The sequence below is a fragment of the Ruegeria sp. BK1 genome (assembly GCF_056535645.1).
Genome location: NZ_JBQFIS010000004.1, coordinates 1 through 112,624 on the forward strand (window position 1 = coordinate 1; position 112,624 = coordinate 112,624).

Consider the following 112,624-nt stretch of genomic DNA (forward strand, 5'->3'; position numbering starts at 1 on the left):
CGCTTTCCAACAGTTTCCGACGGGATGTCACGGCCATCTCAGCATCGGAATCAAACATAAAATGCCACTCGGGATGCCAGCACTGGGCGGTTGTATGGATTGCATCACCTGTAATCAGAGCGCGCCGGTCGCCACTGGTGATTTCGACCGAGACATGACCTGGTGTTTGGCCTGGCGTGGGGATCAGAGTGACGGAATACACCCTGTCGCAGTCCTAAGGTTCACAGGAGGCCCGAGACAAAGTAGGTTTCTTGTGCAGAGGTAACGGCAATAGGCGTGGATCAGAATGGCGCGACAGCTCCCACTCGAAGGTAACAAGCCCTTTCTGGTTTACGCCGGCACTGGCACCGACCTGATTTTCAATCATGGAATTGAGCTTCCCGGTTTCGCGTCGTTTCCATTGCTGGAAGAACCTGGCACCAGGGTGATACTGGCCGGTCAAATGCAGGCTCTTGTCGATCTGGCCCGTGAAATGAATGTCGGATGCATCCTTGATGCGCCCACATGGATGGCGAACGCCGACCGGGCAGCGCCCTTGGGGTACGATGCAGAGCGGCTCGCCGAAGTAAACAAAGATGCGGTCAGTCTAATGGAAGACGTGCGCCAAGCTGCCGCTCGCGATGATGTACTGGTGTCGGCCTGCATCGGCCCGCGCCATGATCCTTACGCCGACATCCCGCCGGTACCCGTCGAAGATGCACGTCAATACCACGCCGCTCAAATGCACAGCCTGAAAGACACAAGCCTCGATCTGGTCACCGCTTATACATTCAACCGCCCAAGCGAGGCAGCGGGATGCATCCTCGCCGCCCGGGACGCTGAACTGCCGATCATCATGTCTCTGGTTGTTGAGACAGACGGGTGCCTGGCAGACGGGACCAAACTTGTGGACGGAATTGACCAGATCGACGCAGCAACCGACTCGGCGGCGCTGTTTTTATGGTCAACTGCGCTCACCCTACCCATTTCGCCGGAGCGCTTGGCAACCACCCCCGGCTGAGAGGCCTTGTGGCGAACGCTTCGAGTTGCTCGCATGCGGAACTTGACGAAGCAGATGAGCTGGACGAAGGCGATCCAGCTGAACTTGGTAAACAGATTGCCGCGATTGCGAGGCAGATCCGTCGATCCAAGTATTTGGAGGATGCTGCGGTACCGACATGCGCCATCTGAAATCGATGATCAGCGAACTAGCATAGCCAACTTGGTTCAATCTGAGCGATAACGCTGAGATCTAAGGTGATCCCGTAATTTCTTTCCACAACTTGTTAGGAGATCGGCCCTTTGCTGCCGTTGACCGAGGGCGCGCATCGCTGCGGTGCGGCCCACCAGACCGGACTTTAGCTGCGACTGCGAAATCCAGCGATCGACAAACTCACGCATCGCGGACCAAGTGTGAATTCGCCGCGCTTGTCGCGATGGCAGCTCGGTGCGCTTCGCTGACGTCAGAACAAGCGTGAAAATGTATCGATTCTCGCCTGGATTGAAATACCTTCAAAGACAACACCAAAGAAGTGAATCTTTGTTCAGACTAACATGTTGGGTCTGCTTCTAGGGGGGGATGCCCAATGACCGAGACCGGCAAAACAGTCCACACGCCAGTGGCGCTTCAATGCCAAGTTCGGTGTGAATTTAGGCGTTCGCACCATCAATGGTCATCGGGTTAGCGCTCCGATTTGACACCAATATATTCCGGCAGATAACGCGGCGGCATTGGCCCCTTGTTCCGCCCGCCCTGTTGAATCTGTTCCCAGCCATGAGACAAGACGCCAACCGAGCGGGAAAGACAGAACAATCCCCGGGAAAGCGGTGCCGGGAACCCCAATTCGCAAAAGATAACAGCCGTGGCCCCATCGATATTCATCGCGATATCGGCACCGCGCTTACGTCCGATTTCCGTCTGTATAGCTTCACCGATATCGGCAAATCGCCCTTCTACAGTGCCTGACATCGCGGCCTCGCGTACCAACGCCATCAATCGCGGTGCGCGGGGATCGACGGGCTTGTGGAAACGGTGGCCAAAACCCGAGACGATCTTGCCATTTTCCTCACACCAGGCGGCGATACCGTCGCGGACGGCAACTTCCTGTTCAGCGCCGTCATCCATCCGTTTGGCGACGTCGAAATAAAGCTCGGCGCATTGTTCACCGGCGCCGCCATGCACGTCACCCAACATGTTGACCCCGGTGGCCATGACGTTGTTGAGCCCCAGCCCACAGGTCGCGGCCATACGCGCTGCGGCTATCGATGGCGCCTGCGGACCATGATCCACGCCCGCCACCAGCGCGCATTCAAAAAGCGCCGCCTGTTCTGGCGTGGGCAAATTGCCGCGCACCATGAGCCAGATCATCTGAGCAAAGCTGACGTTTCCGATCAGGTCCTGGATCGGGTGGCCGCGAAAGGCGATCCGCCCCGGAGCCATGTCGATAATTTCGGTGCGCCACCAGTGGCAAATGGCATCGGCGTCATTGCGTCCTGCGGGGTCCGTCATATCGCGCCATCCTTTGCCAGTTTTTCAATGTCTTCCGGTGAAAGACCTAACTCGCTCCAGATTTGAGAGTTGTGCTGCCCCAATGTGGGCGGTGGTGCATCGACGGTGGGCGCGCTGCCGTCCAATTTGATCCCGGTCGTGGCAACCTGAATGTCGCGTCCGACGCCGGGGACGTTTTCAAACTGGTCGAGGAAACCGCGGTCTGCAACCTGCGGCATTTCCAATACTTCCGGCACTGTCAAAACCGCTCCTGATGGCACACCAATGCTATTGAGTTCCTTGGCCCAGTCGCGCGGTGACCGGGTCTTCAACACGGTCTCCAGCTCAGTTTTCAGAGCCAGCCTATTGCGTTTGCGATCCTCGCGCGTGGCATATTCAGGCCGCTCGCGCAGCGCGGCCAATCCCAGGTGGTCCGTCAGTAGCTCCCATTGCTGGTCTTTGTTTGCGGCAATGTTGATCAACCCGCCCTTCGCTTCAAACGCACCGGAAGGCGCCGAAGTGGGGTTTTCATTGCCATTGGCAGTCGGATTGACGCCGGCGATCAGATAGTTCGACACCACCCAGCCCATTGTCGCCAGCACCGATTCCAGCATCGACACATCAATAAAGGTGCCGCGCGGATTGGCGTTCAGAGCAGATGAAATCGCAAAGGCTGCGGTGATGCCCCCCACAGTGTCTGCCACCGGATATCCAACGCGCAGCGGCGCGCTGTCGCTATCCCCGGTGATCGACATCACACCCGAGGTTCCCTGTATGATCTGGTCATAAGCCGGGCGGCGTATCCACGGGCCCTCTTGGCCAAAGCCGGAGATAGCACAATAGATGAGGGTCGGATTGGCCTCTTTCAGGGTCTGGTAGCCCACGCCGAGGCGCGTCATGACGCCGGGCCGGAAGTTTTCAACCACGACATCTGCAGTTTCGACCAGTTTCAGAAAAATCTCTCGACCCCGTGGGTTCTTGAGGTTGACCGTGACCGATTTCTTGCCCGCGTTCTGGGCGAGAAAGGACACGCCCATGTTGACTTTGTTCAGCTCTGGGTCGGCCCCCAGTTGGCGGGCGAGATCGCCCCGACCGACGGCTTCGACCTTGATAACCTCGCCGCCCAGATGCGCCAGATGATGACAACAGAACGGACCGGCAAGGACATTGGTCAGATCAAGAACACGAATGCCCTTCAAAGGTGTCTGCGACATTATCCGCGCCCCGCGTGTACAACCTTGGCCGCCGTGAAAAACTCGCGGCAATAGCTGCCTTTTTCCGGTGCACCATAAGAGGATCCCTTTCGGCCCGTAAAGGGTGCGTGGAAATCCATGCCGGCGGTGGGCAGATTGACTTGTATCATGCCTGCTTCGGCGTTCTGCGAGAAGTGATCGATTTTGGCGGGATCCCGCGTGACAATTCCTGCGGACAATCCAAATTCGCAGTCGTTGGACGTGGCCAGGGCGGCGTCGTAATCCGGCACGCGTAACACGGCGGCGATGGGCCCAAAGATTTCGTCTCGTGCCACGGCTGCGTCGGGTGACACATCCGTAAACAACGCAGGCGCAAAGTAATGGCCGGTTGTTTTGGATTTGACCTCGCCACCACCTGCGGCAAGCGTTGCACCGTCATCCACAGCCTGAGACACGTATCGTTTGTCGATGGCGAGCTGCGCTTCACTGGCGACCGGACCAATCTGGGTTTCCGGAGCGCGCGCATCACCGATCCGAAGGTCTTTCATTGCCGCGCAAAGACGGTCAACAAATGCGTCGTGAATGCCCTCGGTCACAATCAGGCGGGAAGACGCTGTGCAGCGTTGTCCGGTTGAGAAAAGCTGCCCTGAACGGCGCAGTGCACCGCCAGATCCAGATCGGCGTCATCCAGCACGATCAAGGGGTTCTTCCCCCATCTCCAGCTGCATTTTCGCTCCTCGCGCAAACAGCGCCGCCCCATATGGCGACCGACGGGTGTGGAACCGGTGAATGTGACCCCGGACACCTTGGGGTGCGTAACGATTGCCTCCCCAACCTCACGGCCTTTTCCCATCACAAGGTTGAACACCCCCTCAGGCACGCCCGCACGGGCAATAATATCGGACAACATCCATGCCGATCCGGGCACCAGTTCGGCAGGTTTGAACACAACCGTATTGCCATAGGCCAGAGCGGGTGCGATTTTCCATGCGGGGATCGCCAGTGGGAAATTCCAGGGCGTGATTACGCCCACAACGCCGATTGGCTCGCGTACAACATTTAGCGACACACCTTCGCGCAGAGATTGGTAGGTGTCGCCGGTCGCACGATACGCCTCAGCCGCGAAATATTTGAACAAATGCCCGGCGCGATGCGCTTCGGCCTTGGCTTCGGGCAAGGTTTTGCCCTCTTCGCGGGCCAGCATATCGCCCAGCTCGTCTACACGGGCGAGGATTTCCGACCCGATCCGGTCGAGCGCTTCGAACCGGACCAGAGGCGATGTCTTGCGCCAATTCGGCAGGGCCGCGGCCGCGGCCTCGATTGCGTCAACCGTTTGATCGGCGCTTGCCCGGGCATACTCGCCGATCGTGTCGTTCAGGTCGGACGGGTTGACATTGGGGCCGCGTCGCTGCTAGCAACCCATGATCCGGCGATAAAGTTGGCAAAGGGGTTTGCAGTCATAGCGCTTCCTCAAGAACTGGTCGCCACCCGATATCTTCATGCCGGTGGTCCACAGTATTCACGTAAAAATAGGTCGGGCCATGATAGCCCCTGCACACCCGCCCATCGGCCCGTCTGGCAACCGGTTCGGCGGTCCAGCTGACCGCGCCGAACCAGTTCCACAAACGGTTATGAGGCGAGGTCAGATGATCCGGGCAAAGCGGTGCTGTACTATTGGCCGGGTCCGGTTGCGGAGCGTTCAACGCCCCGCTGCCCCCCACCAGCGCATCCCATTCATTGGGGCGCGTCGCCCCCTGAAAAGGGTCACTACAGGGCGTATCCCCCCCCGTAAGCAACCGGCAGCGAAACAGGCGTCCATCAATCGACAGCTCTGTGCCATGGACATACCCCGCATCATCCAGATCCTGCCAGCTGACGCGGCTCATAAGCATCCGGTCGGCGACCATCAATCTTCTTCCACCGTCCTCAAATAGATGCCAGTTCAGGCGCAGGTTCGGGTCTTTGGGACTGTCGGTGAGCGCCCAGTTGTCCCAATTCGGGTCGCGTTCAAATTCCGGTAGGTTCCCGGGTTGCAGGCCCTCGTAAGGGCAAAGCGCTGACAGGTCTGTGATCCAGGGCCGTGTCGCGGGCGCAAGTGTTTTTCCTGCATGGGAAAACCCACCCAGCTGCTCTGTTCCTTTGTAGTCCATCATTGCTCTGTCACCGCCCCGGTCACAGGTTGTGTGCGGAAGCGACGCAGGATCCGGAACAACATTTCTGCAGCCAGAAATTCGGTACGCTCCGACGGATCAAGAGGAGGGGACACCTCAACAATATCCAGTCCACCCAACGGGGCCTCGGCCAGCCCATCCAGCAGATCGTAATACTGACGCGGTGTAATACCGCTATGAACGATTGAGCCGGTGCCGGGGAGGTAGCCAGCGTCCATCGCATCGATGTCGATTGACAGATACAGTTCGTCACATCCCTTCATGGCATGCTCCAACGCCTGACGAATTGCCTCTGCCGTCCCCAATTTATGTACGTCGCCAGCCGAAAACACCCGACCGCCCTGCTCTTCGATCAAGGCGAGTTCACCGCTGTCGACCCAACCGGTGATCCCGACCCAAACCATATTGGACACGTCGACATTGGGCAGTTCGGAAATCCGACGGGCATTGGTTGCGTGGTTATGGCTGCCCCACGCGCCAAGCCGGTCAGAGAAATCCAGATGACCGTCGATCTGGATATACCCAAAACGTGCATTTGGTGCGCGTTTGGCCAACCCACGGGAATAGCCAAGGCAGGCCGGGAAGCTATTATAGTGATCACCGCCCAGTGCCAGAGGGATCGCCCCTCCAACGCTCAGCGCCTCGGTCATTGCGGCAATGGCCTCGGTGGTTGCGTCTACATCCTCAGGGGTGATCACTGCATCCCCGCAATCCACGAGCCAGTCGCTGGCCGTTGCGCTTCTTTGGCCCGTATCTGGATCAAAACTGACCCCCTGCGGTCGCATGGATTGCAATACCGTCGTTGCCTTACGCAGCGCCTCGGGACCAAACCTGGTTCCGAGCCGGCTTGAATGTGTCCAATCGCTGGGCATACCCACCACACCGATTTGGCCCGGACGGACGTCGGCGGCATCGAGCAGAGGCCCATCAAACAGCCGATACCCCGGTTGTGCCAGAGGCGGGAGAAATGTCGTTATCGCTGCAGTCATGTCAGTACTTTTTCCTTGGAAGTTTGGCGGCGCGGAAAATCAATCCCAAAGCCGAGGCGCGCATAGATAAACGCCAGAAGAGCCGTGACCATCAGGCGTTGGCCAACCTTCACGACACCCATTCCGGGACGGTTCGGATTCAGACCGGTCAACATAATGGCGCTGACCTCGTGCCGTCCCAAAAGCTCAAGCCATTGCACCACCGTCGCAAGATCGCAGCCCCCCAAACGGGGCCGATCACAAAGCGCACTGAGCGATGTTTCAAACACCGAGAGATCAAACCGAACAAACAACGGCTTTGATGGATCCCGCCACTCTGAAAACGCGGCACGCTGCGCGGCAGTATCTCTATTTACCGGCGTGGTCGTTCCGTTCGGCAAGGGCGCAATATGAAAATCGCGCGCATCGGCTGGTGTACCGCCAAGCTGCACTGTCTGACAATGAGGAGCGCGCTCCGCGCCGTCTCGGACATGCGATCTGATCCGCCCAAAAAGATTGCACAGGCGCCATTGTCGCTGATCTGACGCATGGCCGCCTTCAAGGCCGCGTGGATCGCATCTTCGGACCCCGGTGCAATATCTCCGAGATCACAAAGCCGCTCGTGCAGGCCATCGGTACTGATATCCTGACGCGCATCGATATCTACGGGGTGACTGAATTGTGGATTTGCGTGCCAACCGAAATAGACCGAGGTTTCGCGTAATGCACGCGGCGCCAGAGATTGCCCTGCATGAGGTGCGTTTGTATCTTCAAACGGGATGCCCAGTACGGCCGATCTCCAGACCGGACGTCGCCGATTGCTTTGGTCTGAGAGCGCATGAACGACAGATGCCCTGCCATGCGCGGCAACGGGGCCGAACGTAGAGGCATCAGCCTGCTCCTTTCTCAAGACGAGCTGTGACCGCTTGCAGGATCGCCAGTGCAGCGCGGGTTTCAGCCTTGCCACGGTTGTCCAGTTCCGGGGCAAGCCCAAAAACCGCAGCCGCGATGGTATCGCCCGGGGTGGCGTCAATTTGCGCGATCATTTGTGCTGGTGACATTCCCGTCAGGCGATGCGGGTGCGATACCCATTTGCCCGCAAGCTCTTGTAAATCCACAGACAGGATGACCGGTTGGGTGCGGGGCAAATGGCTCACTGCGCCGCCATTGACCCCAATGATGGGAACATCCGCACCTGTGACCTGTCTTGCGGCGACGTCAAGCGCTTCCAAACCGCTGGAATCGCCGCCTACCAACACCATGCGGGCACCGGTTTCAAGAACCGATTCACATTGCGAGGCAACTGCGAGAAAATGCTTGTCAGGTTCTAGCGGAAAGACGTTCACGTCCCCAAGGTCAATTGCATTCGCGGGTGTTACTGTGGGGCAGGACGCATACCGAAGCTGGCGCGCGAGATAGCGTTGCCCTGCCGATGGCCGGGCGAGATTGTCACAAAAATAGCCTGCAATCGCGACCTGACCGGGCACGAGATCTTCCAGATCGCCAATGGATGCGCCCAGAAAACTGGGGATCGCGTCAAACTGTATTTGCGCCGCTTCACTCATTGTGCAACGCCGCGTTCAGGGTTTCGATCGCCGCCAGTTCCGACATTCCCCTGGTGTCGCGCGCAGGCGCAAGGCCGGTGATCACAATCGCCTGCCATTTACAGGACATGGCACCAATGACGGAAACCAGCGTTTCAGGTTTCATCCCGCCGGGATTTAGGCCGACGCTGCCAGCTGCATGCCCCAGATCAATGACCGATATGTCGATCCACAAGACAGCGCGCTCGGGCGTGTCAGAATAGTCGCCGTGCCCTTCATCCAACTGCCGCGCGGTGCGCCAATCCATCTTGCGCTGGCTGATCGATCCCAGACACCAGCAGGTTGATCGCCGTTCAATCCCACCCAGATCGTGTTGGCTGTTCGCGTCGCGATATCACGCCGGGCCAACGGCATGGCCGCGACAACTGGCAGATCAGGCAAGGCCCCCAGCACACCCGAGGCGACATCAGACGCGCCACCCAAGACAACGGGTACAACACCGTGATCCACCATTTGCGTCACAAGTTGTTCCAACGCGGCAGGCCAATCCCTGACAGGTCCAGATTGCCAAGATCCCGACCATCTACAGGCAGTCCGATCCCAAGTTGGGCAGTCATTTTGCGCAGCGCATCGGGTGCCAGAGAGGTGCCGGATCGGGGCCCGGTGTTAACTTCGCTCGGAACGCCCATAACCCCAACACAATCAGCCTTACATTGCGAATGAATGCCAAAAGGAAGGTCCGCATAACCAGCTGTTATCATTTGTTTCCGCGCGCTATTCATTGCCAGACGCCTTCGTTATTTGCGATTTCCAATTGCGCTCAAACCGGCTATAAAAAGCGACGGATTTGCGTCGAAAGGTCTGCCTATGCCCGACAAGCCCCGATCCCCTGACGCCAATGGTGGTGTCGAAGCGGTAGAGCGCGCATTGCGTGTGCTGGACATCTTTGAGCCGGGCGATGCAGGCCTCTCTTTGAAGGAGGTTGCGGACCGCAGCGGGGTCAACAAGGCGACAATTCTGCGTCTGAGCGTGTCGCTTGAAAAGTTTGGTCATATTACGCGAGACGCCGAGGGTCTGTTTCACCTCGGGCCGTCTTTGTGGCGTCTTGGATCCGTGTTTCGCCAAAACCTGCGGATGGGGCCAATTGTGCGACCGGTGCTTGCGAATTTGGTGAATGCGACCGGCGAAAGTGCGTCGTTTTATGTGCAACGCGGCAACTCTGGCGTGTGCCTCTACCGGGTCAATTCGCCAAGGCTTGCGCGGGATCACGTTCAGGAGGGCGAGATCATTCCGCTGAGCATGGGCTCTTCGGGTCAGGTGCTGGATGCTTATTCCATCCGGCAGGGAAAACAGGCGGCCAGCATCCGAAAGGCCGGGTATTATCTCAGCCTTGGTGAACGCGATCCTGACGTCGCCGGACTGTCGGTTCCTGTTCTTGGGTTCGAAGATGAATTGCTGGGCGCGATCAGCTTGTCCGGCCTGCGCGTCCGCTTCAATGACACAGCCGTCGAAAAGTATCGCGCGGCGGTCCTTGATGCCGCCCGCCAGATTCGGGTGGAGTTTGGCGAAAAATAAGACCCGCATCATTGTGCCTTGTCTTTCCGACGCCCGATCATCTGCACACCGATAAGCGCCGTGATGGACACGACAATCAGACAGGTCGAGATCGCCGCGATTGTCGGATCAAGCTGATCACGCAGTGAATTGAACATGCGCCGGGTGATTGTGGCGTTTTCCCCGCCCGAGACCAGCATCGAGATCACAACCTCGTCCAGCGACGTGATAAATGCCAGAAAAGCCCCTGTCTGGATCGAGAATTTCACCTGCGGTACGGTGATTGTCCACAATGCGTATGCACGGGACGCCCCTAAGCTGCGCGCTGCAAGCTCCTGATCGAAATCATAATTCTGCAATCCCGACATCACCGTCACGATCACGAATGGCAGCGCCAGCGCAGTATGGGCGATCACGATCCCGGTCAGTGTGTAATTGAGCCCCAGCTTGGCATAGAGGCTGAACACTCCAACAGCGATCAGGATCACTGGCACGACAATCGGCATGATCACAAGGATTTGAGCCGCGCTCCTGATACGAGGCGCAGAGCAATGCAGACCATAGGCACAAAGTGAGCCCAGGGGCGTCGCGATTGCCGTGGTCAGCGCCGCCGCGATCAGCGAGGTCTTTGTTGCGCTCATCCATTCCGGCGACGTGACATAGGCCACGTACCAGCGAAACGAGAGCGATGTCGGCGGGAATTCCAGATAGGATGCCCCCGAAAACGACATCGGGATAACGATCAGCGTGGGCAGGATGAGAAAGAACAGCACAGCAATGCCGACCACTGTCAGCCACAGGCCGTCGATTTTACGTTGTCCGACTTGTTCCATTTTCAGATCCTCAGCGCATAAACAGTTTGTCGAGCCCGAAGACACGGTTCATCAGCCAGATCATCGCCAGCGCCAGCAACAGCAGGACCACGCCCAGGGCTGATGCGGCCCCCCAGTTCGAATAGACTGTGATGGTGCTTTCGATACGCTGCGCCAGCATCTGAACCCGGCCACCGCCCAGCAAAGCCGGTGTGACAAAGAACCCAAGCGACAGGATGAAAACCAGCACGATGCCGGCAAAAAGGCCCGGCAGGGACATTGGGAAAAATACCCGCCAAAAGGCCCCGCGCGGGCTGGAACCAAGGCCCACGGCGGCTCGGACCAGGTCGCCGTCAATATTGCGCATAGTGGCGTAGAGCGGCAGAACCAAAAAAGGCAGCATGATATGCACCATGCCAATGATGGAGCCGGTCAGATTGTGCGCCAGTTGCAGCGGTTCTTCGATAATGCCAAGTGACATCAGCGACGAATTGATGATCCCATTGCGCTGCAAAAGCACCAGCCACGCATAGGTCCGCACCAGAACCGAGGTCCAGAAGGGGACCAGCACAAACACCATCAGAATGGCCGCTGTTTTGTTCGGCATCTTTGTCAGCCAGTAGCACAGCGGGTAGCCGAGAAGGACGCAAATCACCGTCACGGCAATGCTGATCTGAAACGTGACGACAAAGGTTCGCCGATAGAGAGCACTACTAAAGATGCGCGTGTAATTTTCCGTGCTCAGTTCGCCTGCCGCATTGAAAAACGACAGCGAAGACAGCCAGAAAATCGGCAGGAAGACGACGATCAAGATCGTCAAAACCGCAGGCATCGAAAGCCCAAGAAACGTCAGTTTTTCGCGGCGTTCTTCGGATTTGAGCGTGCTGGCATTCTGAAGAGTCCCAGCACCTTCATACGTCTCGGCGATACTCATGCCACATGTTCCGGTACGATGATCGTATCTTCGGGATGCAGGGCAAGGCCGATTTGCTCTCCCTTCGACGGCAACCCGGTTTGGCCCGCGCGATTGGCAGGCACACGCACATTGATCTGACCAGCGCTGTCGTGCTGAACGATCACTAGAACGCTGTCGCCCTGATAAATGATGTCATGCACTTGGCCGGACAGGTCATTGGCGGCGTCTGGCACCGCGCCTGCTGTGACTTCCAGCAACTCGGGCCGGATGATCAGACGATGGCCTCCGCTGCCCAGCGCAATAGGCGTATTGATTTCAGAACGCGCTCGCCAAGCTGCGCCGTGTCATTCGCTACACTAACCGGCAGGGAAATGGATTCCCCGATAAAATCCGCCACAAAGAAACTATGCGGCTGGCGATAGAGCCGCTCAGGCGTCGCGATCTGTTCGATCCGCCCATGATTGACCACTGCAATCCGGTCCGACATCGTCAGGGCTTCGCGCTGGTCATGGGTCACGTAAACGACAGTTGCATCCAGCTTTTCATGCAGCGCCTTCAATTCGATTTGCATATGTTCGCGCAACTTCTTGTCGAGCGCTGACAACGGCTCATCCATCAGAATGATCTGCGGCTCAAAAACCATGGCGCGGGCAAGGGCCACGCGCTGTCTTTGTCCCCCGGATAATTGCGTGATGCGCCGGTCGCCATAACCGCCCAGCTGCACGGTCTCCAGCGCGCGCTCGGCGCGGGCCTTCTGATCGCTTTTGGACACCCCGCGAATTTTCAACGGATAAGCCACGTTTTCTGCGACCGTCATGAACGGAAACAACGCATAGCTTTGGAACACCATGCCAAGGCCGCGCTTGTGGGGCGGCGTTGCAATCATTTCCTGTTCGCCAAACCGGATCGACCCGCCATCAGGACGCACAAATCCGGCCAGCGCCATCAAAAGCGTCGTCTTGCCGGAGCCTGATGGCCCCAGCAATGTCAGGAACTCGCCCGCGGCGATGTTCAAAGACACGTCATTCAGCGCTTTGACCGATCCGTAGGCCTTGCACAGGTTGGATATATCGATGGGAAGGGAGTGGGCTGCAGGTGACATGGGGGCTCCTAACCTGACAAAAATGGGCGCAGCACAAGATGTGCCGCGCCCAGATATTTTTTACTGTTGGATCAGCGTGTCAAACTCTTCGGTCAACTCGCCCAGCTGGCCGATGTAAAAGTTCGGATCGACCAGAAGCTGCTTGCCATAGTTGTCGGGATGTGTGTTGACCTTCACTGCCATCTCATCCGAGATTATCCCGGTGCCGAAGGCACCCGAATTCACCGGACCCAACGGCATGGTCACCGCCAGCCTCGCCTGTGCTTCGGCGCTCAGCAATTCGTTGATAAGGCGCATCGCGTTGTCTTTATTCGGAGCCCCCTTGGGAACCAACAAGCAGTCCACGTCCATCGTGCCGCCATCAAAGGCATAGGCCACATCAATGCCCGACGCGATCACGCTTTCTACGCGGTTATGGCCCATATGGATCACGTCCACTTCGCCGTCACGCAGCAACTGCGCCGATTGCGACCCGCCGCGATACCAAACGGTAACTTCGGGGGCAATCTCACCCAGCTTGTCCCATGCGCGCGCCTTGCCCTCATTCGTGGCCAACGTGTCATAGATCTCGGCCATCGGCACACCATCCGCCATGAGCGCGGCTTCGAGGTTATAGTTCACCTTGCCGTGCATACCGCGCTTGCCGGGGAAGTTTTCCAGATCCCAGAACTCTGCCCAATTGGACGGGCCATTGTCGCCAAATGCATCCTTGCGATAGGCAATCACCTTGGTGAAGTTGATGAAGCCGATGTAATTGTCATGGATCAGCTCTTTCGGAATGCCTGTGGTGTCAACAATCGAATAGTCGATCGGCTCAAGGCTGCCTTCCCGGCTCAGGGTTTCACACGAAGGCAAATCCTGTTCTGTAACGTCCCATGCAACGGCACCCGCCGTGATCTGCGCGCGCACGTCCTGAATGCCGTTTGTCGTATCTTCCTTGACAGTGATATTCAGCGCACCAGCGGCAGGTTCCAGCATGGCTGAGCGCAAGGCATCCTGAAACGAGCCTCCCCAGGACGCAAACACGACCTCTCCCTCGGCAAAGGCAGGCGAAGCAATGGCCAGGCCACCTGCCACTAGCGCCGTGGTGAGCTTCAGTTTTTGGTTATCTTTCATCATGTCAGGCTCCTCCCGAACTGTTGGTTGGTTTGTGGCTTCGCGACATGCGCGGCTCCACATAATCATTCGCAATCGTTTCATCTAGCAAAACGTCATTTCAGTTTTACTAGAGCTGATGTTGGAATTGGTCAAGGATTCTTTTGCCCCGTAGGATTCACACTCCCGTTTCCTGAGCATCAGAGCCTGGAAAATCTCGCAATTCGCGCATTGGTGCAGCATTCATCTGGGTTCGATCTTGCACATATGGCGTCTGAAGCGATCTTCGTCTGACCCGAAGTTAACTGCCACCGATTGAAGCATTTGGTGGAACGTGCGGACCGCAAACTCTCACTCGCTTTGCGTTGATCCGCGAATTTGAGTGGCAGCTTCTTGACAGTATGCGCCAATTGATCCTGACGACAGAATTGGTCAATTTGGGCTCAGCCCCGACCTCGGATGCGACGCAGCATCCCGTGATATGGAGGCATCGTCAACGTCAGGTTGTCGTTGTGGGAGGGCATGGCGGATCGGAGGATCAGTCATGGAAACACCAAACTTACCGGCCATTCGTGCGCTTCGCCCGGCTTGGAACAAAGGGCGCATCGTTGGGCAAAAACGGCCACTGAAACCAAAACACGTCTGGGCAATCCGTGTTCGACTTGAACTCGCCGAGAACCATCGGGACCTGGCGCTGTTCAATATGGCAATCGACAGCAAACTGCGTGGCTGCGATCTCGTGAAGATGAAAGTCGTCGACGTGATGGCGTCCGGCCAGATCAAGGAACGAGCTTCGGTGTTGCAAAGCAAAACGCAGAAGCCGGTTCGTTTTGAAATCTCCGAAGGCACACGCGCCTCGGTTGAAAAGTGGATGGAAGATGAGCTCATGGTCGGCTCGGAGTACCTATGGCCGGGTCGTTTCCATGAACGCTTGCACATCTCGACACGCCAGTACGCCCGGATCGTCCGGGATTGGGTCACGTCGATCGGTCTGGAGGCCAGTGCATACGGAACGCATTCGATGCGGAGGACAAAAGTCACACAGATCTACAAGAAGACCGGCAACCTGCGGGCGGTCCAGCTGCTACTTGGGCACACCAAGATGGACAGCACCGTCCGGTATCTCGGTGTTGAGCTGGAAGATGCGCTTGCGATCGCAGAGGCCATTGAAATCTAACAACTTGGGCCGTCTTCGCGGACGGCCCAAACAAGACCTTGGCGAAATCTGCGGCGAACAGCGACGAGGAGCCCAGAGCGACGGTCTTCTTGCGGAGCAGGCAAGGACATCGCTTTAAAGTTTCAACTGACACGGCGTATTAGAAAATTCAGAAAAAACTGCCCGTCAATCCTGCGCGGCTCGTAGACAAGCCTTCTTCCTGGCGAAAGTCCTTCGGGCAGTTTGACGCTTATATTGACCTTATAGGGTGTCGCCTGCCCGAAATGCGAACTCAATGTGAAGCGCAATTTCAACTGACCGGAGTCATCGAATTTGCCAGTGAAGTCCCTAAACCAAGGCCCTTCGGCCGCAAAGCCTTGGGCAGATAGCAAGGTCAGCTTGTCTCCATTGCGATTGATGCGCAAGGCTGCAAGTGGCTCGATTTTTCCGGGGAAATAGGCCTTGTCGGGCCGACTGGTTGTTTGCCAATAATCATCGTCCCATCTGCGTCTGATTAAGACAATGTAGTCACCATCAAAAGTCGCGAAAGACGGCGCGACCAACTGATTACAGACTCTTCCTTGCTCTCCTCGAAGTGCGGCAAGAGTTTCACTGGTCTCGAGGCTCTCAGGCGTCAGTCCAAGATTCTCTCTAGCGCTGATATACCGAGAGAAAGCAGATCTCGTGCGTGGGCCCGCAACACCGTCCGCTGTGCCAGCGCTGCAGCCAACGCGATTTAGCTCAGTTTGTATATCACGGATCAGGCTGCGCGTCTCTGTATCATCCTTCGCGCTTTGAGGCGATGTCGGCACAAGAGCTGCTACTTTGTCTCGCGCAGTACTACTGTTGCCCGGCACTTCGTCCTTCTGGTGCTCAGCAAGCAAGTCGTCCCGCAACGAAAGGGCGAGCGCGACTGCAAAATGATCCCTTTCGCCTTCGTATCGCTCCAGAAACATCTCGATCGCATCAAGCCTTCCGAGCGAACGCGCAAGTTCAAAGTCCGCATAAATCTGGTCTTCGACACGCTCAATTTCTTCCTCTGGCGTCGAGCCTGCAGCCGCATCTGGAACAAGAAAAATGTCTCTGGCGGGAAGCGAGCCATAAGTAAATGGCTCCTGATAGCCTTCTGTCAGAGTGTAAACCCTGTCGCGGACTCGCCGAAACAACTTGCCAATCTCAAGTCCGGGTTCCTCGATGTGGTTGAGCAGAGCCTGAGCATAGGGGCTGTTGCGGCCATCGCCGTCAAGCGCCAGCGTTCCGCTCCTTGCAGCATATCCAACCAACACACCTCCCGGATCGATACGTGCAAGTCCGCGTCCAATTGAGCGGGTGCTGTTTGTGCGCTCCATAGTCGCGAGGAATGGATTGTTGCGGCAGGCGTCAACCAACACGATCTTCAAGCCGGGTGCGCCCGCGATGGAGCTAATCAATGTGTTGAGGCGGATTGCCTCGAGTTCGATGTCACGGTCGCTCCGCAGTTCCGCACTGACAGGGATCAGGAAGTTCGTGTTGTCCAACTCGATGCCGTGGCCGGCGAAGTATACGATGACCGACTCGGCGTTTTTTGCCTTTTCTCCAAAGTCACGTATGGCAAGGCGCATGTCGCGGTAATCCAGATCAAGACCTGTTGTGACCTCAAACCCGATCCTGCGCAATGCCTCTGCAATGTCGATCGCATCATTCGACGGGTTTTTGAGATTGCTGACATGTTGGTAGTTCGCATTGCCAATTACCAAGGCAACTTTGTCCGCCAGCACCATCGCAGGCAGAAAACAAAACACAACTGAGAACAGGATACGCTTCATGTGAAATATCGCCGTTAACGCGTCTACCATATGAACGTTTCCACACTTTCGGAATTCAATCAATATGACCGGCGTGGACAAGCTCTAGCTCGGCTTAGGCCGCATAGCGGAGTTCGGGATTGACACGACGAAGGTTCGTTTCCCGCCCATTGCGCCAGTTTCGGCATGGACCATTCATATGAAGTACGAACTCGGAGCCGCCTTGCGGCGGGACAGAAAGATGCTCGCTTGGGAAGCTATCTAAACGTCAGCTTCCGCATTTCCTGCGAGCATGCGTAGCGACTGCAGCGAACTTCCACTTCCCGCGCTTCGTGCCGTACTTCAGCCCCCTACCCGTCCCGATCTAGCTTTAACCAATATCGCGTGTACCGGAGTTCACCCGTTCGGATCAAAGCGCCCTTCTCTACCAGGTTCTGGAGATCCCGCGTTGCTGTGGCGCGCGATGTTCCCGTGATCGAGATATAGTTCTCAGCGCTCAATCCCCCTGTGAACCCATCCGGCCCAGCCTTGAACAAACGGGCGATTACCTTGCTTTGGCGAGTGTTGAACTGATCACGGTACCGATCATAGAAGTGCGTCTTGGAAATAAAGAAACCAACCCGCTCAAGCGTCACCTGCTGTGCTGTAAGGACAGTTTCGGCAAACCAGACGAGCCACGGTGTGACTTCCAGCGTCTTTTGATGGCGTTCGAGTTGGTCGTAGTAAGCCTTCCGCTCTCGCTCGATCGTGAAAGCAAGGGCAATCAGACTTGGCTGACCGATATTCTGGGCCAAGGACTTTTCAGCCAGCGCCCTACCCAACCGGCCATTGCCGTCCTCAAAGGGATGAATGCTCTCGAAATACAGATGGCTCAAACCGGCCCGGATCAGTGCGCGCAATGGTTCGGGACCATCCGGTGCGGTCCGGTTGAACCAGGCTACGAACTGGTCCATTTCAGCCGGAACCTGATGTGAAGGTGGAGCTTCGAAATGCACCGTTGGGCGGTCGAGCCTGCCTGAGACGATTTGCATCGCATCCTCATGGCTCCGGTATGATCCAATCGTTTCCAGATGCCTGTCATGGGACAGAAGCATGTCATGCCACCGAAACAGGGTGTCGTGTGACAGTGGTTCCGAATAGTTGGAATAAACATCCACCATCATTTCAGAAACGCCCTGCTCGCGCGGTTTGGATGGATAGCTGTCGGGAGCCAGTCCAAGATGTCGGCGCAAGGAAGATTGCACGCTGAGACGATCCAGCATCTCACCTTCGATCGCGCTGGTCTTCATTGCTTCTTCGCTTAGCAGGTCGATACGCAATTGATCTCGATCCGATGTGTTCACATGATGAACCGCTCCAAGAACTTCCCCTGAGGACAACAGGAACTGTTGCTCGTATGGTTCGAGTCTTGCGGCGTCGTAACGAAAGGTAGGCCAGTCAGGGTTCTGCCAGTTCCACATCGTGAGGTATAAGCTTCCTTTCTATAACTCACTATTTATGGTTGCGTGATTTATAGAGGTCAATCCTATAGCTCACCTTTTTCAGACCCTTCGATCCAGTCATCACTTGGAGGTGTAATCTGAAAACGGTAAATTTCATCCTGTTTCCCCAAATTTACGTAGCATTGGATGTCCGCGAGAGCATTGCCTTTGGAGACAATTCGCCCTTTTCGATCTTGGCCAGCAACGAAATCAGGTAAGCCCCTGGAGATTGTATGTTCTCAGCACGTTGAAAGATGTATCCGAGAACAATGAAGCGAATAGCTGGGCCAAAAGTTGATTTCATTGCATACCAGGTTTGGCCAAGCCGTAGATACTCGGCGATATCATCCATAAGCCGATCACAGTGGTGCTGATCTTTTGCAAAGCGTAGTTCTGAGCATAGCCGTGGAAAACTGCGCTCCATTTGGTCTGGAGAAACCTGAATCTGAGAAAGCTTTTCTTTCTTAACTTCCGGATTCAAAGAGTCCTCTTTGTGCCCCTCAATTTCACTGTCACTGGCCCTCAAATTTTCTGTATCAGTCTGTGTTATCTCGGAGATTTCCACAGAGATTTCTGCCAACAGCTCGCTGAGTACATTCGCATCTGGTTTGCGACGCAGAGCATTGCGTACGGTGGTCACCAAATCAGAGATCGCGGTGTCATTTGCTACGAGTTCCTTAAGGCGCGCCAGAGCGGCGGAAACTTTGTCACGGAGTACAGTGAACTCGAGAACGCGATCAGCATGCCTCTGGGCTTCCTGAATGAACTCAGCGTGCCGTTCAGACAAAGGCATCAAGGAGAGCCCAGTTGCGGTGACCACCCTGCCCTGGCGATCCCGGCGCGCCCATCGCTTACCGTTTGCGCTCATGACGCGGCGGATAAGTCCAAGGTCCACCAGCGTCGAGATATGACGCTCAACTGTCTGCACGCTGACATGAGTTCGTTTGGCTATCGCCGCGTTGGACGCGAAACAGATGTGATGATCATCCTGGTCCGCAGCAATCTGATCACCGCCCATAAAGGAAACCATCGCTCTCAGGACATTGAGAGTTGTGGATTTTAACCCAAGAGGTTCTCTGGCCTCTTCAACGGCGCGAAGAAGTATCCATTTTTTGGGCGTACTGTTCCCCTGCCCTGCCGTTCCCGACAAGGTCGCTCCAATTGGAGCCAATGCTGTTAGTGTTTTCATGATTATCTATCGGCAGACAAAAATTACCCGTTCGCTCAAGAGCGTTTTTTCTTGTGTGGCGATTCGGGTGCTGCTAGATTCTAGGTGTCTAATCTAAGAATTGCGCTTTGCGCAGCAGCCCTCGAAGCTCCGGTTTCGGGGGTTTTGTTTGTTTGCCTTCCTCCTTTCTGCTCGTCCTCAGTTCTTTTTCTTGGCGTTTACAGCTGTAAACTCAGCGTGTGAGCGCTTAATGATTTCAGCCATGTTTTCGTCCAACCAGCTAGCGAAGCCAGCGTTAGCTCCGGTCCTTTGACCGAAACAGTTAGTGATCCGTTGGTAGATTTGATTGTAACGCCTTCGATTGGGTTGAGTTCGGCTGCACCTTCTCTTTGTCTTGCACCGCGTTTGGCAGCTGCTTTTAGGAGCATTTCCAGCCGATCATCTGACGACATCGATGGCTCAATGGTTGCAAGAAGATTTGCAGCTTCATCTTCCGCTAGCTTGCCTGCAACGAAGTGCTCTGCAAGCACGGTCCATTTTGGGCGGCCTGATTTTGGGGCTGCGCCGATCATGTCACCAATCTTTGCAGGAACATGTTGCGTAATTTTTGTCAGGTGAGACAGCCCTGATTTCGAAACGTTCAATACTTGCCGCACCGTTGCCGTGTCATGCCCGGAAGTCAGGATCGCCTCGGCGAAACGTGCTTTCTCGTAGAAGGAAAGATTGCGCCTCGCAGCATTCTCAAGCCCTTTGGCGAGAAGCGCTGAAGCATCGTCGATATCCTGAACATTGGCGCGGACTTTAATACCAAGTTCACGACAGGCTTTGAGCCTCCTCCGTCCATAAATTGCCTCGTATCGACCGTCGGATTTCGATCTTCTGACAAGAATGGGAACTTGTTGGCCACCGTCTTGTATACTCGACATCAAGCTTTCAAAACTATCGTCTTCTTCGTCAATGTTTACAGCTGTAAACTCACCGAGCCTATCGGCAGGCCCCCAGTCGTCGATCAGAGCAGGGTCAATTTCCCTGATTGCGGCAAGAGAGCCCTGAAGCGCACCAAGAGCAGGGGCATTGGGTTTTGGAGTTTTATCGATGGCCTTGGGGCCAGAGCGCGCGATGGTGTTTGCGATCCCCGACATCTCCTGAAGCGACTTTCTAGCCATTAGCTGCGTCCCCATGCTTGATGGATCATTTGCTCTACCTCAGAGCCGATCGCATCCATTGAGTTCTTTGCCCGATCATAAGTTGCGCGTGTCATTTCTGACCGCACGACTTCGTAAATTGATTGTTTGAGCATTGTGGCGTCACTGACCGCGGTGCTTTTGAGGGCTGTGGCTGACATAACGCGATCCTGAAACAGTGCCCGCATGAACGAAGCCAGTTGTTGAGACGGTACGTCTGTTGGCTCGTCACGCGTTATCAGGAATTTGAAGTTGTCGTATTCGAGCGTAGCGCCGGCATCTTCAATGACTGCCATGTAAGCACCAGCGAGTTCGAGAAATTGAGCCGTCGAAGACACGTCCAGCATCGAAGGTGTAAGTGGCACAAGCAATGAACTGGCGGCCGCCATCCCAGCAATTGTCAAGAATCCTAGCTGAGGTGGGCTATCAATCAGAACAAGGTCAAAATCTCCTTCCACCTGGGCCAGGGCATTCCGTATTCTTGTAAAGAACGGATGGTCTGGGTTGGAGTGAACGGCAGATTCTGTCTCAAATTCGGAAAGAACAAGCCGTGACGGAGCCACAGAGAGACCGGGGAAGTACGTCGGAAGCACGACGTCCGCCATATCTACCGGATCTTCATATCGAATAGCATCGTAAATCGTCAGCCCGTCAAACTCTATTTCGGGGCTTATGCCGCACATGGATGTAAGAGAGCCTTGAGGATCCAGATCAACAGCCAGCACACGGTAACCGCGAAGCGCAAAATAGTGAGCCAAGTGAATTGTTGTGGTGCTCTTACTGCTGCCGCCTTTGAAGTTCATCAACTGCCAGACTTGGAGCTTTTCTCCTTCAGTCCGGCGAGGGACATAGCGCCCTTTTTTGCGTGAGGTTTTCTCAAGCGTTTCGCGAGCCTCCCAAAGTTCTTGGGCAGTATAGTAACGCCTACCGCTGCGTACGTCATTCGGTTCAGGAATCGTTCCCTCTGCGTGGACTTTGCGCATGAATTGACCTGAGACTCCTAAGAGTTCAGCAGCTTCTGGCGCTGCAAAATTTCGCAGTGATTTGGTGTTGTCGGGGGCAAATGCAGCAAGTAGATGTTCCCGGATAGCCGAGTTTAATCTCTCAGATATTTCCGTGGCGAGTGCCGATGGTCTTTCTGCCGCAAGTGGTGTCACGGGAATCATGTAGTTGCCTCAAATTAAAGAATGTGGTCATTTTTGCGCCACTTGAGATAAACAGCCGTGATTCATAGCACTAAGTCAAGGATTTTCGCCTATATTGTAGGTTTTCCAACGCGGAGGACTACATACGCTTTGCATCAGAGCAGGGTGGTTTACAGTTGTAAACTCGGTTGAGCGGGATCATGGGTTCTTTCAGTCGATGAAGTTCTAACGTAGGCATGCGAAGGCATTCCTGTAAAACTCCTCCCTATGCTCCGCTTTGAGTAGAACGCCTCTAGCATGGAGTTGGAGTGAAGGCCGAACGGCTTTTGGCGCAAATTGCGCAATTGGGAAGGGCAGGGAGCTAGTTGAGCTGATTGGTCAAATTCTCTCACCAACAATTTCGTTATCGAGTTTTCTGCGATACCAACTTCGTAACAATACTTCTGCGCCAGTACGGGAGTACGATGCGGTGAGAATGGCATGGCGATCTGGGTCAGATACACCGAGCTCAGCCCGTGCGCAGAGGAAAACACGCGAACATTCCGGCTAGAGTCAGCCGCTCGCCAATTGCCCAAGAAATGGCATACCGTGAGGGCGGGGTTTCGGGAATTGTGCGCCTGTAAGTTGCGACGGAACACGGAACTGTCCTCGATCCAGTGCAGCTGTGCTTGCGCGGCGCGGCTTTTGACGCAAGTCTCTACCGTCATTGGATTCATATGGGATCACAGACATGATCCGTGTGTTCACGTCCCATTAGCGTCCATAAAACCAGCTTGCTCGAATTAGTGATTTTGGGCTCCTCAATCGTTGAACAGACGGTCTCGTTGGCATATATTGCCAAAAAGGAGGCTTACGCCATGGTAACCCGCAATGTTGTACTTACAGAATCGCAGGATCAACTGGTGCAGAATCTGGTTGCGTCCGGTCGATATCAGAACGCCAGTGAAGCGTTGCGCGCCGGCCTTCGGCTTTTGGAGCGGGAAGAAGCGGGGCTGGAGTCTCTCAAACAAGGCTTGCAGGAGGGTGTAGCGCAGGCTCAGGCCGGAGATTTGGCAGAAGGCAGGGGTTCGGATGCGATCCGTCGTGCCTTTGCAAGGGCACGAGCCAAGGCGTGACCAGACCCTTTCGACTGACACGCCGCGCTGAATCCAGCCTGGTGGAAATTGCCCGATGGACCATCGACAAGTTTGGATCGCATCAAGCCGATCTTTATGAACAAGAACTAATAGCGCGCTGTCAGGCCATCACAGAGGGCAGGGTGGCCAGCCGAAGTTGTTCTATATTGGTCGAAGAGGCGGCGGATCTCAGATATGTGCGCGCAGGAGAGCATTTCCTGGTTTATCTGGATCAGCCGGACGCGGTGATCATTGTTGATATCCTGCATTCCCGTTGCGATCTGCCGCGACATGTTTCCGCGCTGGCCACGTTAACAGATGCGACAGGAAACAAGACATAGGCACAGCAGCCGGAGTTTCCCTCAAGCGGGGATTATTAAATAGTCAGTAACTACTCACCCCAGTAGATCAGTCGCCGGGTTATCCGCGATGTCCACATCGTCGTAGTATTTCTGCGCCTGGGCCATGGAGCGATGCAGGGAGAGGCGCATCGCGGCCTGGATCGGGGCGCCGTCCAGCGCGGCCTGGGTCAGGAAGCCCGAGCGCAGCCCATGGGGGGAAGCGAACCCGTCCGGCAGGCCCGCCAGTTTCGCCCGACGCTTGACGATCTGCGCGATGGCATCCGGGCTGAGGCGGCGGGTTAACACCCGATCGGCTTTTGAAACAGGCCGGAACAAGGGGCCGTCCTGAATCTCACCCACCTCGATCCAATGGGCCAGCGCTTGGGCTGCGCGGCCTTTCAACACCAGCCGCGGCGTTTCACCTTTGGTTGTCGTCTTGGTCTCCAGCAGTGAAATCCAAACCAGGCTTTTCTCGTCGAACTCCTTCAGCGAGACGTCTTCAAACATCAACCCGGTGATCTCCGAGCGCCGTCTACCACCCGAAGCCCAACCCAGCATCAAGATGGCGCGGTCGCGGCAATCCCGCCGGGACCCCCGACAAGTGGACAGCAACTGCTCGAGCACATCGCGGGTAATCGGTTGCTGCGATTTTGGGGCAGGGGGCCGGGCGGCGGCGCGGCGCGCCTTGGCACGGGCCTGCTTCACCTGCGGCGCATCAAAAGGGCTGGTCAGGTTCTTCATTCGATGAAAGGCCAGCCAGGAGGCGATGCGCCGGTCCAGCGTAGAAGGGGCCGGGCAGGCGAGGGACTTGCGTAGCCCTTGCGCGATCAACATCTCGGCACTCTGACGCGCGACATCCTCGGGCGCGGCATCTCCCAGATCGCGGGCGTGATCGAGAATGAAGGCCAGCGCTGTGGCCTCGCTCTCGGGCCAGTCCAACGGCACTCCGAACCGTGCTGCCTTCCAGGCCGTTACATAGAGCAAATCGCGCTCATAGGCCCTGAGCGTGTTGGCGGGTGTGCCGCGGACATAGAGATCGGTCAGGGCGTCCTGGTCAGACTGCGACAGGGCAGGGGAGGGGGCGGGGAGATAGGGCTCAGGGGTGCTCATACGGCCCACTCTGCGCCCATTTTCCCGCAAAATCAATTATACTTGATAAGGGATACTTATCGAGTGTAACTTGAAACTGATAGCGCAACAAAAGTAACGAGCAAAAGTAACAGATTTTGCGCGTAAAGTAGGTAGAGGGCTTGCGGAATAATAAAATCGGAGGTTCTGTCGCAGGTCTGTAAACCAATTGGCATCGACATTGCGCTGGAACCGTTGGCAAACTAAATGAAATGAACAGATATTTTGCCACTGAATTGCCTTTCTGGAAGTTTGCCAGAAACACGCTGATCGTCAGTTGCCTTGCGTTGTTTCCGCTGTTGGCCATCTTCGTTTTGCGCACGCCGGGCTTTGCGACGCACCTCCTGAACAGTGGTCCCGCGTTTGTTCGGTTTTTGCGTCAGGTGGTGACGAATGGGTTGCCGGTCGTTTTCCTTTTAAATTATCTCAGCTTTTTTCTTTTCGCCGTTGGGGTAAGGGCGCGGGGCAGGGGGGCCATCCCGGCCCGGTATCTGCTAATTGACCTGCTGCTACGGGCCGTCCTGTTCATCGCGCTGCACGCGCTGATCTACGCGCTTTCGGCAGACTGGTTCGGGTCTTTCGGCGGTGATCCCGTAGTGGCGTTGCGGGTAGTCGGTCCGACGCTGGTACGCTCCGCCTACTTCGAGAACATCTCAGGCGTTTACCTGTACGCCACGCTGGTCGGAGCGCTGCCGCTATACCTATCCGTCGTTCAGAGCCAGATCGCCCACGGTACTGGATTTGCAGCCCAACTGGCACGTCGCGTACCTGGGCGCGGCGGACCTGTGACATTGGCCCTGCTACTGATGGCGGTGTCAGTGGTCGTTCTGACCACCGCGGCGGCGCTGATTGTCCGTTTACAGTCGGTTTGGGGCTGAAGGGTCAGAACGCCCTGCGTATCGCGAAGGAGACTGCGTAATCGCGTTCAAGCTGGGGCCCATCCAGATCTTGATACACAGGGATCACGCCCTCGATACCCAGGCGCGTGCCCGCCAAAACGCCCGACCCCGGCACAAGGTAATTCACTCCGATTCCGATACTCAGAAACTGGCCGCCGCGCAGGGTCGGATCAGCGGTGGGCACCATGCCTGGGTTCAGGCGCGCATCCGACCCGTCAATGTTTTCCACGATGTCGCCGACCACCCGCAACGAGGAGCTGAACTGGTCATTCCAGCGCCGTGCACCCCAAACTGTTGCTGAATAGACGTCACCCAAGGTGTAACCGGCATCATTCTCACCCATCCGGATCACGGCGGCCAGCTGGGCGCCCCAAGACCAATCCGCGTTCTGGCCCGTATAGGTGACGCCCGGCAGCAGGTCGTAGGTGCCTGAACCCAGTTGCATGGGGTAGGGCAGCAGCTGGTCCGGCCCAGCTGGCGTGGTGTCGGTCTCGTCTATCGAGCCAGTCGGCAGACTGAGGCCAAGAGATAGTTCCAGCACCTGCCCGTCGGATTTGTAGATATCATATCCGCCGATGATCTTCAGATCGCCAAACCCCTGTGCCCTGGTCTTAAAGGTCTGGCCCATGCGGGTCTGGTGCTTCATCGTCTTGCGGGTATAGGGCAGCATCGCCATCACCGAGATCTCGTCGGTCACACCGTACATCAGGCCGACCATCGCCATGTTCATGCTCATGCTGAGCGGCGCGATCGGATACTGCGACAGAACGTTCGAGGTAGACAGCGACTGCGTTCCGGTACGATTTCCGTCCATCTCCATGTTCATGTAAGAGAACACAGGCATCAAAACACCCTCGGGTGGATGCATACCGCCAACGACACCCGTTGGCGGCACCGCGTCGGGGCGCATCATCCTGGACATGCTTCCCATACCTGACATGTTGCTGGAGGCTTGCGGGTTCATCGCCACGTTGTCAGCCGGACGGGTTTCCGGTTGGGCCATGGCAGTTGACCCAAGGCTCAGCCCCCCAGCCAGTATTACAGCCTGGAGGCGTTGCCAGACGCACGTAATCTTGCTGTTGCTCCGTGTCATGATGCCCTCGTGTTCGTTTGTTTCCTGAGTCCCTGCCCTGAAAACAAAGTGTTCGGTACGTCCATCGGTGAAGTCGAAATGGTGGGGGTCTCCAGCGCTGGAAGGTCAAGGCCGCCGGCCAGATTTGCGCTCGTCAAGCATGCATCAGCCGAAGGGGTGCGGCAATAATGCGCTTGACCCTCCAGCGCTGGATTGTCGGACAAGGCCGCAAAACCGGAAATCCGGAGGGATTGGAATGATACCGGAAATCGGGCAGTTCGCCCTGGCGCTTGCCCTGGCCGTGTCCTTGGTGCAAAGCGTATTTCCCTTGATTGGAGCAGCACGGAACAATGTCATGTGGATGCGATCGGCATCTGCGACCTCGGTCCTACTGACAGCGCTGGTTGCTATCGCCTTCGCCGCTCTGATGTGGTCCTTCGTGGTCAGCGATTTCACTGTGCTAAATGTGGCCAGCAATTCTCATTCGCTGAAACCGATGCTTTTCAAGGTGGCTGCGACCTGGGGTAGCCACGAAGGGTCGCTGCTGTTGTGGATTCTGATATTGGTGATTTTCGGGCTGGGTGTGTCTCTGTTGGCTCGGAACATCCCACTGAAACTCAAGGCGCGCACTCTGGCAGTGCAGGCCTGGATCAGCGCGGGGTTCCTGTCATTCATGCTGTTCACCTCGAACCCGTTTGACCGGGTGTTTCCGGCACCGCTGGATGGTCAGGATTTAAATCCGCTGTTGCAGGATGTCGGCCTGGCTATGCACCCGCCGTTCCTATACCTGGGTTACGTCGGCTTCTCTATCGTATTTTCTTTCGCCGTGGCTGCCCTGATTGAGGGGCGGGTCGATCCGGCATGGGCGCGGTGGGTCCGACCCTGGACATTGGCGGCCTGGGTGTTTCTGACACTTGGTATCGTTCTGGGCAGCTGGTGGGCCTATTACGAACTGGGTTGGGGCGGCTGGTGGTTCTGGGATCCGGTCGAGAATGTCTCGTTTATGCCCTGGCTTGCTGGCACAGCGCTGTTCCATTCGGCCATTGTGACCGAAAAGCGCGGCAGCTTCAAAAGTTGGACGATCCTACTGGCCGTTTTGACCTTCTCGTTGTCCTTGTTGGGGACATTCATTGTCCGCTCAGGCTTGCTTACATCGGTCCATGCGTTTTCGGTCGATCCCGAACGCGGCATTTACATCTTGGCGCTGTTGGCTGTCGCGATCGGTGGTTCATTGACGCTGTTTGCCATACGCGCACCGGAGATGGAGGGCGGCGGTCTTTTTGCCCCGATCAGCCGCGAGGCCGGTTTGCTTATTAACAACCTGCTGCTGGCCACCGCAACGGCGACGGTTCTATTCGGTACGCTTTATCCGCTTTTGCTTGAGGCTGTGACAGGTGAAAAGATTTCGGTTGGACCACCTTATTACAACGCCAGTTTCGTGCCGATCATGCTGGTTCTAGTCGTTGTAATGGGGATTGGGCCGCTGTTGTCATGGAAGCGGGCGGATTTGCGCGGTGTTCTGTCCCGGCTCAAATGGGTGGCCGGGGTTAGCCTGCTCGTAGCGTTGCTTGTGTGGTATCTGGATACCGGCGGCCCAGCCTTGGCGGTAGTGTCGATCGGCCTTGCGGTTTGGTTGCTGGGCGCTGTGCTGACAGAGTGGGCCAGCCGAATTAAGCTGGGTGAGGCACCGTTGGCCGAGTCCCTGCGTCGGGCCCGCAGCCTACCGCGTTCTCATTACGGCATGGTCGTGGCCCATGCGGGGTTGGCTGTCTGTATGATCGGCTTTATCGGGTCCAGCGCTTGGAAATCCGAGGTCGTGACTTTTGCCGAGCCCGGAACACAGATTGAGATAGCAGGGTTCGACGTGCGTTTTGACGGTGTGGAACAGCTTCGCGGTCCGAACTATCTGTCTCGCGCGGCCACACTGACGGTATTTCGCGATGGCGCTTATGTCACCACGCTTCAACCCGAGCGCAGGGCCTATCTCGTGGCGGGTACCAGTACGACCGAGTCAGCAATTCGAACGACGTTGGCAGGGGACCTTTACGCCTCAATATCGGAACCGGCGGCGGAATCAGAACAGAGCAAATGGACCCTGCGTATCTTGTATGAGCCATTGGTGGTCTGGATCTGGATAGGTTCAGGATTGTTAGCATTTGGTGGTGTCTTGTCACTCTCCGATCGGCGTCTACGCGTCGGTGCACCACGAAAACGGACTGGGCAGAGCTCCGTTGCGGTGGCGGCGGAGTAGGGCAATGAAACGTCTATTTGCACTGTTCCCAATTACGATTGCCGGCATCCTGGGTGCCTTCCTGCTATGGGGACTGAATCCCGATCGCGATCCAAACGAAATCCCGTCTGTTTTGATCTCGCAGCCGGTGCCTGAGTTCGACTTGCCGCCGGTCGAAGGGCTGGATACCCACGGGCTGTCCAGTACCGATCTGGTGGAAAATGACGGGTCAGCTCCGATCGTGGTCAACGTGTTTGCGTCCTGGTGCGTGCCCTGCCGGGCCGAACATGCGGTGCTGACGCGTATGGTACGCGATGAGGGCATTCGCCTGATGGGCATTAACTACAAAGACAAGCCGCAGGACGCGCGGAAATGGCTCGACGATCTGGGCAACCCTTATGAGCGCATCGGTTCCGACCTGGACGGCCGAGCCGGGATCGAATGGGGGATTTCCGGCGTGCCGGAGACCTTTGTGATTGATGGCGCGGGCAAGGTCGTATTCCGTTTTGTCGGCCCGGTGCTGGGCGACGAGGCAATTTCAAAGATGCGCACCGCGCTGGATCAGGCGCGGGCGGCCGGAGGAGAGGCGTCATGATACGTCGCATTGTAATTACCGCGGTCACTCTGGCGATGCTGGTGTCGCAGCCGGCATTCGCGGTTGAGCCCGACGAGATACTTGCAGATCCGGTATTGGAAGAGCGGGCCCGGGCGATTTCGAAACAGGTGCGATGCGTGGTGTGCCAGAACCAAGACATCGACAGTTCTAACGCTGGCGTGGCGCGCGACCTTCGTCTGCTTGTGCGCGAACGGCTGGTGGCAGGCGACACGGACCAGCAGGTTATGGACTTTCTGGTTGCGCGTTATGGCGACTATGTTCTGTTCAACCCGCCATGGAAGCCATCAACTTACATTCTGTGGGTTGCGCCTATCGTCATCCTGGGGCTGGGTGGTATCGCGACTGCAGCGGTATTGACCCAAAATGCGCGCCGATATCGGAAGTCGCGAAAACAAGAGACGGAACGCGGCGCGAGCGAAGAACGGAATCCCGAAAACCATTCACTCACGGAGCCGCACGCATGATCTGGATTATCTTTTCATTCATGGCCGTGGCGGTGTTTCTGACGCTCGCCCTCTCCGGCCTGGGGCGCAAGACCTCGGACTTGTCGAGACGCGAAAGCGCCTCTGCCATCTTTTCCGACCAGATCGGCGAAGTGGAGAAGGACCTGGAACGAGGAATTATCTCAGCCGAAGAGGCCAAGGCCGCCAGAGCCGAGATAGAACGTCGCCTGAAGGCGATTGACCGGCAATCGGACGACAAAGCGATAATGGGCCATTCCGGGCGTGCGCTGATTTTACTTGCCGCGCTGGTAGTTCCAGCGCTCGGAGCCGGTCTTTATTGGCAACTGGGTAGTCCCTACATCCCCAGCCAGCCATTTGCCCAACGCGAGGGGGAGCAGGCCGAAGCCCGTGAAATCGCCGACCTTGCCGTGCGCCTGAAGTCGCGGCTTGAGGCGGATGAAACCGGCGGGCCAACCGAGGGATGGGTGTTGTTGGCTCAGACCTATATGCGTATGGGACGCTTTGGAGATGCCGCAGACGCGTTCGAGGGGTTGCTGGACCGACCCAATGCGAATTCAGCGCTGGTGTCGCAATATGGCGAGGCGTTGGTCTATGCCGATGACGGTGTCGTTACGCCCAAGGCCGATCGGGCGTTTGAACGAGCCTTGGAACTGGACCCATCGAACCCAGCAGCGACATTCTACAAAGCCATTGGTCTGGAGCAGGCTGGATCGCCTGATAAGGCCTATGACCTACTGAAGACGCGGATGGACGCCGAAGAGGAGTTCCGGCCATGGATGGAGAGTTTTGTGGCCCAGCTTAACCGCATCGCCCCGTCGATCGGACGGGCTCCGGTGAATCTGGCGGCTTTTGCCCCTTCCATGCCCGGCCCAACTGCCGATCAGGTGGCGGCGGCCGAGGAGATGTCAGACGAAGACCGGCAGGCCTTCATCCGCTCGATGGTCGAACGGCTTGCGAGCCGGATGCAGGAAAACCCAGGCGATCTGGACGGCTGGATGCGGCTGGGCAACGCCTATTCGGTGCTGGGCGAGACCGACGGCGCCCGGAACGCCTATGGCAGGGCAAGGGATCTGGCGGATGACCTGCCGCAGGGGGATCCGCGCAAGGTGGCAATCGACCGGGCATTGCTGGAACTGGGGGGTTGATTCCCGCAGCCCGGCGTGGATCGGGCCGGCGCCGACTTCGCGCTGATGCCCAGTGAGCCATCTGGAAAATTCCGGTTTAGGCTATCGCATGCCGATCTTTAGGAGGTTGAGACCATGAAAGTTGAAACGTTTTCTGATCTAATTGTCTGGACGCGGGAAATGCATCATTGGCTCGCCGAATGTTTGGCCCACTGTTCGACACAGTCAGAGCAGGAGCTGGCCAGGATGTTGCTTACCTACCTCGCCGATCATGAGGCTGCTCTGGAGAAAATCGTCGATGGTTTCGTGAAACGAGCCGATCCCAAAGCGCTCAACACCTGGGTATATGACTATTTGGGCAATGAGCCGATCGACCCACATCGCGCCTGCGACAGGCCGTTCGCACAGATGAGCGTCGATGAGATCTGCGAAGCGGTCTTCGATCTTCACAATCAGGTGATCGACTTATATCGGTATTTGCACGGGCGTGCCGAGATACCCGAGGCACGCGAACTCTTTCAGGCGATACTGGATATGGAAGAGCACGAGACCATGCGTTTAGCGCAGCAGAGCAACCGCGTCCGGGATATGTGAACTCCGGGGTCAGGATCCGCTTTCCACGGCTCCGCCCGCAATCGGCGCGGCCTGTTCCATCGCGTCGAGAATGGCGTTCGTGGTCAAGATCTCTGGCAGGGCGATGCCTTCGGGGGCCGACGGGCCGTAGACGATGTTGAAGGGGATCCCGAACCGTCCATTGTCCTCAAGGAAACGGGCGATCACATCGTCGGGGCGGGTCCAGTCGGCCTGCATCGGAATTGCTTTGTCCGATTGCAGTGTTGCCAGAACCTCGCCGCGTTCCAGCACCAGCGCTTTGTTGGCCTTGCAGGTCAGACACCAGTCGGCTGTGACATCGACGAAAACCACCTCGCCGCGCGACACAAGGCGGGCGATTTCGGGGCGGCTGAAGGTAATCCAAGGGATCTCTCCGGCTGGTTCAAGCAGCCTGGACCGGTCTTTGCCGGCAATCGCAACCGGTGCGGCAAACGCTGCGGTCAGCGTCAGCAACAGGGCTGTCCAGCGCAAAACGGGTGGCATCATCGTACTTTTCCAGATCAACAGGACCAGAACAGTTGCAGCCAGCACGGTAGCAGTTGCAGCAGTGTCTCCGGCCACCCCGACCATCACCCAGACCAACCAGCCGATCGTGGTCAGCAGTGCCGCCGACAGGGCCCATTTTAATCCCACCATCCAACGCCCCGGTTTAGGCAGAGCGGCGGTAAGTTTCGGGTGCACTGCAACCAGCAGGTAAGGAATGGCCAGCCCGACCCCCATTGCGGTGAAGATCGCCACGATATCCACCGGTCGGCCGGTCAGGGCAAAGGCCACCGCCGTGCCGAGGAAGGGGGCCGAGCAGGGCGTCGCCAGAACTGCTGAGAAGGCTCCGGTCAGGAAATCCCCGACCAGCGACACGCGGCCCTTTTCGACATGGGCAAGCCGGGTGTTCAGCGACTGCGGCAGCGTGATCTCGAACAAGCCCGCGAGGCTGGTTGCAAAAACCGCCAGCACCACGATCATCACCGCAAGGAAAAGCGGATTCTGGAACTGGATGCCCCAGCCGACGGAATAGCCCAGCGACCGCGCCGCAATGGTGATAGCCGCCAACAGCCACATGAATGTCAGGATTCCGGCTGCCGAAGCCAGGAACCCGGCGCGAATCTGAGCCGCAGAGCGGTCGCGAGCCTTTACCGCCGAGGAAAGCTTGATCGAAAGCACTGGCAGTACGCAGGGCATGACATTCAGAATCAACCCGCCGCCCACCGCCAGCAAAATGATCCAGACCAGCGCGCTGGCTGAAGTTTCGGCGGCCGCGATCTCATATGGTGGCGGGGTAGGGGGAGCGTCGGTACGGGGCGAAAACTCGGCCACGCGGTTGGTGTCGGTAACCGTGACGGACAAGGCGGGGGGGTCCTGTGCCAGAGCGAGGACCGGGAACTGCACCCATAGCTGACGCCTGTCGCCAGCGAGCCGGATGTCGGGTGCACCAAACGCGGTGTCACGTCCCATGTCGGGAAAGACATCAGGCGCATCAAAGGGCAGGTCGCTGGTGAAATTCAGCGTCAGCATCTCGGACTCGGTATCCAGGGTCGCGGCGTCGGACTTCATTCCGCTTGTGTTTCCCGTGGTTGGCACCCGCGACAGAAAGGCATTTATAAGCCGGGCCGAGTCCTGATCCCGACCCGTTCCCTGAGTCAGCGACAAGTCCAGCGAAAACTCGACCGGCACACAGATATCGGAACAGATCAGCGTTGTCACAGCGGCCTTCAAGTCAACTGGCGCTCCGGGGTTCTCGAGTGTGACGGTCAGCGGAAAGACCACTTCGTCCTTGTACCCGAAATTCTCGATCCCGAAGGCGCGAAAACGGATCGGCGCGGGCCAGTGAAACTGTACGTCGCTGACGTTTTGCGAGCCGTTCCAAGTGATCTTGGGCGGAATTCCCACCTCACCAGGCGACTTCCAGTAGGTTTTCCAATCTTCGCCCAGTTTCAGATGCAGTCCTGCAGTGATCGTCTTGACGTCAGGCGCGATCCCGTCCTGCGCGGTAATTATGTGTGCGACCAGGGGCTCTGATTCATACGCTTGGGATGTAGCTGCAAGGCTTGTCCCGGCGGAAGTCTGGCCAAAGATTAACCCCAAGATCATAATACATAAATTTAGGAGTGTTCTTGCCATTGCGCGTTGCCATCGGTTGTTTTGCACCCGTCTCTGCCAGATTCCAGCGCTGGAGGGTCAACGAGCCGGAATGTCACATCCCCACGATCAGCTCACGAAACCTTCGCGCCCGTCTTCGCAGATGAAATAGGCCCCGCCATCCGCGCCCTCCCATTGAACCCGGCAACCTTGGGGCAGGGCGTATTCAGGCTGCGGCGGTTGCAGCGGGCATAGTTTAGGGCGTGGTGCGCAAGCCGCCAGCGAAAGAGCGGCCAGCGACATGGCGGCCAACCTTGAGCACCAAAGCTTCATGATTGAAGATTATTGCCGGTGTACTGGGTTCGGTCCGACCGCGGCGTCTGTTGCCTTTGGTCTTTCCGATTCAGATTTGTTCGAATGACAGGATTTTTCCATCGCCTTGTGCATAAAGAAATGGGCTCCGAGGCACAGGATCAACGGTGCGAAAAGACCCAAGGAGTCAGAAAGCCCACCAACCGTCCCGCCGGCGATCAAGTAGAGAGCGATCGGCGTTATCATGGCAATGCAACATACCATCATGCCCCATTTCATTATCTTGCCGCCGCTAACCGGTACTGACGCCTGCGGCGCGTTTGCAGTCTGTTTTTCTTTCACATTCAACTCCAAAATTTGGATTGGAGACCTCTGCTAACGCCTTCCCACGATGGAAGGTCAAGCTGTTTTGGCGCGAAGCGAATTTGACGCTGTCAAACCAGTCCAGCATTTGCTTGGGCCTTACTTGGTGCATAGACACGGCCGGAACAGGGAAGTTTTTAGGGGTATGAACAGCAGGCATTGTCGTCCCGACGCCTGGTGAAGTTTCAGGTTAAACACGAAGCTGCCTAGGTCACTTTAAGCCTTGAAAACTCGCGGGTGGGTCGAAGCGATATCGAACGAATAATTGAATGGACAAATCTTCCCCCGTCGCGGATTGTCTAATCCCCTGGGTACTAACTCCAGACACCAACCAGCCAATAGGAGCGCTATCAATGCTGACCAGACGACATTTTGTTGCAGCCTCGCTCGCCATTTTCTCTCAGCCGGTTTTTGGAGTGACGTCGGCGGCGGCCTCGCAATGGTCGGAGTGGGATGCGCAAGTAACTCCAGCCAATTTTGATCCCGCAACATCCAATCCCTGGGGTTTACACCCACGTTTCCTGCCTCAGCGTGTGCAAACCAATCGACCACTTACTCCGGGTGACATTCATGTCGACGCGGTGGCACGATATCTGTATTTCATCGAAGACGGTGGCACAGCAATGCGTTACGGCGTAGCCATTGCCCGAGGCAATCTTTACGAGCCCGGTCTACACGATCAAGCGAAAGGCCAAATGGCCGCGTTGGACTCCTACAGCCGAAATGATTGAGCGCGACCCTGATGAATATGCGCAATTCGCAGATGGTGTGCCCGGTGGGCCGACAAACCCATTGGGATCAAGGGCGTTTTATCTGTTCGAAGGTGGTCGCGACACATACCTGCGAATTCACGGAACGCCTTATCCAAGATCTATCGGAGGTCGCGCAAGTTCTGGCTGCGTAAGGATGGCGATGCCACATATCATCGGGCTTTATGATCGTGTCAGGCCAGGGTCCACGGCTCATCTCTACCCTCCCGAGCGGCTTCTGACCGCGACCAGCTGACAGGCGCTTGTCAGGCGCGCGTACAGATTGGGCGCCCTTCAATAGTCCTAAGTGGTAGGTAGGTTGTTTCAACTGGCCCAACATAGCGATACCAATAGCAACCGTCCTCAGGCATGATTTTCACTGCGTTCAGGTCCTGGCCCGGAGCAGCAATCTGGGCTACGGCGTCAGGAACTTGGGAAAGCGTTCCGGGCTCGCTATCTGCAGATATTGACGTTGTTTCGGTACAAGCGCCGATGAACAAAAGTGCGGCCAGTGCTTGGAAAGCTTTCCTGAAGGACATGGTGTTTAGTCCACTGTGATTGTCATTTGTAGTGCCTGCTACCCTCGCATCGACGGGTGATCACATCAATTCACCAAGAACTAAGCAATTGTTAGCGTTGCTTTTTTGTGTTCGGTTGATTCAAGAAAGTCAGGTTTTGCTTAAAGCAGCCTGGAGTTACGTCCAAGAAAAATTGCTTTTCCACAATGACTTGATGATTTGGGTCCGCCTTCTAAGGAAATATCCCTGCGCCAACGGCAACGACAATTCAGACGAGACATCCCATATGAAATGTCATTTGCGTGTTGACCTTCCAGCGCAGGAACCGGGCATACGAGTTATTTGAGTCGGAAAAAAAGAATAAACTTTGGGATGGCAGGCATGAAACGGAGCAAAGAAGGAAAGGTTGTTACGCGACGTGGAGTGATTGCCGCGTTTGCTGCGACGACGCTTTTTCCAGCACCGGCCGTTTGGGCCCAATCAACGGCAACTGAGGGGACGCGCCGCAATGTTTCCTCATTCCGCGTTGCTAAATGGCAGGACCACTTTGATACGCTTAAGAATGGTGTGATCCTGTCCGATACACAGTCCAAGGTCCTGCAATATTGGTCGGAAGACGAAAGCGTCTACCGAATGTATCCAACCAGCGTACCGCTGACGGAAGACCTTACAAGGCTGGGCTACACCACAGTTACTCGCAAGGTCGAAGGGCCGTCTTGGCGACCGACACCAGCAATGAAAAAGCGCAACCCCGCTTGGCCCGATTATGTGGGCCCGGGTCCGGAGAATCCTCTGGGGACACATGCACTTTATTTGAGCTGGCAATACTACCGGATCCACGGCACCAACGACACGCGCAAGATCGGGAGAAGATCCTCCAACGGCTGCATTGGCTTGTACAACGAGCAGATTGCGGAATTGTTCGAACTGGCCACTGTGGGCACTCAGGTAAAACTGATCTGACCTTGGTCAGGCCGATTTTTTTTGCGCGCGTTGAACCTAAGAACTGACAATCATGTGAAGAACAGAGATGGATAAACTTACACTCTTGATCGGCGGAGTAGTGATCGCAGGCGCCGCCGCGTTCGTCTACAACTTAAATCAGCAACCAACAGGTCACTCGATGACGCCGCCCGATACGTCAGCACTGGAGCAAGGAGACCCAATCGAAAACGTCACTCTGCCGGACCAGCTAAGCGAATTTGCGGCCGTCGGCAAAGTGGCATTCGACGCCAAATGCTCGGCGTGCCATGGCGCGAATGCAACAGGTCTGGAAGGCCTTGCACCACCTTTGGTGCATAAAATCTATGAACCAAGCCACCATTCGGACGAGTCATTTTATGTGGCAGTCCAGAATGGAGTTCGGGCACACCATTGGAAGTTCGGCAATATGCCGCCGGTCGATGGCTTGACCCGTGCGGATGTGAAGGGCATCGTGGCGTATATCAGAGAGCTGCAGCAGGAAAACGGGATTTTCTGAAGGTGACGAGCCGAATGGGCAGTGCAATTCGTTACATCATACTGTCAATGGTGCTGACCATTGGCGGGCTGCTTGTGACGGCCGATTCTGCTCATGCACATGGCAGTGGTTCTCAGCACGTGATTGACCAAACGGACTCCGCGGACGTTGAGCATGTCAAGCAGGGTCATCCCGGACATTGTCATGGCGGAACGATTTGCAACGCTGTTGGTCTATTTTCGATGGGTCCACCACCGCCTGGCCCCCAAGATACTGAACAAAGATACTCGATCCCTCGAGCCCAATACCGGGTTCTCGGTATCGCGGCGTTTGACCCACCACCGCCGCGTGTCCTGATCTGACCAGTCGAATTGCGCTCAACCTGGGCGCGTCGAAGCAGACGACAAGGACAAAACAATGAACATTCTGAAAATGACCACAGGCGTTGCCCTGGTTTCTCTGTTTGCAGCCGCCGCCCTGGCGCATGGTGGCGCAACCGGCATCGTCAAAGAACGCATGGATGGTATGTCCGCGATGAAGGACAGCATGAAGATCCTTACGCCGATGATGCAGGGGAAAACGCCCTACAATGCGCAAACGGTACGAAGCGAGGCCAAGAAAATCGGGCGTCACGCTGGCGAGAGCATGACAAAGCTGTTTCCAGAGGGATCGATGGCAAACCCTCGGAGGCCAAATCGGAGATCTGGCAGGATTGGGGTTCATTTGCAGAGTTAGCCAGGCAGTTGGAATCCTACTCTGAAGGCCTTGTGCTTGCGGCGGACAACGGGTTGATGATGTCCGGGTCGGGCCATGGTTCGGGCATGATGGGCGGCGCATCCATGATGGGTGCCGGAATGATGGGCGGCAGTCCAAACCAGGCACAACTTTCTGAAATGCCGGCAGATGGTGTGTTCATGATGCTGAGCCAGACATGCTCGGCGTGTCACACGCAATTTCGGTCGGAATAGGAATGCGTCATGAGACCGATATTCCGATTGGGCCTTGCTGCCGCCGTAGCGGCGTCAGCGGGACTTGTTGCTGTGATGGCTTGGCCGATTGGCCAGCCCTTACAAGCTCTCGACATTCAGGGTGACGTTAACCGCGGGGCGTATCTGGCAAGGGCAAGTGGTTGTATCGCTTGCCACACAGATTTTGCCAAAGGGGGCGCGGCCTTGGCCGGTGGGGTGGAGTTGGATACCCCGTTCGGCACGCTCTTTTCGCCGAACCTGACCACAGATCCCGATCACGGGATCGGTGATTGGACAATCGAGGAGTTCGCCCGCGCGGTGCGTCAAGGCGTATCACCCGGCGGACAACCCTATTACCCGGCCTTTCCTTATCCATTCTATGCCAATTTCACGGATCAGGACATCGCCGATCTCTGGGCCGCATGGCAAACAGTTCCACCGGTAGCGGAACCGTCAAAAGAACAGGAAATGGCGTTCCCCTTCAATCAGAGATGGGGCCTGAAGCTGTGGCGCGCGGCTTTTCTGGAACCACCCCGCACTGATCCCGTGCCGGGCAATGACGAAGTGTGGAACCGGGGCCGGCTACTGGTCGAAGGTGCCACACATTGTGCGGCCTGCCACACCGGGAGGAACCTGGCTGGCGCAAGAAATTCGGACACGGAACACTTCAAGGGAAGTGACTCTCTGCCGGGCGGTGACAAGGCACCGGCCATCGACTTTGAGACCCTGCAAAAGCGTGGTTGGACGGTAGATGATTTGGCCTACGCGTTGCGCACCGGCGTCATGCCTGATGGCGATGTCTTCGGCGGCGCCATGGGAGAGGTCGTAAACTATGGCACCAGCTTTCTGACAGACGAAGACCGGAAGGCAATGGCGACCTATCTGCTGGATGTGCACGACGGGGGGTAATCGAGTGAGAGATCAAATTTTCTTTGGAGGGAAGTCCTCATGAAGCTCAATCGCAGGCAATTCGTTGCAGGCACGTCGGCACTAATCGCAGTGCCGACTATCGGGAGGGCGGCTACCGCCCCCCGAATAATCGAGGCGCGTTCAGGATTGGCACGTGTTGCCCCCGACAGCTATCCTGAAACCGAGATATGGGGATATGATGGCGGTGTTCCGGGCCCCGAAATTCGTGCCCGGCAGGGCGAAACGGTTCGCCGGACACTCCTGAACTCACTGCCTCAGCCTACGGCAATCCATTGGCATGGACTGCGGGTTCCAAACAACATGGATGGGGTGCCGGGTCTTACACAGGAGGCTGTACCAACAAGCGGCGAGTTTCAGTATGACTTGCCTCTGAAGGATGCAGGAACCTTCTGGTACCACTCTCATAACCAGTCAACGGAACAAGTGGCCAGGGGCCTTTACGGCGCGTTCATCGTCGACGAAATGGACCCGCCGGACACGGATCATGACATTACGATCCTGCTGGATGACTGGAGGTTGGGTCAGGACGCCCAAATCGTCGATGATTTCGGCGCGATGCATGACTGGACGCATGCAGGCCGAATGGGAAACTACGTTCACGCACACATATCGCCCATGACAGAAGTTCTGACAAACCAGCGTTTGCGACTTCGAATGGTCAACGTGGCAACTGATCGGATCATGTATGTCTCAGTAGGTGGCGCAAACGGGAAACTGGTCGCTTATGATGGCATGCCTGTAAGGCAGCCAGAGGATTTTGAAACCCTTGTTTTTGGGCCTGCACAGCGAGCAGACTTAATTGTTGATGTCACAGCGGAATCGAACGAAGCCGTTCAAATAACTCTTCACGAACGCGATGAATCGTTTGTCATTGCTGAAATCCCGGTTTCGGGAAGCGGTGCATCCGCAAACCGCGGTGCAATAGAAGCCCTGCCACCCAACCCTGTTTCCTTTCTCGAAGATGTTTCTGACGCTTTGACAATCCCATTAGTGATGGAAGGCGGGGCGATGGGCGGACTGCGTCAAGGCACTTTTAACGGCCAGGTCATGAGCACCAATGAATTGGTTCAGGAAGGGCAGATCTGGACATTCAACGGTGTCGCCGGGTTACCTGAAAACCCCTTGCTGCCGTTTCGCGTGGCGACATAGTCCGGATTCAGATGCAGAACGACACCGTCTTTCCGCACGCTATGCACTTGCACGGGACGCACTTTCAGGAAGTTCTGCCAAACGGCAACCTAGGGCCGCTGCGGGACACAATCCTGGTTGACCGGATAGAAAAGCGGGAGATTGCGTTCGTTGCGGATAACCCGGGGGATTGGCTGTTTCATTGCCATATGCTGTCGCATCAGGCCGCTGGTATGAAGACCTGGCTGAGCGTGGCATGATGAACAAGAGTTCGGCGAAATGGGTGTCACTGGCTGCTGTAGTGATCATTGTCGCGGTCGCTGGCTGGGGCCTGAGTGGGCGTGCGCAGAACAGTGCATCAGCGGATTCGGCACGTGGTGCAGTTTTGTACGCCGAAAACTGCGCGTCATGCCACGGGGCAAATTTGGAGGGTCAGCAGGATTGGCAAACACCTGATCCGGATGGCGTCTTGCGGGCGCCCCGCATGACCGAACCGGGCATACCTGGCATCACGGCGACAAGCTGTTGTTCGACTATACAAAGTTTGGCGGGGACCAAACTTTGAAACAGATGGGTGTCGCTGACGTCAAAAGCGGCATGCCAGGCTTCGGGGACACTCTGTCGGATCAGGATATCTGGGACATCCTCGCCTTCATCAAGGAGAGTTGGCCGGATCGGGAACGCAAGCTGCAAGAGCAACGCACCGAAGCAGAACAAACGGAAGGAAACTGATGTGAAACGAATACTTGCAGGCTTAGTCGCTATCGCCATGTCGATTGGCATTCCTATGGCACGCGCCGACGAGCTGTCTGACTCCGATGTAAAACGGCTGGCTCTCGAAGCCATTTTGGAAAACCCTGAGATCATCATGCAGGCGATTCAATTGCTTCAACAGCGCGAGGATCAGGCAAAAGCCGAAGCAATTGGAAGCGTCTTGGAAAATCAGCGTGAATTGCTGGAACAGGATCCGAATGCGCCTGTAATCGGAAACCCGGAAGGCGATGTAACCGTGGTCGAGTTTTTCGACTATAACTGCCCATATTGCAAACGCGCTGCCCCGGTCGTGAAGAACGTAATCGCGGGCGATTCCGATGTGCGAATTGTTTATCGAGAATGGCCCATACTTGGAGAAGGTTCCGACTTCGCGGCACGCGCTGCGCTGGCCTCACGAAACCAGGGAAAATACGAAGAATTTCATTGGGCGCTTATGGCTCTGAACGGTCGTGCCACTGAGGCCAGTGTACTGAAAGTTGTTCGGGAACTTGGCCTGGACGAGGATCAATTGCGCGCAGATATGGAAGCGCCGGAAGTCGACGCGCATATTCAGATTTCCATGGAATTGGCCCGACAGCTTGGCTTCAGTGGCACTCCTTCGTTTGTGATTGGAGATGCGCTTGCCCCGGGTCTGATCACCGAAGATGAAATGACCCGGTTAATCGTGGCAGTCAGAGACGCAAGATAGAACCAAGGGGGCGACAGCATGTGCGCTCCTAAGTTTATCATGCGATCGTGGCTTCGTATCCCTCGGACTTCAGCGCTGCAAGGATATGATCAAGTGAATTGGTGCTTAAGACACGTACCCTGCGGTTTTCCACGTCAAAGTCCAACTGTGCGGAGGAATCCACCGTGGCAACGGCTTTTCGATAGCTGACTTGCAGTGCCCGCAGCTCATATCCGGGATATTTAGGGTCGTCATGGATGTTTGCTCCTGTGTTCCGTCGTCCCGGCTAAAGTATTCCAGCACAGGAAGGTCAAGTCGTGATTATTGGATCGTCAAAATTAGTGGCAAAGAAAGTCAGCCCCATCCCTTGACCTTCCACTTGCTGGAACCCTTATGTTTCCCGTCAGCAGAACATTGGTGGTGACAATATGACTGAAATTTCACATGCAAGGTTTCAAGTTCAGGGTATGAGCTGTGCGTCCTGCGTAGGGCGGGTTGAGCGCGCGTTGAAAGATGTGCCAGGGGTAGATGCCGCTTCGGTTAATCTCGCCAGCGAAAGCGTTCAGGTCGATTTCCGCGATCCAGCCGATAAAGCGGCCATTGCTGATGCGTTAAACAGCGCCGGATATCTGGCACGGACGGAAGAGGTAACGCTGGATATTCAGAACATGTCCTGCGCATCGTGCGTGGGGCGCGTTGAACGGGCATTGCAAGCAGATGATGGCGTCTTGTCCGCGTCGGTCAATCTGGCCACCGAAAGTGCAACTGTACGTTATGCTGAGGGAGTCACAACACCCGAAGCCATCGCGGCGCTTGCGGCATCTGCTGGCTATCCGGCGAGCCTGCGATCCGCGACGCAGACCGAACCACAAGACCGCAAAGCCAAAGAGATTCGCCAATTGGCCCGGCGAACAAGCTTTGCCGCCTTGCTCGCTTTGCCGGTCTTTATCCTTGAAATGGGCTCGCATGTTATTCCGGGCATGCACCACCTGATAGCGAGCACGATCGGCATCCAGAACAGCTATTACCTGCAATTCCTTCTAACCACGATCGTTCTTTTTGGGCCAGGTTTGCAGTTCTATACTAAGGGATTCCCTTCCTTGTTCAAAGGCGCGCCGGACATGAATTCTCTGGTGGCTCTGGGCACTTCGGCGGCTTATGGGTTCTCGCTTGTTTCCACCTTTGCGCCGGGTGTTCTTCCCGCCGGAACCGCAAACGTCTACTACGAGGCCGCAGCGGTGATCGTGGTTCTCATATTGCTGGGGAGGTTCCTCGAGGCGCGCGCCAAGGGGCGAACTGGTGAAGCGATCCGAAAACTGGTCGGTCTGCAGGCAAAAACAGCGCGCGTTGAGCGCGACGGATCGGTTGTCGAGCTACCGATCGAGCAGATCGTTGTAGGGGATATTGTGCACGTTCGACCGGGCGAAAAAATCGCGGTGGATGGTGCCGTAGTGACCGGCGCGTCATATGTCGATGAAAGCATGATCACCGGCGAGCCGGTTCCTGCCGAAAAGACCGAGGGCGCAACTGTGGTCGGCGGAACAGTTAATGGCGCGGGCGCATTGACGTACCGGGCTGAAAAGATCGGCGCAGACACTATGTTGGCCCAGATCATTCAAATGGTCGAACAAGCACAGGGTGCCAAGCTTCCGATTCAAGGCTTGGTTGACCGCATCACGCTGTGGTTCGTGCCGGTAGTGATCGCTGTGGCCGTAATGACTGTGCTGGTTTGGATGTTGTTCGGACCCGATCCTGCGCTCAGCTTGGCGTTGGTAGCCGGGGTTGCGGTACTGATCATTGCTTGCCCCTGCGCCATGGGGTTGGCCACACCCACCTCAATCATGGTCGGCACCGGCCGCGCGGCCGAGATGGGTGTCCTGTTTCGAAAGGGCGACGCCTTGCAAATGCTGCAGGAAACCACCGTTGTTGCGGTGGACAAGACGGGGACCTTGACCGAAGGGCGTCCGGAGCTGACCGACCTGATTGTGGCCGAAGGATTGGCCGAGGATGAGGTTCTGCGCCTTGTTGCTGCCGTTGAGGTCACATCCGAACATCCGATCGCCACGGCCATCGTGCGCGCGGCTGAAACCCGTGGTCTGGAGCTTTCGAAGCCAGAAGACTTCACGTCGATCACCGGTTACGGGGTAAGCGCCTCAGTCGAAGGCCATACAATCCTGATCGGGGCCGACCGCCTGATGAGTCGCGAAGGGGTTGAAATGGGCGCGTTGTCTGATCGGGGCGCTGAACTCGCAATCAACGGAAAGACTCCACTTTATGCCTCCGTAGACGGAGTTATCGCAGCCGTCATCGCCGTGGCGGACCCAATCAAGACCACCACGCCAGACGCAATTGAAGCTTTGCACGGACTGGGGCTGAAAGTAGCGATGATTACCGGCGACAATACCGCTACAGCCAAATCCATCGCGGCGCAGCTTGGCATCGATCATGTCGTGGCCGAGGTTCTGCCAGAGGGTAAAGTATCCGCGTTGCAAGATCTGCGCTCAAATGGCGGAAAACTGGCCTTTGTGGGTGATGGCATCAATGATGCCCCCGCTCTGGCGGCGGCTGACGTAGGAATTGCGATCGGGACAGGCACTGACATCGCCATCGAGGCGGCTGACGTCGTTCTGATGTCAGGCGACCTGACAGGCGTGGTCAACGCCTTCGATATTAGTCAGCGCACCATGCGTAACATCCGCCAAAACCTGTTCTGGGCTTTCAGCTACAACACGCTGCTCATACCGGTTGCAGCGGGGGTGCTCTATCCGTTTGGCGGCCCGTTGCTGTCGCCGGTTTTGGCTGCAGGTGCCATGGCGCTGTCCAGTGTATTTGTCCTGACCAACGCGCTGCGGTTGCGCTGGGTTAAGCCGATCAAAGTTGGGCGAGAACAGATCTCGCAGAATGAAGAGCAGGCGCTGCGATCAGCGCCTGCTGAATAGAATAGGAGAACCGCTGTGAATATCGGAGATGTAGCAGAACGTTCGGGTCTGCCTGCCAAAACCATCCGTTATTACGAGGATATCGGATTCATCAAACCCAGGCGCAGTCTGAACGGGTATCGACATTTCGACGAAAAGGAACTGCACAAACTGGCCTTCATCGGGCGGGCCCGCTCATTGGGCTTTACCATTGAGGATTGCCGTTCACTACTGGCGTTGTACGAGGACAAAGAACGCGCAAGCGCGGACGTGAAGGATATCGCCAAACAGAACCTAAAAGAAATAGATGCCAAGATCGCGGACCTGAAGGCCATGCATGCTACACTGTCTCATTTAATCGATGAATGTGCCGGAGACCACCGTCCCGACTGCCCGATCCTGAAGAACCTCGGCCAAACTTAGATGCGCTCATCGTATGAACTGCCTCCTATTTTGGCAGTTTGTTACGTGTATTCGCGGGAATCCGCTTCATTTCGATACAGCGCACCAACTCACCTGTTTTTTCCTCCGACTGGCTTGAACACTCGTTACGTTCGTCCTAACTGCACGGGATGAAGTGGAAGTTTTTCTCAGTGTTGCGAATGACGTTTCTGACATGCGTCTGCTTGGCGATGACCTTCGTCGGCACTGTTGTGGTCGCGAGCAGTGACGTCAAAAACAGTAGCACCTCTGAGCCTCACGGCGTTTCAATGGCTGCAAAGTCATCAGACTTCAAACACGACCATAGCGGTTTGCATCCGACGACTGGCCAAATCCACACGGATAGCCACGTAAATCACAGCGGAGAATGTCATTCCGGTATCTGTTGTGTTGGCGAATATCCGACCCACGTAGGACTTGCGGTTTTGGCTGAAGCTTTTGGCCAGAAAAACCGTAACATGGATTCCGACATCCACAACTCTCAAGCGCCTCTGACGCCCGATCGTCCTCCACAAATCTCCTAACATCCACAGGCCCGTCAGCGCGGGTTTTCATGTTGTTTCGGTTCGAGCATGCACTGCGACCGTCAGGAGATTATTATGCGTGGAAGATATGCGGCACTATCAGTACTTGCCTTGGCGATTGGCCTGGGTGGAGGTGTCTTTCTTGAAAGACTGTACCTGAATCCAATTGATCAGGGCCAGTCGAACGAACCAGAGGTCCTTTATTGGGTAGCACCGATGGATCCGAATTTTCGGCAGCCTGGACCTGGAAAATCGCCGATGGGTATGGACTTGATCCCGGTTTATTCTGGGCAGGAACCTACCGGCGACCCTGAAGAAGTCACCCTGAGCGCTGCGGAAATCAACGCAATTGGTGTGCGAACTGCGGTTGCACGCATGACTGATATCGAACCTCGCATCGAAACGGTGGGTTTCGTCGGCTTTGACGAACACCTGACCAATCACGTTCATACGCGTGTTGAAGGTTGGATTGAGCAACTGAAAGTTCGAGCGGTCGGTGATCGCGTTGAGAAGGGGCAAGTTTTATTTGAACTCTTTTCACCACTGATCGCAGCTGCGACCGGCGATCTTGTACGCGCAGTCGAAGCTGGTGACCCGCGGATTTTGGACGCGGCGCGCAATAAGTTGATCAGCCACGGTATGTCCGCTCGTCAGGTTGCTGAGATTGAGGCGGGCGGTGAGTTGGTTCGAAATGTGGAAATTGAGGCACCTCAAAACGGTGTCGTCATAGCTCTGAATGCCGCCGATGGCATGTACCTGCAGCCAGGCACGCTTGCTTTTTCGGTAACCGATCTTTCTGAAGTATGGCTGATCGTTGATGTATTTGAACGAGATATTGCACGTTTGTCGGAAGATATGCGCGCGATAGCAAGGTTCGAGCACCTACCCGGTCGCACCTTCGAAGGCGACATCGACTATGTTTACCCTGAGCTTGATCCGCAAACCCGAACTCTTCCCGTAAGGCTTAGTTTCGATAACACCGACGGCGTGCTGCGGCCGGGCATGTTTGGCAGTGTTAGCCTTATACCGGATGAAAGCCGAAATGTTCTCACTGTTCCATCAGAGGCGTTAATTCGTACCGGTTCGGCGGAACGCGTCATCTTAAAAACAGGCGATGGTACTTTTCGCCCGAGACTGGTGACTACAGGTCTTCGAGACAGTTTCGGCGAGGGGGGTCGAACAGAAGTTCTGCAAGGGCTTGAACCTGGTGAGGAAGTTGTCGCATCCGCACAGTTTCTAATCGACAGTGAAAGTGCTTTGAGCGCCGGTTTCACCCGAATGGCACCAACGGATACCGAACCAGCACGCGGGGCAGGCACCCTGGTTTCACTCGATGCCCAAAATCGTATGGCAACTGTTCGTCACGATGTTCTCGAAAGCCTCGATTGGCCCGCAATGACTTCGCAGTTTCCGGTGAGGTCTGGTGTTTCGCTCGACAGCTTGAGTGCAGGCGACGCAGTCGCTTTCGTGATCGCACGGGGTGCGGATGGGCTTCTGAGCCTGATGGAGCTTGCACCAGACGATGGTATTGCCGGAACTGGTGCCGGAATCGCGCGCGCCGTCACTTCAGACGGCAAATTGACGCTTGAGCACGGACCGATCCCCGAGCTCGGTTGGGCCGCCATGACAATGGATTTGCCTGTTGTAGGAGTAGATCTCACTACCGTGCCAATCGACATGCCAATTGAGTTTGATCTGGCTGAGGGAGAAGGGGGGATGTTCTCGATTGTGGCAATTCGCGAAGAGGGCTCGCCGCCGACGGATTCCGTTGAACCCGAAGAAACCGACACGCCTTCTGCTCCACCGATTGTAGTCACCGGCACGATCAACCTCGTTAATGCTGAGGCGGGAACGGCAACCATCACTCACGGGCCGATGACTGAGATTGGCATGCCCGGAATGACCATGGATTTCCCATTAGAACCTACATTGGACACAAGCATGCTCGAAGTCGGTTCTGAAATGACTCTGACTTTCGCGCGTGCAGATGGCATGACAATGGTGTTGGCTGCGGCAACGCCTATTGCACCGCCACTTCAGGTTTCTGGCCGGATTAACAGTATCGACCCGAACGCGCGTACCGCGAACGTAACACACGGTCCGATGACTGAGATCGGCATGCCGGGCATGACCATGGATTTCCCGGTTGCGGAGGGGATTGAGGTTTCTAACTTGCCTGTAGGGATTGATGTTTCTTTGATCCTTCGCCGCAATCCCGACTTTTCGATGACGCTGTTAGAGGTCGCGCTTGATGGGAGTGTTACGCAGTGATCACGGCCATCATTCGTTCTTCGCTCGCCAACAGGTTCGTCATCTTGGCCCTCGCATTCATGATAGGAGTTGCGGGTATTTGGGCCATTCGTGAGACGCCGGTTGATGCAATCCCGGATCTGTCGGATGTCCAGGTAATTGTTCGCACGCCATATCCCGGGCAAGCGCCTCAAGTTGTCGAAAACCAAATCACATATCCACTTGCGACAGCCCTATTGGCCGTACCCGGTGCAAAAGACGTTCGCGGGTTCTCGTTCTTTGGAGACAGCTTTGTATATGTTGTCTTTGAGGACGGGACGGACCTCTACTGGGCTCGGTCGCGTGTGCTCGAATACTTGGGCCAGATTACCGGCAGCTTACCTGAGGGCGTGTCACCACAACTTGGCCCTGATGCGACTGGGGTCGGGTGGATTTATCAGTATGCGCTGGTTGACAGAACCGGAAATCATGATCTGGCTCAGCTCAGGACTCTGCAGGATTGGTTTCTGAAATACGAATTACAAGCCGTGGAAGGCGTCTCAGAAGTCGCCACCATCGGCGGAATGGTCAAACAGTACCAGGTCGTCGTCGACCCAAACAAACTACGTGCCTATGACATAACACTTGCACAATTGAGGACGGCTATTCAGGCGGCCAACCGCGAGACGGGCGGCAGCGTCATTGAGATGGGGGAAGCCGAATTCATGGTCAGGTCCTCGGGCTACATTGACGAATTGTCAGACCTTGCAAGCGCGCCGTTGATGGTCAACGACCGTGGCGCCGCTCTGACGCTTGGAGACGTCGCTGAAATCCGTCTGGGGCCGGAAATGCGGCGCGGTGTCGGAGAACTCGACGGGCAAGGAGACGCGGTTGGTGGAGTAGTCATTCTGCGATGGGGTGGGAATGCGTTGGCAACGATCAAAGCGGTGGAGGCGCGCATCGAAGAGTTGCGCTCAAACCTGCCGGAGGGGGTCGAAATCATAACGACCTACGACCGATCTGGTGTGATCGAGCGTGCTATCGATAACCTCCAGAAGAAACTGACGCAGGAATTCATTGTCGTTGTTCTTGTGTGCGCGGCTTTTCTACTTCATCTGCGGTCATCCCTCGTAATTCTTCTGTCGCTCCCTCTGGGAATCTTTGCCGCATTTATTCTGATGAAGGCGCAAGGAGTAAACGCAAACATCATGTCGCTCGGCGGCATAGCCATCGCTATTGGTGCGATGGTCGACGCATCGATTGTGATGATCGAGGCGATGCACAGGCGGTTGGAAAAAGAAAAGCTCACAGCAGAGAACCGATGGCGGATTGTGCAAGAGTGCGCTTCTGAGGTGGGACCAGCCCTTTTTTATTCTCTGGCGATTATCACGGTTAGTTTTTTGCCTGTTTTCGTTCTGGAAAATCAGGAAGGTAGGCTCTTCTCGCCACTCGCTTATACCAAAACCTACGCCATGGCTGCAGCCGCCATCCTTTCGATAACGCTGGTTCCGGTCTTGATGGGTTACTTTGTAAGGGGGCGTATTCTACCGGAGCGAAAAAATCCGCTAAATCGCTTGGTTGTGTTCGTGTACCGCCCATTTCTGGACGCGGCAATTGCCTGGCCATGGGCAACAACACTGTTGGCCGGCGTTCTGGTGACGTCCATGTGGTACCCGTACCAGAGAATTGGCTCTGAATTCATGCCCGAGTTGAACGAAGGTGATTTTCTCTACATGCCGAGCTTCTACCCCGGGATCTCGACGGGAAAAGCCCGTGAGGTACTGCAGCAGACCAACCGCCTGATCGCGACCGTGCCAGAAGTCGAAACTGTTCACGGTAAAGTTGGGCGTGCGGAGACTGCAACCGATCCAGCACCTCTAACGATGGTGGAGACCACAATCCAACTCAAGCCGGAAGAAGAATGGCGCCCCGGCATGACAATGGAGAAAATCCGGAATGAGCTCGATCGTATCGTTCAGGTTCCGGGCGTTACAAATGTTTGGATCCAACCTATCAAGAACCGCATCGATATGCTTGCGACAGGTATCCGTACTCCTGTCGGTGTCAAAATATCCGGCACCGACTTGGAGGTCATTACAGATATAGGGATCGAAGTAGAGCGTGCGGTCGCTGATATTGATGGAACGGCTTCCGCCTACGCAGAGCGACCTGTTGGCGGGCGTTTCATCGAAATCGACGTCAAACGAGATGCCGCCTCCCGATACATGATGAGTGTTCGAGAAGTTCAGGACGTAGTGCAGACCGCAATTGGCGGTATGCAAGTGTCGGAATCTGTGGAGGGGCTGGAGAGGTTTCCTATAAACCTTCGGTACCCTCAGGCATGGCGAGACAGCCCGGAACGGCTCGAAAATCTTCCTGTCGTCACGCCGTCGGGTGCTCATGTGCCACTGTCCGCTCTCGCCGATATTCGAATAGTTGACGGGCCGGGAATGATACGATCAGAGAACGCTCGACGAACTGGGTTCGTGTTCATCGACATCGCGGGGCGCGACCTGGGCGGCTATGTGGCCGAAGCACAAGAGGTGGTTACAGAAAAGGTCGACCTGCCTCCAGGTTACTCGCTGACTTGGTCAGGGCAGTATGAGTACATAGAGAGAATGCAGGACAGGTTGACGATCGTTGCTCCTGCAACCCTGCTAATTATCACGCTCATGCTTTTCTTGGCGTTCAATCGGGTGATTGAGGTCGGGATAATTCTTGCGGCGCTCCCGGTCGCATTGGCAGGTGGGGTTTGGTTCTTATGGTATCTTAACTTCGATATCTCAATTGCTGTGCTCGTGGGCTTCATCGCGCTGGCGGGAGTTGCCGTGGAAACAGCGATTGTCATGTTGTTGTACCTCAATCTTGCTTGGGAGAAACGTCGAGGGCTGGCGCAATCGGAACAGCGAAAGCTGACACGTGACGATATCGAAGACGCGGTGTTCGAAGGAGCCGTTCTTCGGGTTCGGCCGAAGGTAATGACTGTAGCCACGATCTTTGCAGCACTGATACCCATCATGTACGGCACCGGTACAGGCTCTGAAATCATGCAGCGGATCGCTGCGCCGATGATTGGGGGCATGGTGACAGCGACCCTTCTTACGCTTTTTGTCATTCCCGCAATATTCGTGATTTGGAAACGGCTCGCGCTCAATCGCGTGAACCGAGAGATCTCCCACACGATCCAGGAAGTGCCCCCTGCGCTTCCGGCAGAATAATACCCACAACCTTGAAACAGGAGCATCTGATGAAAACTTTGACTGCAATTTTGGCCCTATTGGCCGTGTCTACAACATCCGGCATCGCGCAAACGAACCACGGCATGGACCATTCCAACATGCCCATGTCTTCCGAACAGATGGAAGGTGCGGTCCACGCAAAGGCTTTGGTGAACTCAATTGGCGACGAAACCGCTAACGTCAGCCATGATCCGATCCCCGAGATCGGGTGGCCCGCGATGACGATGGATTTGCAGCTTCTTGAGAATGCCCAGATGATGGGTGAGATCAGCGCAGGTGACGAAGTCACACTGATGTTGGTCAAAAGCGATGATGGTATGTATGCGATCGGCGCGATCATGAAAAACTGAGTCTGTTGATGCGGCAGCTATTCACCAATGATGTGATTGTTCGCCGTTTCAACGACTGTAGGAAATTCTATGAACTAAGAGAAATGGAGTAGGAGCCACTCAAGAACCAAATCGTATTTCAACGATCTGTGGCTCTGCTCATAAGTTATCAGTCCATTGTCGGTTAAAGGCGCTTTAAGCAATTCGTTGACTGATTGAAGCTCCAAAGCTCAGAAAATCTTCCGGCTATACTGATTGAACAGAGCAATCCAGGCAAGCAGTACACAAACTGCCAACGCTTCGGTATCTCCGGCCCGCGCCACTGCAGTTAAACTGCGCAAAATTCTGGAGCTACTTGCGCAGCCCAGTGGAAATCTGACCGACAAGCAAATCCCACCTAAAACATTTCACAATTGGAATGTGTGTACTACATTGTCGCCGAGATGACTTCACGCGGCCATTCAACGGACCAGCGTCGAATTGTCTGGGGCGTTGCCTTGTTGGTTTTTGCTTCAGTCGAAAACGCAGCGCGGAGCGGTCAAAATGAGGATATCTCCAGGGCGACGACTTGGGAAAACGATACGACATGACAGCTAACACAAGAGAGCACTGGGACGATGTCTATGGCGAGAAGTTTGACACCCAATTGAGTTGGCACGAGGATGATCCAGAGATATCGCTTGAACTCATCGAGTTGATCAGAGTGTCTAAGCCTTCATCCGTCATCGACATTGGTGGAGGTACATCTCGTCTTGCTGGAGCGTTGCTTGCGAAGGGGCTCCATGACGTGACAGTTCTCGATCTATCGCAGGTCGCGTTGGACACGGCCCGGGAAAGGTTGGGGCGCGCCGCTGAAACAGTCACTTGGATTTCTGCAGATATAACTTCTTGGGTCCCCGATCGCAGATATGACGTCTGGCATGATAGGGCGGTTTTTCACTTTCTCGTGGATACATCGCAACGCGCGGCCTATCTGGAAAGCGTGAAGAAAGGGGTAAAAATTGGCGGCCATGTGATCATTGCTACGTTTGCACTTGATGGGCCGGAGACTTGCAGTGGTCTCCCTGTCGCCCGCTATAGTCCGAGCGATATCGCCGTGCTTTTTGAGGAACACTTTGAACTCGTCGCGCATCGCCATCACCTGCACCAAACCTCTTGGGGGGAAAGTCAGTCTTTCCAGTTCAGTGTTCTCCGCCGCTGCGTTTGAGCCCACACCTGAAACTGGCCCAAAGCGGTACGCTTCCAATAAGCTTTCGGGGCATGCCGATTGTGTTCACAAGTTACGTTTGGCCCTCAAAAACTGGCAGAACCACCTTAGCGCACAAGCCGCCAGTTTCCCCGTTTAGCAATTCTATCGTGCCACCGTGCGACTGGATGATCGTACGTGCGATCGACAGCCCCAAGCCGGTTCCGCCAGTCTCTCGCGAGCGGGATGTTTCAAGCCGCACGAATGGGTCGAATACCGCATCGAGCATATGCTCGGGGATGCCGGGCCCCTGATCCTGGATCAATATTTTTGCCTCATTCCCCTCTTGCATGACTGAGACGTTGGCCCGGGCACCATACCGGCAGGCGTTTTCAATGATATTGCGCAGAGCTCGCTTCATCAGCATCGGCCGAAGCGTGACGGCCGGATTGTCTGCGACCGATACTTCAACCGTGTCACCGGCTTGCACAATGTCTTCGGTCGTTTTGGTTACGAATTCACCAATTGGGACGGTACTGGAAGGTTCGCGCGTGGCCACGCCCTTGGCAAATGACAGGGTGGAGTCCACCATCTCCTGCATTTCCTCGATGGTCTCGATCAGATGGTCACGGGTCTCCTCTTCCTCCACCAGTTCGGCGCGAACCCGCAATCCCGTCAGTGGCGACCGCAAATCGTGACCCAGCGCCCCCAATAGTCTGGTCCGATCGGCAACATAGCGAGTCAGCCTATCACGCATATGGTTGAACGCCTGCGTCAAATCTCGCACCTCGGTCGGACCAGAAACCGTCAGTTCCTGGACGTCTTCACCGCGACCAAACTGGTCTGCAGCCAGTGACAGGCGGCGCAACGGGCCGGTCAGCCGTGTCAGTAGAAACCAAATGGCTGCTCCAAGAATTAAAGTTGCAGTGAAACCGAAGCTGACGAAGGACTGCAAAGGCCATTGCAGAGGAGGGTTATGGAACCGGGTATCCACGTTGAGCCATTGATCGGTCGTCAGAGCGATCGACAGCTGCATTTCAATTGCGGAAACGTGATCACGCATCATTGCCATGTGCATTTCAGCCATTGTAGACGGAACACCTTCAACCGGCAGCATATCGGGAGAGAACTCATGCAACTCTACCCGGATGGGACGGTTTTCATAGCCTGGCAGAATTCTGCGGATTGTGTTTTCGACCGTCCCACCAGCGCTATGTCCGGTGTGATCGACTGCGGGCGTATCTGTAAGGCTGAAACGCACCAGTGGAGAACTTGCCGCCCGCAGGATCGCGTCGTGCATCTCGGGTGGAGCTTCTTCAATCAGCCGCGCGATGTTTGCGGCGCGTCCGGCGGTTTCCAGGCCAAGGGCCATGTGCACTGCCATTGAGCGTTCGTCGACGAACAGCCACAGGCTGACCAGTTGCGCGGCAGCCAGCGCGGCGATGATCAAAAGGATAAGCTGACCGCGCAGACTTTGGGCAAAGGCTTTCATCCCGTAAGCTCGCTCACGTCGGTCGACAGGCAATAACCGCCACCTCTTATCGTGGTGATGAGCTTCGGCCGCGTTGGGTCAGCTTCGATCTTGCGACGCAAGCGGCTGACCTGGTTGTCGATCGTACGGTCGAACAAGTGCGGGCTGCGGCCGGCGGTCAAATCCAGCAGTTCGTCTCGCGACAGGAGTTTGCGGGGCCGCTGCAGGAATACGGCCAGCAGCCGGACATCGGCGGTGGTCAGACTTTCTTCGGCCCCTTCGGCGGATATCAAGGTGCGACTGTCGGCATCCAGAACCCAGCTTCCAAAGGCGATCCGTTTGCCGCTCAGATCGCCAGCCGGGGGGACGGTGGTTTCGGAACGCCGCAGGATCGCCTTGATCCGGGCCAGCAATTCACGTGGGTTGAATGGTTTGGGCAGGTAGTCATCGGCGCCGATCTCTAAACCCACGATACGGTCGGTGTCATCGCTGAGGGCTGTCAGCATCAGGATCGGCGGGCCACCGGCCGCGGACAGGCGGCGACAGACCGACAATCCGTTTTCGCCCGGCATCATGATGTCGAGTACGATAAGATCAATCCGACCGGCCGCCAGTCGTGCGTCCATCTCGGTTGCGTCGCGCGCGGTACTGGCGCGCAACCCATTCTTTTCCAGATAGCGGCTGACAGCATCACGGATTTCGCGGTGGTCGTCGACAATCAAGATATGTGGTGCTTCAGTCATGGCGCAATCATAAGCCCCGGCGCGGTACAAATCCCGGCTTTTTTGTATCCCTTTGTATCAGTTGGGCGGGCTGCGACACAACGATACAAACCGGGTTGAGCAGGGGGGTGGTGGCGCGACCGAGGGCGGCCATATGCTTTGTGTAGAAACAAAAACCCGAGAGGTGAAAGTCATGAAACGTACCTTCACGCTGGCCGCTGGAGCCATTGCCGCGACTTTGATGGCGCTGCCCGCGCTTGCCGCCGGTCAGCATGGCAGCAGCGCGCAGATGCAGGGCCATGAGGGCGGCATGATGCAGGGTGCGCCCGGCGGCATGATGGGCGATCACGCAGGCATGATGCAAATGATGGTGAAAATGCATGGCCAGATGATGGGCGGCAACTGGCTGGCGGTTCTGGACATGGACGAGGACGGTCGCCCGAGCGAATCTGAGATCGCCGAAGGTCTGAAGGCCCGGATGCAGGCGCATGACGTCAATGGAGATGGCAACCTGTCGATTGATGAGTTCGAAGCGCTGCATTCCGGGATGATCCGCGAAACCATGGTGGACCGATTTCAGCATCTTGATGCCAATGGCGATGGCGTTGTGACCACAGGGGAAATCGAGAAAGGCGCAAAGACGATGTCGCCGAAACACGGCATGAAGGCCTCGAAACCTGTGACAAAGGCTTCTGAAACCAACAACTGAAACGCAACCGTGTAGCCGGGTCATCGCACTCGGCACAAACCACTGAGGAACAAAGCGATGATGGGCTATGGCGCTGGAATGGGGTTTGGAATGATCTGGATGTTGCTGATCGCAGTGTTGATCGTTCTGGCGATCGTAGCGCTGATCAAATACATCGCTAAGTGACCTCGGAATCCGTCACTCCCGTTTAGGGGTGGAGGGCTATGTCATAGGAGGAACGAAAGCTGGAGGGCCTGCACAGCAATAGCCGTTTGGTTTTCATCGCGGTTTTGATCGCGTTGCTGATCGCCACCATCTGGTTGTGGCTGTCTGGCGCGTTGGACGCAGGACTATCGCGCGAAGTCATTACTGCGTGGGTGGATTGGGCCGGCCCGTTCGGACCCGTTGTCATCATCGGCTTCATGACAGCCGCAGTGGTTGCCAGCCCAATCCCCAGCGCTCCGATCGCTGTCGCTGCCGGGGTGGCATATGGGCATGGGCTGGGAACCGCATTGGTTGCTATCGGAGCGGAGTTGGGGGCGCTGCTGGCGTTCCTGATAGCCCGTTGGTTGGGGCGCGACGCGCTGCGCCAGTGGTTCGGCGACAAGCTGGACTTGGGGTTGCTTGGATCGCAGAATGCCCTGATGTTGACCGTGTTCACCAGCCGCCTGATGCCTTTCGTTTCTTTCGACATGGTCAGCTATGCCGCCGGTCTGACCCGACTTCAATTTTGGCGGTTCGCACTGGCCACCTTGGCTGGACTCCTGCCGGCCAGTTTCGTTCTGGCCCATCTGGGCAGCCAGATTACCGAAACCGCGACAGGCGGCACCAGCCTTGCGGTTATCGGGCTTGGGCTGTTGACGGGGGCGCCACTTATCTGGTTGGCTTGGAAACGCAAGATGCCTGTTGGCTCTTCAGACCACGAATTGAGCCAGATCAATGCGACCGGTCCAAGCGGCCCTAAACTGTTGGAGAATGGAGGAAACCCTAAGTGATCCGCGCACAATGGATATCAACTGCGACACGGACGGCCCGAGCCATGGGCCGGCTGCAGGTCCTGTTGATCTGTGCGTTGGTGGTTTCGATGCTGATCTCTGTTGTGCCGTCCCATGCCGGGCATGACATCGCGAAGGCCGCCACCCAGGCCGAGCTTGTGATCGATGACAGCGGTGGGTATCCCGCGTCTCATCCATCAGAAGAATTAGACTGCTCAGTGCACCCGGGCTGCTATGCGATGGCAGTTATGGCGGCACCTGAATTGCTCTCGATGCGTATTGCTACGCCCGTGGCGCCAGAACGGTTCCGGCCACGCGCAAGCCTGCCGGTCGCACCACTACCACATCCGCCAAACCTGTCCTGAACGTGACCGGCAATGGCTCCGGAATCGCTCCGGGGTCTTGCCCAAGCCGTTGATTGCGGCCCAACTCAGTTCAGGACACTTACCATGCTTACCATTCTGTACTTTTTCGTCACGGGCGTGGTGCTATTCGCACTGTTGCGCCTGACCTGTGGCCCCTGTGTGATGGGGACACAAGAACATCATCCCGGTGTTCCGGTGACAACCCTTGGCTGGGCGCTCAGCCTGTTTCTGGCCGCAACCTACCTGCTGTGCGTGGCCTTTGACCTGATCTTTCCAAGTTTTGCCATGTACCGGGCTTGGATCGGCCTGATGCCCGGAATGACTTGGCTCAGCCTGCCCTCATTCCTGTTGGGACTGTTATGGGCGTTTCTCTACGGCTGGTACGCCGCGTTGCTGTTCGGCGGACTGTTCAATGTCTTTGCGGCTCGCACAAAACTCAACTGATTGAAAGGACAAAGCCATGAAGGCCATCGCTCTGACCCTGCTTTTGACGCCCTTCCTGATGGCCGTCATCTACCGGATTTTTCTGCACGTGCCCGCCAATGCGCGCGTTTCAGTTGACGAAAGGAAACCTAAATGACCCTGTTCAATCTGGCCGCAGGCCTGTCCGTCGCAGCTTTGACTGCGCCTTCGCTCACGCTGGCGGCAACCGTGTTCATTCCCGAAGGCAGCGCGGACTCGGTTCTGGTGATCGACTCCGAAACCGGCAAGACCGTCGAGCGGCTGCCGAGGCTCGTGGCGGTCCATGGGCTGGCCGGCGCGCCCGGCTTTAAGTACCTGGTCGCGGGCAGCTACGCAGAAACCGAGGCCACAACGCCACCAAAACCCGAAGGTATGTCCAAGGATGAACACGCTGCGCACCACGCCAAGCGCGATGTCACTGCGTTGCCCAAAGACAAGGGGCGGAGCCTGCTGACGATCCTTGATGCGGAAACACGCGAGGTCGTCCGCCAGATCGAGGTTCCAGGTGCGGTGCATCACACTGCGGTGTCGCCCGACGGGCGGTTCGCGGTGGCGACCCATCCGGGCGGTGACGGTATTTCGATCGTCGATCTCGATAAGCTCAGCTTCCTTGGTTTCGTAGCAACCGGGCCAATGCCCAACTATGCGGTATTCGCGCCTGACGGCGACAGGGTCTATGTCACCAATACCGGCAATGGTACACTTAGCGAAGTGGATGTCGTCAAAGGCTTCGTCGTACGCAACATGCCCGTCGGCGAAGGCCCTGAGCATCTTGTACTTAACGCCACCGGCAGCGCCGCCTTCGTAGCCGACAGTGATGGTGGCAAGGCCTTCCGCGTAGATCTTGCCAGCGGTTCTGTCACCGAAACCTATGACATTGGAGGCGAGTTGCACGGGATCGGCCTGTCCGACCGCGAGGGCGTACTGTTCGTGGCCGCCAAAGGCACCGACCGGTTGTTGTCGATTGATCTTGCTACGGGCAAACAGCGCTCGACCAACCTGTCACCGGCACCTTATCACCTGACGACCATACCGAACTCAGGCAAAGTGATGGTATCAAGCCGAACCGAACCGAAGGTCTGGATCGTCGATCAAGTCAGCCTGACGGCTATTACCGAAATGCCGATACTGGGTGAGGGCCACCAGATGGTTGTTCTGCCCTGAAGGACTGTGCCCGGCATTGCGTAATTAAACGGCTCTACGACCAAAGCTTAAACCAGGGAGCAGAACATGACAGAAGACCACGACATCAGAATCCACGCGAACGGCCCGACCGAGGTCGCTTACGTCTGCCCCATGCATTCTGACGTGCGTCAATCTGGGCCCGGCGACTGTCCCAAATGCGGGATGCACCTTGTGCCCGAGGGCGAGGTGGATGCGCATGCGCATCACCACCATTCCGCGCATCATGGCGCGACGGACGAGAACGGTGAATATGACATCGTTCCGACAGGCTATGACGGACCCGTATATACCTGCCCGATGCATCCGCAGGTGCGGCAAACCCATCCCGGGTCCTGTCCACTCTGCGGCATGGGGTTGGAGCTGGAAAGCGCGGCGATGGTGGACGAGGGGCCGAACCCGGAACTGGTGGATTTCACCCGGCGCCTATGGGTAGGTGCGATTCTGACGCTTCCACTTTTGGTTTTCACGATGGGCCCCTACGTTGGGCTGTCTGGTGTGCGAGAGATTTTTGGTGAGCGAACAACCCTATGGATTGAACTGATACTTGGCACTCCGGTTGTTCTTTGGTGCGGTTGGCCATTTCTGGAACGAGGGTGGAATTCGTTTCGCACCATGAACCTGAACATGTTCTCGTTGATTGCCATGGGGGTTTCGGCCGCGTGGCTGTTCAGCGTTGTCGCCGTATTGATGCCCCACATATTTCCGGACGGTTTTCGAGATTCAGAAGGCCATGTTGGGGTCTATTTCGAAGCGGCCGCAGTTATCGTTACACTTGTTCTGCTCGGGCAGGTGATGGAACTGCGGGCACGCGAAGGCACAGGAAAGGCAATCCGCGCTTTGCTGGACATGGCCGCAAAGACCGCCCGCATTATCCGCCCTGACAGCAGTGAAGAGGAAATTCCGCTTGAAGAAGTACAGGTAGGTGACCGCCTTCGCGTACGCCCCGGCGACAAGGTGCCAGTAGACGGCATTGTACTCGAAGGGCGCTCATCTGTTGACGAAAGCATGATCTCTGGCGAACCGGTTCCGGTCGAAAAGGTACAAGGCGAGCCGGTCACAGGGGCCACAATCAACGGCACCGGTAGCCTTGTGATCGAAGCAACCCGAGTGGGCTCTGACACAATGCTGTCCCAGATTGTCGAAATGGTGGCCAACGCGCAACGCTCGCGCGCACCAATTCAGAAATACGCTGACAAAGTGGCGGGCTGGTTTGTACCGGCGGTCATAAGTATAGCTGCGCTGGCCTTTATTGCATGGGCAATTTGGGGACCGGCTCCGGCGCTCTCCTACGCCTTGATCGCAGCGGTGTCGGTACTGATCATAGCTTGCCCGTGCGCGCTTGGCCTGGCCACTCCGATGTCGATCATGACGGCCACGGGGCGCGGGGCGCAGGCCGGAGTGCTGATCAAAAATGCCGAAGCGCTGGAGCGGTTCGAGAAGATCGATACTTTGATCGTCGACAAAACTGGCACGCTGACCATGGGCAAGCCAAAGCTTGTGGCTGTATTACCCGAACCTGGCCATGACGAGGTCGAGGTGCTGCGGCTGGCCGCAACGCTGGAGAAGGGCTCGGAGCACCCGTTAGCTGAGGCAATCGTCACAGGAGCCGAGGAACGTGGCGTAGCCCTGTCCGACGCCAGTGACTTCGAGGCGGTGACTGGTAAAGGCGTGAAAGGCACGGTGGATGGCCGCCCCGTCGCGCTCGGCAATCTGAAACTGGTCACCGATCTCGGACTCGAGGCGGCCGAACTGACGGCCAAGGCCAATGCGCGTCGGGATGACGGCGAAACGGTGATGTTCGTGATGCTTGATGGTTCAGTGGCGGGGTTGGTCTGCGTCGCCGACCCGGTCAAGGAAACAACACCAGCCGCACTCAAGGCGCTGCACGAACTGGGTTTCCGGATCATCATGGCGACTGGCGACAACGAACGCACTGCAAAGGCGGTGGCCGAACGTCTGGGTATCGATGAGATTCGAGCCGACGTACTGCCCGAGGACAAGGCCCGCATAATTCGCGAACTGCAGGAGAAAGGCGCAAAGGTCGCCATGGCGGGTGACGGAGTGAACGACGCACCCGCGTTAGCGCAGTCCGATGTGGGCATCGCCATGGGGACCGGTGCCGACGTGGCGATCGAAAGTGCAGGCTTCACGCTGGTCAACGGAAGCCTTGATGGCATCGTGCGCGCCCGTAGGCTGGCCCGCGCTACCATGCGCAATATCCGGCAAAACCTATTCTTTGCCCTGATCTACAACGCCTCGGGCGTTCCGGTGGCGGCGGGTCTTCTGTTCCCGCTTTTCGGCATCCTGATCAGCCCGATGTTTGCGGCCTTCGCTATGAGTGCTTCATCGATTTCAGTGGTGTTGAATGCGCTGCGATTGCGGGGGGCGAAGATTTGAGCACGCACGAGCATAGTACCCACGGCGCCAGTGGCGCGCTGAAGCCCGGATCAATCTCGCTGACCGGAGCCGTCGCCATGGGGACCGGCGTGATGATTGGCGCTGGGATCTTTGCACTTACCGGACAGATCGCCGGGCTGGCGGGGCCATGGTTTCCGCTGTCCTTCGTGGTCGGGGCCGTGGTGACGGTTTTCAGCGCCTATACCTATATCGCCATGTCCAACGCCTGGCCCTCATCAGGCGGCATCGCCATGATCCTGACCAAGGCATATGGGCCCGGGGCGGTTGCGGCGGCGGCCTCGCTGCTGATGGCACTGTCGATGGTGATCAACGAAAGCCTCGTCGCGCGTACTTTCGCGACCTATGCGCTCCGCCCGTTCAACATCGAGAGCGGACCGCTGGTGTCTTTGGTCGCTGTTGCGCTGATCGTCTTTGCCTATGCGGTGAACCGGTCGGGCAACCGGTCGGTGGGGTTGTGGTCGATCATCATGTCGGCGCTCAAGATAGGCGGGATCGCAATATTCGGCATCGCCGCACTTTGGGCTGCGGGCGGAACCTGGCAGGTTCAGGGCTCGGAACCGGCCGCGCCGCTGGGGTTCGTCGCCTCGGTAGCCCTGTCGATCCTCGCCTTCAAGGGCTTTACCACCATCACCAACAGCGGGGCCGAGATCGTCGACCCGCACCGCAATGTCGGGCGCACCATCATGATCTCGATCGCGATCTGCGCGGTGGTCTACCTGCTGGTCGCCCTTGCCGTCGGTGTCAGCCTGCCGCCCGAGCAAATCCGCGCGGCGCAGGACTATGCCCTGGCCGAGGCTGCCAGGCCGGTGCTGGGGCAGGGCGGGTTCTATCTGACCGTGGCGCTGGCGATGGTGGCGACGGCCTCGGGGCTGATCGCCAGCGTTTTCGCTGTGTCCCGGATGCTGGCGATGCTGACCGACATGAAGATGATCCCGCACAGCCATTTCGGCATGACGGGCAGCATCCAGTCTCACACGCTGATCTACACGGTCGTGATTGCGGGCCTGCTTGCGGTGTTGTTCGACCTGTCTCGCATCGCCTCGTTGGGGGCGTTCTTTTACCTGGTGATGGACATGGCGGTGCATTGGGGTGTCTGGCGACGCTTGCGCGGTCAGATCAAAGCCCGTGGATGGGTCTTGCTGACCGCCCTGGCGCTGGACTGCGTAGTCCTGACCGCGTTCACAATACTCAAGCTGCGCTCCGACCCGATGATCGTAGTATATGCCGTTGCTGGCATCGGCTTGGTCTTCGTCTATGAGCGCATCTTTCTCAAACAATGGATCATCGAAAAGGAGACAAATCAGCTATGACCCAATCAAATTTCGACGAAACCCGCGCCACACAGGAGACGACCGAAAGGGTCAGCTCTGACGTAACGGCCGAAGCGCCCAAAACCGAAGATCAGACGGCCAACGGTGCCAAGCGTAATTGGCTCCCGGTTGTCATTGCGATCGCGTTGGGCGCCGCTGTTCTGGGCTGGGAATACCGCGAGACACTCTATCCTTTGCTCAGTTCTCCGTTGCTGTTCTTGCTGGTCTGCGTGGGCATGCATTTCTTAATGCATCGCGGCCACGGCAAACACTGAGAACGGCGCCCTGTATGGCTGGCGGCTTTGCGGCAAGAACACTGCGCAACAAGGAGCAGCAACGGCCAACTGATCAGAACAAATTTGTAACCCAATAAGGAAGGGAAATTGCCATGTTAGCAAATCCAATTCGGAGAGCAGCAACTGAACTGCACCTGACGGCCGGTGCACTAACTGTAAAGGCATTGCACGGTGACACCGACGAAGATCACTCTGATGAATAGGGAATGGGGCATCGCGGTGAAGAAGAGGACCAAGGCGACTGATCCACCTCGTCCGAGTCCTATCATTCGATGAACCCGTCCTGACGCACAGGAGGAACAATATGTCTGAATTTTCTGAAAGACAGGCACCTTCAGAGCCTGAAACTCGGCGCGATTTCTTATACTTCGTCACCGGCGGTGCCGCCATCGTGGCCACGGGCGCGGCGGTCTGGCCACTTGTTAACAGCATGAACCCCAGTGCAGACATCTCCGCCCAAGCCGTTGTCGACATAGATCTTGAAGGTGTCGGACCAGGAACGAGGATCACTGTTAAATGGAAAGGCAAGCCGATCTTTATCGACCACCGGACTAAAGAGCGGATCGCGCTGGCGATAGCAGAAGACGATGCACCAATGATCGACCCGCAACCTGACGCCGAGCGCGTACAGCGACCGGAATGGCTGGTAGTTATTGGCGTTTGCACCCATCTGGGATGCATACCACTCGGGCAGGGCGGCAGCGAACCCACCGGAGACTGGGACGGTTGGTTCTGTCCGTGTCACGGTTCACATTACGACACGTCTGGCAGAATTCGGAAAGGCCCCGCGCCCCGCAACCTCGATCTGCCCCCTTACGAGTTCGTCACCGACACACGGGTCAAAATTGGGTGACGGCGCGGTGAACTTTGTTCAGAGGCGCGTGCCTCACCAAGTTCGTTTGTCAGTCCTCGAATATCCCTCGATCAGCGCCGCGATGCTATGTGGCGGAATTCGACATGTACCCCGCTTTCTGGAGTTTTCGAGAAGAGACCTCGCCGTCATGTTCTGAACGGAACAATTCTAATCGCTGCGCTCAACGTTTTCTGCTTCGCCCATGTTTAGACATGCCATCTTGCCTTTTGACAGGATCGCATCTGAATTGCGGGTTGAGAGGAAACGCTTTGGTCCTGAACAAGGTGCTATTTCAACCCCGTGTCAGCCGCGCGGCGATCGCGACCTGTCCCAGCGCGGCCAGGATCGCAGCGATGAACACGGCTTCGATGGCGATCATGCTGACCACCACACCGCCCACAAGCGGCGCCAGCGCCGCCGGGGCCGCAAAGCTGTTGAACCACGCGGAATAGGCCGGGCGGCGGTCGTCGGGCGAGATCTCCAGCAAATAGCCGAGATAGCCGATGGTCACCCCGTTCATCATCGCGCCGATCAGGAAGAACAGCACCGCGAAACCGGTCAGCCCCGAACCCGTGACCACAAGCAGCAAAACCAGCACCGGAGGTCCGAGACGCACCAGTGCCACTATCCCCAGCAGGCGCAATTTGCCCGCCTGGTCTCCGATGTGGCCCCAGAGCGGATTCGAGGCCAGCGCGCCGACAGTCTGCGCCGCCAACAGCGTTCCGACATCCGCCGCCCCGAGGCCGCTGCGGCTGGCGGCAACGACATAGAACGGCAACGCCATCAGCGTCGCTGCACCAAGCCATTGGAAGATCAGGAACAGCCGGAACCGGTGGTCCTGCCGCAGCGTCGAGAAACCTTCGCGCAGAAATCCAGACAGATTGGCAGGACGGTCCCGTGGCGCCCTTGCAGCGGTAGCGGGCTCACCCGCGGAGACAAAAAGCGTCGCAGAGACGATCATCAGCACCGCGCCGAGCCAGAAGATCAGCGCATAGGCCCTGAGCGGCGGCATCACGTCGAGCGCGTGTCGCAGAAAGCCCGCCACCAGAACCGCCAGAACACCGCCGCCGAAAAAGCGCCAGGCCAACATCCGGCTGCGGCGCTCGGACGGGATCGCCCGGCCGACGATGTCGTTGTAGGGCACCGCGACCACGCCGCTGACAAAGGCATAGACCGTCCACAATCCCAGCATCCCGAGCGCCAGCGGAACCGGAGGCCAATCGACCTGAGGCCAGTCGGCCCCCCACCACAGAAGAATACCGATCATCGCGACCGTGATCGCCCGCCCATAGGCACCAAGGGCGTAGAACGGCATCCGCCGATCGGTGCGCTCGGCGAGGTAGCCCACCGCGAACTGGGGCAGCAGCCAACCAAGACGCAGGACCGTGCTGGCATAGCCCACGGCCAGCGCGCTACCGGTCAGCATATGCACCAGACTGGCCACCACCGTCGCGCTGTCCACCGCCGCCGACCCGCCCTGAAACACCGCACCAGCACCGGCGATGCGCCAAAATCTCGTGTCTTCGGGATTACGCCTTGCCATTCGCCGCCTCTGCCTCCGCCCGGGCGCGGCGGATGTCGATGCCGCTCTGCCACAACACCGTCAGGCCGATCCCGACCACCAGAAGGATCGTCAGCACATAGTTGAACAGGATCATCAGAAGGGCGGTTTCGTCCGGAACGCCAAGCACCTTGAGCGCGAACCCCGCCCCAAAGACAAAGCTCGCCGGGATGCGCACGAAACGACCCAGAACCATGGCGAACCCGGCAAACACCATCAGGAACAGGTAATCCCACGCGCTCAGCACCACGCCAACCGCCAGCCCGGCCCACAGGAAATGGGTTGTCGCCACCAGCTTACCCGCAATGGCTGCGGCAATGGCGGCGACGCGGCGGGCCCGTGCCTGTGGCCAGACGATCCCTTCACCGAGCGCGGTGCGCAGATACGCGCCATCGGCCCCGATGCGGGCGGCAGCCCAGTCGAAGAGTCGGCAGACCAGAGGGTCCTCGCTCAGAAGTGACGCGCGGAACCGGAACAGAACCCAAAGCAGGCTGCCGAAAAGCATCAGGTTCAACAGGCCCGCAACGCTCAATCCCAGCCGCAGGTCACCCTCGATCTGTGGAATCTGGCCGGCGGCGGCCACCGCTCCGGCAAAAAGGGCGAAAACGACGCCGTCGAGGAACCGGGCGATGATCGCGGTTGCAAGCACGGTCGCCATCTTCAAGCGGTCGAGCCGGGCAACCAGCCAGGCCCGGACCAGCGGGCTGATGCCGAGCGGGACAAGGACATTTGCGCCATAACCTGCCAGTAGCGCCCCCGTCAGCCGCAGGGTGCCGACGGGTTTCACGTCGAACAGGATCTGCCGCCACTTCCAGCCGCTCATCAGCTGCTCCAGCAGGATGGTGGCGGCAAGAATCGCGATCCAGAACATGTTGGCTCCGCGCAGGCCCTGCAGAAACAGCGCAAAATCGAGGCTGCCGTAGAGCGCAAACACCAGATAGAGCGCCAGGGCGGAGCCGAATATCGGCAGCAGCCACCGTTTCAGGAAGGTCCGCATTTGACATCCTCGCAACTACCAAGACCTCAATGTTTTAACCTCCGTATCATGATACGGTGTCAAGATGACGGTGACGGAGGGAGACCGCGATGCAACCACTCAAGATCGGCCAGGCCGCGCGCGAGACCGGGATAGGCGTCGAGACGATCAGATTTTATGAAAAGAAGGGCCTTGTCACTCAGCCGCCGCGCCCAATTGACGGCGGCGCGCGGGACTATGGTGGTGACACGCTTTGGCGGCTGAAATTCATATCCGGCGCTAAGAAGCTCGGATTTTCGCTGGCAGAAATCGCGGAAATTTTGGAGTTGCGCACGGCACCAAATACCGAGTGCGTCGCGATGCAGGCCAGAGCGCGCAAAAAGCGGGACGAAATTCAGGAACGGATCGAAGGGCTTGCACGGTTGAGGAACAATCTGGACGAGCTGATCGCGGCGTGTCCGGGGCGTGGTGGAATTCAGAACTGTTCGATCGTGGGCGCCATAGAACGCAGCAGTGAGAAATAGGCGCAATTCCGGCCTTGAACGGAGGGTAGCGGCGTTGCTTGCGAACCGGGTTATTGCCAAGCAGGACCCAGAACGGCAGGTGCAGCGAAAAAAGGAGAGCGAGGGTTCCGCTTCCGAGCAGAGTTTGCGCCAGATCATTGTGAGAAATCCCTGCGTCGCCCAGAAAGCCATATCTGATGAGTGTCGGAGGGTGACGGACAAGTCGGCCCTGTAAATGCGGTCCAGCTTTTATCCTACCGGTGCGATTTTATATCGGTTTAAGACAAGTTTACCCAAGAGGGAACATGACAATGAATAACCTGAGCCGCCGCCGCTTGATGCAAGGAGCCGCGGCAATTGCGTGCAGCGCGGCGCTTCCCGCCTTCGCGAAAACCGGTCCCTCAATCCATGTCCTGAAGGATCCGAATTGTGGGTGCTGCGGATCGTGGATCAAAATCATGCGGGCGGAAGGTTTTGAAGTAGGCGTGGAAAACAGTGCTTGGGAGGCCTTGAACGCTTACAAAACCGCCAATGGGATTCCGGAGGGCATGATGTCATGCCACACGGGTCGCGTGGAGGGCTACATGATCGAAGGACACGTCCCATCCGCTGACATTCGGCGCCTGCTGGGCGAACGCCCGAATGCTGTCGGACTGTCGGTTCCGGGAATGCCTTTCGGCTCACCGGGCATGGGGCCGGAAAGTGAACGCGAAGCCTTCGACGTCTTTCTGATCCGCAAGGATGGAACCACAGAGGTGTTCGCCAGCTACCCGGCCGCATAATTTCCCGATGGCGCTGGCAAGATCCTGACAAACACGGCGCTCGCTTCTGCTGCCTGGTTTACGTGACATTCTTCACGGCAAACCAGTTGATCCGTGACTTCACGCCTGCCTTGTCCTACCGGGCAAGTTCCAGCCTACGGTGAAAAAATACCTGCGTCCGCAAAGCCTGATGACCGGCTTTGCGGACAAAACCGACATCCCGGTCGCCGTATCAACCGCAGCATTTGTCGCCCGCCTGAATTGGCGGGCATGGGGCCGATCCGTAGGAACAGTAGACGCAGCAATCGCCGGGAAGTGGCTTCAGGACTTTTCCGCAAGATGTGCATTCGTAGAACCACTGGCACGCGTCTGTTGGCATCGTTTCAGGCCTTGAATGTCCACATTCCGGGCAGATGATCGTGCTGACAAGGTTCGGGTGCTTTTCACTCATGGCGTCACATCAAGGTTATCAGGAAATCATTTATTCGGATTTCGTTGAGCACGATAACCCAAGCGATGGCCGTCAACGCAAAACTGCCTGTCAGCCACCATTTGAAGCGGTCGAGCGAACCACGGCGATACGCGACGATGCCAGAGAGAAACAGCAGGGCCGTCGAACCGCCGAGCACGTAATAACTCGCGGCGGCGATCTTGCCGAATACGGCCAGCCAGCTCCCTCCCAAGCCAAGCAAAATCAAGGCCATCGGCAAGATGCAGCAGGTCGCAACGCCAAGTGCGGTAAACGATCCAAGAAAGCTTGCGCCAACAAACTTGCTCATGGTCAGCTTTCTCCGGCTTTGACGAACTCGAGCGGAAGCCGGTTCGACTTCCTCGATTTTTGCTTCGCGCGGTATGTGAAATTCGACATCATGACCGACAACATGCACCCTGTAGTAGCTACAGGTTCAAGGGAAAGGTCATCACATGATTGCGATTGGCGAAGCGGCGAGATTGACCGGTCTGTCGGTCGAGACGATCCGCTACTACGAACGGGAAGGCATAGTCGAGAAAGCCGGTCGAACCGCCTCGGGACGCCGCGCATACACGGAACGGGAAATCTCCGAGCTCAGATTCATCAAACGCTGCCGCGATCTTGGCTTTACCATTCAGGGTGCATGCGCACTTCGCGAATTGTCCAAAGCGCCCGAGCAAGCTTGTCGTGACGTCGAAGACGTCGCAACAAGACATCTCGACAACGTCAGGTCAAAAATCGCCGCCCTCCAACGGTTGGAGCAAGCACTGGCAGAACTTGTGCAGACCTGCACCGAGGGTACGGCCTCATGCCCCCTGCTAACGGCGTTGCTCAACGAGCCTATCGCCAAAGAAAAAATAAACGACACCTAATTGCAACGCCCGGAAAGGATCGAATCTGGCCAACTCAGTTTGCGGAAAGACTACAATGCGGCTCAAATCCGGCTCGCTCATCATTACCCACCCCATGCCCGAACTCTCTGCCTGTCCTCATCGCAGGCGAGAGTGACATTCCTGAATTGCTCATGGGTGACATTTGAGCTTTGCGGCTACAGATTGCGGAAGCATAAGTGAAATTATGTGAAACTTGCCCCTGCTCACAATTTTGCAAATCAAGCGGTGCACGTGGGCCGAACTCAGAGATGCCTGATCCACACGCATTGATCCCGGTTGGGTCCAAGTTCTTCGAGGATCCTTTCAGCATCCAGATTGAAGTCTTTGGCAATTTCCTGGACCTGAACCGCCTGAAAGCTATCCAAGTTCCGCACCGTTCGACCATCTTCAAAGGTGATCAACTCGTGTGATCTTCCAGACCAACGCACGATCCCGCCGCAAAGGGTCTGTCCTTCAACATCCGCAAGTTCGGCGACCGGGTCGGCAAAGAAATCGGTCCATTTAAGAATACCTGTGCTGACAGCTCTCGCCACTGCTTGTTCCGTTGTCCGGCACTTGAGTTTTGTGACGATCGAAGACGTCAAAGCATGCACCATCCTGGAGGAGAGCCCCGTCTGGCCAGCAACTACGGATGGGATCAATCCTGATGCGAGCATCTTCAGAACATCCATCTCCTGATCGGACAACGCATCCGTAGGAAAGTTGAAAACTGTATCAATCACATCGAGCGCGAGTAGATGCAGGACCTGCGCTTCGTGGCGAAGGGCAGGGAGCATACTCCCGACCAAGGCGTCCCAGTCGGATCGGCGCAGGTTGGAGGTAACCGTAAAGACACCACGCTCCCCAAACGGATTGATAACCGGAATGGATAGTCCGTGCTGACCCACACCAAATTTTCTCGCTGCATCGAATAGCGGTGCGTGTTCACGCTGATCATCAAACACAGCCCAATCAATTGGTGCGATCATTGCGGCGCCAAACCGGATGAGGGGATCGACCAGGACCATGTCGTTGTCGACGTAGTGCCTGACCCATTCGGCCGGGAACGTGGTGCAGCCGTGGACAACGTTGTGATGCTTGTCGATATGGGCGTAGGACGCATTCTCCAGTCCGAACCTCGAACAAATTTCCTGAAGGCGCGCCTCCCCGGTCTGCCTGAAATCCAGTTCAGAATTGCCAATGTCCGCGATTTTCATAGATCGTCTTTCTGTTCCGCGTTGCCGTCGAGGCCGCTTAGCAACCTAAAGCTGAACAAACCACTCGGGAATTCCCGTAGCCAATCATGCATTTGAATACAGTTCTGTTCTGGAGGCGGAAACGGAGCGAAAACCTGCCGATGAGACACATGAATTGGAGAAGCTGGCGGCTCATAACCCGGCACGGCTAAAACCCGCTGCAGTGATCTTGCGGAAGCCCGTCTTCCTCCTCTCGGGCTCTACGCGCCAAAAGCCCCATGAAACTGGAAATCAGGTTCAGTTCACCGCGCTCATCTGCGTGCACCATACCGCGCAGATATCCGCCCGGATTAACCACTGGCGGCAACCGTGGATCGCTCAGCCTCGCGTCTGTGATCAACCCGGCCAGGATTGCACCCATCACGGTCAATCGGTCAATCGCCGTACGCCAAGCCGAGGCATTGGCGCCGATCTCCGACAATCGCGACCAAACGCCGGTCTCAATCGCGTAGAGCGACGGGCTGGAATTCTGATCTCCGCCACCCGCGATATCGATATGCATGCGCAGCTCGGGTGAGGCCAGTTCATATAGGATGCGGTTATTCACCCGCGGTAGTTTTTGGGCCTTGCGCGATGCCGTATCTGTCGGATGATTGCTTTCTAAGCAATGCGGAGGGCCGTCAGGCCCGGAGCCGGAACAATCTGGTTCCGAGGCTTTTGCCGAGGACATTGAACTCTCGCCATCGGCGTTACAGGACAGAATTGTTTCTTCAATTTGGTCTTGTATATGGCACCCGAAACAAGCTTCGGGTTCACCCGAAATTTCACCGGGTTTTGCGACATGCTCTTCGATCCGGCTCCAAAGGTCGTAAGCCGCCTGAACATGTAGCTTGAGCGCCTCCAGCGTCATGTATTTCAACTTGTCGGCGCGCGGCCAGGATCGAAGTTCCTCCTTCATGCCTTCCAGACTTTCAGGAGGGCAGGGGAGTAAGAGAAGCACGGCCAGACTATGTTTCACATATCGGTAAAGCCGTGATCGATCCCCGCGCAGCTCGTCCTGTTCTTTCTTCTCGGCCTTGCTGCGCACGTCCGCGTCGCGCATCTCGGGAATGAGGTTCAGGGCAGGGGTCAGGAAGAGTCCAAGCTTCTTGCGCTTACAGCGCGCGCCATTTGCGCCAAGCCTGCGTTCGATCAGACCAATCCTTTCCAGCTCACGTTCGTGATTGTGGATTGTCCGATCTGTCACGCCTCGCCCGGCAATGAGGGTTTCCTGGCGCGCGTAGCAAAAGGGTTCCTGAGACGGGTCTCGAAAAGCACATGGCGTAATCATATCGATGATGATCTCTAAGGTGCGAATACACTGGGCTGATGCGCCTCTGATCTGCGCATATCCCACGCAGAGCTGACGTAACCTGTCACGGTTCCAGCCCTCAGGAAGGCCGTTGTGAAAGCGAATATTATCGTGGTGATGGGCGGATGCGATCTGCCGAAAGCTCATGGATTTGGCCTCATTTGGCAAAGGTCAGTGTTGATATCGCGGCTTCGCGGGGCAGGGTGTTCGGAATGGTTCAACGGTCTCATGGTCTGCTTCTCATTGGGGAAGCAAGGCGGCTCGAACCTCAGCAAAAAGACACAGAAAAACCGTTCGCACAGATGCGTTTGTCCTTGTCAGTAATTTTGGAGTTTCCTATAAATCAGGTGATCAAACGTGACTTAAGAAGATCCCCGCTGAGGCCCCGCCTTGCGGGGGTTTTTGTTTCTGGGATTAAGTTTTTCCTCCGGGCCAATCGGCCTGGTTTAAAAATGCAGCTGGCGATTTTTGGTGGCATAGCCAGGAGCAACGCGTTGTACCGCAGGTCAGCACCTCAATATCGGATGAGTTCGTAGTCGCTGAACCCGAATGTGTCGGTCCACTCGACGCCAACGCCGCGGAAGTAGCTGGGAGGTTCACAGCGATTGCCCAGTGGCAGCCAGTAAGGGATTGGGGCAGGAGCGCGCTCGGACCAGCGAAAATTCGTATTATCGTCGTAGGTGCCAACCACAAGATCAAGCGAACGCTCGCAATCTCCCTCCCTTGAACGACGGCGATAGCTGTAGTGGCGCACATCCCAAACCCTGATGGATCTCACAACGTCGAAATCGGAAGAAGAAAGATCGACGCTGATCGGGGTGGCTTGGAAACCGTCACCGTATTGGCCGTGATGTGCATCGATCCTTCCTATCGAGATCGCTGCGTCTACCAGTATTGGCTTAGCGGTGTCATCCGATGGAAGCTCTGGAACTGGGCTAGCACTGGTGCGCTTGATGGCTTCCAACCGTTCCATAGGACCCAAGTCCGAGGGGCTGTGTGACGTATTCATCGGACAGCGCCAGAGTTGAAGCGGCGGTTCGACCGGGTAGGGTGTGATGCGCCGAATGAACTCCGCCTTGGCTGCGACGCAATCAGCCGAACTTGGCCAACCCCCGGCGAGGCAAAGGAATATGGCACAGTCAATTGGATAGGCACGAGCCTGCGTGGCTGGCAGTGCAGCGAGTGCAACTGCAAGGGCCTTCGCGCGAGTTCGATTTCCGGATTTTGAGTGTTTCAAGATGGTCTCTCCTGCTTGCGAATCGCCTAAGCAATATCCGGCCAATATATTTCTGACAATCCAATATCGTATATTGGCGGGTTTTCTTATATTGACGTAGATTGTGTTTTAGTCCACAACTTTTGGATGTAGAAGACGGCCCATAGGGGGTCGTCATGGCGGACAACAAGAGACAATACACTGTGGTAACCATCGAGATGGTCCGGGGCCTGAAAGAGGATCAGGTTCCCTTTACATGCCGCTACGAATTTATCGGACTCGCTTCCCTTGGACGACCTAAGTACCACTGCATTTACAGCTCGCCGAACTATGTCGGGGCCTTGTGCAAGTCGAAGATCTCTCGAGCGGGCGCTGAGCCCAGAGAGTTCGATCTTTGGCCGGGCCTCTTCAAGCATCATCAGGAATTTGGTGATGGGCGCATTCTCTGCGTCAAATCAGACTATACGATCGAGTCGATTACCCCAGAGGGTCTCGAAGCAGCTCAGGCCCTGGACGCGAAATCCAAAACCTGATCGGTCACGTTCGAGAACCCGGCTCATCAAAATGCTGGGGCAGGGCGCATGAAACGGCTCTTGTTTCTCAGCGCTGCACTCGCGTCCTTGTTCATTGCTGCAGTTTGGATTGAACCAGCTAGGAAAACAAAGACTCTCGGCGCATCCGAGGTGATTGCCGTTGACGGTGACACGATCGACCATGGTGACGACCGATACCGGCTTATTGGGTTTGATACGCCTGAGACATTCCGGGCTCAGTGCGATGCTGAGAGAGCTTTGGGTCTACGAGCCAAGGACCGGCTGACGGAGCTCATCAACTTCGCGGGCGTAATTGAACTTGAGATTGAGCTGCACTTTGACGTCCACGATCGCTTCTTGGCGCTTGGGCGCGTGTCTGGACAGAACGTCGGGGCCATCCTGATTTCTGAAGGTCTGGCGCGCCCGTACTCGGGTGGCAAGCGCCAGTCCTGGTGCGGCTGAAAGAAAGGATAAAACAACGATTTATGACAGCAGAGAGAAACGACTAAGCAATAAGCAGTCCTGCCGATTGCGCCAACAATCGACAGGACAAGAAACGCCCTTAATCCATCCGGGCATTCCTCCAACATCAAGAGAGAACTGTACTATGGTAAAAACAGTAGTCCGAGATGCCGGTCCTAGATTGGGCAGCACCGCGACAGAGTCAATGGGTGCAAACCTAGACAACGCGTCTGCACCTCCGATCCCTTAGCGCTGTCTGACGATTGAGGCGCGCGGGACATCCGAACGTTCCAGCCAAAACATCTGACTAAGAGATCCGAACCAGACATTGGTCTTTTGCGGCGCCACTGAAGGTTCAGTGCTGTGTCCCAGCACCCGATTCCCCACCGCTCAGATGACCTGAAGTCGACCCCATAATAGTAATTATGTAAAAACTACTGACCTAATTTGGAGGACAAATTAGTGACCAGCTCCATCAAAAGCTTCACCGATAACAGATGTCGGATCAACGCCGTTTGGCCGTTGTTGGCGTTCTTGACGGCGACTTTCGGAACGGATGTCTGTGCCCAGGTCATTGAATACGAACCTGATGGAAGCGTGTATCTAAACGGCATTCGCGCAGAAATCGTTGATGGCGTCGTTCGTCCAATCCGGATGCGTGAATACACGCTTAATGAAAAGCCGGAAGCACCAACCCCCAAACCGCAGGCAAAGATCGAGATTGCGGGCAAAGCACCGCGGCCTCGCAGATCCTCGGGCGGCTGGTCGCAAGAGCGGATCGTCAAAGAAATCCATGCAGCGGCAAAACGGCACGACATTCCGGCCGAGTTGTTCATGGCACTGGTCTGGCAGGAAAGCCGGTATCGCGCTGATGCTCTGTCGCCCAAGGGTGCCTATGGCTTCGCACAGCTCATGCCCGGAACGGCGAAAGACCTGGGCGTGAACCCAAAGAACCCTGCAGAAAATCTCGACGGTGGTGCCCGCTATTTGGCGGCGCAGTACCGCGAGTTCGGAACCTGGAAGCTGGCGCTTGCCGCCTACAACGCCGGGCCTCACCGCGTCGTCGAATACGGCGGCGTCCCCCCCTTCACCGAAACCCGCAACTACGTGCGGATCATCCTAAGCAAAGTGAGTAAAGACCTATGAAAAGAACCCACTTCTACCAGCAGATGGCGTTTTTCGCGATCACTGCGTTCATCATCACCGCAGCGCCCGCCTCCGCTGGCTGGCTGCAAGATGCCATTGGCGATTTCATCAACGAAACACTGGCCGACTCGAAGGTCGTTGGCGTCAGCCTTGCCGCTGTCGGCTTCATCTGGGGCTGTCTCGCCTATGTGTTCGGCTGGGGTTCGTTGAAAGGCCCGGTAATCGCTATCGTCGTCGGCGCTGTTATCGGCCTCGCTGATACATTCATCGGAGGCTGATTGATGCCGCGCCGCAATACGGTCTTTCGCGGCCTGAGCCGCCCCGCAGAATGGGGCGGCCTACCCGTGATCTATCTGCTGGTGATCCTCGGGATGACCATGCTTTCGTTCTTCATGTTCGGGATAGCGCCAGCAATCATTGCGGGTTTTGTTTTCTACACCGGGCTTCGCCTCTTTTACGAATGGGAACCGGCTTTCTTCCGCGTCCTGTCCGTAACCCTTTCCAAAACTCCGCGCACCAAAAACCGCCAGCATCATGGGGGAGATTACTATAGTGCCTAAGCCTGCTGCACAGGATTTGTGGACCCTTGCCCGCTCGTTGATCGAGCCGAGCTGGCGCAAGGATGAAATGAGCCTCTTTCAGATGTTGCCTTATGGCTATGTCGTGGACGATGAGGTTATTTCCACACGCAACGGTGGCCTTATCGCCGCTGCAGAAATCACCGGAATCAATGCAAACACGCTGGACGAAAACGAGTTCGAGTTCCTGGCCGAACGGTTTGAGCGTGTGTTGCGCACAACACCCAATGAGGTGGCATTCTACGTTCATCGACTGACCGTCCCGGCTGAGACGGGTCATGTCATCACAGATCCAACCGGCTTTGCCGGTGCAGTGGCACAGGCCATGCGCTCAGCTTCCGTCGATGCAGAGCTGAAAGAACGCAAGATCATCATCAGCGCCATTCTGCAAAAGCGGCAGGATGAGCGGGCAAAACAGATGTTCGGCATGTCGTCTGGAACGATAGACGAGGAACGCCGCGAAATGATCGAACAGCTCGACGGTGTTTTCACAACACTGGCGGGCACGCTGGGCGAAAGCCGGGTGCGCCGGCTGAAGCTCAGCGAGGGGCGTTGGCTCGGCTATTATGGAATGCTGTTGAACGGTCGGTATCAGCCGATCATTCACACGAACATTGCAGAACCCATCGCCTTCAACATGCCGCAAGAGGATGTGCTGTTTCAGGGCAAGACCGGCAAACTGGTCACGGGCGACGATCAGGAACGCTCCATCCGTGTCTATTCCCTGAAGAATTACCCGATGGCTTCGTTCCCCGGCATTTTCGACGGGCTGGACCTGCCGGTTGATGTTGTGATTTCGCAATCCTTCCTGCCGATCAGCCGCGCCCAGGCGCAGGAAATGGAACGCCGCAAGTCGGGACAAATGCGCTCGGCAGGCGACAAAGCGAAGTCGCTTGAAGAAGATTTGTCCATTCTGGCGGACGGCATTGCCTCCGGCACCATGTCACTCGGCAAGCACCACCTGTCGATCTGTGTGTTTGGGAACGAGGAAGATCTGAAAACCGCCGAAAAACACATCATCGGTGAAATCCAGATTTCGGGCGGCACGGTCAAACGCGAAGCGATGTCGGCGCGGTCGGTGTACTTCGCGCAGCACCCCGGCAACTTCGCATTCCGTCCTCGTGAAGAACTGATCACGGACCAGAACTTTGCGGACATGGTTGCGTTCCACATGCGCCCTAAAGGGTTGGATGCGGAAAAGCTGCCCTGGCCGGGGCCATTGGCGACTTTGCCGACAACGCACGGGGACAGCTACGATGTTTCGCTGCACCTTCCCAAGACCAGCAAAGACGCTGAAAACCTGCCCTCCGGCCACACAATCGTTCTGGGGCCGAACGGATCGGGTAAAACTGTGACCGCGATGCTGCTGGCGACAACGGCGGTTGCACAGGGCGCGCGGATCATCGCTTTTGACAAAGACCGGGCGATGGAGGCCCCCATGCGTGCGCTCGGCGCACAGTACACCCGCGTCCGAGTTGGTGAACCAACCGGCATGAACCCGTTTCAGACCGAGACGGATGAGGCTGGGCAAAGCTGGCTCGCCAATTGGGTCATTGCCCTGTTGAGCTATGACGAACCACTGACCACCGATCAAAAGGATGAAATCACGCGGGCTTGCCAAGCGAATGCCACTTTGCCGCCTGCGCTTCAGAACTTCGATTCATTGGTGGAACGGTTCAGAGCCTTTGACGATGACAAGAACCTGTACAAGCGTGCAAGTGAATGGGCTGGCGAAGGCCGCTTGTCCTGGATGTTTGGCGAGGGTGGCTCAGATCCGTTTGCTGCTGGCGCCCGTCATCTTGTTTTCGACATTTCCGAGGTTCTGGATGACGAGTTGGTGCGGCTGGCATGGATCAGCTACGTCATGCGCCAGATCGAACGCCGCTGCGCCACCAAGATACCCACTGTCTTTGTGATTGATGAAGCATGGGTAATTGCTGGCAACCCTTATGGCGCTGGCATTCTCATAAATGCCTACACCACGTATCGGAAGCTGAACGTCATGATGATGATGATGACGCAGATCCCCGATCACCTCCTGTCGTCGGCGGCAAGTAAGTCGATCCTGGAAAACACCAGCACGCAGCTCTTGTTCCCCTCTCGATCCGGCAATGAAGCAGACTACCGGGCAATCGGCTTGAACGATTCAGAGCTGGCCGCGCTGAGGGCGCATTTTGGCGACCGCGTAATGCTCATGAAAAAGGGTGATGAGAGTGTTTGGCTCGATGTCGATGTCGGCGCTCTCGGCCCGCTTCTCCGTGTTCTGAGCGGATCAGACGGAAAATCGTTCCCTGATCCTGACTGGCGAAAAAACCCCAACTTCTGGAAGGAAATCACATGAAAACCCGCCTTGTAATCGCCCTTGTAGTTCTGGCCGCTGTCTCAGCCTGCACCAGCACCTATTCGGGCTATCGCAGCAAATGCGCCTGCGACTTTGAGCGCATGACCCCCCCTGAAAACTTGGAGCTTGTCTGATGAATATTTCAAAGAAATTCCGCACAACCATTGCTGTTTCAGTTCTGGCCGCCCTGCCCGTCATGGCATCGGCCCAGGGTGTTCCGGTGGTGGACTCTGCATCCATCACGCAGGACGCCGCCAATTCGGCCAAAGAAATCGCTGAAATGGTCCGCCAGTACGAGCAATTGCTGGAACAGTACGAGAAACTGGAACAACAGCGGGCATTGCTCGAAAACTCCTTCAAAACCATCAGCGGTTTGACAGATCTGGATGAGTTCAACAGCCGCAGCTTTTTGAAACTGGCGACTGCTGCTGACACGCTCGGCTACGCACTGGATGCAGCGGAGGGCGGTATCTCCGGCCTGCCCGATGTCGCTGCGCAGGCAATGGAACGTCGATCAATCAACCTCGGCCTGAACGATGGCATCTTGTCCGACTTCAGCGGATCGGATGTGCAGGCTCGCCGCATCCTGTCTGAGCGTGGTGGTGCGGGCCTGATGGCGTCGGCGTTGGGTGAGAATGGCTATGACATGGCCGGTCAGCTCTCCGAAGATGCTGAAAAACTGCGCGGTGAAATCGGTCAGCAAGAAGATCTGAAGGATGCAATCGACTATAACACGGCGGTTCTCCTGAAACTCCTGCAAGTTGAAATTGAAATCTTGCGCGCAACCTCGGCTAATGCTCTGGCGTCGGGCACGGATCTGGCTGCAACCGCTGCTGATCTTTCGACACTCAGCAACTATGTACGAGGAACCTCACAATGAAACTCCGCTCAACTCTCATCCTGACCATTGCAGCCGCCGTCGTTATGTCGGGTGCTGCATCGGCACAGGTGAAGCTGCGCCCGTCACCCAAGGTCGATATGCCGTTCGATGAATATCGTAAGTGCCTTGGGTACTCGGGCGCGAGTGAGTACGGTCGTCAATTCGTCAAAGACGATCAAGCGCGCATGGCCGAAGCGGGCCAATCCGCAGACAAGCAGCCTCTTGTGACCAACTGGTCGGTGGTGATCCTGAATGAACAGGTCATAGCAGCGCACGAGGCCACCATCGAGCAATGTAATCTGCGCAAGTCTGGCGAGACCTACAGCACCGAATGTCCGCTGGGTGGTTTGAGCCGTGAGGACGCGGCCCAAAAGGTCGGAGCTGACCAAGACGAGTTTTGGACCCAACCGTCCGACAATCTTGCCGCGCTTAAAAAAGAGCAACGGACCCGTCTGGAAGCTCTGCGCCCTGCAATTGAGGAGGCTTGTGGGCCGTGATCCAAGATTTCGTCAGCTCGATTGAGGCTGCGCTTAATAACTTCTCGCAGCAAGCATACAACAGCCTGGCGGCGGATCTTGCATCCGCCCTCTGGGCAATAGCCGCGCTGATCTTCGTGGCAATGCTGATCAACGGTGTGCTTCAAATCCGGGAAATCGGGTTTGGTGGCTATGTCGGCTGGATCATTCGGGCGACGATCATCATTGGTATGGCTTCCAGCTGGAGCTTCTTTCAGCCCATTTATCAGGGCATTTCGAGCCTCCCAGACACGATTGCCGGAGAATTGACCGGCACAACAAATGTCTGGGAAGCACTCGATGACATTGCGCTTCAGTGTTTCTTGATGGGCCAGCAGGCCATTGAAAACGCGACCTGGGGCCTGAGCATCACCGGGGCTATTCTCTGGGTTGTTGGGGCTGTCATCGTAGCTTTTGGCACCGGCATGGCGCTGATCGCAAAAGGCGGTCTGGCGGTCCTGCTGGGACTAGCGCCTGTTTTCATCGCAACGCTGCTCAGCTCAGCAACAGCCAATATCTTCGCAGCCTGGGCGAAAACGACTGTTGGCCTGATCATGGTCATCGTCGTTCTGACAGGTATTGTTTCTCTTATTCAGGCCCTTTTCAGCTCAGAACTGACCGCTGTTGAGGATGTGAACAATATGGAGGCCAGTGGCCGGTTTTTGGCGATCTGCATTGTGTCAATCGTGATGCTCACGCAGATCCCATCGCTCGCGGGCGGAATGTCGGGTGCAATCGTTTCGGCATCCTCGGGTCTTGCCGTGGCAACTGGTGCCGTCGCTGCCGCAAGAAGTGCATTGGGCACTGCAAGCGACGGCGCAAGGGGTGCAGTAGCCGGTGGGAAAACCGCCGCCGCGATGGCCTCCGCAGCCCGCGATGGGACAGGTGTTCGTGACAGCGCCTCGCGCGCGATGCAAGCGCGTCGGGACATTGCACACAGAGCCCGCAATCAGGATGGGGCGGCTCGACAGAGCTACGCCGCTGACCGTTACCGGCAGAGCATTCGACAAGCTCGCGTCAATAAATCTTCCTAAATCGAGGTATTGAGCTGATGTCACACGTGACAGATCACGAAAAAGAACTCTTTCTGGGTGCACGCCGCGATGCCTTCAAATGGCAGGTATTCGGCATGGTCGGCATGGCAATGGGCGTGGCCTCTATGATTGGTTGGGCGATGCTCCTTCCCTTGAAGGAAATCCGCGCGGTGCCATTCTCCATTGATCCGGACACGAAACTGCCGGTCCTGCTGACTGAAAAAGTCGAAGAACTGGAACCTTCTGAGGCGATGGCCTTCCGTGAAGTCGCAAATTATGTGCGCGACCGGGAAACCTATGATGTCCAGGACAACAACGAGCGCCTGAAATCGGTGCTGCGTCGTTCTGATGAGCTGGCCGAAACGTCCTACCGCGAACTGTGGGACGGGTCGAACGACAACCATCCGGACGAAATCTATACGCCCAAGACAAAGGTGCAGACCGAAATTCTGGGCGTGTCGCCGGTCAACGATGCGACGGTGCAGGTCGAGATCCGCAAGTCCCTGATCGTTCCAAACCAAGCAACGGCCTCAGCCCGCTACGTGGTCACAGTGACCTATGGGTTTGAGGAAAAAATCGTGACGTCGATGGACGAACTTTTGGAAAATCCATTCGGCTTCGTCGTCACCAACTATCGCGTAGACGCAATGGGAGACATCTGATGCAGCGTTCTTTCAAAACACTCACCGCCACCGCCGCAGCAGTTTTGGCATTCTCTACGCCTCTGCTCGCTGAAATCACACCGACACCGGACGGAAAGAACGCGGATCACCGCATCACGCATTTCCATTACGTCGAGAACCAGGTGTACCGCATCCCTGTGGGTGAACGCCTGATTACCTATGTTCACTTTCCGCAGGGCGAAACCGTCCGCAGCATTGGTGCGGGCGACACTGAAAGTTTTCAGATCACTCGCCTTCAGGAAGGTCGCGTTATTGCGTTCAAGCCGGAAATCCTGAACTCGGATTCAAACCTGACTGTCCTGACCAATCGCGGCACATACAACTTCTATCTGGTTCCGGCCGAGAGCGCCGCCGAACGCAAACGTGTTCCGTTCCGGGTCACGTTCTACAACAAAAACAACAGCGGCGGGACTACAACGCGCCGTGGCACGGTAGCGCGCAGCGAACCGAAACCAACAGGCCGCTTCGTCAACCAAAACTACTCGCGCTCGGGCAAAGCTGACTTCGCGCCTACTGCCGTGTGGGACGATGGCGTTCACACCTATATGCAGATCCCGCAGGATGCGGAGTTGCCGGGGATCTTCCGTGTCCTGCCTGATGGCCGCGAGCTGATGGTGAACACCACAGTCAAAGAGCGCGGCATTATCCAGGTGCAAGGCCTTTCAGATCTTTGGACACTGCGCATCGAGGACACTTCGATCTGTGTACGAAACGATGGCGACGCGTTTCAGCAGGCAAGTGTGAGCGGTCGGCCCGTCACTTCACAGACAGTTAAACCGGGGGGCAGCAAGTAATGAACCGCGATCAGACAATTGCGGCACGGGCGGCGGCTGAACAGCCGTCGCAACGTGTCCGGAAGAAGTTCGACCCAAAGAAGCTGATAACTGTTGCAATCGCAGGGGCGGTGTTCCTGGGCTTTGTATGGTTTGTCATGGGCGACGAAAACAAAAGCACCAACACGGGTGTCCGCGTTGACGCTTTGCAACAAGGCGGTGGCGAGCGATACGGGCTTTTGACCGCACGGGGACCAGAGGTCGATGAGCCGGAACAAGAGGCTTTGCCCGAGGAAATTGCGGTGGCAACACCGGTAGCAGTGCCGCAGGTCGATTCCGAAGGGCTGAAACAAGCCCTGAAAACAATCGAGCAACAGAATGGCCGGATTTCCGATCTGCAAGACGAGCTGACGGACGCCAAAGTTTCGCTGTCAGAAAAAGACGGTGAAATCGCAACGCTGAACCTGACCAATGAACGCCTTCAGGTCAGATATGATGAGCGCGAGAAAAAGTTTCAGACTGAGCTTGCCCAGGCGGTTGCTGATGCAGAGGCCCGGGCGCTCGCCAGTATGAGCCACTTGCAGACTACGGGTCTGACTGATGATGAGCGGCGCAGGCTTGAAGAACTCAAGCGGATGCGCGAGCGCCAGAACCAGTCAGACGGCATCGTGTTCGATGAAAACCCATACGGCAGAAACTAATGGAGCTGACGATGAACAGAACAGCACTCACCCTCGCCCTGGTTGCTTTGGCGTCAAGCGCGATGGCACAGGAAGCACCCGGTCAAAACTACCAGCCGATCAATGGTGGATCGCAGCCGGTCATTTTCCAACCCTTCCCTGCTGCGCCGCAGCCGGTTCAAGTCCAGCCAGACGACACCCGCTTACCTGAAGAACAGCGCGGCTATCAGGAAAACCCGAATACGACATGGCAAAACAATCTGGTCGAAGAATATCCACCCATCGTCGGGGCCTCGATCATTGACGATCCGTCGCGCACCTTAACGCAAGGCACGGTCTTGTCGGCGCTATTCGGTGGGGCGGTCAGCTCGGAACTGCCCGGTAGTGTCGTGGCAACGATCACACGCGGCGTCTACTCGATGGACGGCACACGTTTGCTTCTGCCTCGTGGATCGAAGCTCTATGGCGAGTATCGAGCGGATACGACATTGGCGCAAACGCGCATCATGATTGTTTGGAGCCGTGTCATTACACCGGATGGCCTTTCCGCTCAGATCGGCTCAGTTGGCACGGACGGACAGGGCCGCACCGGCGCGACCGGCAGGGTGAACACACACTTTGGGAAGCGGTTCGGCACGGCTGCGTTGTTGTCCATCATCGGTATTGCCCCTGTGGCGCTGGTGTCTGACAGCGACAGCAACAACTCGGTCAGAACGGATCTGGCAACCCAAGTGGGGTCTAACCTGCAGAACGCCACGGCAGCGGCGCTTGATGAATACCTGCGCATCACTCCGACAATCTTTGTCGATCAGGGCAGTCGTATCAACGCGATCCTGCAGCGCGACGTTGTGTTCGATAGCTTCTGAGAGCGAGCCAATGAGCCGACCGCCTCAGCGGTCTTTCCGGCCGCTGCCAGCATGATCGAGTGCGGTAGCGGCCTTTTTTGAAGCAAATTCAGCACTTTTTGGAAGCAATGAATCTTATGTGGATGCCTTCGTGTTCGAGGCAAAGCCGAGATGCAGCGAAGGCAACCTCCAGTGTTCCAAAAAGTGCTCTACCAAGGACAAGAACATGAGCGGGCGGAACGGGAATAGCCTTCTGGAATACTATACAGGCAAGATCGAGCATCTGTTACACGATGAAAGCCTGAGCGAAATTTCTGTGAACCCTGACGGATCGGTCTGGGTCGAAGAAATGGGCACAACGCACATGACCAGGACAGACATCACTCTGAACAGAGACGATGTAGAAAACATCGGGCGCTGCGTGGCCGGTTTCAGCGATGTAACATTCGGAGAAAAGAAGCCGATTGCGACGGCCAACGTGCCGACACAGCAGGGTAAAGCGCGGGTTCAGGTCGTGATTCCGCCAGCAACAACCGGCGTGGGGTCCGTTGCGATCCGTCTCCTGCGCGTGAAAAACGTCGATCTGGGCGCGTTCAGCTTCGCCAGCAAAGAGGCGGCGTTGGCAGAAAACAACGATCATAGCGCGCTTGAAAATGCTCGGGCTGTTCTCGCTGACGGAACAATGAACTTTGACGAGCTGGCCGACCTTGCAATGCTTAGCAAATGGAACGTGATCATTGCCGGGGGCACCTCGTCCGGCAAAACCACTGTCCTCAATGCAATGCTGAAGCGCGTCGATCCGGGCGAACGGATCGTGACGATTCAAGAAGTGGCCGAGTTGGACATCGAGCAACCCAATTCTGTCGATCTGCTTGCCGACCGTTCCGAAGAAGATGGCCCTCGATCACCAACAAAGCTGCTGGAATCGGCGCTTCGCCTCCGGCCTGACCGCCTCGTCTGCGGTGAAATCCGAGGCGACGACGCGAATATGTTCTTGGAACTGGTGAACACCGGCCACGATGGATCTGTCTGCACCATGCACGCGAACTCGCCCGTAGATGCCATTGGACGGATGAGCAAAATGGTGCGTCGCGGATCTCCGACCGTTCAAAAGTCAGAAGTGGTCGATGACATCCGGGCCACCATTCACATGATCGTTCACATGAAGAAAATCGGGGACGAACGGAAGGTCAACGGCGTGATCTTCCCGCCTCTGATGACTGCTGAACAACTGAATTGAAGGAGTACAAAGATGAAGAAATTCGAGTACCGAGACGTGCCTTTTTCGGAATGCGACGACGCCAGCGAGAAATTCGCAAAGCTGGGCAAAGAAGGTTGGGAAATGGTTGGTGTCGCACGTGCAGAATTTGGCATCGTGTGCTTCTTCAAACGCGAGCTGACCGATGGCTGAGTTTCAGGATCTACCCAAAGGCAAGAAGGTCGCGATAGCCGGTACTATGGGCTTTATCGCTACCTCGGCTTGCGCGGTGTTGGTGGTCGGGCTGGCGCTCGAATACATCAACACCAGAGGCTTTCGCGGGCTGGACATCTGGGCGATCCCAGAGAAGTTCATGGCACAGCCTGCAGAGACGCAGCAGATCATGGGTCTGGTGGCGGTGGTCGCAGTGGGTGTTTTGACCTTTGCATTTGTGGCGGCTGCGCTGCGTGGTCCCTCAACGAAATACGGTGATGCGACCTTTGCAAAGGCCCCTCAGCTCGTCCAGGAAGGCTATGCGTCGGTTCTGAAGCTCAAAGACAAATTGGATAGTGAAATCGTGTTTGCCAAATTTGGTGAGCCAAAGGACAAAAACGCGATCTACTATAAGCCCGGCCCCGGTGTCCAAAAGCCGCACGCGATGTTCATTGCCCCGTCTGGTTCGGGCAAAACCAGCGGCTTTGTGATCCCGAATGTCCTGCGTTTCAATGGGTCTTGCGTCGTCCTGGACATCAAGGGCGAGATTTTCCAGACAACCGGCGCGCGTCGGGCAGCAATGGGCGATGAGGTTTTTGTGTTCGACCCCGAGAACCCCGACAAAAGCCACAGCTACAACCCTCTGCGCCGCGCAGCACGTGCCGACAATCTGGACCGGCGATGGGAAGAAGTGATTCAGGTTGCAACTCAGATGTTCGACACGCCCAGCTCGTCCGCGCAGGGCTTTATGGGTGGTGTTGAAGGCATGTTCTGCGCAATGGCGATGCTGGCGATCAAAAGAAAGCGGCCATACATTTCCGAAGTCCTGCGCCTGGTCAAAACGACCAAGCAAAAGGACTATGAGAAAATGGCTGAAGAAGTTGGATATGCGCGAGCTGCAGATGAGTTTCTGAATCTTGCAGCCGAAGAATCCAAAATCCTGCGGTCAACGATTTCGGTTATGTTGAACTCCGGCCTGCAGCTCTGGCGCAACCCGTCGGTAGCAAGAGCCACGCAGGGCAATGACATCAACTTTGAAGATCTGCGTCGGCGCCCCAGCTCGATCTACTTTTCCGTGCCAGGGAAAAAGGTCAAAGAGTTCCGGACGCTCATTCGCCTGTTCTTCCTCGATCTGGTGAACACCATCGAAACTGTTGAGCCGGGCGAAGATGAGCCGTTCAAGGTTTTGATGCTGCTCGATGAGTTCCAACGCCTCGGCCATCTTGAGCGCGTTGTTGAAGCCTATGACACCATGCGATCGTTCGGGGGCAGGCTCGTGGTGATTTCGCAAACACTGTCGCGCCTACAGGACATTTATGGGCACGAGGGTGTGCGGGCGATGCTGGCAAACGCTGGAACCCAGATGTTTGCCGCCTCAGAGGATTCCGAAGTACGCGAACATGTGTCCAGGTCCATCGGGGACAAAACGGTCATAAGCAAGTCGAAGTCTCGAGCACTCGGCAAGATGGAAATGGGCAGCATATCAGAGCGTGAAGAAGGCATTCGCCTGCTCCGGCCCGAACACGTTGGCCGATTGCCTGAAAATGAAGTTGTGCTGATCCGCGAAGGCAAGATGCCGGTGATTGCAAACAAGATCCGATACTTCGAAGATCCCTATTTCATGCAGTTCCTTGGGGGTGATGCTCCAAAGATCAAAGGTACACATCTGGATCTTGCTGAAGAACAGGCCAGGGACACGGCAAAGGCTCTGGCGGATGCGAATCCGGCCCCTGCCCCGGTGAAAGAGGTTTCTGAAAAAGACCAGGAACTTCAGGCGGCATTTGATGCGCAGCGCACGGTCGCAAAGCGGAAAAGTCGGTCAGCGAAAGATATGGCGATGGAGAAAATGAAAGCCAAACGGGCTGAAAGTAGCGCCTTCACTTGACGGGGGTAACAGGACGCGGCCGAACCGGACCTTACTTCAATATGCAGAGAACGGCAGGAGAGAGCCCTAACCTGCTCGTGCTGCGACTTACATATATGTCCGCTTCCGTGAAGCTTACTAGAATGGCGCATTGTCAGCTTTATGCCTGCTGAGAATTGTCGTCATAGTATCGACAGCAAAAACACTCATCAAAAACCAACAGATTGACGACAGATCAAGGGAACCCCGCACGCATATAAACGATGATCTTCCAAAGGTCTTCTTCGCTCAGCGCTTCCTTGAAGGCTGGCATGTCTGTTCCGAAGCGTTCGCCGCCCTCGGAAATTGCCCAAAGAAGGTACTCGTCCCCCGACATCGGCATCTGAACGAACCATCGTAGGAGAGCGGGAGAGGGCGCGAGCGAACGTCCGGCTTCACCATCGCCCAAACCCTCAGCTCCATGACAGCTTGCGCAGTTTTCCGTATATAGCGTCTTGCCCTCCGAAACATTCTCGGGCGTTGCACGAATGGTGCTCCGAGCCCCGCGGTAGGCTGCGGGCACGTCCTCGTTCATATACGTCCAATGTCGTTGCATGCGCTGCTGCTGGCCAGGCCCCATATTGCCGTGCCCCCAACCACGCATGTGCTCAGACCTCATGTGGTTAGATCCCATTGGCCCGTGACCCCACCAATCTCCTCGTTGTTGTTGTGCGCAACCCACTGTAGCAATGGTGATAGACAGAACGCTTAAGGTAAGAGTGCGTAATCCAAGCTTCGTCATCTTCTCCTCCTTACTGTTTCCGCTCGATGAACGTCGCCTCAGGCCGCTTCGTAACTCTTGAACACCTCGGTGCTACCGTCCTTGAGGATCAAAAACACGTCGTAGGCCTCACGACGATCTTCCGGCCCCATCCCAGGGGAACCGTAGGGCATGCCAGGAACAGCAAGTCCAACAGCACTGGGTTGCTCCTCCAGCAGACGACGAATGTCTGCAACCGGCACATGCCCCTCGATCATATAGCCATCGATCTCGCCTGTGTGGCAGGACATCATTTCTTCGGGAATGCCGTTGTCCAATTTGTGGCGGACAAGCTGTGTTCCAAAGCTGCGCTCCTCGGTAATGCGAAAGCCTTCCTGCCGCAGGATGTCGATCCAAACCTGGCAACAGCCGCAGTTCGGATCCTTGAGAACACGGACGGAAGGCGTGTCTTGCGCAAACGCGGCAAATGGTACTGTGCTGGCAAAGCCAGCGGCGTAAGTCAGTACTTGGCGGCGTTTCAGGTTCATGGCGAGAGTCCTTGGTATTTCCAACTAAATTGAGCCGATTTCGTATCATTCGAGATCAAAGGTCATAATCCACGTCAAACATGCTCATGTTCGCCAACTTCCCGACGCTCGGCGAGCGCTTGGCGCACGATCTGGAAAGCAGAGGAAAGAAACAACGTTGCCATGACCGCCGCAACAATCAGGTCAGGCCAACCGCTAGCTGTGCCCCAGACGCCTAAAGCTGCAAACATAACGGCCACATTGCCAATGGCGTCATTACGCGAACATAGCCAGACAGAGCGCACATTTGCATCGCCGTCCTTGTAACGGACGAGCAAGAGAACACTTGCGAGATTGGTCATAAGAGCGAAAAAGCCAACGATGCCCATGATCTCGGCCTCCGGCACTCCGACATAGAACACCCGGTACACGGTCGATCCAAACACCCAAAGACCCATCAGCAGCAAGCTCACCCCTTTCGCCAGAGCGGCATTGGTGCGTGCACGGATTGAAGCCCCGATCACTGCCAGCGAGATACCGTAGGTCAAAGCATCCCCAAGGAAGTCTAGAGCGTCGGCCTGAAGTGCCTGAGACTTTGCATAGTGACCGGCAGTCATCTCGACGACGAACATCACCGCGTTCAGAGCAATGACAATCCACAGCCTCCTTTTGTAGTCGTCTGATACGCCGTCGAATTTGGCGTTGTGTCCGCAACATGCTGACATTGGGAAGCCCTTTTTGTATCTGTCGTGACCATAGTGTAGTGTCTCTAGTTACTAGAGGTTCAAGAGGTATTTTCATGTTTTCTATCGGGGAGCTTTCCAAGCGCACGAAGGTCAAAGTTCCGACTATCCGCTACTATGAGGAAATGGGCCTGCTTGCCGCACCAGAACGCACCGAAGGCAACCAACGGCGCTACGATGTGGCAGGGCTAGAGCGTCTCAGTTTCATCAAGCATGCACGCGATCTTGGTTTCTCAATTGAAGCGATCTCCGAATTGATTGTGCTTCAAGGCCACCCGGATCGTTCATGCCAAGCCGCAACGGACATCGCCGTCTCACAACTTTCCGAAGTAAGAGCAAAGATCAAACGACTACGGGCTCTTGAAAAAGAGCTGGTTCGGATTTCGAAGGGCTGTGATGACGAAGGAGTGTCAGAGAACTGCTATGTGCTCGCGTCTCTTGCCGATCATAAACTCTGTCACCACGATCACTAAACTATGAGCGGACATTGCTTTAGTCCCAGCGAAAGACTGTTTTGTCCGCTTCTTGCCTATTCAAACGTGGTGCAGCGAATGCCCGGAATGTCCAAGGACAAGAGTCCGTCCCAATCGGAACAGACCCCACATTACTCCAACCCGGTGGTCTCGCTGTTCCCGGCAACACATTCACCGGCGCGAACAATCATCTATCATGTCCTCCGTGGTTAAAGACTGTGTCCATCATACTCATGGACGTGGGTAGCCTGTTCGCGGGTATGGGCAATCTCTTGCACCACGGCGGCAATCTTGCTGGATGAAACTTGGTGCAGCTCACCAACAACGGCCTCCGCGCGCTCGTAGCTGTCCGGAACGCCTTGGCTGTTGAAATGGGCGGCAGCGGTGGAAATGTCCGCGTCTTTCCAAGTCGCCGTTGTGCCGATTGAAACGCTGTCATGATCGTTGTAGCGGGCCAGGAACTTGCTTCCGTCGAGACCGAAGCTGTGCGCGGTCGCCACAATGTCATCACGCACAGCCAGCCATTTTTCGGCTTCCGTGGGGTCCAGGTTGTCCAACTCGGCCGCATTCATGGATGTGGTGTAGCTGTCATCAGCCAAAGTGTATGCCTGCAGGTCGGTGTCATATGGGCGCAGTTCGGCAACATCGCCTTTCAACTCCCCGATCTGAACGTCCATTGCGGCACGCAAGTGTGGATCTTCGACCTCTCGTGCAAGAGCCTCCATGTTCTCGATGGAGTTCACGATGTCCTTGGTCTGCTGCTCGTAGTTCTCAAAGATGGCCTCCCCCAAAGCGGATTGCATATACTGAACATAGCGATCACCGGGCGACTGGTAGTCGTCGGACTCCTGAAAATCCTTGTCACCACTCAGATCCGCAAGGGACGAATAGTAAGGGTGATACAGATCGTATTCCTGAGCATCACTCATGTGCTGAGAAACCAAAGCCTGCATATCGTTCAGATCAACCGGCTCCCCTGACCGCTCCGCAGCTTCAAATTCGATTTTGAATTCTTCGACCAGATCTTGTTGCGCAGTATGTTCGTCAACACGGCGGTTGGCCTGGTCCTCGATGTCGAAGCTGTTTGAGGCGATGGCTGCACGATCAAAGCCCATCGCCTGCTGTTCTTTCCTGATGATGTCGATCTGCTCTGAAACGCGATCTTCACGCGGGGCGGATTGATCAAATCTGGAATAGGGTGCGAAGTGTTCGACTTCGTTCAAAAGATAGTCTGTACGCGAAACCATAGTTTTTCCTTTGCGAGTTGATGGAAAACTCTGTGATGGGTCTGCCTGGGGCGTTGGCGCGCGCATCAGGCAGACCGGTTAAAGTCCTTACAAGCTGTGCCCGTCATCGTCACCGCGCCCCTGCAAGAGCGGGTGCGTTGCGTGGGCGTGAACGTCTGAAAGTTCTTCTGAGATTGCGATGATCCTGGAAGACGCAAGCTGGTGCAGCTCGTCAACAACGGCCTCAGCGCGGTCGTGGCTGTCGGGTAATCCTTGCGCCTGGAAGTGGGCCGCGGCGGTCGAAATGTCGTCGCTGCGCCATCCCATTGTTGTACCCAGGGTGACGTTCTGATGATCGCCAAAGCGGGCAACGAACGCCTCGCCATCGAGGCCGTAGCTGCTGGCCGTGTCGGTGACTTCTTTGCGGATCGCTGCCCACTTGCCGGCCTCTGAATAATCCAAGACATCCATTTCGGCAGTGCCCATTCCCATCATCGTTGAATAGCGGCGGTCCTCGATGATGAAGGCTTGAAGGTCCGGATCGTTGGTGCGCAGGTCCGCAACGTCGCCCTTCAACTCGCCAATTTGAATATCCATAGCGACACGCAGATGAGGGTCGTCAACCTCACGGGCCAGCCCTTCCATCTTGTCGATGGATTGCAGCAATTCTTTGGTCTGAGTCTGGAAGTCCTCATAGGCCCCCTTGCCCAAGGTGTCCTGTATATAGACCTCGTACCGGCGTGCTGCCGGGGCATAATCAGCGGACGACTGGAACGCCTTGTCATCGACAATATCAGCAAGGGCAGACAGATACGGATGGCTCTGTTCGTTGTCCCGAACGTCGCTGATATGGGCAACAACCTGAGCCTTCAGCTCGGGTGCGATTGTTTCCTCAGAACCGCCTAATTCGATGTGTCGCCGCAAGTTGCTCATGACTTCGGGCGACACATAAGACGGGTCTCCTGGCTCGCCGTAATCATCAAAATGATGGGCTTGATCCAGCAGATGTTCCATTCTCGATACCATAGGTTCCTCACTTTCAACGAGTTGGATGGCAAACTCTTCGATCCGGTCTTTGACAGCGTTGGCGCGCTCATCAAACAGATCCGACATTCTTGCGATGGAGAGTGTCATCACATCACCGGCCATGTCGCGGGCCGTAACTTCAACCTCCGGAGTGCTTTCAACAACAGACAGTCCGGCCTGAACCTTCCACGTGTCGGTCTCAACTTCCTGCCGCAAACCGCGCTCAAGGCGGGTCGTTGCGGTCAGCTCAATTCCGTATCCTTCGGCAACCTCAACCTGGATAGAGCGCTGAACGTCGATGTTCATGTCGCTGCTCATACCCATAGCCAACCACTGCCCATGTTCCACGCCTCGGTTATTCACAACGATGTGGACATGGGGGTTGTCAGTGTCGTTGTGGAACACGGTCAGATAGTCCCAGGTATCGCCAAAATCACCGCTCCCAAACAGGCGATCCGCGAAGTCCAAACCGGCCTCATGCGCGGCATCCGGATAGGTGCCTTCGGGAAAAGAAACGATCATGTGACGGGTATAACCATAGTTGGTTTTCCCGTTGAAATCCTCGGCCCAGGTCTCGATCAGATCACTCACCTGATCGGCATCGAGCGGGGTCACACCATTGTCGCGGATGTCCAACACGCCCTCTGCCCTGACGGTCAGGTAATTGATCTGGCGGCGCAGCTCATGCGCTTTTTTCACCCCACCTTTGCGGACGTGTTTCACAACCGCCTCGGGCTTTCCAACCACAGCACCAAGCCGCGCCTTGATGGATGAGGCCCGCGAGATCATGAACTTCATGCGCTTGGCGGTTTGCAGCTGCTGGCTGATCTGCTTGGACCGATCGATACCCTTCTGCGCTTCCCGGAAGGCTAGCTCCAGAAAGTCCCCTGCCGTCAAATTGTGAGCCGCGACGTTCATGCTTCAGATGTCCTCTCATCGTCGCGCAAGATTCGGCGAATGGCGGAGTCTGGCTCTCGGTTTCGGCGGGCCGCGGTGATCAGCGCCTTCAGGTCTTGCCGGTGCTGGATGATCGCACGATGGAGGTTTTCGACATCGCGCCGGTCGTCATCGGTCCAGATCACCGAACCGCGTTTGGCCGATTTTGCGAGCTGATTGAGGTTGGTGTATCCACCCTGAACCTGCCGCAAGTGCGTCTGCCAGAGATCGACAACGGCCGGGTCAGGATCGAGATACCCGATCAGACGATAGATCAGTCGTTGGATGATCTGGTTGCGGCTCTTGGCCCCAAGCGACTGCACGGCCTCCTCCAAACGCACCAACGCATCTGACGGCAATCGAACGGAAAAGACAGTGGTGTCGCCGGGCTTGCTCAATGTATACCTCTGGTTGTTTTTATGACTTGTAACACAACTACCTTATCCTGTCATACTCTCCAAGAGGAAACCGGGGGTGATTTTAGAAATCCGTATTTTCTCAAATTGCCCCCGGAACAGTTTTGCTCTTGGAGGCAATCTCCACGCCGGGAAAAGGGTCCTGCCCCTTTTCCAGCCAGCAGGCGTGGGTGCCGGTGGACCGGCGCAGGGCAATCACGCAAAGCGGGAGCTGCCCGAACAGCGCCCGTCACATACCGGCACGTTCAAGGTCAGTATGGCATTTTCCGCGCGCCTCAGCGCGCTCAATGTCCCGCCGCTTTCGCGGCGGGTGTGGCAGGGTTGTCTGCTGCCGCATTGGGGCAGGTCGGCACCCCTGCCCGGTCTTAGGACCGCGCGCCACCTGTGGCGCATATGTGGTCCGGCCTGCGGCCGGAGCAGAAGAAAGGGCGGCTTGCGCCGCCCTGCCCTCCCGTCATTCGGTGACGGGATCGTCATCGGTGCGCTTCGGGAAGGCCACCATCTCAACGCCAGGGAACATGCTGTGCTTGACCTGGATCGAGGTGATGGTGCCGGTCTCATCGGTATTGACGAAGAGCACCCCGCATCGATCCCAGAATGTCTTGCCTTCTTTTTCACCGGTCTTGACGCTCAGTTTCAGAGTTTGAGTTGCCATTGTTTGATCCTCGCTATGGCGTGTTTCGATGAACAAGGGAAAAGCGGGCATCAAGGGGATGTCAGCAGGGAATTTGATCCGCGCGGAATGCGCCGCAGGCGCAGGGGACATTCCTTGTTGAAGCGCGGCGCCCGGCCCGGGCGCCGCGCGTCTTCCCCGACTGCCCGCTTATGTTCATCCCTTCAGAAACACCGCAGCCGAGGATCTTCTCCGGCAACGTACTTGAAACTGTCAGACCTGGTGAAAGGCAAGGCTTTCTGGGATCGCTGCGCGCGGAACATCTGAACAAAACGATGTCTTTGATGGCGGCAACATCACCTCGATCCGACACAGGCGCGGCGCTCAGTTCTAAGTTGGGGGTTGCCCTTCTGGGTCGGTATGACCGTCGTCGCAAAGGATGAAGAATGACGGACGGTGCAAACCGCCCTATCCAACTGGCGGAGGCCAAAGACCGGACGGTCCGGCCCTGGTCCGTGCTTGTGCGGATCAGGTAAACAGCCGGACTCAATTTGGATTGGCGGGTTCGGTAGGACGCCCCGGTAATCCGCAAGAACTCTCTCAAGCGCTGTCGCGGGGCGAGACCGGCGCACGGGCAGATACAGTGATGAGTACGCCAAGAAAAAGGCCCACCGAAGCGGGCCACGAGTTTAACCAAAGGAAAATCTGGAGGTATTCTTTACAGGCTAACGCTTGCGCGCGCGATCGACAACACCGTCAGCTGTGATCGTGGCAATGCGATCCTCTGTGCGGCGGGTCATTTCCACCCCGTCACCCGTCATATGCGCCTCGGCAAATTCCGTGAACTTGAAGATGCTGCCATCTGCTTCAACATGGGTTTCGTCCTCTGCCGAGCGCCGCTTCACCGATCCGTCATGGCGGATTTCGATGATCGTGTTGTCGGCCATTCGGACCGTCACGGTATGCTCATCTACAGCGACACCCTGCCACCAGGCATCTGCATCGCGGCGCACAACAATGCGGTTTGGGTGCAGCTTGATCTGCACGTCCTGTACCTCGTCCGGATCAGCGGCTTTGACGACCACGATGGCCTCCTGCGCGCTGGGATCACCATGGATCGACGCGCTCCCGTTTTTTGGCGGCCAGAGCTTCGGCTGTGTGCGCGGCTTGCCCTTCTGGTCTGTATGAAACCCGACGAACATCTGCGCGGATTTCCAGACGCGGCGGGCGGCTTTTTCAACCGTAGACGGAGCTGCATCGGTGGACATGGTGGATAGCCTTTAAAGTGGGTTAATTCACGTGCATTTTCGGGGTGAGCGTCACACCCACAGCGCTCAGCACTTTCAGCACCGTGCCAAACTCGGGATTGCCATTTTCGCTAAGTGCGCGGTAGAGGCTTTCCCGAGACAGACCAGATTTGTCGGCCACACTCGACATACCTTTGGCCTTGGCAACATCGCCAAGTGCCGACGCGATCAGCGCCGTGTCGCTGGTTTCAAAAGCCGCTTCAAGATAGGCTTGAATGGCTTCCGGGCTGTCCAGATAGTCAGCCGCTTCAAACTTCGTTGTTTTGACACCCATGTTTTTCACTCCAACTCTCTTGCCATCGCCTTGGCGGTTTTGATGTCGGCTTGCTGGGATGACTTGTCTCCCCCGCACAGCAAAACGATCAAAACGTCACCGCGCGACACATAGTAAACGCGATACCCCTTCCCTTCGGAGATACGCAGTTCACTCACACCTTCACCAACCGGTTTCACATCACCGGGATTGCCCAGGCTCAACCGCGTGATGCGAACCAAGATCCTGGCTCTCGCCCTTTGGTCCTTCAGGCCCTTGAGCCACTTGTCGAACAGGTCCGTCTTACGAATTTCTATCATACCTATATGTAGCCTACAGGCTACAACCTTTCAAGTCAAAACAACCTATACCATTGAACTAAAATCAAAAATCATTGCTGAAAAGCAGGGCGCGTTGCGCCCTGCCCTGCCAGTTTCAGAAGCAATCCGGCACCCATGCATCGATCCGGGCTTTCTGTGCCTCGGTCACGCCCAGTGCCTTTTGATGCTCTGGATCATTGAAGAGCTTGTGCAGCGCCTCGTTCTTGGCACCCTTTTTGGATTTCGCGAAGGCTTTGAACATGTCGGCGTCGATGTGCAGGTCCAGCAGGTCTTTGTAGAGATCATCCAGCTGCCAGCCTTTCAGACGCTTGAAGCAGTTTTCAGCCGAAGGGGTCCAGATCGCGCGCATGTCAGCCTCGATCTCAGCCTCGATCTCCGCCATGAACTCCGGGCGTTGGGTCAGAAACCGCCGGGCCAGAAAACCCGTGATCTCACCATTGCGGGTCTTCTTGCCCAGATCGCGAAACGCTTTGAACGCTTCCACGCTGCCTTGTGCGGCAATCTCGTGGAACTGGTCATAGGCTGCCTGTGCCGCTTCATCCCGTTCTCCGCCAAGACGCGGGTCGAGGATGAACTGGTCATCGATCTCGGGTGTGTTCCGCTCGGCACCACCATAGCCAAACCCAAACAGATTGCTGCTCAGACCGGAGGCCGGGGTGGCAAAGAAAGCAAACAGGCTCAACACATAATCAGGCTTGTCCAGCAGGGCCGTTTGAACCGCTGCCAGCCGGATCGCCACCATGTCGTCGATGAACTTCTGCGAATAAACTGGTTTTGGTTCTTCCTTGATCTCCGGTTCTTTGACCGGGGCCAGAACACCAGCCTCAATGGCAGCCTGAACATGTTCCGCCGCGACATAGGCCGGGGATGTTTTGATCTCGCCATTGTTGGTGACATAGACAAACACGCCGGACAGCTTGCGCTGCGCGTCAGAATAGAACGGCGCCGTATAGTCCTCAAGCGCGGCCAGCTCCTTTTCACCATCCGCGTCCAGAGCCTCACCCTCATAGAGTTCGGCAAGTTCGTCATACCGTTCGGCCTGTCCTTCGGTGAAGTCCCGGCTCACCATGTCCAAACGGTGCATGTCTTTCGTACCCGAGAACCCATAGGGAATGTAGCTTTCCTCATGGGTGTCCACCCAGTCCCAGCCTTCCGCGTCGCGCAGTTTTTCCGCTTCTACCGCCAGTTTCTCGGCAAACAGACGATCCAGTAACGCGCCTTCATTGAATAGGGTTTCATCGGCAAACAGATCAGCGGTGACGGTGCCGCCCGCCTCAACATAAGCCTTCTGCCCGACAAATACGGCCTTGCGGCTAGTGCTGCTAACAGCCTCCGACGTCAGTGCCTGTTTGACATCATGCTCACTGAACCACCGACATTCTTTGGCCCGTTCCAGAACCTCCAGAATTTTCTCTTCTTCGGTGCTGACGGTCATGGCCTTGGCCAGCCCCATGCTGATCTCACCGGCTTTGAGCGCATCCAGAACGGCGGCGGGCAGACTGGCAAGCGCGAGGCGGCGGCGCACATGGGATTCGGTCACGCCAAACGCATTGCTGATCTTGGCAATAGACAGAGATTTCTCGGCCATTTTGCCATAAGCACGGACCTCGTCCACAGGGTCCAGTTCTTCACGGGCGGTGTTCTCCGCATTGGCCCATTGCTCAGCCACGAAGGGATTGTCCGTGACCTTAACGGGAACCTGTGCCAGATCAGCGCGCTCAGTCACGGCGATGTTCAGAGCCCGTAGGCGGCGACCACCGGCAACGATTGCGACTTTGCCATCGGTATCGCGCAACCCGCTGAGGTTCTGGATCAAGCCACACATAACCAAACTGTCGGCCAGAAGTGCAATACCTTCCTCACCAACCTCCTGTCGTGGGTTGATGTCAGACAGGTAGAGATCGGACAGGGATACGGTTTCGATGGTTTCCGGTGCGGTGAATGTTTCGACTTTGCTCATGGGGCAAATCCTTGTTTGAGTGTTTGAGATCGTGTTAAGGGTGCCCTACCCCTTCCGGGGTAGAGCGGAGCCGTTTAGATGGCTGCGTGTTGGATCAGGAAGCGGCGCGCGATGTGGAAATTGTCGCCCTTCCTGATTAGCGCCCACGCTTCTGCGATACGTTGCTGCAAGATTTCATTGCTCATGGTGTTCACCTCCTTTCCGGTTTGGGATTGAGATCAGTATTCGCTGGGGCACATGATGGTCAGAACGCGGCGCGTCACTGACGTGTCAAACGGCCGGTCGGACCCATACGTGTAGTCCGTGTCGTAAAGATCGATCTTCCAGAACAGCTTCTGGTCACGGACTGTCACCGCCCCAAAGGTGTGATCGCCATAGGGGTCATTGCCCTCGTCAAACTGGTCATCCGACGCCACCGCTGCCAAAGCTGCAGTCTGGAACTCCATCCCTTCACCTGACACGCCGGGCGTGACAAATACCTGACCCTGAATTCCCTTAGAATGCATCTCGATTGCCGCAGTCGGATCGATCAGCGCTTTCCGAAATAGGTCATTCTGGGTCGCAATCTCTGCCGCCTGCAGGCTGGTGTCAGTGTCGATGTCTTTTGTCTTTTCAATGTCCAAAACCGTCTCTCCTTTTGTGGTGCGACCTCTGGGGTTGATCCCCTTTGGTGCTGGTTTTGAGCCGAGCCCTGAAAGGGCGTCGTCTCTAAAACCTGCCCCGTGGCGAACGCGGAGAGGGGCGAGACAGGACCAATCGACAAGAGTGGTGCGGCCCGCAGCGCAGGCGCGCGAGGACACGGTATTGTCTATTTGTCTTGTCCGAGGGGGGAGGCCGCGCCTTCCCCCTTACGGAAGGTAGCGTTTGGCTTGTCCAAATCCCGCCTGACCCACAAGGAAAGGACAAAGGATCTCTGATCCTGCGTGAGCGCAAAAGGGACCGTCACCCGAATGGGCAGATCACCACGGCATGGACCGACCATGACCCAAAGCCCCTGCCCCGGCTCGCAAGAGACGGGTCAGGGGCTACTGGGACAGGGAGATCATTCTGGGGTGTTCTGGGTGGAAGCCGATACGTCGGCTGAAACCTAGAGCCTGCTCACGAGCCGAAAGGCTCGGGATTTGCCACAGAAACAGACTGCAGCCCGAAGTCACTCACCGACCGGAACATACCCTCGACGGAGCTTTTGCTTTTCGAGATTGTGGAGCGCTTCACTAGCCAGGGCTTCGTCATCATACGTCACCATCATGGCTTGCCCGTTCGTGCCAATACGCCCCCAGGTACGAAGCACTGAAACCTCCCCAAACAACGTCGGCTGCAACTCGATGCCATAGAACCGCGCCATGTTGATCTCAGGGTCCACATGGATCAGGTGCACAGGTGTGGTGTCTGTCAGCTCCATGACGCGATTGTCGATCAATAAAGCTCGTCTGTCCAATGACTTTGCTGGAACAGTCAATTGGCAAGGATTCAGAACCGTGATGAAAACATTCGACAACTCAATCTGTCTGATGCTTGCCTCGTACCCATCCAGGTACAGGAGCTCATATTGGCACCATTCCACATTCCGCTGCTGGAACCGTTGTGACCACTGGCCAGAGTAGGTACGGTTTTCTCATATCTTGCAAAACGAAATAGAAGGATGAAGGCAACGTGGCTGAAATCTTGGAAGGCGGATGTTTTTGCGGTGAGGTTCGATACCAGGTCACTGGCAGCGCAGTAATGCAACTCATGTGTTTTTGCAGTGATTGCCTATCGATGACCGGAACGGACGGTTATGCCGGGTACATGATAAAGTCGGAAGACCTGCAGCTGCTGAAAGGCAAACCACGGACCTTTGAGAAGACCTCAAAGGAAGGTCGACCTGTCATCAAGCATTTTTGTGGCACCTGCGGATCAGGCCTGTGGGGCGTGACAGCCTTCGGATTGACGAGCATTGCGGCTGGGACATTGGATGAGCCAAACAACTTCAAGCCAACGAGCAAGGTTTTTGTGAAAGATGCCCCCAACTGGGCCAGGGTTCCCCACCATTTGGAAGAAATGTAGCGTTTGAAGCTTTGGTATCACCTACATTTCTGTCTTGGAGTTGTTCCTCTTGGTGACCCGAGTTGCTACGATTGTCGTTGAGGCAATAAGCAGGACATCGCGATGCGCAATGCAATCTTTTTACCCCTAATGGCTTTGTTCCTGGGGGTCGTCATGGACGTTAAACCGGCGGCGGCCGCGTCACTCGGAACATATGAGGTTTTTGGCGTCGAAGACGGTGACATGCTAAAAATGCGCAGTGGGCCTGGAACAGGGTTCAATGTGATCGTTGGTCTTCCAAATGGAACCGCACTACGAGTTCACGGCTGTGAGCAGACCGGTGGCACCCGTTGGTGCCGCGTCTCTTTGGAGCGCGCGCGCAAGCTTAAGGGATACGTCTCTTGGGCATATTTGCGGAAAATCTAATACGACAGCGATCAGCACCACCATCTTTTAGCAATCATAGAATACCGGCGGAAACGCCCTGACGAATCCACTAGTTGGGCTCACACCCGTCGTCGAAGCGGCTCGCAACATCCCCGAATTCGCTGGGTTCAGGACGGCCCTAAGGCTTTGACTGGGGAGCGCTTGATCGCCTGCACCGTAACGGATTGATCCTGGACCCGGTTGGAAAGGCAAAATCGGTGGTACTGACCGATGAAGGCCTGCGCCGCTCCGAAAAGCTTTTCACAGAGCTTTTTGGGCGGGAGCCAAAGACATAGCATTCGCCATGACAAGTCCCTCCATGTAACGCAGGTCTGCATACGCGTGTGGGCTGGCTGGCGGTTGCAATCTGCGCTAAATCGCCCCTGTCCGGCAAACAGGGAGAAGCTGAAGATGACAACGGGGAACGATCTTGGTGGGCTCATCGGGTTTATCACCCGTGACGAGATTTGGCATGAGCGGCTCGCTGATGTGTTGGACGAGCATTTTCTGCCAGCGCTCGAGGCCTTCGATCTTGAGTTCGAGGATCTGGGCGACTTGCTGGGCGAGGATTGGCCGATGGTCCTGTGGGGTGGTGGCCTGGAAGATTTGCTGGGCAGGACATTCGGAGCGGACGCCGAAAACGCTGCGGATGCTTATCTGAAAGGGAGCGGTTCCAAGGAGAGTGCGCAGACCCGCGCCTATATCAAAGGATTGCGGGACGCGTCGGTCAGCCTTTATGAGGTGAGCGAGGTAGACCCCGGCAGATCCATGGTCTTGCGCAACATGCTTTCGGACGCAGAGCCGGTTACCGTCCGGGAACACAGCGCGACGCAGATGCTGCAGCGATGGGATCGCATCGCAGCTCGGGTTGTCGCACAGGGGGATTATAACGTGATCTCGGGGGCGCTGCTCCCATTCGACCCCGACACCGTCGCGTTTTTTGAAGACGGGCTCCGCTCCGTGTTGAAATTGAACCCCGACGTTGAACTGAGGCTGACACAGGATCAGCTACACCGTTCCGCACCCCTCTTCACCAATGCCTGGCTCTTCGCACATCTGCCGAACCTACTGGATCCGGAACCACCACAAATCAGCAACAGCGATGGCGACAACCTGCTCTTTCACGACATGCGCTTCCCCCTCGCCAGCAAAGTGACGCAAAGCCAGGTATCTGAAAAGCTAACACAGTCCGCAGAACTCGTGATCTCAGGCCAGAAGGATTGGACCTGGCTTGACCTCGACACCCCGTCCGGCACCAAGCACGGCACCGGCCTCGTGTTGGACAAATCAATGTCAGGGGCCTCCGTGCTTGGGTCCCTAGATCTGAAAGGTCGGACACTCACACTTTCTGTGAGCTCTACAGCGCGCGCTGAACGCGGCGAAGCCCTGGTCCGGGACCTCCTGGGCGACCTGGTGAAATCTCCGCTGACATCAATCCAGACCGCCGAACAGATGATGGCGGATGACAGCACGAGTAACGGAGTGGCAGAAGAAGAGGACATCCCCCGTGCCCTTGCCCGTCAGATGGCCCACGAATATCTCGAACAGCATTACCGCGATACGCTTGACCAGCCGATTCCTGCCCTGGATGGCAAGACCCCGCGCCAGGCCGTTCGCAGCACGGCGGGCAGGAAGAAAGTCATAGACTGGCTGAAGACAATCGAAAACCGCAGCGCGCGCCAGACCGGCTCTCCGGTGGCTGAGTATGATTTCGGCTGGATGTGGGACGAGCTTGGTCTGTCAGACTACCGAAATTGGACCAGCGATGGTTCTTGCAAAAACCGTTCCAAAGCTTCGCCTCCTGAACCCATCGACTAACCCATGTTTTCCCGGCTGCGTCTTGCAGAGATGTGGCAAGGGTTATGCTGTCGCTGCGCGTCCAGATGGTTTGCCTCGTGACAGCTGGGGCACAACAAAATTTCAGTCTCCGTGGACACACCGGTTTCATAATCGAAACAGTACTCTTGTCCACATATTTCCAGCACCTCTCCACTCTTGGCCAGTTCCGAACTTGTCACCTCGCAGTGATCACAAATTCCGTCCAAGAGAGCTGATTGGAGTTCAGAAAGAACCACTGTTTTCTGAAAATTGCACACTCTGTCACTCATAACTGCTTCAGGCTTTCACAAAATGGTGAAGAGAGAAAGCTTGTGAAACAAGAATTCAAGGGAATGTGACATAGCCCAATGGGTTCGAGATTTAGTTTCGCCGATCATTGCCTGTAAGCTGCGCGGCGCGTCGAACTTTCACGTCAGCCGCCATCCCACAACAGACCCGCGCACATCAAAATACAACCTGGGCTAGTCCTCCCAGCGAAACGCGTCGTTGTCCGCCTTCACCCGACCAATAGACGGCAAAGCGAAGTGGTTTCCCAGCACAATACATCCCGTTTCCGAGGCGCTTTCCAACAGTTTCCGACGGGATGTCACGGCCATCTCAGCATCGGAATCAAACATAAAATGCCACTCGGGATGCCAGCACTGGGCGGTTGTATGGATTGCATCACCTGTAATCAGAGCGCGCCGGTCGCCACTGGTGATTTCGACCGAGACATGACCTGGTGTTTGGCCTGGCGTGGGGATCAGAGTGACGGAATACACCCTGTCGCAGTCCTAAGGTTCACAGGAGGCCCGAGACAAAGTAGGTTTCTTGTGCAGAGGTAACGGCAATAGGCGTGGATCAGAATGGCGCGACAGCTCCCACTCGAAGGTAACAAGCCCTTTCTGGTTTACGCCGGCACTGGCACCGACCTGATTTTCAATCATGGAATTGAGCTTCCCGGTTTCGCGTCGTTTCCATTGCTGGAAGAACCTGGCACCAGGGTGATACTGGCCGGTCAAATGCAGGCTCTTGTCGATCTGGCCCGTGAAATGAATGTCGGATGCATCCTTGATGCGCCCACATGGATGGCGAACGCCGACCGGGCAGCGCCCTTGGGGTACGATGCAGAGCGGCTCGCCGAAGTAAACAAAGATGCGGTCAGTCTAATGGAAGACGTGCGCCAAGCTGCCGCTCGCGATGATGTACTGGTGTCGGCCTGCATCGGCCCGCGCCATGATCCTTACGCCGACATCCCGCCGGTACCCGTCGAAGATGCACGTCAATACCACGCCGCTCAAATGCACAGCCTGAAAGACACAAGCCTCGATCTGGTCACCGCTTATACATTCAACCGCCCAAGCGAGGCAGCGGGATGCATCCTCGCCGCCCGGGACGCTGAACTGCCGATCATCATGTCTCTGGTTGTTGAGACAGACGGGTGCCTGGCAGACGGGACCAAACTTGTGGACGGAATTGACCAGATCGACGCAGCAACCGACTCGGCGGCGCTGTTTTTTATGGTCAACTGCGCTCACCCTACCCATTTCGCCGGAGCGCTTGGCAACCACCCCCGGCTGAGAGGCCTTGTGGCGAACGCTTCGAGTTGCTCGCATGCGGAACTTGACGAAGCAGATGAGCTGGACGAAGGCGATCCAGCTGAACTTGGTAAACAGATTGCCGCGATTGCGAGGCAGAATCCGTCGATCCAAGTATTTGGAGGATGCTGCGGTACCGACATGCGCCATCTGAAATCGATGATCAGCGAACTAGCATAGCCAACTTGGTTCAATCTGAGCGATAACGCTGAGATCTAAGGTGATCCCGTAATTTCTTTCCACAACTTGTTAGGAGATCGGCCCTTTGCTGCCGTTGACCGAGGGCGCGCATCGCTGCGGTGCGGCCCACCAGACCGGACTTTAGCTGCGACTGCGAAATCCAGCGATCGACAAACTCACGCATCGCGGACCAAGTGTGAATTCGCCGCGCTTGTCGCGATGGCAGCTCGGTGCGCTTCGCTGACGTCAGAACAAGCGTGAAAATGTATCGATTCTCGCCTGGATTGAAATACCTTCAAAGACAACACCAAAGAAGTGAATCTTTGTTCAGACTAACATGTTGGGTCTGCTTCTAGGGGGGGATGCCCAATGACCGAGACCGGCAAAACAGTCCACACGCCAGTGGCGCTTCAATGCCAAGTTCGGTGTGAATTTAGGCGTTCGCACCATCAATGGTCATCGGGTTAGCGCTCCGATTTGACACCAATATATTCCGGCAGATAACGCGGCGGCATTGGCCCCTTGTTCCGCCCGCCCTGTTGAATCTGTTCCCAGCCATGAGACAAGACGCCAACCGAGCGGGAAAGACAGAACAATCCCCGGGAAAGCGGTGCCGGGAACCCCAATTCGCAAAAGATAACAGCCGTGGCCCCATCGATATTCATCGCGATATCGGCACCGCGCTTACGTCCGATTTCCGTCTGTATAGCTTCACCGATATCGGCAAATCGCCCTTCTACAGTGCCTGACATCGCGGCCTCGCGTACCAACGCCATCAATCGCGGTGCGCGGGGATCGACGGGCTTGTGGAAACGGTGGCCAAAACCCGAGACGATCTTGCCATTTTCCTCACACCAGGCGGCGATACCGTCGCGGACGGCAACTTCCTGTTCAGCGCCGTCATCCATCCGTTTGGCGACGTCGAAATAAAGCTCGGCGCATTGTTCACCGGCGCCGCCATGCACGTCACCCAACATGTTGACCCCGGTGGCCATGACGTTGTTGAGCCCCAGCCCACAGGTCGCGGCCATACGCGCTGCGGCTATCGATGGCGCCTGCGGACCATGATCCACGCCCGCCACCAGCGCGCATTCAAAAAGCGCCGCCTGTTCTGGCGTGGGCAAATTGCCGCGCACCATGAGCCAGATCATCTGAGCAAAGCTGACGTTTCCGATCAGGTCCTGGATCGGGTGGCCGCGAAAGGCGATCCGCCCCGGAGCCATGTCGATAATTTCGGTGCGCCACCAGTGGCAAATGGCATCGGCGTCATTGCGTCCTGCGGGGTCCGTCATATCGCGCCATCCTTTGCCAGTTTTTCAATGTCTTCCGGTGAAAGACCTAACTCGCTCCAGATTTGAGAGTTGTGCTGCCCCAATGTGGGCGGTGGTGCATCGACGGTGGGCGCGCTGCCGTCCAATTTGATCCCGGTCGTGGCAACCTGAATGTCGCGTCCGACGCCGGGGACGTTTTCAAACTGGTCGAGGAAACCGCGGTCTGCAACCTGCGGCATTTCCAATACTTCCGGCACTGTCAAAACCGCTCCTGATGGCACACCAATGCTATTGAGTTCCTTGGCCCAGTCGCGCGGTGACCGGGTCTTCAACACGGTCTCCAGCTCAGTTTTCAGAGCCAGCCTATTGCGTTTGCGATCCTCGCGCGTGGCATATTCAGGCCGCTCGCGCAGCGCGGCCAATCCCAGGTGGTCCGTCAGTAGCTCCCATTGCTGGTCTTTGTTTGCGGCAATGTTGATCAACCCGCCCTTCGCTTCAAACGCACCGGAAGGCGCCGAAGTGGGGTTTTCATTGCCATTGGCAGTCGGATTGACGCCGGCGATCAGATAGTTCGACACCACCCAGCCCATTGTCGCCAGCACCGATTCCAGCATCGACACATCAATAAAGGTGCCGCGCGGATTGGCGTTCAGAGCAGATGAAATCGCAAAGGCTGCGGTGATGCCCCCCACAGTGTCTGCCACCGGATATCCAACGCGCAGCGGCGCGCTGTCGCTATCCCCGGTGATCGACATCACACCCGAGGTTCCCTGTATGATCTGGTCATAAGCCGGGCGGCGTATCCACGGGCCCTCTTGGCCAAAGCCGGAGATAGCACAATAGATGAGGGTCGGATTGGCCTCTTTCAGGGTCTGGTAGCCCACGCCGAGGCGCGTCATGACGCCGGGCCGGAAGTTTTCAACCACGACATCTGCAGTTTCGACCAGTTTCAGAAAAATCTCTCGACCCCGTGGGTTCTTGAGGTTGACCGTGACCGATTTCTTGCCCGCGTTCTGGGCGAGAAAGGACACGCCCATGTTGACTTTGTTCAGCTCTGGGTCGGCCCCCAGTTGGCGGGCGAGATCGCCCCGACCGACGGCTTCGACCTTGATAACCTCGCCGCCCAGATGCGCCAGATGATGACAACAGAACGGACCGGCAAGGACATTGGTCAGATCAAGAACACGAATGCCCTTCAAAGGTGTCTGCGACATTATCCGCGCCCCGCGTGTACAACCTTGGCCGCCGTGAAAAACTCGCGGCAATAGCTGCCTTTTTCCGGTGCACCATAAGAGGATCCCTTTCGGCCCGTAAAGGGTGCGTGGAAATCCATGCCGGCGGTGGGCAGATTGACTTGTATCATGCCTGCTTCGGCGTTCTGCGAGAAGTGATCGATTTTGGCGGGATCCCGCGTGACAATTCCTGCGGACAATCCAAATTCGCAGTCGTTGGACGTGGCCAGGGCGGCGTCGTAATCCGGCACGCGTAACACGGCGGCGATGGGCCCAAAGATTTCGTCTCGTGCCACGGCTGCGTCGGGTGACACATCCGTAAACAACGCAGGCGCAAAGTAATGGCCGGTTGTTTTGGATTTGACCTCGCCACCACCTGCGGCAAGCGTTGCACCGTCATCCACAGCCTGAGACACGTATCGTTTGTCGATGGCGAGCTGCGCTTCACTGGCGACCGGACCAATCTGGGTTTCCGGAGCGCGCGCATCACCGATCCGAAGGTCTTTCATTGCCGCGCAAAGACGGTCAACAAATGCGTCGTGAATGCCCTCGGTCACAATCAGGCGGGAAGACGCTGTGCAGCGTTGTCCGGTTGAGAAAAAGCTGCCCTGAACGGCGCAGTGCACCGCCAGATCCAGATCGGCGTCATCCAGCACGATCAAGGGGTTCTTCCCCCCCATCTCCAGCTGCATTTTCGCTCCTCGCGCAAACAGCGCCGCCCCCATATGGCGACCGACGGGTGTGGAACCGGTGAATGTGACCCCGGACACCTTGGGGTGCGTAACGATTGCCTCCCCAACCTCACGGCCTTTTCCCATCACAAGGTTGAACACCCCCTCAGGCACGCCCGCACGGGCAATAATATCGGACAACATCCATGCCGATCCGGGCACCAGTTCGGCAGGTTTGAACACAACCGTATTGCCATAGGCCAGAGCGGGTGCGATTTTCCATGCGGGGATCGCCAGTGGGAAATTCCAGGGCGTGATTACGCCCACAACGCCGATTGGCTCGCGTACAACATTTAGCGACACACCTTCGCGCAGAGATTGGTAGGTGTCGCCGGTCGCACGATACGCCTCAGCCGCGAAATATTTGAACAAATGCCCGGCGCGATGCGCTTCGGCCTTGGCTTCGGGCAAGGTTTTGCCCTCTTCGCGGGCCAGCATATCGCCCAGCTCGTCTACACGGGCGAGGATTTCCGACCCGATCCGGTCGAGCGCTTCGAACCGGACCAGAGGCGATGTCTTGCGCCAATTCGGCAGGGCCGCGGCCGCGGCCTCGATTGCGTCAACCGTTTGATCGGCGCTTGCCCGGGCATACTCGCCGATCGTGTCGTTCAGGTCGGACGGGTTGACATTGGGGGCCGCGTCGCTGCTAGCAACCCATGATCCGGCGATAAAGTTGGCAAAGGGGTTTGCAGTCATAGCGCTTCCTCAAGAACTGGTCGCCACCCGATATCTTCATGCCGGTGGTCCACAGTATTCACGTAAAAATAGGTCGGGCCATGATAGCCCCTGCACACCCGCCCATCGGCCCGTCTGGCAACCGGTTCGGCGGTCCAGCTGACCGCGCCGAACCAGTTCCACAAACGGTTATGAGGCGAGGTCAGATGATCCGGGCAAAGCGGTGCTGTACTATTGGCCGGGTCCGGTTGCGGAGCGTTCAACGCCCCGCTGCCCCCCACCAGCGCATCCCATTCATTGGGGCGCGTCGCCCCTGAAAAGGGTCACTACAGGGCGTATCCCCCCGTAAGCAACCGGCAGCGAAACAGGCGTCCATCAATCGACAGCTCTGTGCCATGGACATACCCCGCATCATCCAGATCCTGCCAGCTGACGCGGCTCATAAGCATCCGGTCGGCGACCATCAATCTTCTTCCACCGTCCTCAAATAGATGCCAGTTCAGGCGCAGGTTCGGGTCTTTGGGACTGTCGGTGAGCGCCCAGTTGTCCCAATTCGGGTCGCGTTCAAATTCCGGTAGGTTCCCGGGTTGCAGGCCCTCGTAAGGGCAAAGCGCTGACAGGTCTGTGATCCAGGGCCGTGTCGCGGGCGCAAGTGTTTTTCCTGCATGGGAAAACCCACCCAGCTGCTCTGTTCCTTTGTAGTCCATCATTGCTCTGTCACCGCCCCGGTCACAGGTTGTGTGCGGAAGCGACGCAGGATCCGGAACAACATTTCTGCAGCCAGAAATTCGGTACGCTCCGACGGATCAAGAGGAGGGGACACCTCAACAATATCCAGTCCACCCAACGGGGCCTCGGCCAGCCCATCCAGCAGATCGTAATACTGACGCGGTGTAATACCGCTATGAACGATTGAGCCGGTGCCGGGGAGGTAGCCAGCGTCCATCGCATCGATGTCGATTGACAGATACAGTTCGTCACATCCCTTCATGGCATGCTCCAACGCCTGACGAATTGCCTCTGCCGTCCCCAATTTATGTACGTCGCCAGCCGAAAACACCCGACCGCCCTGCTCTTCGATCAAGGCGAGTTCACCGCTGTCGACCCAACCGGTGATCCCGACCCAAACCATATTGGACACGTCGACATTGGGCAGTTCGGAAATCCGACGGGCATTGGTTGCGTGGTTATGGCTGCCCCACGCGCCAAGCCGGTCAGAGAAATCCAGATGACCGTCGATCTGGATATACCCAAAACGTGCATTTGGTGCGCGTTTGGCCAACCCACGGGAATAGCCAAGGCAGGCCGGGAAGCTATTATAGTGATCACCGCCCAGTGCCAGAGGGATCGCCCCTCCAACGCTCAGCGCCTCGGTCATTGCGGCAATGGCCTCGGTGGTTGCGTCTACATCCTCAGGGGTGATCACTGCATCCCCGCAATCCACGAGCCAGTCGCTGGCCGTTGCGCTTCTTTGGCCCGTATCTGGATCAAAACTGACCCCTGCGGTCGCATGGATTGCAATACCGTCGTTGCCTTACGCAGCGCCTCGGGACCAAACCTGGTTCCGAGCCGGCTTGAATGTGTCCAATCGCTGGGCATACCCACCACACCGATTTGGCCCGGACGGACGTCGGCGGCATCGAGCAGAGGCCCATCAAACAGCCGATACCCCGGTTGTGCCAGAGGCGGGAGAAATGTCGTTATCGCTGCAGTCATGTCAGTACTTTTTCCTTGGAAGTTTGGCGGCGCGGAAAATCAATCCCAAAGCCGAGGCGCGCATAGATAAACGCCAGAAGAGCCGTGACCATCAGGCGTTGGCCAACCTTCACGACACCCATTCCGGGACGGTTCGGATTCAGACCGGTCAACATAATGGCGCTGACCTCGTGCCGTCCCAAAAGCTCAAGCCATTGCACCACCGTCGCAAGATCGCAGCCCCCCAAACGGGGCCGATCACAAAGCGCACTGAGCGATGTTTCAAACACCGAGAGATCAAACCGAACAAACAACGGCTTTGATGGATCCCGCCACTCTGAAAACGCGGCACGCTGCGCGGCAGTATCTCTATTTACCGGCGTGGTCGTTCCGTTCGGCAAGGGCGCAATATGAAAATCGCGCGCATCGGCTGGTGTACCGCCAAGCTGCACTGTCTGACAATGAGGGAGCGCGCTCCGCGCCGTCTCGGACATGCGATCTGATCCGCCCAAAAAGATTGCACAGGCGCCATTGTCGCTGATCTGACGCATGGCCGCCTTCAAGGCCGCGTGGATCGCATCTTCGGACCCCGGTGCAATATCTCCGAGATCACAAAGCCGCTCGTGCAGGCCATCGGTACTGATATCCTGACGCGCATCGATATCTACGGGGTGACTGAATTGTGGATTTGCGTGCCAACCGAAATAGACCGAGGTTTCGCGTAATGCACGCGGCGCCAGAGATTGCCCTGCATGAGGTGCGTTTGTATCTTCAAACGGGATGCCCAGTACGGCCAGATCTCCAGACCGGACGTCGCCGATTGCTTTGGTCTGAGAGCGCATGAACGACAGATGCCCTGCCATGCGCGGCAACGGGGCCGAACGTAGAGGCATCAGCCTGCTCCTTTCTCAAGACGAGCTGTGACCGCTTGCAGGATCGCCAGTGCAGCGCGGGTTTCAGCCTTGCCACGGTTGTCCAGTTCCGGGGCAAGCCCAAAAACCGCAGCCGCGATGGTATCGCCCGGGGTGGCGTCAATTTGCGCGATCATTTGTGCTGGTGACATTCCCGTCAGGCGATGCGGGTGCGATACCCATTTGCCCGCAAGCTCTTGTAAATCCACAGACAGGATGACCGGTTGGGTGCGGGGCAAATGGCTCACTGCGCCGCCATTGACCCCAATGATGGGAACATCCGCACCTGTGACCTGTCTTGCGGCGACGTCAAGCGCTTCCAAACCGCTGGAATCGCCGCCTACCAACACCATGCGGGCACCGGTTTCAAGAACCGATTCACATTGCGAGGCAACTGCGAGAAAATGCTTGTCAGGTTCTAGCGGAAAGACGTTCACGTCCCCAAGGTCAATTGCATTCGCGGGTGTTACTGTGGGGCAGGACGCATACCGAAGCTGGCGCGCGAGATAGCGTTGCCCTGCCGATGGCCGGGCGAGATTGTCACAAAAATAGCCTGCAATCGCGACCTGACCGGGCACGAGATCTTCCAGATCGCCAATGGATGCGCCCAGAAAACTGGGGATCGCGTCAAACTGTATTTGCGCCGCTTCACTCATTGTGCAACGCCGCGTTCAGGGTTTCGATCGCCGCCAGTTCCGACATTCCCCTGGTGTCGCGCGCAGGCGCAAGGCCGGTGATCACAATCGCCTGCCATTTACAGGACATGGCACCAATGACGGAAACCAGCGTTTCAGGTTTCATCCCGCCGGGATTTAGGCCGACGCTGCCAGCTGCATGCCCCAGATCAATGACCGATATGTCGATCCACAAGACAGCGCGCTCGGGCGTGTCAGAATAGTCGCCGTGCCCTTCATCCAACTGCCGCGCGGTGCGCCAATCCATCTTGCGCTGGCTGATCAGATCCCAGACACCAGCAGGTTGATCGCCGTTCAATCCCACCCAGATCGTGTTGGCTGTTCGCGTCGCGATATCACGCCGGGCCAACGGCATGGCCGCGACAACTGGCAGATCAGGCAAGGCCCCCAGCACACCCGAGGCGACATCAGACGCGCCACCCAAGACAACGGGTACAACACCGTGATCCACCATTTGCGTCACAAGTTGTTCCAACGCGGCAGGCCAATCCCCTGACAGGTCCAGATTGCCAAGATCCCGACCATCTACAGGCAGTCCGATCCCAAGTTGGGCAGTCATTTTGCGCAGCGCATCGGGTGCCAGAGAGGTGCCGGATCGGGGCCCGGTGTTAACTTCGCTCGGAACGCCCATAACCCCAACACAATCAGCCTTACATTGCGAATGAATGCCAAAAGGAAGGTCCGCATAACCAGCTGTTATCATTTGTTTCCGCGCGCTATTCATTGCCAGACGCCTTCGTTATTTGCGATTTCCAATTGCGCTCAAACCGGCTATAAAAAGCGACGGATTTGCGTCGAAAGGTCTGCCTATGCCCGACAAGCCCCGATCCCCTGACGCCAATGGTGGTGTCGAAGCGGTAGAGCGCGCATTGCGTGTGCTGGACATCTTTGAGCCGGGCGATGCAGGCCTCTCTTTGAAGGAGGTTGCGGACCGCAGCGGGGTCAACAAGGCGACAATTCTGCGTCTGAGCGTGTCGCTTGAAAAGTTTGGTCATATTACGCGAGACGCCGAGGGTCTGTTTCACCTCGGGCCGTCTTTGTGGCGTCTTGGATCCGTGTTTCGCCAAAACCTGCGGATGGGGCCAATTGTGCGACCGGTGCTTGCGAATTTGGTGAATGCGACCGGCGAAAGTGCGTCGTTTTATGTGCAACGCGGCAACTCTGGCGTGTGCCTCTACCGGGTCAATTCGCCAAGGCTTGCGCGGGATCACGTTCAGGAGGGCGAGATCATTCCGCTGAGCATGGGCTCTTCGGGTCAGGTGCTGGATGCTTATTCCATCCGGCAGGGAAAACAGGCGGCCAGCATCCGAAAGGCCGGGTATTATCTCAGCCTTGGTGAACGCGATCCTGACGTCGCCGGACTGTCGGTTCCTGTTCTTGGGTTCGAAGATGAATTGCTGGGCGCGATCAGCTTGTCCGGCCTGCGCGTCCGCTTCAATGACACAGCCGTCGAAAAGTATCGCGCGGCGGTCCTTGATGCCGCCCGCCAGATTCGGGTGGAGTTTGGCGAAAAATAAGACCCGCATCATTGTGCCTTGTCTTTCCGACGCCCGATCATCTGCACACCGATAAGCGCCGTGATGGACACGACAATCAGACAGGTCGAGATCGCCGCGATTGTCGGATCAAGCTGATCACGCAGTGAATTGAACATGCGCCGGGTGATTGTGGCGTTTTCCCCGCCCGAGACCAGCATCGAGATCACAACCTCGTCCAGCGACGTGATAAATGCCAGAAAAGCCCCTGTCTGGATCGAGAATTTCACCTGCGGTACGGTGATTGTCCACAATGCGTATGCACGGGACGCCCCTAAGCTGCGCGCTGCAAGCTCCTGATCGAAATCATAATTCTGCAATCCCGACATCACCGTCACGATCACGAATGGCAGCGCCAGCGCAGTATGGGCGATCACGATCCCGGTCAGTGTGTAATTGAGCCCCAGCTTGGCATAGAGGCTGAACACTCCAACAGCGATCAGGATCACTGGCACGACAATCGGCATGATCACAAGGATTTGAGCCGCGCTCCTGATACGAGGCGCAGAGCAATGCAGACCATAGGCACAAAGTGAGCCCAGGGGCGTCGCGATTGCCGTGGTCAGCGCCGCCGCGATCAGCGAGGTCTTTGTTGCGCTCATCCATTCCGGCGACGTGACATAGGCCACGTACCAGCGAAACGAGAGCGATGTCGGCGGGAATTCCAGATAGGATGCCCCCGAAAACGACATCGGGATAACGATCAGCGTGGGCAGGATGAGAAAGAACAGCACAGCAATGCCGACCACTGTCAGCCACAGGCCGTCGATTTTACGTTGTCCGACTTGTTCCATTTTCAGATCCTCAGCGCATAAACAGTTTGTCGAGCCCGAAGACACGGTTCATCAGCCAGATCATCGCCAGCGCCAGCAACAGCAGGACCACGCCCAGGGCTGATGCGGCCCCCCAGTTCGAATAGACTGTGATGGTGCTTTCGATACGCTGCGCCAGCATCTGAACCCGGCCACCGCCCAGCAAAGCCGGTGTGACAAAGAACCCAAGCGACAGGATGAAAACCAGCACGATGCCGGCAAAAAGGCCCGGCAGGGACATTGGGAAAAATACCCGCCAAAAGGCCCCGCGCGGGCTGGAACCAAGGCCCACGGCGGCTCGGACCAGGTCGCCGTCAATATTGCGCATAGTGGCGTAGAGCGGCAGAACCAAAAAAGGCAGCATGATATGCACCATGCCAATGATGGAGCCGGTCAGATTGTGCGCCAGTTGCAGCGGTTCTTCGATAATGCCAAGTGACATCAGCGACGAATTGATGATCCCATTGCGCTGCAAAAGCACCAGCCACGCATAGGTCCGCACCAGAACCGAGGTCCAGAAGGGGACCAGCACAAACACCATCAGAATGGCCGCTGTTTTGTTCGGCATCTTTGTCAGCCAGTAGCACAGCGGGTAGCCGAGAAGGACGCAAATCACCGTCACGGCAATGCTGATCTGAAACGTGACGACAAAGGTTCGCCGATAGAGAGCACTACTAAAGATGCGCGTGTAATTTTCCGTGCTCAGTTCGCCTGCCGCATTGAAAAACGACAGCGAAGACAGCCAGAAAATCGGCAGGAAGACGACGATCAAGATCGTCAAAACCGCAGGCATCGAAAGCCCAAGAAACGTCAGTTTTTCGCGGCGTTCTTCGGATTTGAGCGTGCTGGCATTCTGAAGAGTCCCAGCACCTTCATACGTCTCGGCGATAC

121 protein-coding genes and 4 pseudogenes (1 of these 125 cut by a window edge) are annotated in these 112,624 nt (G+C 56.7%); 64 read left to right on the forward strand and 61 right to left on the reverse strand.

From position 1 onward, the window contains the following. A partial coding sequence (locus tag ACR3E7_RS22970) for an MBL fold metallo-hydrolase (protein ID WP_480719569.1) occupies nt 1-202 on the reverse strand: 202 nt, incomplete at its 3' end. 84 nt (nt 203-286) lie between these two features. Here ACR3E7_RS22970 and ACR3E7_RS22975 point away from each other — a divergent pair. Beyond that, a complete protein-coding gene (locus ACR3E7_RS22975; RefSeq protein ID WP_480719572.1) occupies nt 287-1,000 on the forward strand; it encodes a homocysteine S-methyltransferase family protein in 714 nt (237 codons plus the stop codon). 660 nt (nt 1,001-1,660) lie between these two features. Here ACR3E7_RS22975 and ACR3E7_RS22980 read toward each other — a convergent pair. The 9 genes and pseudogenes from ACR3E7_RS22980 to ACR3E7_RS23020 form a co-directional block, all read right to left on the reverse strand. Then, nucleotides 1,661-2,488, reverse strand: coding sequence for a citryl-CoA lyase (locus tag ACR3E7_RS22980; RefSeq protein ID WP_170417803.1), 828 nt, complete (start codon nt 2,486-2,488; stop codon nt 1,661-1,663). Then, nucleotides 2,485-3,681 (reverse strand): CaiB/BaiF CoA transferase family protein, encoded by a 1,197-nt coding sequence (locus ACR3E7_RS22985; protein WP_170417806.1) that lies wholly within the window; start codon nt 3,679-3,681, stop codon nt 2,485-2,487. The genes ACR3E7_RS22980 and ACR3E7_RS22985 overlap by 4 nt, the downstream gene beginning before the upstream one ends. Further along, nucleotides 3,681-5,038, reverse strand: a pseudogene (locus ACR3E7_RS22990) (aldehyde dehydrogenase family protein). The gene ACR3E7_RS22985 and the pseudogene ACR3E7_RS22990 overlap by 1 nt, the downstream one beginning before the upstream one ends. A gap of 79 nt (nt 5,039-5,117) precedes the next feature. After that, a complete protein-coding gene (locus tag ACR3E7_RS22995; RefSeq protein ID WP_170417812.1) occupies nt 5,118-5,813 on the reverse strand; it encodes a hypothetical protein in 696 nt (231 codons plus the stop codon). After that, entirely contained in the window at nt 5,810-6,820 is a 1,011-nt protein-coding gene (locus tag ACR3E7_RS23000) for an agmatinase family protein (protein WP_170417815.1), read from the reverse strand. The genes ACR3E7_RS22995 and ACR3E7_RS23000 overlap by 4 nt, the downstream gene beginning before the upstream one ends. Next, entirely contained in the window at nt 6,817-7,089 is a 273-nt protein-coding gene (locus tag ACR3E7_RS23005) for a hypothetical protein (RefSeq protein ID WP_480719575.1), read from the reverse strand. The genes ACR3E7_RS23000 and ACR3E7_RS23005 overlap by 4 nt, the downstream gene beginning before the upstream one ends. 83 nt (nt 7,090-7,172) lie before the next feature. Then, nucleotides 7,173-7,766 carry an arginase family protein gene (locus ACR3E7_RS23010; protein ID WP_480719577.1) on the reverse strand — a complete coding sequence of 198 codons (594 nt, stop codon included), beginning with the start codon at nt 7,764-7,766 and terminating at the stop codon, nt 7,173-7,175. Continuing rightward, nucleotides 7,690-8,364: a hypothetical protein gene (locus ACR3E7_RS23015; RefSeq protein ID WP_170417821.1), complete on the reverse strand. Its 675-nt coding sequence runs from the start codon at nt 8,362-8,364 to the stop codon at nt 7,690-7,692. Before ACR3E7_RS23015 ends, ACR3E7_RS23010 begins: the two co-directional genes overlap by 77 nt. Further along, nucleotides 8,357-8,650 carry a hypothetical protein gene (locus tag ACR3E7_RS23020; protein WP_480719579.1) on the reverse strand — a complete coding sequence of 98 codons (294 nt, stop codon included), beginning with the start codon at nt 8,648-8,650 and terminating at the stop codon, nt 8,357-8,359. The genes ACR3E7_RS23015 and ACR3E7_RS23020 overlap by 8 nt, the downstream gene beginning before the upstream one ends. Before the next feature lie 560 nt (nt 8,651-9,210). Here ACR3E7_RS23020 and ACR3E7_RS23025 point away from each other — a divergent pair. Further along, a complete protein-coding gene (locus ACR3E7_RS23025) occupies nt 9,211-9,918 on the forward strand; it encodes an IclR family transcriptional regulator (protein WP_170417827.1) in 708 nt (235 codons plus the stop codon). 8 nt (nt 9,919-9,926) lie between these two features. Here the strand turns inward: ACR3E7_RS23025 and ACR3E7_RS23030 are convergent, their stop codons facing one another. The 5 genes from ACR3E7_RS23030 to ACR3E7_RS23050 are packed head-to-tail and all read right to left on the reverse strand — an operon-like array spanning nt 9,927 to nt 13,846. Continuing rightward, on the reverse strand, nt 9,927-10,730 hold the full coding sequence (locus tag ACR3E7_RS23030; RefSeq protein WP_170417829.1) for an ABC transporter permease: 804 nt from the start codon (nt 10,728-10,730) through the stop codon (nt 9,927-9,929). Between the two features lie 10 nt (nt 10,731-10,740). Next, on the reverse strand, nt 10,741-11,643 hold the full coding sequence (locus tag ACR3E7_RS23035) for an ABC transporter permease (RefSeq protein ID WP_170417832.1): 903 nt from the start codon (nt 11,641-11,643) through the stop codon (nt 10,741-10,743). Further along, a complete protein-coding gene (locus ACR3E7_RS23040; protein ID WP_480719581.1) occupies nt 11,640-11,858 on the reverse strand; it encodes a TOBE domain-containing protein in 219 nt (72 codons plus the stop codon). Before ACR3E7_RS23040 ends, ACR3E7_RS23035 begins: the two co-directional genes overlap by 4 nt. A 38-nt stretch (nt 11,859-11,896) precedes the next feature. Then, nucleotides 11,897-12,727, reverse strand: a complete 831-nt coding sequence (locus ACR3E7_RS23045; protein ID WP_480719583.1) for an ABC transporter ATP-binding protein — start codon at nt 12,725-12,727, stop codon at nt 11,897-11,899. Nucleotides 12,728-12,787: 60 nt separating this feature from the next. After that, nucleotides 12,788-13,846, reverse strand: coding sequence for an ABC transporter substrate-binding protein (locus ACR3E7_RS23050; RefSeq protein ID WP_170417838.1), 1,059 nt, complete (start codon nt 13,844-13,846; stop codon nt 12,788-12,790). Nucleotides 13,847-14,366: 520 nt separating this feature from the next. On the opposite strand from ACR3E7_RS23050, the gene ACR3E7_RS23055 reads away from it, so the two are divergent. Beyond that, nucleotides 14,367-14,999 carry a tyrosine-type recombinase/integrase gene (locus tag ACR3E7_RS23055; RefSeq protein WP_093037018.1) on the forward strand — a complete coding sequence of 211 codons (633 nt, stop codon included), beginning with the start codon at nt 14,367-14,369 and terminating at the stop codon, nt 14,997-14,999. A 122-nt stretch (nt 15,000-15,121) separates the two neighbouring features. On the opposite strand, the gene ACR3E7_RS23060 is transcribed toward ACR3E7_RS23055, so the two are convergent. From ACR3E7_RS23060 to repA, 5 genes are all read right to left on the reverse strand, one after another. After that, nucleotides 15,122-16,783 (reverse strand): caspase family protein, encoded by a 1,662-nt coding sequence (locus ACR3E7_RS23060; RefSeq protein ID WP_170417841.1) that lies wholly within the window; start codon nt 16,781-16,783, stop codon nt 15,122-15,124. A gap of 329 nt (nt 16,784-17,112) precedes the next feature. Further along, nucleotides 17,113-18,222, reverse strand: coding sequence for a Fic family protein (locus tag ACR3E7_RS23065; RefSeq protein WP_170417844.1), 1,110 nt, complete (start codon nt 18,220-18,222; stop codon nt 17,113-17,115). A 154-nt stretch (nt 18,223-18,376) separates the two neighbouring features. After that, a complete protein-coding gene (locus ACR3E7_RS23070) occupies nt 18,377-19,432 on the reverse strand; it encodes a helix-turn-helix domain-containing protein (protein WP_170417847.1) in 1,056 nt (351 codons plus the stop codon). A 197-nt stretch (nt 19,433-19,629) separates the two neighbouring features. Next, nucleotides 19,630-20,577 (reverse strand): plasmid partitioning protein RepB, encoded by a 948-nt coding sequence (repB, locus tag ACR3E7_RS23075; RefSeq protein ID WP_480719585.1) that lies wholly within the window; start codon nt 20,575-20,577, stop codon nt 19,630-19,632. Next, nucleotides 20,577-21,761 carry a plasmid partitioning protein RepA gene (gene repA, locus ACR3E7_RS23080; protein ID WP_170417853.1) on the reverse strand — a complete coding sequence of 395 codons (1,185 nt, stop codon included), beginning with the start codon at nt 21,759-21,761 and terminating at the stop codon, nt 20,577-20,579. The genes repB and repA overlap by 1 nt, the downstream gene beginning before the upstream one ends. Before the next feature lie 836 nt (nt 21,762-22,597). Here repA and ACR3E7_RS23085 point away from each other — a divergent pair. Further along, nucleotides 22,598-22,855, forward strand: a complete 258-nt coding sequence (locus ACR3E7_RS23085; protein ID WP_170417856.1) for a type II toxin-antitoxin system ParD family antitoxin — start codon at nt 22,598-22,600, stop codon at nt 22,853-22,855. Beyond that, on the forward strand, nt 22,852-23,196 hold the full coding sequence (locus ACR3E7_RS23090; protein WP_170417859.1) for a type II toxin-antitoxin system RelE/ParE family toxin: 345 nt from the start codon (nt 22,852-22,854) through the stop codon (nt 23,194-23,196). Before ACR3E7_RS23085 ends, ACR3E7_RS23090 begins: the two co-directional genes overlap by 4 nt. Before the next feature lie 54 nt (nt 23,197-23,250). Here the strand turns inward: ACR3E7_RS23090 and ACR3E7_RS23095 are convergent, their stop codons facing one another. Then, nucleotides 23,251-24,306, reverse strand: coding sequence for a tyrosine-type recombinase/integrase (locus ACR3E7_RS23095; protein WP_170417862.1), 1,056 nt, complete (start codon nt 24,304-24,306; stop codon nt 23,251-23,253). A gap of 230 nt (nt 24,307-24,536) precedes the next feature. Here ACR3E7_RS23095 and ACR3E7_RS23100 point away from each other — a divergent pair, with 230 nt between their 5' ends. Further along, nucleotides 24,537-25,202 carry a hypothetical protein gene (locus ACR3E7_RS23100; protein WP_050605729.1) on the forward strand — a complete coding sequence of 222 codons (666 nt, stop codon included), beginning with the start codon at nt 24,537-24,539 and terminating at the stop codon, nt 25,200-25,202. Between the two features lie 4 nt (nt 25,203-25,206). Here ACR3E7_RS23100 and ACR3E7_RS23105 read toward each other — a convergent pair whose 3' ends face one another. After that, nucleotides 25,207-26,226, reverse strand: a complete 1,020-nt coding sequence (locus ACR3E7_RS23105; protein ID WP_170775027.1) for a transporter — start codon at nt 26,224-26,226, stop codon at nt 25,207-25,209. A gap of 325 nt (nt 26,227-26,551) precedes the next feature. On the opposite strand from ACR3E7_RS23105, the gene ACR3E7_RS23110 reads away from it, so the two are divergent. The 5 genes from ACR3E7_RS23110 (at nt 26,552) to ACR3E7_RS23130 (ending at nt 31,323) form a co-directional block, all read left to right on the forward strand. Beyond that, complete coding sequence (locus ACR3E7_RS23110) at nt 26,552-28,546, forward strand: heme lyase CcmF/NrfE family subunit (protein WP_170417870.1); 1,995 nt, start codon at nt 26,552-26,554, stop codon at nt 28,544-28,546. A 4-nt stretch (nt 28,547-28,550) separates the two neighbouring features. Then, a complete protein-coding gene (locus tag ACR3E7_RS23115) occupies nt 28,551-29,120 on the forward strand; it encodes a DsbE family thiol:disulfide interchange protein (RefSeq protein ID WP_170417873.1) in 570 nt (189 codons plus the stop codon). Then, a complete protein-coding gene (locus ACR3E7_RS23120; RefSeq protein ID WP_170417876.1) occupies nt 29,117-29,605 on the forward strand; it encodes a cytochrome c-type biogenesis protein in 489 nt (162 codons plus the stop codon). Before ACR3E7_RS23115 ends, ACR3E7_RS23120 begins: the two co-directional genes overlap by 4 nt. Beyond that, a complete protein-coding gene (gene ccmI / locus ACR3E7_RS23125; RefSeq protein WP_170417878.1) occupies nt 29,602-30,750 on the forward strand; it encodes a c-type cytochrome biogenesis protein CcmI in 1,149 nt (382 codons plus the stop codon). Before ACR3E7_RS23120 ends, ccmI begins: the two co-directional genes overlap by 4 nt. Before the next feature lie 114 nt (nt 30,751-30,864). Next, entirely contained in the window at nt 30,865-31,323 is a 459-nt protein-coding gene (locus tag ACR3E7_RS23130) for an ATPase (protein ID WP_170417881.1), read from the forward strand. A gap of 9 nt (nt 31,324-31,332) precedes the next feature. On the opposite strand, the gene ACR3E7_RS23135 is transcribed toward ACR3E7_RS23130, so the two are convergent. From ACR3E7_RS23135 to ACR3E7_RS23145, 3 genes are all read right to left on the reverse strand, one after another. Next, on the reverse strand, nt 31,333-33,429 hold the full coding sequence (locus ACR3E7_RS23135; RefSeq protein ID WP_170418009.1) for a protein-disulfide reductase DsbD family protein: 2,097 nt from the start codon (nt 33,427-33,429) through the stop codon (nt 31,333-31,335). A 117-nt stretch (nt 33,430-33,546) separates the two neighbouring features. Next, nucleotides 33,547-33,720 carry a hypothetical protein gene (locus ACR3E7_RS23140; protein WP_170417885.1) on the reverse strand — a complete coding sequence of 58 codons (174 nt, stop codon included), beginning with the start codon at nt 33,718-33,720 and terminating at the stop codon, nt 33,547-33,549. 39 nt (nt 33,721-33,759) lie between these two features. Beyond that, nucleotides 33,760-34,071 (reverse strand): DUF2933 domain-containing protein, encoded by a 312-nt coding sequence (locus ACR3E7_RS23145; RefSeq protein ID WP_255612174.1) that lies wholly within the window; start codon nt 34,069-34,071, stop codon nt 33,760-33,762. A gap of 374 nt (nt 34,072-34,445) precedes the next feature. Here ACR3E7_RS23145 and ACR3E7_RS23150 point away from each other — a divergent pair. The 13 genes and pseudogenes from ACR3E7_RS23150 to cueR all read left to right on the forward strand — a co-directional run bounded on the left by ACR3E7_RS23150 (nt 34,446) and on the right by cueR (nt 44,626). Beyond that, nucleotides 34,446-35,097, forward strand: a pseudogene (locus ACR3E7_RS23150) (L,D-transpeptidase). Nucleotides 35,098-35,731: 634 nt separating this feature from the next. Then, the gene (locus tag ACR3E7_RS23155; RefSeq protein ID WP_170417888.1) at nt 35,732-36,322 is read left to right on the forward strand and encodes a L,D-transpeptidase; all 591 of its coding nucleotides are present in this window, start codon (nt 35,732-35,734) and stop codon (nt 36,320-36,322) included. Between the two features lie 67 nt (nt 36,323-36,389). After that, complete coding sequence (locus ACR3E7_RS23160; protein WP_170417891.1) at nt 36,390-36,839, forward strand: c-type cytochrome; 450 nt, start codon at nt 36,390-36,392, stop codon at nt 36,837-36,839. Between the two features lie 183 nt (nt 36,840-37,022). Then, nucleotides 37,023-37,175, forward strand: coding sequence for a hypothetical protein (locus tag ACR3E7_RS23165; protein WP_170746572.1), 153 nt, complete (start codon nt 37,023-37,025; stop codon nt 37,173-37,175). Between the two features lie 60 nt (nt 37,176-37,235). Continuing rightward, nucleotides 37,236-37,786 (forward strand): annotated as a pseudogene (locus tag ACR3E7_RS23170) (c-type cytochrome). A gap of 9 nt (nt 37,787-37,795) precedes the next feature. Then, a complete protein-coding gene (locus ACR3E7_RS23175) occupies nt 37,796-38,695 on the forward strand; it encodes a c-type cytochrome (RefSeq protein WP_170417899.1) in 900 nt (299 codons plus the stop codon). 39 nt (nt 38,696-38,734) lie between these two features. Continuing rightward, complete coding sequence (locus ACR3E7_RS23180; RefSeq protein ID WP_480719587.1) at nt 38,735-39,865, forward strand: multicopper oxidase family protein; 1,131 nt, start codon at nt 38,735-38,737, stop codon at nt 39,863-39,865. Nucleotides 39,866-39,876: 11 nt separating this feature from the next. Continuing rightward, a complete protein-coding gene (locus ACR3E7_RS23185) occupies nt 39,877-40,104 on the forward strand; it encodes a multicopper oxidase domain-containing protein (RefSeq protein WP_480719589.1) in 228 nt (75 codons plus the stop codon). Next, entirely contained in the window at nt 40,104-40,409 is a 306-nt protein-coding gene (locus tag ACR3E7_RS23190) for a c-type cytochrome (protein ID WP_480719619.1), read from the forward strand. Before ACR3E7_RS23185 ends, ACR3E7_RS23190 begins: the two co-directional genes overlap by 1 nt. Then, a complete protein-coding gene (locus ACR3E7_RS23195) occupies nt 40,370-40,576 on the forward strand; it encodes a c-type cytochrome (RefSeq protein ID WP_480719623.1) in 207 nt (68 codons plus the stop codon). The genes ACR3E7_RS23190 and ACR3E7_RS23195 overlap by 40 nt, the downstream gene beginning before the upstream one ends. A 1-nt stretch (nt 40,577) precedes the next feature. Beyond that, nucleotides 40,578-41,306, forward strand: coding sequence for a DsbA family protein (locus ACR3E7_RS23200; RefSeq protein WP_414478956.1), 729 nt, complete (start codon nt 40,578-40,580; stop codon nt 41,304-41,306). A gap of 407 nt (nt 41,307-41,713) precedes the next feature. Further along, a complete protein-coding gene (locus ACR3E7_RS23205; RefSeq protein WP_170417908.1) occupies nt 41,714-44,224 on the forward strand; it encodes a heavy metal translocating P-type ATPase in 2,511 nt (836 codons plus the stop codon). A 15-nt stretch (nt 44,225-44,239) separates the two neighbouring features. Beyond that, the gene (gene cueR, locus ACR3E7_RS23210) at nt 44,240-44,626 is read left to right on the forward strand and encodes a Cu(I)-responsive transcriptional regulator (protein WP_152460772.1); all 387 of its coding nucleotides are present in this window, start codon (nt 44,240-44,242) and stop codon (nt 44,624-44,626) included. Between the two features lie 302 nt (nt 44,627-44,928). Here cueR and ACR3E7_RS23215 read toward each other — a convergent pair whose 3' ends face one another. Next, on the reverse strand, nt 44,929-45,120 hold the full coding sequence (locus ACR3E7_RS23215) for a hypothetical protein (RefSeq protein WP_170608328.1): 192 nt from the start codon (nt 45,118-45,120) through the stop codon (nt 44,929-44,931). A 123-nt stretch (nt 45,121-45,243) separates the two neighbouring features. Between ACR3E7_RS23215 and ACR3E7_RS23220 the strand changes: the two genes are divergently transcribed. The 4 genes from ACR3E7_RS23220 to ACR3E7_RS23235 all read left to right on the forward strand — a co-directional run bounded on the left by ACR3E7_RS23220 (nt 45,244) and on the right by ACR3E7_RS23235 (nt 52,172). Further along, complete coding sequence (locus ACR3E7_RS23220) at nt 45,244-47,439, forward strand: efflux RND transporter periplasmic adaptor subunit (RefSeq protein ID WP_170417912.1); 2,196 nt, start codon at nt 45,244-45,246, stop codon at nt 47,437-47,439. Next, entirely contained in the window at nt 47,436-50,615 is a 3,180-nt protein-coding gene (locus ACR3E7_RS23225) for an efflux RND transporter permease subunit (protein WP_170417917.1), read from the forward strand. The genes ACR3E7_RS23220 and ACR3E7_RS23225 overlap by 4 nt, the downstream gene beginning before the upstream one ends. Before the next feature lie 29 nt (nt 50,616-50,644). After that, the gene (locus tag ACR3E7_RS23230) at nt 50,645-50,986 is read left to right on the forward strand and encodes a copper-binding protein (protein ID WP_170417920.1); all 342 of its coding nucleotides are present in this window, start codon (nt 50,645-50,647) and stop codon (nt 50,984-50,986) included. Nucleotides 50,987-51,551: 565 nt separating this feature from the next. Further along, a complete protein-coding gene (locus ACR3E7_RS23235; protein ID WP_170417923.1) occupies nt 51,552-52,172 on the forward strand; it encodes a class I SAM-dependent methyltransferase in 621 nt (206 codons plus the stop codon). Between the two features lie 73 nt (nt 52,173-52,245). Here ACR3E7_RS23235 and ACR3E7_RS23240 read toward each other — a convergent pair whose 3' ends face one another. Both ACR3E7_RS23240 and ACR3E7_RS23245 read right to left on the reverse strand, forming a co-directional pair. After that, nucleotides 52,246-53,676: an ATP-binding protein gene (locus tag ACR3E7_RS23240; RefSeq protein ID WP_237217564.1), complete on the reverse strand. Its 1,431-nt coding sequence runs from the start codon at nt 53,674-53,676 to the stop codon at nt 52,246-52,248. After that, nucleotides 53,640-54,365, reverse strand: a complete 726-nt coding sequence (locus ACR3E7_RS23245; protein WP_170417925.1) for a response regulator — start codon at nt 54,363-54,365, stop codon at nt 53,640-53,642. The genes ACR3E7_RS23240 and ACR3E7_RS23245 overlap by 37 nt, the downstream gene beginning before the upstream one ends. 172 nt (nt 54,366-54,537) lie before the next feature. On the opposite strand from ACR3E7_RS23245, the gene ACR3E7_RS23250 reads away from it, so the two are divergent. From ACR3E7_RS23250 to petA, 9 genes are all read left to right on the forward strand, one after another. Next, on the forward strand, nt 54,538-55,053 hold the full coding sequence (locus tag ACR3E7_RS23250; RefSeq protein WP_170417928.1) for an EF-hand domain-containing protein: 516 nt from the start codon (nt 54,538-54,540) through the stop codon (nt 55,051-55,053). A 251-nt stretch (nt 55,054-55,304) separates the two neighbouring features. Next, complete coding sequence (locus ACR3E7_RS23255) at nt 55,305-56,027, forward strand: TVP38/TMEM64 family protein (RefSeq protein WP_331252139.1); 723 nt, start codon at nt 55,305-55,307, stop codon at nt 56,025-56,027. Further along, a complete protein-coding gene (locus ACR3E7_RS23260) occupies nt 56,024-56,392 on the forward strand; it encodes a hypothetical protein (RefSeq protein ID WP_157054266.1) in 369 nt (122 codons plus the stop codon). The genes ACR3E7_RS23255 and ACR3E7_RS23260 overlap by 4 nt, the downstream gene beginning before the upstream one ends. A gap of 84 nt (nt 56,393-56,476) precedes the next feature. Next, nucleotides 56,477-56,836: a hypothetical protein gene (locus tag ACR3E7_RS23265; protein ID WP_152460765.1), complete on the forward strand. Its 360-nt coding sequence runs from the start codon at nt 56,477-56,479 to the stop codon at nt 56,834-56,836. A 132-nt stretch (nt 56,837-56,968) separates the two neighbouring features. Next, entirely contained in the window at nt 56,969-58,018 is a 1,050-nt protein-coding gene (locus ACR3E7_RS23270; RefSeq protein WP_170417931.1) for a YncE family protein, read from the forward strand. Nucleotides 58,019-58,150: 132 nt separating this feature from the next. Continuing rightward, a complete protein-coding gene (locus ACR3E7_RS23275; RefSeq protein ID WP_170418025.1) occupies nt 58,151-60,436 on the forward strand; it encodes a copper-transporting P-type ATPase in 2,286 nt (761 codons plus the stop codon). Further along, nucleotides 60,433-61,767, forward strand: a complete 1,335-nt coding sequence (locus tag ACR3E7_RS23280; RefSeq protein WP_255612171.1) for an APC family permease — start codon at nt 60,433-60,435, stop codon at nt 61,765-61,767. The genes ACR3E7_RS23275 and ACR3E7_RS23280 overlap by 4 nt, the downstream gene beginning before the upstream one ends. Beyond that, on the forward strand, nt 61,764-62,042 hold the full coding sequence (locus ACR3E7_RS23285) for a DUF2933 domain-containing protein (protein WP_170417934.1): 279 nt from the start codon (nt 61,764-61,766) through the stop codon (nt 62,040-62,042). The genes ACR3E7_RS23280 and ACR3E7_RS23285 overlap by 4 nt, the downstream gene beginning before the upstream one ends. Nucleotides 62,043-62,367: 325 nt before the next feature. Continuing rightward, on the forward strand, nt 62,368-62,916 hold the full coding sequence (petA, locus tag ACR3E7_RS23290) for a ubiquinol-cytochrome c reductase iron-sulfur subunit (protein ID WP_050605700.1): 549 nt from the start codon (nt 62,368-62,370) through the stop codon (nt 62,914-62,916). A 292-nt stretch (nt 62,917-63,208) separates the two neighbouring features. Here the strand turns inward: petA and ACR3E7_RS23295 are convergent, their stop codons facing one another. Together ACR3E7_RS23295 and ACR3E7_RS23300 are read right to left on the reverse strand one after the other, a co-directional pair. After that, on the reverse strand, nt 63,209-64,459 hold the full coding sequence (locus tag ACR3E7_RS23295) for an MFS transporter (RefSeq protein WP_170417937.1): 1,251 nt from the start codon (nt 64,457-64,459) through the stop codon (nt 63,209-63,211). Further along, entirely contained in the window at nt 64,446-65,474 is a 1,029-nt protein-coding gene (locus ACR3E7_RS23300; RefSeq protein ID WP_170417940.1) for a lysylphosphatidylglycerol synthase domain-containing protein, read from the reverse strand. Before ACR3E7_RS23300 ends, ACR3E7_RS23295 begins: the two co-directional genes overlap by 14 nt. An 89-nt stretch (nt 65,475-65,563) precedes the next feature. Here ACR3E7_RS23300 and ACR3E7_RS23305 point away from each other — a divergent pair, with 89 nt between their 5' ends. Both ACR3E7_RS23305 and ACR3E7_RS23310 read left to right on the forward strand, forming a co-directional pair. Next, complete coding sequence (locus ACR3E7_RS23305) at nt 65,564-65,977, forward strand: heavy metal-responsive transcriptional regulator (protein ID WP_170417943.1); 414 nt, start codon at nt 65,564-65,566, stop codon at nt 65,975-65,977. Nucleotides 65,978-66,261: 284 nt separating this feature from the next. After that, complete coding sequence (locus ACR3E7_RS23310; RefSeq protein WP_170417950.1) at nt 66,262-66,738, forward strand: DUF411 domain-containing protein; 477 nt, start codon at nt 66,262-66,264, stop codon at nt 66,736-66,738. A 211-nt stretch (nt 66,739-66,949) separates the two neighbouring features. Here ACR3E7_RS23310 and ACR3E7_RS23315 read toward each other — a convergent pair whose 3' ends face one another. Together ACR3E7_RS23315 and ACR3E7_RS23320 are read right to left on the reverse strand one after the other, a co-directional pair. Continuing rightward, nucleotides 66,950-67,168, reverse strand: coding sequence for a GDCCVxC domain-containing (seleno)protein (locus ACR3E7_RS23315; protein WP_237215937.1), 219 nt, complete (start codon nt 67,166-67,168; stop codon nt 66,950-66,952). A gap of 4 nt (nt 67,169-67,172) precedes the next feature. After that, the gene (locus ACR3E7_RS23320; RefSeq protein WP_170418031.1) at nt 67,173-67,496 is read right to left on the reverse strand and encodes a hypothetical protein; all 324 of its coding nucleotides are present in this window, start codon (nt 67,494-67,496) and stop codon (nt 67,173-67,175) included. Between the two features lie 145 nt (nt 67,497-67,641). On the opposite strand from ACR3E7_RS23320, the gene ACR3E7_RS23325 reads away from it, so the two are divergent. After that, on the forward strand, nt 67,642-68,061 hold the full coding sequence (locus ACR3E7_RS23325; protein WP_170417953.1) for a MerR family transcriptional regulator: 420 nt from the start codon (nt 67,642-67,644) through the stop codon (nt 68,059-68,061). 263 nt (nt 68,062-68,324) lie between these two features. On the opposite strand, the gene ACR3E7_RS23330 is transcribed toward ACR3E7_RS23325, so the two are convergent. The 3 genes from ACR3E7_RS23330 to ACR3E7_RS23340 all read right to left on the reverse strand — a co-directional run bounded on the left by ACR3E7_RS23330 (nt 68,325) and on the right by ACR3E7_RS23340 (nt 71,581). After that, a complete protein-coding gene (locus ACR3E7_RS23330) occupies nt 68,325-69,278 on the reverse strand; it encodes a LuxR family transcriptional regulator (RefSeq protein WP_170417956.1) in 954 nt (317 codons plus the stop codon). A 187-nt stretch (nt 69,279-69,465) separates the two neighbouring features. Continuing rightward, nucleotides 69,466-70,755, reverse strand: a complete 1,290-nt coding sequence (locus ACR3E7_RS23335) for a helix-turn-helix domain-containing protein (RefSeq protein ID WP_170417959.1) — start codon at nt 70,753-70,755, stop codon at nt 69,466-69,468. Nucleotides 70,756-71,122: 367 nt separating this feature from the next. Next, a complete protein-coding gene (locus ACR3E7_RS23340) occupies nt 71,123-71,581 on the reverse strand; it encodes a hypothetical protein (protein WP_170624892.1) in 459 nt (152 codons plus the stop codon). A 419-nt stretch (nt 71,582-72,000) separates the two neighbouring features. Here ACR3E7_RS23340 and ACR3E7_RS23345 point away from each other — a divergent pair, with 419 nt between their 5' ends. The 17 genes from ACR3E7_RS23345 to ACR3E7_RS23425 all read left to right on the forward strand — a co-directional run bounded on the left by ACR3E7_RS23345 (nt 72,001) and on the right by ACR3E7_RS23425 (nt 85,590). Further along, on the forward strand, nt 72,001-72,357 hold the full coding sequence (locus ACR3E7_RS23345) for a hypothetical protein (protein WP_142638830.1): 357 nt from the start codon (nt 72,001-72,003) through the stop codon (nt 72,355-72,357). Nucleotides 72,358-72,405: 48 nt separating this feature from the next. Continuing rightward, the gene (locus ACR3E7_RS23350; protein ID WP_170417964.1) at nt 72,406-72,819 is read left to right on the forward strand and encodes a thermonuclease family protein; all 414 of its coding nucleotides are present in this window, start codon (nt 72,406-72,408) and stop codon (nt 72,817-72,819) included. Between the two features lie 462 nt (nt 72,820-73,281). Beyond that, entirely contained in the window at nt 73,282-73,965 is a 684-nt protein-coding gene (locus ACR3E7_RS23355) for a lytic transglycosylase domain-containing protein (protein WP_331252774.1), read from the forward strand. Continuing rightward, on the forward strand, nt 73,962-74,243 hold the full coding sequence (locus tag ACR3E7_RS23360) for an HAD family hydrolase (protein WP_152460685.1): 282 nt from the start codon (nt 73,962-73,964) through the stop codon (nt 74,241-74,243). Before ACR3E7_RS23355 ends, ACR3E7_RS23360 begins: the two co-directional genes overlap by 4 nt. 3 nt (nt 74,244-74,246) lie before the next feature. Further along, nucleotides 74,247-74,525, forward strand: coding sequence for a VirB3 family type IV secretion system protein (locus ACR3E7_RS23365; RefSeq protein ID WP_152460684.1), 279 nt, complete (start codon nt 74,247-74,249; stop codon nt 74,523-74,525). Further along, the gene (locus ACR3E7_RS23370) at nt 74,518-76,884 is read left to right on the forward strand and encodes a VirB4 family type IV secretion/conjugal transfer ATPase (protein WP_170417967.1); all 2,367 of its coding nucleotides are present in this window, start codon (nt 74,518-74,520) and stop codon (nt 76,882-76,884) included. Before ACR3E7_RS23365 ends, ACR3E7_RS23370 begins: the two co-directional genes overlap by 8 nt. Then, a complete protein-coding gene (locus ACR3E7_RS23375) occupies nt 76,881-77,018 on the forward strand; it encodes a hypothetical protein (RefSeq protein ID WP_170417970.1) in 138 nt (45 codons plus the stop codon). The genes ACR3E7_RS23370 and ACR3E7_RS23375 overlap by 4 nt, the downstream gene beginning before the upstream one ends. Further along, nucleotides 77,018-77,764, forward strand: coding sequence for a type IV secretion system protein (locus ACR3E7_RS23380; RefSeq protein WP_170417973.1), 747 nt, complete (start codon nt 77,018-77,020; stop codon nt 77,762-77,764). Before ACR3E7_RS23375 ends, ACR3E7_RS23380 begins: the two co-directional genes overlap by 1 nt. Then, on the forward strand, nt 77,761-78,261 hold the full coding sequence (locus tag ACR3E7_RS23385) for a hypothetical protein (RefSeq protein WP_170417977.1): 501 nt from the start codon (nt 77,761-77,763) through the stop codon (nt 78,259-78,261). Before ACR3E7_RS23380 ends, ACR3E7_RS23385 begins: the two co-directional genes overlap by 4 nt. Then, nucleotides 78,258-79,313 carry a TrbL/VirB6 family protein gene (locus ACR3E7_RS23390; RefSeq protein ID WP_170417979.1) on the forward strand — a complete coding sequence of 352 codons (1,056 nt, stop codon included), beginning with the start codon at nt 78,258-78,260 and terminating at the stop codon, nt 79,311-79,313. Before ACR3E7_RS23385 ends, ACR3E7_RS23390 begins: the two co-directional genes overlap by 4 nt. A 17-nt stretch (nt 79,314-79,330) precedes the next feature. Further along, complete coding sequence (locus ACR3E7_RS23395; protein ID WP_170417982.1) at nt 79,331-79,975, forward strand: VirB8 family type IV secretion system protein; 645 nt, start codon at nt 79,331-79,333, stop codon at nt 79,973-79,975. Continuing rightward, nucleotides 79,975-80,790 carry a TrbG/VirB9 family P-type conjugative transfer protein gene (locus tag ACR3E7_RS23400; RefSeq protein WP_170417985.1) on the forward strand — a complete coding sequence of 272 codons (816 nt, stop codon included), beginning with the start codon at nt 79,975-79,977 and terminating at the stop codon, nt 80,788-80,790. The genes ACR3E7_RS23395 and ACR3E7_RS23400 overlap by 1 nt, the downstream gene beginning before the upstream one ends. Further along, nucleotides 80,790-81,470 (forward strand): hypothetical protein, encoded by a 681-nt coding sequence (locus ACR3E7_RS23405; RefSeq protein ID WP_170417989.1) that lies wholly within the window; start codon nt 80,790-80,792, stop codon nt 81,468-81,470. The genes ACR3E7_RS23400 and ACR3E7_RS23405 overlap by 1 nt, the downstream gene beginning before the upstream one ends. An 11-nt stretch (nt 81,471-81,481) precedes the next feature. After that, entirely contained in the window at nt 81,482-82,315 is an 834-nt protein-coding gene (locus ACR3E7_RS23410; protein ID WP_170417992.1) for a TraB/TrbI/VirB10 family type IV secretion system protein, read from the forward strand. A 205-nt stretch (nt 82,316-82,520) separates the two neighbouring features. Then, complete coding sequence (locus ACR3E7_RS23415; protein ID WP_170417994.1) at nt 82,521-83,534, forward strand: ATPase, T2SS/T4P/T4SS family; 1,014 nt, start codon at nt 82,521-82,523, stop codon at nt 83,532-83,534. Nucleotides 83,535-83,546: 12 nt separating this feature from the next. After that, nucleotides 83,547-83,705, forward strand: a complete 159-nt coding sequence (locus tag ACR3E7_RS23420; protein ID WP_170417997.1) for a hypothetical protein — start codon at nt 83,547-83,549, stop codon at nt 83,703-83,705. Next, nucleotides 83,698-85,590, forward strand: a complete 1,893-nt coding sequence (locus ACR3E7_RS23425; protein WP_170418000.1) for a type IV secretory system conjugative DNA transfer family protein — start codon at nt 83,698-83,700, stop codon at nt 85,588-85,590. The genes ACR3E7_RS23420 and ACR3E7_RS23425 overlap by 8 nt, the downstream gene beginning before the upstream one ends. Nucleotides 85,591-85,804: 214 nt before the next feature. Here ACR3E7_RS23425 and ACR3E7_RS23430 read toward each other — a convergent pair whose 3' ends face one another. The 3 genes from ACR3E7_RS23430 to ACR3E7_RS23440 form a co-directional block, all read right to left on the reverse strand. After that, nucleotides 85,805-86,227, reverse strand: coding sequence for a c-type cytochrome (locus tag ACR3E7_RS23430; RefSeq protein ID WP_170474328.1), 423 nt, complete (start codon nt 86,225-86,227; stop codon nt 85,805-85,807). Nucleotides 86,228-86,388: 161 nt separating this feature from the next. Further along, nucleotides 86,389-86,856 carry a DUF411 domain-containing protein gene (locus tag ACR3E7_RS23435; protein ID WP_170417767.1) on the reverse strand — a complete coding sequence of 156 codons (468 nt, stop codon included), beginning with the start codon at nt 86,854-86,856 and terminating at the stop codon, nt 86,389-86,391. Nucleotides 86,857-86,930: 74 nt separating this feature from the next. Then, on the reverse strand, nt 86,931-87,560 hold the full coding sequence (locus ACR3E7_RS23440; RefSeq protein ID WP_170417770.1) for a cation efflux transmembrane domain-containing protein: 630 nt from the start codon (nt 87,558-87,560) through the stop codon (nt 86,931-86,933). Between the two features lie 74 nt (nt 87,561-87,634). Here ACR3E7_RS23440 and ACR3E7_RS23445 point away from each other — a divergent pair, with 74 nt between their 5' ends. Then, nucleotides 87,635-88,051, forward strand: a complete 417-nt coding sequence (locus ACR3E7_RS23445) for a MerR family transcriptional regulator (protein ID WP_170417773.1) — start codon at nt 87,635-87,637, stop codon at nt 88,049-88,051. A 209-nt stretch (nt 88,052-88,260) separates the two neighbouring features. On the opposite strand, the gene ACR3E7_RS23450 is transcribed toward ACR3E7_RS23445, so the two are convergent. The 10 genes from ACR3E7_RS23450 to ACR3E7_RS23495 form a co-directional block, all read right to left on the reverse strand. Further along, a complete protein-coding gene (locus tag ACR3E7_RS23450) occupies nt 88,261-89,364 on the reverse strand; it encodes a hypothetical protein (RefSeq protein ID WP_170775031.1) in 1,104 nt (367 codons plus the stop codon). A gap of 21 nt (nt 89,365-89,385) precedes the next feature. Next, complete coding sequence (locus ACR3E7_RS23455) at nt 89,386-91,221, reverse strand: relaxase/mobilization nuclease domain-containing protein (RefSeq protein WP_170417779.1); 1,836 nt, start codon at nt 91,219-91,221, stop codon at nt 89,386-89,388. Next, a complete protein-coding gene (locus ACR3E7_RS23460; protein WP_170417782.1) occupies nt 91,218-91,637 on the reverse strand; it encodes a hypothetical protein in 420 nt (139 codons plus the stop codon). Before ACR3E7_RS23460 ends, ACR3E7_RS23455 begins: the two co-directional genes overlap by 4 nt. Before the next feature lie 472 nt (nt 91,638-92,109). Next, nucleotides 92,110-92,310, reverse strand: coding sequence for a hypothetical protein (locus ACR3E7_RS23465; RefSeq protein WP_170417785.1), 201 nt, complete (start codon nt 92,308-92,310; stop codon nt 92,110-92,112). A 683-nt stretch (nt 92,311-92,993) separates the two neighbouring features. Next, nucleotides 92,994-93,536, reverse strand: a complete 543-nt coding sequence (locus tag ACR3E7_RS23470) for a hypothetical protein (protein ID WP_170417788.1) — start codon at nt 93,534-93,536, stop codon at nt 92,994-92,996. A gap of 22 nt (nt 93,537-93,558) precedes the next feature. Then, entirely contained in the window at nt 93,559-93,849 is a 291-nt protein-coding gene (locus tag ACR3E7_RS23475; RefSeq protein WP_152460667.1) for an addiction module antidote protein, read from the reverse strand. Between the two features lie 5 nt (nt 93,850-93,854). Further along, nucleotides 93,855-94,148 (reverse strand): type II toxin-antitoxin system RelE/ParE family toxin, encoded by a 294-nt coding sequence (locus tag ACR3E7_RS23480; RefSeq protein WP_170417791.1) that lies wholly within the window; start codon nt 94,146-94,148, stop codon nt 93,855-93,857. A 115-nt stretch (nt 94,149-94,263) separates the two neighbouring features. Beyond that, on the reverse strand, nt 94,264-96,129 hold the full coding sequence (locus ACR3E7_RS23485) for a ParB/RepB/Spo0J family partition protein (protein WP_170417794.1): 1,866 nt from the start codon (nt 96,127-96,129) through the stop codon (nt 94,264-94,266). Between the two features lie 218 nt (nt 96,130-96,347). Further along, complete coding sequence (locus ACR3E7_RS23490) at nt 96,348-96,752, reverse strand: DUF3768 domain-containing protein (RefSeq protein WP_152460664.1); 405 nt, start codon at nt 96,750-96,752, stop codon at nt 96,348-96,350. A gap of 527 nt (nt 96,753-97,279) precedes the next feature. Then, nucleotides 97,280-97,567, reverse strand: a complete 288-nt coding sequence (locus ACR3E7_RS23495) for a WGR domain-containing protein (RefSeq protein WP_237215935.1) — start codon at nt 97,565-97,567, stop codon at nt 97,280-97,282. 215 nt (nt 97,568-97,782) lie between these two features. On the opposite strand from ACR3E7_RS23495, the gene ACR3E7_RS23500 reads away from it, so the two are divergent. From ACR3E7_RS23500 to ACR3E7_RS23515, 4 genes and pseudogenes are all read left to right on the forward strand, one after another. After that, nucleotides 97,783-98,175 carry a GFA family protein gene (locus tag ACR3E7_RS23500; protein ID WP_152460663.1) on the forward strand — a complete coding sequence of 131 codons (393 nt, stop codon included), beginning with the start codon at nt 97,783-97,785 and terminating at the stop codon, nt 98,173-98,175. A 102-nt stretch (nt 98,176-98,277) separates the two neighbouring features. Further along, nucleotides 98,278-98,580 carry an SH3 domain-containing protein gene (locus ACR3E7_RS23505; protein ID WP_152460662.1) on the forward strand — a complete coding sequence of 101 codons (303 nt, stop codon included), beginning with the start codon at nt 98,278-98,280 and terminating at the stop codon, nt 98,578-98,580. Nucleotides 98,581-98,735: 155 nt separating this feature from the next. After that, a pseudogene (locus ACR3E7_RS23510) lies at nt 98,736-98,876 on the forward strand (DUF6429 family protein); the annotation flags it as partial. Nucleotides 98,877-98,991: 115 nt separating this feature from the next. Continuing rightward, nucleotides 98,992-100,398 carry a DUF7986 domain-containing protein gene (locus ACR3E7_RS23515; RefSeq protein WP_174819503.1) on the forward strand — a complete coding sequence of 469 codons (1,407 nt, stop codon included), beginning with the start codon at nt 98,992-98,994 and terminating at the stop codon, nt 100,396-100,398. A gap of 482 nt (nt 100,399-100,880) precedes the next feature. Here the strand turns inward: ACR3E7_RS23515 and ACR3E7_RS23520 are convergent, their stop codons facing one another. Next, the gene (locus ACR3E7_RS23520; protein WP_170417797.1) at nt 100,881-101,180 is read right to left on the reverse strand and encodes an MBL fold metallo-hydrolase; all 300 of its coding nucleotides are present in this window, start codon (nt 101,178-101,180) and stop codon (nt 100,881-100,883) included. A gap of 84 nt (nt 101,181-101,264) precedes the next feature. Here ACR3E7_RS23520 and ACR3E7_RS23525 point away from each other — a divergent pair, with 84 nt between their 5' ends. Next, nucleotides 101,265-102,176 (forward strand): homocysteine S-methyltransferase family protein, encoded by a 912-nt coding sequence (locus ACR3E7_RS23525; RefSeq protein WP_170417800.1) that lies wholly within the window; start codon nt 101,265-101,267, stop codon nt 102,174-102,176. A 464-nt stretch (nt 102,177-102,640) separates the two neighbouring features. Here ACR3E7_RS23525 and ACR3E7_RS23530 read toward each other — a convergent pair whose 3' ends face one another. From ACR3E7_RS23530 to ACR3E7_RS23575, 10 genes are read right to left on the reverse strand one after another with little or no spacing between them, the layout of a single operon-like run. Further along, nucleotides 102,641-103,468 (reverse strand): citryl-CoA lyase, encoded by an 828-nt coding sequence (locus ACR3E7_RS23530; RefSeq protein ID WP_170417803.1) that lies wholly within the window; start codon nt 103,466-103,468, stop codon nt 102,641-102,643. Next, entirely contained in the window at nt 103,465-104,661 is a 1,197-nt protein-coding gene (locus tag ACR3E7_RS23535; protein ID WP_170417806.1) for a CaiB/BaiF CoA transferase family protein, read from the reverse strand. Before ACR3E7_RS23535 ends, ACR3E7_RS23530 begins: the two co-directional genes overlap by 4 nt. Beyond that, complete coding sequence (locus ACR3E7_RS23540; RefSeq protein ID WP_170417809.1) at nt 104,661-106,106, reverse strand: aldehyde dehydrogenase family protein; 1,446 nt, start codon at nt 106,104-106,106, stop codon at nt 104,661-104,663. The genes ACR3E7_RS23535 and ACR3E7_RS23540 overlap by 1 nt, the downstream gene beginning before the upstream one ends. Next, nucleotides 106,103-106,366 (reverse strand): hypothetical protein, encoded by a 264-nt coding sequence (locus ACR3E7_RS23545; RefSeq protein ID WP_480719592.1) that lies wholly within the window; start codon nt 106,364-106,366, stop codon nt 106,103-106,105. The genes ACR3E7_RS23540 and ACR3E7_RS23545 overlap by 4 nt, the downstream gene beginning before the upstream one ends. Nucleotides 106,367-106,411: 45 nt before the next feature. Continuing rightward, nucleotides 106,412-106,795 (reverse strand): hypothetical protein, encoded by a 384-nt coding sequence (locus ACR3E7_RS23550; protein ID WP_480719594.1) that lies wholly within the window; start codon nt 106,793-106,795, stop codon nt 106,412-106,414. Continuing rightward, nucleotides 106,792-107,511 carry an agmatinase family protein gene (locus ACR3E7_RS23555; RefSeq protein WP_480719596.1) on the reverse strand — a complete coding sequence of 240 codons (720 nt, stop codon included), beginning with the start codon at nt 107,509-107,511 and terminating at the stop codon, nt 106,792-106,794. Before ACR3E7_RS23555 ends, ACR3E7_RS23550 begins: the two co-directional genes overlap by 4 nt. Next, on the reverse strand, nt 107,508-107,801 hold the full coding sequence (locus tag ACR3E7_RS23560; protein ID WP_480719599.1) for an arginase family protein: 294 nt from the start codon (nt 107,799-107,801) through the stop codon (nt 107,508-107,510). The genes ACR3E7_RS23555 and ACR3E7_RS23560 overlap by 4 nt, the downstream gene beginning before the upstream one ends. Beyond that, the gene (locus ACR3E7_RS23565; protein WP_170417818.1) at nt 107,798-108,673 is read right to left on the reverse strand and encodes an arginase family protein; all 876 of its coding nucleotides are present in this window, start codon (nt 108,671-108,673) and stop codon (nt 107,798-107,800) included. The genes ACR3E7_RS23560 and ACR3E7_RS23565 overlap by 4 nt, the downstream gene beginning before the upstream one ends. Beyond that, complete coding sequence (locus ACR3E7_RS23570; protein ID WP_170417821.1) at nt 108,673-109,347, reverse strand: hypothetical protein; 675 nt, start codon at nt 109,345-109,347, stop codon at nt 108,673-108,675. Before ACR3E7_RS23570 ends, ACR3E7_RS23565 begins: the two co-directional genes overlap by 1 nt. Then, nucleotides 109,340-110,110: an arginase family protein gene (locus tag ACR3E7_RS23575; protein WP_170608326.1), complete on the reverse strand. Its 771-nt coding sequence runs from the start codon at nt 110,108-110,110 to the stop codon at nt 109,340-109,342. The genes ACR3E7_RS23570 and ACR3E7_RS23575 overlap by 8 nt, the downstream gene beginning before the upstream one ends. 85 nt (nt 110,111-110,195) lie before the next feature. Here ACR3E7_RS23575 and ACR3E7_RS23580 point away from each other — a divergent pair, with 85 nt between their 5' ends. Then, complete coding sequence (locus ACR3E7_RS23580) at nt 110,196-110,903, forward strand: IclR family transcriptional regulator (protein ID WP_170417827.1); 708 nt, start codon at nt 110,196-110,198, stop codon at nt 110,901-110,903. A gap of 8 nt (nt 110,904-110,911) precedes the next feature. Here the strand turns inward: ACR3E7_RS23580 and ACR3E7_RS23585 are convergent, their stop codons facing one another. Then, entirely contained in the window at nt 110,912-111,715 is an 804-nt protein-coding gene (locus tag ACR3E7_RS23585; protein WP_170417829.1) for an ABC transporter permease, read from the reverse strand. A 10-nt stretch (nt 111,716-111,725) separates the two neighbouring features. Continuing rightward, nucleotides 111,726-112,624, reverse strand: the 3' portion of a protein-coding gene (locus tag ACR3E7_RS23590; RefSeq protein ID WP_170417832.1) for an ABC transporter permease. 4 nt of this gene lie beyond the right edge of the window; 899 of the gene's 903 nt are visible here — the last part of the coding sequence; its start codon lies off the right edge, out of view — the gene reads right to left on this strand; it ends in the stop codon at nt 111,726-111,728.

Coding starts and splice junctions, on each gene's coding strand:
- ACR3E7_RS22975 (WP_480719572.1), top strand. CDS start 287: ATGGCGCGACAGCTCCCACTCGAAGGTAACAAGCCCTTTCTGGTTTAC.
- ACR3E7_RS22980 (WP_170417803.1), bottom strand. CDS start 2,488: ATGACGGACCCCGCAGGACGCAATGACGCCGATGCCATTTGCCACTGG.
- ACR3E7_RS22985 (WP_170417806.1), bottom strand. CDS start 3,681: ATGTCGCAGACACCTTTGAAGGGCATTCGTGTTCTTGATCTGACCAAT.
- ACR3E7_RS22995 (WP_170417812.1), bottom strand. CDS start 5,813: ATGATGGACTACAAAGGAACAGAGCAGCTGGGTGGGTTTTCCCATGCA.
- ACR3E7_RS23000 (WP_170417815.1), bottom strand. CDS start 6,820: ATGACTGCAGCGATAACGACATTTCTCCCGCCTCTGGCACAACCGGGG.
- ACR3E7_RS23015 (WP_170417821.1), bottom strand. CDS start 8,364: ATGAGTGAAGCGGCGCAAATACAGTTTGACGCGATCCCCAGTTTTCTG.
- ACR3E7_RS23020 (WP_480719579.1), bottom strand. CDS start 8,650: ATGGATTGGCGCACCGCGCGGCAGTTGGATGAAGGGCACGGCGACTAT.
- ACR3E7_RS23025 (WP_170417827.1), top strand. CDS start 9,211: ATGCCCGACAAGCCCCGATCCCCTGACGCCAATGGTGGTGTCGAAGCG.
- ACR3E7_RS23030 (WP_170417829.1), bottom strand. CDS start 10,730: ATGGAACAAGTCGGACAACGTAAAATCGACGGCCTGTGGCTGACAGTG.
- ACR3E7_RS23035 (WP_170417832.1), bottom strand. CDS start 11,643: ATGAGTATCGCCGAGACGTATGAAGGTGCTGGGACTCTTCAGAATGCC.
- ACR3E7_RS23045 (WP_480719583.1), bottom strand. CDS start 12,727: ATGTCACCTGCAGCCCACTCCCTTCCCATCGATATATCCAACCTGTGC.
- ACR3E7_RS23050 (WP_170417838.1), bottom strand. CDS start 13,846: ATGATGAAAGATAACCAAAAACTGAAGCTCACCACGGCGCTAGTGGCA.
- ACR3E7_RS23055 (WP_093037018.1), top strand. CDS start 14,367: ATGGAAACACCAAACTTACCGGCCATTCGTGCGCTTCGCCCGGCTTGG.
- ACR3E7_RS23060 (WP_170417841.1), bottom strand. CDS start 16,783: ATGAAGCGTATCCTGTTCTCAGTTGTGTTTTGTTTTCTGCCTGCGATG.
- ACR3E7_RS23065 (WP_170417844.1), bottom strand. CDS start 18,222: ATGTGGAACTGGCAGAACCCTGACTGGCCTACCTTTCGTTACGACGCC.
- ACR3E7_RS23070 (WP_170417847.1), bottom strand. CDS start 19,432: ATGAAAACACTAACAGCATTGGCTCCAATTGGAGCGACCTTGTCGGGA.
- repB (WP_480719585.1), bottom strand. CDS start 20,577: ATGGCTAGAAAGTCGCTTCAGGAGATGTCGGGGATCGCAAACACCATC.
- repA (WP_170417853.1), bottom strand. CDS start 21,761: ATGATTCCCGTGACACCACTTGCGGCAGAAAGACCATCGGCACTCGCC.
- ACR3E7_RS23085 (WP_170417856.1), top strand. CDS start 22,598: ATGGTAACCCGCAATGTTGTACTTACAGAATCGCAGGATCAACTGGTG.
- ACR3E7_RS23095 (WP_170417862.1), bottom strand. CDS start 24,306: ATGAGCACCCCTGAGCCCTATCTCCCCGCCCCCTCCCCTGCCCTGTCG.
- ACR3E7_RS23100 (WP_050605729.1), top strand. CDS start 24,537: ATGAACAGATATTTTGCCACTGAATTGCCTTTCTGGAAGTTTGCCAGA.
- ACR3E7_RS23105 (WP_170775027.1), bottom strand. CDS start 26,226: ATGGCCCAACCGGAAACCCGTCCGGCTGACAACGTGGCGATGAACCCG.
- ACR3E7_RS23110 (WP_170417870.1), top strand. CDS start 26,552: ATGATACCGGAAATCGGGCAGTTCGCCCTGGCGCTTGCCCTGGCCGTG.
- ACR3E7_RS23115 (WP_170417873.1), top strand. CDS start 28,551: ATGAAACGTCTATTTGCACTGTTCCCAATTACGATTGCCGGCATCCTG.
- ACR3E7_RS23120 (WP_170417876.1), top strand. CDS start 29,117: ATGATACGTCGCATTGTAATTACCGCGGTCACTCTGGCGATGCTGGTG.
- ccmI (WP_170417878.1), top strand. CDS start 29,602: ATGATCTGGATTATCTTTTCATTCATGGCCGTGGCGGTGTTTCTGACG.
- ACR3E7_RS23130 (WP_170417881.1), top strand. CDS start 30,865: ATGAAAGTTGAAACGTTTTCTGATCTAATTGTCTGGACGCGGGAAATG.
- ACR3E7_RS23135 (WP_170418009.1), bottom strand. CDS start 33,429: ATGATCTTGGGGTTAATCTTTGGCCAGACTTCCGCCGGGACAAGCCTT.
- ACR3E7_RS23140 (WP_170417885.1), bottom strand. CDS start 33,720: ATGTCGCTGGCCGCTCTTTCGCTGGCGGCTTGCGCACCACGCCCTAAA.
- ACR3E7_RS23155 (WP_170417888.1), top strand. CDS start 35,732: ATGGCAGGCATGAAACGGAGCAAAGAAGGAAAGGTTGTTACGCGACGT.
- ACR3E7_RS23160 (WP_170417891.1), top strand. CDS start 36,390: ATGGATAAACTTACACTCTTGATCGGCGGAGTAGTGATCGCAGGCGCC.
- ACR3E7_RS23165 (WP_170746572.1), top strand. CDS start 37,023: ATGGCGGAACGATTTGCAACGCTGTTGGTCTATTTTCGATGGGTCCAC.
- ACR3E7_RS23175 (WP_170417899.1), top strand. CDS start 37,796: ATGAGACCGATATTCCGATTGGGCCTTGCTGCCGCCGTAGCGGCGTCA.
- ACR3E7_RS23180 (WP_480719587.1), top strand. CDS start 38,735: ATGAAGCTCAATCGCAGGCAATTCGTTGCAGGCACGTCGGCACTAATC.
- ACR3E7_RS23185 (WP_480719589.1), top strand. CDS start 39,877: ATGCAGAACGACACCGTCTTTCCGCACGCTATGCACTTGCACGGGACG.
- ACR3E7_RS23190 (WP_480719619.1), top strand. CDS start 40,104: ATGAACAAGAGTTCGGCGAAATGGGTGTCACTGGCTGCTGTAGTGATC.
- ACR3E7_RS23205 (WP_170417908.1), top strand. CDS start 41,714: ATGACTGAAATTTCACATGCAAGGTTTCAAGTTCAGGGTATGAGCTGT.
- ACR3E7_RS23220 (WP_170417912.1), top strand. CDS start 45,244: ATGCGTGGAAGATATGCGGCACTATCAGTACTTGCCTTGGCGATTGGC.
- ACR3E7_RS23230 (WP_170417920.1), top strand. CDS start 50,645: ATGAAAACTTTGACTGCAATTTTGGCCCTATTGGCCGTGTCTACAACA.
- ACR3E7_RS23235 (WP_170417923.1), top strand. CDS start 51,552: ATGACAGCTAACACAAGAGAGCACTGGGACGATGTCTATGGCGAGAAG.
- ACR3E7_RS23245 (WP_170417925.1), bottom strand. CDS start 54,365: ATGACTGAAGCACCACATATCTTGATTGTCGACGACCACCGCGAAATC.
- ACR3E7_RS23250 (WP_170417928.1), top strand. CDS start 54,538: ATGAAACGTACCTTCACGCTGGCCGCTGGAGCCATTGCCGCGACTTTG.
- ACR3E7_RS23265 (WP_152460765.1), top strand. CDS start 56,477: ATGCTTACCATTCTGTACTTTTTCGTCACGGGCGTGGTGCTATTCGCA.
- ACR3E7_RS23270 (WP_170417931.1), top strand. CDS start 56,969: ATGACCCTGTTCAATCTGGCCGCAGGCCTGTCCGTCGCAGCTTTGACT.
- ACR3E7_RS23275 (WP_170418025.1), top strand. CDS start 58,151: ATGCATTCTGACGTGCGTCAATCTGGGCCCGGCGACTGTCCCAAATGC.
- ACR3E7_RS23285 (WP_170417934.1), top strand. CDS start 61,764: ATGACCCAATCAAATTTCGACGAAACCCGCGCCACACAGGAGACGACC.
- petA (WP_050605700.1), top strand. CDS start 62,368: ATGTCTGAATTTTCTGAAAGACAGGCACCTTCAGAGCCTGAAACTCGG.
- ACR3E7_RS23295 (WP_170417937.1), bottom strand. CDS start 64,459: ATGGCAAGGCGTAATCCCGAAGACACGAGATTTTGGCGCATCGCCGGT.
- ACR3E7_RS23300 (WP_170417940.1), bottom strand. CDS start 65,474: ATGCGGACCTTCCTGAAACGGTGGCTGCTGCCGATATTCGGCTCCGCC.
- ACR3E7_RS23305 (WP_170417943.1), top strand. CDS start 65,564: ATGCAACCACTCAAGATCGGCCAGGCCGCGCGCGAGACCGGGATAGGC.
- ACR3E7_RS23310 (WP_170417950.1), top strand. CDS start 66,262: ATGACAATGAATAACCTGAGCCGCCGCCGCTTGATGCAAGGAGCCGCG.
- ACR3E7_RS23315 (WP_237215937.1), bottom strand. CDS start 67,168: ATGAGTGAAAAGCACCCGAACCTTGTCAGCACGATCATCTGCCCGGAA.
- ACR3E7_RS23320 (WP_170418031.1), bottom strand. CDS start 67,496: ATGAGCAAGTTTGTTGGCGCAAGCTTTCTTGGATCGTTTACCGCACTT.
- ACR3E7_RS23325 (WP_170417953.1), top strand. CDS start 67,642: ATGATTGCGATTGGCGAAGCGGCGAGATTGACCGGTCTGTCGGTCGAG.
- ACR3E7_RS23330 (WP_170417956.1), bottom strand. CDS start 69,278: ATGAAAATCGCGGACATTGGCAATTCTGAACTGGATTTCAGGCAGACC.
- ACR3E7_RS23335 (WP_170417959.1), bottom strand. CDS start 70,755: ATGAGCTTTCGGCAGATCGCATCCGCCCATCACCACGATAATATTCGC.
- ACR3E7_RS23340 (WP_170624892.1), bottom strand. CDS start 71,581: ATGGAACGGTTGGAAGCCATCAAGCGCACCAGTGCTAGCCCAGTTCCA.
- ACR3E7_RS23345 (WP_142638830.1), top strand. CDS start 72,001: ATGGCGGACAACAAGAGACAATACACTGTGGTAACCATCGAGATGGTC.
- ACR3E7_RS23350 (WP_170417964.1), top strand. CDS start 72,406: ATGAAACGGCTCTTGTTTCTCAGCGCTGCACTCGCGTCCTTGTTCATT.
- ACR3E7_RS23360 (WP_152460685.1), top strand. CDS start 73,962: ATGAAAAGAACCCACTTCTACCAGCAGATGGCGTTTTTCGCGATCACT.
- ACR3E7_RS23365 (WP_152460684.1), top strand. CDS start 74,247: ATGCCGCGCCGCAATACGGTCTTTCGCGGCCTGAGCCGCCCCGCAGAA.
- ACR3E7_RS23375 (WP_170417970.1), top strand. CDS start 76,881: ATGAAAACCCGCCTTGTAATCGCCCTTGTAGTTCTGGCCGCTGTCTCA.
- ACR3E7_RS23380 (WP_170417973.1), top strand. CDS start 77,018: ATGAATATTTCAAAGAAATTCCGCACAACCATTGCTGTTTCAGTTCTG.
- ACR3E7_RS23385 (WP_170417977.1), top strand. CDS start 77,761: ATGAAACTCCGCTCAACTCTCATCCTGACCATTGCAGCCGCCGTCGTT.
- ACR3E7_RS23395 (WP_170417982.1), top strand. CDS start 79,331: ATGTCACACGTGACAGATCACGAAAAAGAACTCTTTCTGGGTGCACGC.
- ACR3E7_RS23400 (WP_170417985.1), top strand. CDS start 79,975: ATGCAGCGTTCTTTCAAAACACTCACCGCCACCGCCGCAGCAGTTTTG.
- ACR3E7_RS23405 (WP_170417989.1), top strand. CDS start 80,790: ATGAACCGCGATCAGACAATTGCGGCACGGGCGGCGGCTGAACAGCCG.
- ACR3E7_RS23410 (WP_170417992.1), top strand. CDS start 81,482: ATGAACAGAACAGCACTCACCCTCGCCCTGGTTGCTTTGGCGTCAAGC.
- ACR3E7_RS23415 (WP_170417994.1), top strand. CDS start 82,521: ATGAGCGGGCGGAACGGGAATAGCCTTCTGGAATACTATACAGGCAAG.
- ACR3E7_RS23420 (WP_170417997.1), top strand. CDS start 83,547: ATGAAGAAATTCGAGTACCGAGACGTGCCTTTTTCGGAATGCGACGAC.
- ACR3E7_RS23425 (WP_170418000.1), top strand. CDS start 83,698: ATGGCTGAGTTTCAGGATCTACCCAAAGGCAAGAAGGTCGCGATAGCC.
- ACR3E7_RS23430 (WP_170474328.1), bottom strand. CDS start 86,227: ATGAGGTCTGAGCACATGCGTGGTTGGGGGCACGGCAATATGGGGCCT.
- ACR3E7_RS23435 (WP_170417767.1), bottom strand. CDS start 86,856: ATGAACCTGAAACGCCGCCAAGTACTGACTTACGCCGCTGGCTTTGCC.
- ACR3E7_RS23440 (WP_170417770.1), bottom strand. CDS start 87,560: ATGTCAGCATGTTGCGGACACAACGCCAAATTCGACGGCGTATCAGAC.
- ACR3E7_RS23445 (WP_170417773.1), top strand. CDS start 87,635: ATGTTTTCTATCGGGGAGCTTTCCAAGCGCACGAAGGTCAAAGTTCCG.
- ACR3E7_RS23450 (WP_170775031.1), bottom strand. CDS start 89,364: ATGCGCGCGCCAACGCCCCAGGCAGACCCATCACAGAGTTTTCCATCA.
- ACR3E7_RS23455 (WP_170417779.1), bottom strand. CDS start 91,221: ATGAACGTCGCGGCTCACAATTTGACGGCAGGGGACTTTCTGGAGCTA.
- ACR3E7_RS23465 (WP_170417785.1), bottom strand. CDS start 92,310: ATGGCAACTCAAACTCTGAAACTGAGCGTCAAGACCGGTGAAAAAGAA.
- ACR3E7_RS23470 (WP_170417788.1), bottom strand. CDS start 93,536: ATGTCCACCGATGCAGCTCCGTCTACGGTTGAAAAAGCCGCCCGCCGC.
- ACR3E7_RS23475 (WP_152460667.1), bottom strand. CDS start 93,849: ATGGGTGTCAAAACAACGAAGTTTGAAGCGGCTGACTATCTGGACAGC.
- ACR3E7_RS23480 (WP_170417791.1), bottom strand. CDS start 94,148: ATGATAGAAATTCGTAAGACGGACCTGTTCGACAAGTGGCTCAAGGGC.
- ACR3E7_RS23485 (WP_170417794.1), bottom strand. CDS start 96,129: ATGAGCAAAGTCGAAACATTCACCGCACCGGAAACCATCGAAACCGTA.
- ACR3E7_RS23505 (WP_152460662.1), top strand. CDS start 98,278: ATGCGCAATGCAATCTTTTTACCCCTAATGGCTTTGTTCCTGGGGGTC.
- ACR3E7_RS23515 (WP_174819503.1), top strand. CDS start 98,992: ATGACAACGGGGAACGATCTTGGTGGGCTCATCGGGTTTATCACCCGT.
- ACR3E7_RS23525 (WP_170417800.1), top strand. CDS start 101,265: ATGGCGCGACAGCTCCCACTCGAAGGTAACAAGCCCTTTCTGGTTTAC.
- ACR3E7_RS23530 (WP_170417803.1), bottom strand. CDS start 103,468: ATGACGGACCCCGCAGGACGCAATGACGCCGATGCCATTTGCCACTGG.
- ACR3E7_RS23535 (WP_170417806.1), bottom strand. CDS start 104,661: ATGTCGCAGACACCTTTGAAGGGCATTCGTGTTCTTGATCTGACCAAT.
- ACR3E7_RS23540 (WP_170417809.1), bottom strand. CDS start 106,106: ATGACTGCAAACCCCTTTGCCAACTTTATCGCCGGATCATGGGTTGCT.
- ACR3E7_RS23550 (WP_480719594.1), bottom strand. CDS start 106,795: ATGATGGACTACAAAGGAACAGAGCAGCTGGGTGGGTTTTCCCATGCA.
- ACR3E7_RS23560 (WP_480719599.1), bottom strand. CDS start 107,801: ATGACTGCAGCGATAACGACATTTCTCCCGCCTCTGGCACAACCGGGG.
- ACR3E7_RS23565 (WP_170417818.1), bottom strand. CDS start 108,673: ATGCCTCTACGTTCGGCCCCGTTGCCGCGCATGGCAGGGCATCTGTCG.
- ACR3E7_RS23570 (WP_170417821.1), bottom strand. CDS start 109,347: ATGAGTGAAGCGGCGCAAATACAGTTTGACGCGATCCCCAGTTTTCTG.
- ACR3E7_RS23575 (WP_170608326.1), bottom strand. CDS start 110,110: ATGAATAGCGCGCGGAAACAAATGATAACAGCTGGTTATGCGGACCTT.
- ACR3E7_RS23580 (WP_170417827.1), top strand. CDS start 110,196: ATGCCCGACAAGCCCCGATCCCCTGACGCCAATGGTGGTGTCGAAGCG.
- ACR3E7_RS23585 (WP_170417829.1), bottom strand. CDS start 111,715: ATGGAACAAGTCGGACAACGTAAAATCGACGGCCTGTGGCTGACAGTG.